Annotated in this window: 101 protein-coding genes (1 of these 101 cut by a window edge); 47 read left to right on the top strand and 54 right to left on the bottom strand. The window is 66.8% G+C overall.

The annotated features are described in order from the left end of the window. Both ABL843_RS30365 and ABL843_RS30370 read left to right on the top strand, forming a co-directional pair. Nucleotides 1–167, top strand: partial view of a PDR/VanB family oxidoreductase gene (locus ABL843_RS30365; protein ID WP_418118443.1) — the end only. It extends 799 nt beyond the left edge of the window; the window shows 167 of its 966 coding nt (coding positions 800–966); the start codon falls outside the window, past its left edge; its stop codon occupies nt 165–167. Further along, nucleotides 164–853, top strand: coding sequence for a TetR family transcriptional regulator C-terminal domain-containing protein (locus ABL843_RS30370; RefSeq protein WP_019653878.1), 690 nt, complete (start codon nt 164–166; stop codon nt 851–853). Before ABL843_RS30365 ends, ABL843_RS30370 begins: the two co-directional genes overlap by 4 nt. A gap of 109 nt (nt 854–962) precedes the next feature. On the opposite strand, the gene ABL843_RS30375 is transcribed toward ABL843_RS30370, so the two are convergent. The 10 genes from ABL843_RS30375 to mdeB form a co-directional block, all read right to left on the bottom strand. Next, nucleotides 963–1,418 carry a RidA family protein gene (locus tag ABL843_RS30375; RefSeq protein WP_418118444.1) on the bottom strand — a complete coding sequence of 152 codons (456 nt, stop codon included), beginning with the start codon at nt 1,416–1,418 and terminating at the stop codon, nt 963–965. Next, nucleotides 1,415–2,614, bottom strand: coding sequence for an amidohydrolase family protein (locus tag ABL843_RS30380; protein ID WP_418118445.1), 1,200 nt, complete (start codon nt 2,612–2,614; stop codon nt 1,415–1,417). Before ABL843_RS30380 ends, ABL843_RS30375 begins: the two co-directional genes overlap by 4 nt. Continuing rightward, the gene (gene otnI, locus ABL843_RS30385) at nt 2,611–3,432 is read right to left on the bottom strand and encodes a 2-oxo-tetronate isomerase (RefSeq protein WP_132754335.1); all 822 of its coding nucleotides are present in this window, start codon (nt 3,430–3,432) and stop codon (nt 2,611–2,613) included. The genes ABL843_RS30380 and otnI overlap by 4 nt, the downstream gene beginning before the upstream one ends. 12 nt (nt 3,433–3,444) lie before the next feature. After that, nucleotides 3,445–4,116 (bottom strand): aldolase, encoded by a 672-nt coding sequence (locus tag ABL843_RS30390; protein ID WP_418118446.1) that lies wholly within the window; start codon nt 4,114–4,116, stop codon nt 3,445–3,447. 8 nt (nt 4,117–4,124) lie between these two features. After that, complete coding sequence (gene otnK / locus ABL843_RS30395) at nt 4,125–5,396, bottom strand: 3-oxo-tetronate kinase (protein ID WP_418118447.1); 1,272 nt, start codon at nt 5,394–5,396, stop codon at nt 4,125–4,127. A 5-nt stretch (nt 5,397–5,401) separates the two neighbouring features. Next, on the bottom strand, nt 5,402–6,415 hold the full coding sequence (gene denD / locus ABL843_RS30400) for a D-erythronate dehydrogenase (RefSeq protein WP_418118448.1): 1,014 nt from the start codon (nt 6,413–6,415) through the stop codon (nt 5,402–5,404). A gap of 20 nt (nt 6,416–6,435) precedes the next feature. Beyond that, complete coding sequence (gene ltnD, locus ABL843_RS30405) at nt 6,436–7,380, bottom strand: L-threonate dehydrogenase (protein ID WP_418118449.1); 945 nt, start codon at nt 7,378–7,380, stop codon at nt 6,436–6,438. Nucleotides 7,381–7,538: 158 nt separating this feature from the next. Then, nucleotides 7,539–8,864, bottom strand: a complete 1,326-nt coding sequence (locus ABL843_RS30410; protein WP_126021080.1) for an MFS transporter — start codon at nt 8,862–8,864, stop codon at nt 7,539–7,541. A gap of 129 nt (nt 8,865–8,993) precedes the next feature. After that, entirely contained in the window at nt 8,994–9,770 is a 777-nt protein-coding gene (locus ABL843_RS30415) for a FadR/GntR family transcriptional regulator (RefSeq protein ID WP_418118450.1), read from the bottom strand. Nucleotides 9,771–9,836: 66 nt separating this feature from the next. Further along, nucleotides 9,837–12,494 (bottom strand): alpha-ketoglutarate dehydrogenase, encoded by a 2,658-nt coding sequence (gene mdeB, locus ABL843_RS30420; RefSeq protein ID WP_418118451.1) that lies wholly within the window; start codon nt 12,492–12,494, stop codon nt 9,837–9,839. Between the two features lie 105 nt (nt 12,495–12,599). On the opposite strand from mdeB, the gene ABL843_RS30425 reads away from it, so the two are divergent. Beyond that, entirely contained in the window at nt 12,600–13,067 is a 468-nt protein-coding gene (locus tag ABL843_RS30425) for an Lrp/AsnC family transcriptional regulator (RefSeq protein ID WP_126021077.1), read from the top strand. 122 nt (nt 13,068–13,189) lie between these two features. Here the strand turns inward: ABL843_RS30425 and ABL843_RS30430 are convergent, their stop codons facing one another. Both ABL843_RS30430 and ABL843_RS30435 read right to left on the bottom strand, forming a co-directional pair. Further along, nucleotides 13,190–15,436 carry a PhoX family protein gene (locus tag ABL843_RS30430; RefSeq protein WP_418118452.1) on the bottom strand — a complete coding sequence of 749 codons (2,247 nt, stop codon included), beginning with the start codon at nt 15,434–15,436 and terminating at the stop codon, nt 13,190–13,192. A 158-nt stretch (nt 15,437–15,594) separates the two neighbouring features. Next, entirely contained in the window at nt 15,595–16,743 is a 1,149-nt protein-coding gene (locus ABL843_RS30435) for a murein transglycosylase A (protein WP_126021075.1), read from the bottom strand. Between ABL843_RS30435 and ABL843_RS30440 the strand changes: the two genes are divergently transcribed. The 3 genes from ABL843_RS30440 (at nt 16,742) to ABL843_RS30450 (ending at nt 18,412) form a co-directional block, all read left to right on the top strand. Continuing rightward, nucleotides 16,742–16,906 (top strand): hypothetical protein, encoded by a 165-nt coding sequence (locus tag ABL843_RS30440; protein WP_165909574.1) that lies wholly within the window; start codon nt 16,742–16,744, stop codon nt 16,904–16,906. The genes ABL843_RS30435 and ABL843_RS30440 overlap by 2 nt on opposite strands. A 194-nt stretch (nt 16,907–17,100) precedes the next feature. Next, entirely contained in the window at nt 17,101–17,760 is a 660-nt protein-coding gene (locus ABL843_RS30445; RefSeq protein WP_126021074.1) for an OmpA family protein, read from the top strand. A gap of 88 nt (nt 17,761–17,848) precedes the next feature. After that, complete coding sequence (locus ABL843_RS30450) at nt 17,849–18,412, top strand: OmpA family protein (protein WP_184639379.1); 564 nt, start codon at nt 17,849–17,851, stop codon at nt 18,410–18,412. Between the two features lie 106 nt (nt 18,413–18,518). On the opposite strand, the gene ABL843_RS30455 is transcribed toward ABL843_RS30450, so the two are convergent. The 4 genes from ABL843_RS30455 to ABL843_RS30470 form a co-directional block, all read right to left on the bottom strand. Next, entirely contained in the window at nt 18,519–19,145 is a 627-nt protein-coding gene (locus ABL843_RS30455) for a response regulator transcription factor (RefSeq protein WP_126021072.1), read from the bottom strand. Nucleotides 19,146–19,270: 125 nt separating this feature from the next. Next, a complete protein-coding gene (locus ABL843_RS30460) occupies nt 19,271–21,313 on the bottom strand; it encodes a two-component system sensor histidine kinase NtrB (protein WP_418118453.1) in 2,043 nt (680 codons plus the stop codon). Nucleotides 21,314–21,448: 135 nt separating this feature from the next. Next, nucleotides 21,449–22,264 carry a carbon-nitrogen hydrolase family protein gene (locus tag ABL843_RS30465; RefSeq protein WP_126021070.1) on the bottom strand — a complete coding sequence of 272 codons (816 nt, stop codon included), beginning with the start codon at nt 22,262–22,264 and terminating at the stop codon, nt 21,449–21,451. Then, the gene (locus ABL843_RS30470; RefSeq protein WP_418118454.1) at nt 22,261–26,460 is read right to left on the bottom strand and encodes a YhdP family protein; all 4,200 of its coding nucleotides are present in this window, start codon (nt 26,458–26,460) and stop codon (nt 22,261–22,263) included. The genes ABL843_RS30465 and ABL843_RS30470 overlap by 4 nt, the downstream gene beginning before the upstream one ends. Nucleotides 26,461–26,485: 25 nt before the next feature. On the opposite strand from ABL843_RS30470, the gene glnE reads away from it, so the two are divergent. Continuing rightward, nucleotides 26,486–29,299, top strand: coding sequence for a bifunctional [glutamate--ammonia ligase]-adenylyl-L-tyrosine phosphorylase/[glutamate--ammonia-ligase] adenylyltransferase (gene glnE, locus ABL843_RS30475; RefSeq protein WP_184639371.1), 2,814 nt, complete (start codon nt 26,486–26,488; stop codon nt 29,297–29,299). After that, nucleotides 29,292–30,467 (top strand): septal ring lytic transglycosylase RlpA family protein, encoded by a 1,176-nt coding sequence (locus ABL843_RS30480; RefSeq protein ID WP_418118455.1) that lies wholly within the window; start codon nt 29,292–29,294, stop codon nt 30,465–30,467. Before glnE ends, ABL843_RS30480 begins: the two co-directional genes overlap by 8 nt. Before the next feature lie 3 nt (nt 30,468–30,470). Here the strand turns inward: ABL843_RS30480 and ABL843_RS30485 are convergent, their stop codons facing one another. From ABL843_RS30485 to ABL843_RS30495, 3 genes are all read right to left on the bottom strand, one after another. Then, nucleotides 30,471–30,932: a carboxymuconolactone decarboxylase family protein gene (locus tag ABL843_RS30485; RefSeq protein WP_418118456.1), complete on the bottom strand. Its 462-nt coding sequence runs from the start codon at nt 30,930–30,932 to the stop codon at nt 30,471–30,473. A gap of 90 nt (nt 30,933–31,022) precedes the next feature. Further along, nucleotides 31,023–31,913, bottom strand: coding sequence for an RNA polymerase sigma-70 factor (locus ABL843_RS30490; RefSeq protein ID WP_184639367.1), 891 nt, complete (start codon nt 31,911–31,913; stop codon nt 31,023–31,025). Between the two features lie 93 nt (nt 31,914–32,006). Next, a complete protein-coding gene (locus ABL843_RS30495; RefSeq protein ID WP_093195975.1) occupies nt 32,007–32,864 on the bottom strand; it encodes a ferritin in 858 nt (285 codons plus the stop codon). Nucleotides 32,865–32,993: 129 nt separating this feature from the next. On the opposite strand from ABL843_RS30495, the gene ABL843_RS30500 reads away from it, so the two are divergent. Continuing rightward, entirely contained in the window at nt 32,994–33,608 is a 615-nt protein-coding gene (locus ABL843_RS30500; RefSeq protein WP_184639364.1) for a glutathione peroxidase, read from the top strand. Nucleotides 33,609–34,138: 530 nt separating this feature from the next. On the opposite strand, the gene ABL843_RS30505 is transcribed toward ABL843_RS30500, so the two are convergent. After that, complete coding sequence (locus ABL843_RS30505) at nt 34,139–34,750, bottom strand: glutathione S-transferase N-terminal domain-containing protein (RefSeq protein WP_418118457.1); 612 nt, start codon at nt 34,748–34,750, stop codon at nt 34,139–34,141. Nucleotides 34,751–34,880: 130 nt separating this feature from the next. Here ABL843_RS30505 and purB point away from each other — a divergent pair, with 130 nt between their 5' ends. The 4 genes from purB (at nt 34,881) to ABL843_RS30525 (ending at nt 40,382) form a co-directional block, all read left to right on the top strand. After that, entirely contained in the window at nt 34,881–36,260 is a 1,380-nt protein-coding gene (purB, locus tag ABL843_RS30510) for an adenylosuccinate lyase (RefSeq protein WP_126021062.1), read from the top strand. A gap of 131 nt (nt 36,261–36,391) precedes the next feature. Then, a complete protein-coding gene (locus ABL843_RS30515; RefSeq protein WP_418118458.1) occupies nt 36,392–37,540 on the top strand; it encodes a PepSY-associated TM helix domain-containing protein in 1,149 nt (382 codons plus the stop codon). Nucleotides 37,541–37,635: 95 nt separating this feature from the next. Then, nucleotides 37,636–39,771 (top strand): TonB-dependent receptor family protein, encoded by a 2,136-nt coding sequence (locus ABL843_RS30520; RefSeq protein ID WP_418120538.1) that lies wholly within the window; start codon nt 37,636–37,638, stop codon nt 39,769–39,771. 50 nt (nt 39,772–39,821) lie between these two features. Then, nucleotides 39,822–40,382, top strand: a complete 561-nt coding sequence (locus ABL843_RS30525) for a YaeQ family protein (protein WP_418118459.1) — start codon at nt 39,822–39,824, stop codon at nt 40,380–40,382. Between the two features lie 12 nt (nt 40,383–40,394). Here the strand turns inward: ABL843_RS30525 and ABL843_RS30530 are convergent, their stop codons facing one another. Together ABL843_RS30530 and ABL843_RS30535 are read right to left on the bottom strand one after the other, a co-directional pair. Then, nucleotides 40,395–40,700 (bottom strand): putative signal transducing protein, encoded by a 306-nt coding sequence (locus ABL843_RS30530; protein ID WP_126021059.1) that lies wholly within the window; start codon nt 40,698–40,700, stop codon nt 40,395–40,397. A gap of 2 nt (nt 40,701–40,702) precedes the next feature. After that, nucleotides 40,703–41,185, bottom strand: coding sequence for a DUF3717 domain-containing protein (locus ABL843_RS30535; RefSeq protein ID WP_369660366.1), 483 nt, complete (start codon nt 41,183–41,185; stop codon nt 40,703–40,705). A 499-nt stretch (nt 41,186–41,684) separates the two neighbouring features. Between ABL843_RS30535 and ABL843_RS30540 the strand changes: the two genes are divergently transcribed. The 3 genes from ABL843_RS30540 (at nt 41,685) to ABL843_RS30550 (ending at nt 43,435) form a co-directional block, all read left to right on the top strand. Beyond that, nucleotides 41,685–42,434, top strand: a complete 750-nt coding sequence (locus ABL843_RS30540; protein ID WP_126021057.1) for a TerC family protein — start codon at nt 41,685–41,687, stop codon at nt 42,432–42,434. Between the two features lie 85 nt (nt 42,435–42,519). After that, nucleotides 42,520–42,984 carry a hypothetical protein gene (locus ABL843_RS30545; protein WP_184639353.1) on the top strand — a complete coding sequence of 155 codons (465 nt, stop codon included), beginning with the start codon at nt 42,520–42,522 and terminating at the stop codon, nt 42,982–42,984. Nucleotides 42,985–43,081: 97 nt separating this feature from the next. Beyond that, nucleotides 43,082–43,435: a phage holin family protein gene (locus ABL843_RS30550; protein ID WP_126021055.1), complete on the top strand. Its 354-nt coding sequence runs from the start codon at nt 43,082–43,084 to the stop codon at nt 43,433–43,435. Between the two features lie 19 nt (nt 43,436–43,454). Here the strand turns inward: ABL843_RS30550 and ABL843_RS30555 are convergent, their stop codons facing one another. Then, nucleotides 43,455–45,020, bottom strand: a complete 1,566-nt coding sequence (locus ABL843_RS30555; RefSeq protein WP_418118460.1) for a M48 family metalloprotease — start codon at nt 45,018–45,020, stop codon at nt 43,455–43,457. A gap of 54 nt (nt 45,021–45,074) precedes the next feature. Between ABL843_RS30555 and moaC the strand changes: the two genes are divergently transcribed. From moaC to ABL843_RS30590, 7 genes are all read left to right on the top strand, one after another. Continuing rightward, nucleotides 45,075–45,566, top strand: a complete 492-nt coding sequence (gene moaC / locus ABL843_RS30560) for a cyclic pyranopterin monophosphate synthase MoaC (RefSeq protein ID WP_126021053.1) — start codon at nt 45,075–45,077, stop codon at nt 45,564–45,566. A 460-nt stretch (nt 45,567–46,026) separates the two neighbouring features. Beyond that, nucleotides 46,027–46,623, top strand: a complete 597-nt coding sequence (pilV, locus tag ABL843_RS30565; RefSeq protein WP_418118461.1) for a type IV pilus modification protein PilV — start codon at nt 46,027–46,029, stop codon at nt 46,621–46,623. Then, complete coding sequence (locus tag ABL843_RS30570; protein WP_418118462.1) at nt 46,620–47,648, top strand: PilW family protein; 1,029 nt, start codon at nt 46,620–46,622, stop codon at nt 47,646–47,648. The genes pilV (ABL843_RS30565) and ABL843_RS30570 overlap by 4 nt, the downstream gene beginning before the upstream one ends. Continuing rightward, nucleotides 47,649–48,263, top strand: coding sequence for a pilus assembly PilX family protein (locus ABL843_RS30575; protein ID WP_418118463.1), 615 nt, complete (start codon nt 47,649–47,651; stop codon nt 48,261–48,263). A gap of 15 nt (nt 48,264–48,278) precedes the next feature. After that, complete coding sequence (locus ABL843_RS30580; RefSeq protein WP_418118464.1) at nt 48,279–52,646, top strand: pilus assembly protein; 4,368 nt, start codon at nt 48,279–48,281, stop codon at nt 52,644–52,646. Nucleotides 52,647–52,648: 2 nt separating this feature from the next. Beyond that, complete coding sequence (locus ABL843_RS30585) at nt 52,649–53,128, top strand: type IV pilin protein (protein ID WP_418118465.1); 480 nt, start codon at nt 52,649–52,651, stop codon at nt 53,126–53,128. Further along, entirely contained in the window at nt 53,125–53,703 is a 579-nt protein-coding gene (locus ABL843_RS30590; protein ID WP_418118466.1) for a GspH/FimT family pseudopilin, read from the top strand. The genes ABL843_RS30585 and ABL843_RS30590 overlap by 4 nt, the downstream gene beginning before the upstream one ends. 59 nt (nt 53,704–53,762) lie before the next feature. On the opposite strand, the gene ABL843_RS30595 is transcribed toward ABL843_RS30590, so the two are convergent. Next, nucleotides 53,763–55,418: a PglL family O-oligosaccharyltransferase gene (locus ABL843_RS30595; RefSeq protein WP_418118467.1), complete on the bottom strand. Its 1,656-nt coding sequence runs from the start codon at nt 55,416–55,418 to the stop codon at nt 53,763–53,765. A 208-nt stretch (nt 55,419–55,626) separates the two neighbouring features. Between ABL843_RS30595 and ABL843_RS30600 the strand changes: the two genes are divergently transcribed. Genes ABL843_RS30600 through ABL843_RS30625 form a run of 6 tightly spaced genes read left to right on the top strand, consistent with a single transcriptional unit; the run spans nt 55,627 to nt 63,199 of the window. Further along, entirely contained in the window at nt 55,627–56,085 is a 459-nt protein-coding gene (locus tag ABL843_RS30600; protein ID WP_418118468.1) for a type IV pilin protein, read from the top strand. After that, a complete protein-coding gene (locus tag ABL843_RS30605) occupies nt 56,085–56,684 on the top strand; it encodes a pilus assembly FimT family protein (protein ID WP_418118469.1) in 600 nt (199 codons plus the stop codon). Before ABL843_RS30600 ends, ABL843_RS30605 begins: the two co-directional genes overlap by 1 nt. Beyond that, a complete protein-coding gene (pilV, locus tag ABL843_RS30610; protein ID WP_418118470.1) occupies nt 56,681–57,115 on the top strand; it encodes a type IV pilus modification protein PilV in 435 nt (144 codons plus the stop codon). Before ABL843_RS30605 ends, pilV (ABL843_RS30610) begins: the two co-directional genes overlap by 4 nt. Continuing rightward, nucleotides 57,112–58,344: a PilW family protein gene (locus tag ABL843_RS30615; protein WP_418118471.1), complete on the top strand. Its 1,233-nt coding sequence runs from the start codon at nt 57,112–57,114 to the stop codon at nt 58,342–58,344. Before pilV (ABL843_RS30610) ends, ABL843_RS30615 begins: the two co-directional genes overlap by 4 nt. Next, nucleotides 58,341–58,985: a pilus assembly PilX family protein gene (locus ABL843_RS30620; RefSeq protein ID WP_418118472.1), complete on the top strand. Its 645-nt coding sequence runs from the start codon at nt 58,341–58,343 to the stop codon at nt 58,983–58,985. Before ABL843_RS30615 ends, ABL843_RS30620 begins: the two co-directional genes overlap by 4 nt. A 14-nt stretch (nt 58,986–58,999) precedes the next feature. Then, nucleotides 59,000–63,199, top strand: coding sequence for a PilC/PilY family type IV pilus protein (locus ABL843_RS30625; protein ID WP_418118473.1), 4,200 nt, complete (start codon nt 59,000–59,002; stop codon nt 63,197–63,199). An 87-nt stretch (nt 63,200–63,286) separates the two neighbouring features. Here ABL843_RS30625 and ABL843_RS30630 read toward each other — a convergent pair whose 3' ends face one another. The 15 genes from ABL843_RS30630 to sucC all read right to left on the bottom strand — a co-directional run bounded on the left by ABL843_RS30630 (nt 63,287) and on the right by sucC (nt 80,879). Further along, nucleotides 63,287–64,573: a nucleotide sugar dehydrogenase gene (locus ABL843_RS30630; protein WP_418118474.1), complete on the bottom strand. Its 1,287-nt coding sequence runs from the start codon at nt 64,571–64,573 to the stop codon at nt 63,287–63,289. Nucleotides 64,574–64,651: 78 nt separating this feature from the next. Beyond that, complete coding sequence (locus ABL843_RS30635; RefSeq protein ID WP_418118475.1) at nt 64,652–65,677, bottom strand: glycosyltransferase family 4 protein; 1,026 nt, start codon at nt 65,675–65,677, stop codon at nt 64,652–64,654. Then, nucleotides 65,674–66,744 (bottom strand): glycosyltransferase family 4 protein, encoded by a 1,071-nt coding sequence (locus tag ABL843_RS30640; RefSeq protein WP_418118476.1) that lies wholly within the window; start codon nt 66,742–66,744, stop codon nt 65,674–65,676. Before ABL843_RS30640 ends, ABL843_RS30635 begins: the two co-directional genes overlap by 4 nt. A 193-nt stretch (nt 66,745–66,937) precedes the next feature. After that, nucleotides 66,938–68,269 carry a lipopolysaccharide biosynthesis protein gene (locus ABL843_RS30645; RefSeq protein ID WP_418118477.1) on the bottom strand — a complete coding sequence of 444 codons (1,332 nt, stop codon included), beginning with the start codon at nt 68,267–68,269 and terminating at the stop codon, nt 66,938–66,940. A 35-nt stretch (nt 68,270–68,304) separates the two neighbouring features. Further along, nucleotides 68,305–69,540 (bottom strand): glycosyltransferase, encoded by a 1,236-nt coding sequence (locus ABL843_RS30650; protein ID WP_418118479.1) that lies wholly within the window; start codon nt 69,538–69,540, stop codon nt 68,305–68,307. Nucleotides 69,541–69,572: 32 nt separating this feature from the next. Next, complete coding sequence (locus tag ABL843_RS30655; protein ID WP_418118480.1) at nt 69,573–70,559, bottom strand: glycosyltransferase family 2 protein; 987 nt, start codon at nt 70,557–70,559, stop codon at nt 69,573–69,575. 10 nt (nt 70,560–70,569) lie between these two features. Beyond that, on the bottom strand, nt 70,570–72,567 hold the full coding sequence (locus ABL843_RS30660) for a hypothetical protein (protein WP_418118481.1): 1,998 nt from the start codon (nt 72,565–72,567) through the stop codon (nt 70,570–70,572). Nucleotides 72,568–72,636: 69 nt separating this feature from the next. Next, nucleotides 72,637–73,080: a pilin gene (locus ABL843_RS30665; RefSeq protein WP_418118482.1), complete on the bottom strand. Its 444-nt coding sequence runs from the start codon at nt 73,078–73,080 to the stop codon at nt 72,637–72,639. Nucleotides 73,081–73,294: 214 nt separating this feature from the next. Further along, on the bottom strand, nt 73,295–74,098 hold the full coding sequence (locus tag ABL843_RS30670; RefSeq protein WP_418118483.1) for a 3',5'-cyclic-nucleotide phosphodiesterase: 804 nt from the start codon (nt 74,096–74,098) through the stop codon (nt 73,295–73,297). Between the two features lie 29 nt (nt 74,099–74,127). Next, complete coding sequence (locus ABL843_RS30675; protein ID WP_418118484.1) at nt 74,128–76,386, bottom strand: CHASE2 domain-containing protein; 2,259 nt, start codon at nt 76,384–76,386, stop codon at nt 74,128–74,130. Nucleotides 76,387–76,437: 51 nt separating this feature from the next. Next, the gene (locus ABL843_RS30680) at nt 76,438–77,091 is read right to left on the bottom strand and encodes an FHA domain-containing protein (protein ID WP_126021038.1); all 654 of its coding nucleotides are present in this window, start codon (nt 77,089–77,091) and stop codon (nt 76,438–76,440) included. Nucleotides 77,092–77,163: 72 nt separating this feature from the next. Continuing rightward, a complete protein-coding gene (locus ABL843_RS30685) occupies nt 77,164–77,973 on the bottom strand; it encodes a Stp1/IreP family PP2C-type Ser/Thr phosphatase (RefSeq protein WP_126021037.1) in 810 nt (269 codons plus the stop codon). Between the two features lie 28 nt (nt 77,974–78,001). After that, complete coding sequence (locus ABL843_RS30690; RefSeq protein WP_126021036.1) at nt 78,002–78,688, bottom strand: TerC family protein; 687 nt, start codon at nt 78,686–78,688, stop codon at nt 78,002–78,004. Between the two features lie 120 nt (nt 78,689–78,808). After that, nucleotides 78,809–79,702 (bottom strand): succinate--CoA ligase subunit alpha, encoded by an 894-nt coding sequence (sucD, locus tag ABL843_RS30695; protein ID WP_126021035.1) that lies wholly within the window; start codon nt 79,700–79,702, stop codon nt 78,809–78,811. Between the two features lie 10 nt (nt 79,703–79,712). Beyond that, a complete protein-coding gene (gene sucC, locus ABL843_RS30700; protein WP_019653821.1) occupies nt 79,713–80,879 on the bottom strand; it encodes an ADP-forming succinate--CoA ligase subunit beta in 1,167 nt (388 codons plus the stop codon). A gap of 217 nt (nt 80,880–81,096) precedes the next feature. On the opposite strand from sucC, the gene argC reads away from it, so the two are divergent. Beyond that, a complete protein-coding gene (gene argC / locus ABL843_RS30705; RefSeq protein ID WP_184639300.1) occupies nt 81,097–82,020 on the top strand; it encodes an N-acetyl-gamma-glutamyl-phosphate reductase in 924 nt (307 codons plus the stop codon). Nucleotides 82,021–82,051: 31 nt separating this feature from the next. Here the strand turns inward: argC and ABL843_RS30710 are convergent, their stop codons facing one another. Next, nucleotides 82,052–82,795, bottom strand: a complete 744-nt coding sequence (locus tag ABL843_RS30710; RefSeq protein ID WP_418118485.1) for a hypothetical protein — start codon at nt 82,793–82,795, stop codon at nt 82,052–82,054. A 141-nt stretch (nt 82,796–82,936) separates the two neighbouring features. Here ABL843_RS30710 and yiaA point away from each other — a divergent pair, with 141 nt between their 5' ends. Then, on the top strand, nt 82,937–83,377 hold the full coding sequence (yiaA, locus tag ABL843_RS30715; protein ID WP_184639296.1) for an inner membrane protein YiaA: 441 nt from the start codon (nt 82,937–82,939) through the stop codon (nt 83,375–83,377). Nucleotides 83,378–83,383: 6 nt separating this feature from the next. On the opposite strand, the gene ABL843_RS30720 is transcribed toward yiaA, so the two are convergent. Both ABL843_RS30720 and ABL843_RS30725 read right to left on the bottom strand, forming a co-directional pair. Further along, nucleotides 83,384–84,250: an IclR family transcriptional regulator gene (locus ABL843_RS30720; protein ID WP_184639294.1), complete on the bottom strand. Its 867-nt coding sequence runs from the start codon at nt 84,248–84,250 to the stop codon at nt 83,384–83,386. 10 nt (nt 84,251–84,260) lie between these two features. Then, nucleotides 84,261–85,031, bottom strand: a complete 771-nt coding sequence (locus tag ABL843_RS30725; protein ID WP_418118486.1) for an SDR family oxidoreductase — start codon at nt 85,029–85,031, stop codon at nt 84,261–84,263. Between the two features lie 229 nt (nt 85,032–85,260). Between ABL843_RS30725 and ABL843_RS30730 the strand changes: the two genes are divergently transcribed. Next, nucleotides 85,261–85,932: an RraA family protein gene (locus ABL843_RS30730; protein ID WP_418118487.1), complete on the top strand. Its 672-nt coding sequence runs from the start codon at nt 85,261–85,263 to the stop codon at nt 85,930–85,932. Nucleotides 85,933–85,965: 33 nt separating this feature from the next. On the opposite strand, the gene ABL843_RS30735 is transcribed toward ABL843_RS30730, so the two are convergent. From ABL843_RS30735 to recA, 3 genes are read right to left on the bottom strand one after another with little or no spacing between them, the layout of a single operon-like run. Next, on the bottom strand, nt 85,966–86,400 hold the full coding sequence (locus ABL843_RS30735) for an SRPBCC family protein (protein ID WP_418118488.1): 435 nt from the start codon (nt 86,398–86,400) through the stop codon (nt 85,966–85,968). Further along, a complete protein-coding gene (recX, locus tag ABL843_RS30740; RefSeq protein ID WP_126021027.1) occupies nt 86,378–86,842 on the bottom strand; it encodes a recombination regulator RecX in 465 nt (154 codons plus the stop codon). Before recX ends, ABL843_RS30735 begins: the two co-directional genes overlap by 23 nt. Before the next feature lie 44 nt (nt 86,843–86,886). Beyond that, nucleotides 86,887–87,990, bottom strand: coding sequence for a recombinase RecA (gene recA / locus ABL843_RS30745; protein WP_418118489.1), 1,104 nt, complete (start codon nt 87,988–87,990; stop codon nt 86,887–86,889). Nucleotides 87,991–88,136: 146 nt separating this feature from the next. Here recA and ABL843_RS30750 point away from each other — a divergent pair, with 146 nt between their 5' ends. The 3 genes from ABL843_RS30750 to ABL843_RS30760 all read left to right on the top strand — a co-directional run bounded on the left by ABL843_RS30750 (nt 88,137) and on the right by ABL843_RS30760 (nt 90,864). Then, nucleotides 88,137–88,622 carry a MarR family winged helix-turn-helix transcriptional regulator gene (locus ABL843_RS30750; protein ID WP_418118490.1) on the top strand — a complete coding sequence of 162 codons (486 nt, stop codon included), beginning with the start codon at nt 88,137–88,139 and terminating at the stop codon, nt 88,620–88,622. Between the two features lie 72 nt (nt 88,623–88,694). Next, entirely contained in the window at nt 88,695–89,366 is a 672-nt protein-coding gene (locus tag ABL843_RS30755; protein WP_126021024.1) for a response regulator transcription factor, read from the top strand. A gap of 55 nt (nt 89,367–89,421) precedes the next feature. After that, a complete protein-coding gene (locus ABL843_RS30760; protein WP_418118491.1) occupies nt 89,422–90,864 on the top strand; it encodes a sensor histidine kinase N-terminal domain-containing protein in 1,443 nt (480 codons plus the stop codon). Between the two features lie 18 nt (nt 90,865–90,882). Here ABL843_RS30760 and ABL843_RS30765 read toward each other — a convergent pair whose 3' ends face one another. Genes ABL843_RS30765 through ABL843_RS30775 form a run of 3 tightly spaced genes read right to left on the bottom strand, consistent with a single transcriptional unit; the run spans nt 90,883 to nt 92,611 of the window. Continuing rightward, nucleotides 90,883–91,083 carry a sporulation protein gene (locus ABL843_RS30765; RefSeq protein WP_126021022.1) on the bottom strand — a complete coding sequence of 67 codons (201 nt, stop codon included), beginning with the start codon at nt 91,081–91,083 and terminating at the stop codon, nt 90,883–90,885. Between the two features lie 8 nt (nt 91,084–91,091). Beyond that, nucleotides 91,092–91,910 carry a biotin--[acetyl-CoA-carboxylase] ligase gene (locus ABL843_RS30770; RefSeq protein ID WP_418118492.1) on the bottom strand — a complete coding sequence of 273 codons (819 nt, stop codon included), beginning with the start codon at nt 91,908–91,910 and terminating at the stop codon, nt 91,092–91,094. Nucleotides 91,911–91,912: 2 nt separating this feature from the next. Continuing rightward, nucleotides 91,913–92,611: an SET domain-containing protein gene (locus ABL843_RS30775; protein ID WP_375792091.1), complete on the bottom strand. Its 699-nt coding sequence runs from the start codon at nt 92,609–92,611 to the stop codon at nt 91,913–91,915. Nucleotides 92,612–92,788: 177 nt separating this feature from the next. Here ABL843_RS30775 and ABL843_RS30780 point away from each other — a divergent pair, with 177 nt between their 5' ends. The 3 genes from ABL843_RS30780 (at nt 92,789) to ABL843_RS30790 (ending at nt 97,032) form a co-directional block, all read left to right on the top strand. Then, on the top strand, nt 92,789–95,740 hold the full coding sequence (locus tag ABL843_RS30780) for a DNA topoisomerase III (protein ID WP_418118493.1): 2,952 nt from the start codon (nt 92,789–92,791) through the stop codon (nt 95,738–95,740). A 2-nt stretch (nt 95,741–95,742) separates the two neighbouring features. Continuing rightward, nucleotides 95,743–96,726 (top strand): tripartite tricarboxylate transporter substrate binding protein, encoded by a 984-nt coding sequence (locus ABL843_RS30785; RefSeq protein ID WP_418118494.1) that lies wholly within the window; start codon nt 95,743–95,745, stop codon nt 96,724–96,726. 114 nt (nt 96,727–96,840) lie between these two features. Next, entirely contained in the window at nt 96,841–97,032 is a 192-nt protein-coding gene (locus tag ABL843_RS30790; protein ID WP_184639854.1) for a hypothetical protein, read from the top strand. Nucleotides 97,033–97,039: 7 nt separating this feature from the next. Here the strand turns inward: ABL843_RS30790 and ABL843_RS30795 are convergent, their stop codons facing one another. Then, nucleotides 97,040–97,669 carry a TetR/AcrR family transcriptional regulator gene (locus tag ABL843_RS30795; RefSeq protein WP_418118495.1) on the bottom strand — a complete coding sequence of 210 codons (630 nt, stop codon included), beginning with the start codon at nt 97,667–97,669 and terminating at the stop codon, nt 97,040–97,042. A 75-nt stretch (nt 97,670–97,744) separates the two neighbouring features. Here ABL843_RS30795 and ABL843_RS30800 point away from each other — a divergent pair, with 75 nt between their 5' ends. The 3 genes from ABL843_RS30800 (at nt 97,745) to ABL843_RS30810 (ending at nt 100,928) form a co-directional block, all read left to right on the top strand. Further along, complete coding sequence (locus tag ABL843_RS30800) at nt 97,745–98,581, top strand: thioesterase family protein (RefSeq protein WP_418118496.1); 837 nt, start codon at nt 97,745–97,747, stop codon at nt 98,579–98,581. 34 nt (nt 98,582–98,615) lie between these two features. Beyond that, a complete protein-coding gene (locus ABL843_RS30805) occupies nt 98,616–100,256 on the top strand; it encodes an acyl-CoA dehydrogenase family protein (RefSeq protein ID WP_418118497.1) in 1,641 nt (546 codons plus the stop codon). A 105-nt stretch (nt 100,257–100,361) separates the two neighbouring features. Next, entirely contained in the window at nt 100,362–100,928 is a 567-nt protein-coding gene (locus tag ABL843_RS30810; protein ID WP_184639274.1) for a hypothetical protein, read from the top strand. Nucleotides 100,929–100,970: 42 nt separating this feature from the next. Here the strand turns inward: ABL843_RS30810 and ABL843_RS30815 are convergent, their stop codons facing one another. After that, nucleotides 100,971–101,858, bottom strand: a complete 888-nt coding sequence (locus ABL843_RS30815; protein WP_418118498.1) for a gamma-glutamyl-gamma-aminobutyrate hydrolase family protein — start codon at nt 101,856–101,858, stop codon at nt 100,971–100,973. 140 nt (nt 101,859–101,998) lie between these two features. Here ABL843_RS30815 and ABL843_RS30820 point away from each other — a divergent pair, with 140 nt between their 5' ends. Then, the gene (locus tag ABL843_RS30820; protein ID WP_418118499.1) at nt 101,999–103,054 is read left to right on the top strand and encodes a sugar phosphate isomerase/epimerase family protein; all 1,056 of its coding nucleotides are present in this window, start codon (nt 101,999–102,001) and stop codon (nt 103,052–103,054) included. 63 nt (nt 103,055–103,117) lie between these two features. Here the strand turns inward: ABL843_RS30820 and ABL843_RS30825 are convergent, their stop codons facing one another. After that, complete coding sequence (locus ABL843_RS30825) at nt 103,118–103,546, bottom strand: hypothetical protein (RefSeq protein WP_418118500.1); 429 nt, start codon at nt 103,544–103,546, stop codon at nt 103,118–103,120. Between the two features lie 142 nt (nt 103,547–103,688). Further along, entirely contained in the window at nt 103,689–104,987 is a 1,299-nt protein-coding gene (locus ABL843_RS30830) for an aspartate aminotransferase family protein (RefSeq protein ID WP_418118501.1), read from the bottom strand. A 119-nt stretch (nt 104,988–105,106) separates the two neighbouring features. Between ABL843_RS30830 and ABL843_RS30835 the strand changes: the two genes are divergently transcribed. After that, nucleotides 105,107–105,589 carry an Lrp/AsnC family transcriptional regulator gene (locus ABL843_RS30835; RefSeq protein WP_418118502.1) on the top strand — a complete coding sequence of 161 codons (483 nt, stop codon included), beginning with the start codon at nt 105,107–105,109 and terminating at the stop codon, nt 105,587–105,589. On the opposite strand, the gene ABL843_RS30840 is transcribed toward ABL843_RS30835, so the two are convergent. Further along, the gene (locus tag ABL843_RS30840; protein ID WP_418118503.1) at nt 105,590–107,050 is read right to left on the bottom strand and encodes a PLP-dependent aminotransferase family protein; all 1,461 of its coding nucleotides are present in this window, start codon (nt 107,048–107,050) and stop codon (nt 105,590–105,592) included. 87 nt (nt 107,051–107,137) lie between these two features. On the opposite strand from ABL843_RS30840, the gene ABL843_RS30845 reads away from it, so the two are divergent. The 3 genes from ABL843_RS30845 to dbpA all read left to right on the top strand — a co-directional run bounded on the left by ABL843_RS30845 (nt 107,138) and on the right by dbpA (nt 110,553). Then, nucleotides 107,138–108,397: an MFS transporter gene (locus ABL843_RS30845; protein WP_418118504.1), complete on the top strand. Its 1,260-nt coding sequence runs from the start codon at nt 107,138–107,140 to the stop codon at nt 108,395–108,397. Between the two features lie 358 nt (nt 108,398–108,755). Continuing rightward, complete coding sequence (gene infA / locus ABL843_RS30850; protein WP_093195906.1) at nt 108,756–109,043, top strand: translation initiation factor IF-1; 288 nt, start codon at nt 108,756–108,758, stop codon at nt 109,041–109,043. 85 nt (nt 109,044–109,128) lie between these two features. Then, nucleotides 109,129–110,553 (top strand): ATP-dependent RNA helicase DbpA, encoded by a 1,425-nt coding sequence (gene dbpA, locus ABL843_RS30855; protein WP_418118505.1) that lies wholly within the window; start codon nt 109,129–109,131, stop codon nt 110,551–110,553. A gap of 93 nt (nt 110,554–110,646) precedes the next feature. Here dbpA and ABL843_RS30860 read toward each other — a convergent pair whose 3' ends face one another. Further along, complete coding sequence (locus ABL843_RS30860) at nt 110,647–112,122, bottom strand: MATE family efflux transporter (protein ID WP_418118506.1); 1,476 nt, start codon at nt 112,120–112,122, stop codon at nt 110,647–110,649. A gap of 60 nt (nt 112,123–112,182) precedes the next feature. Between ABL843_RS30860 and ABL843_RS30865 the strand changes: the two genes are divergently transcribed. After that, a complete protein-coding gene (locus ABL843_RS30865) occupies nt 112,183–112,353 on the top strand; it encodes a hypothetical protein (protein WP_019653790.1) in 171 nt (56 codons plus the stop codon). Nucleotides 112,354–112,405 lie beyond the last annotated feature (52 nt).

A 112,405-nucleotide genomic window follows, 5' to 3' on the forward strand; every position in this document is an offset into this window, starting at 1 on the left:
ACATCCCGGTGTCGTGCCAGCAGGGCCTGTGCGGCACCTGCGTGGTCGAGGGCGACGGCGAAGGCGCCGAGCACCGCGACTTCTGCCTGACCGGCAGCGAGCGCCGCCACAAGGTGGCACTGTGCTGCTCGCGCGCCAAGGGGCTGGAACTGGAACTGCAGCTGTGAGCGCGCGTGCGTCTGCCTCTTCCGCTGCGGCTTCCGCCATCACCCAGGAGAACGACGGCGAGGCTCCCGCCACGCGCGGGCGCTCGCGCAAGTACACGCAGGTGCTGGCCCTCATCAACCAGGCCGCCATCGAGGTGTTCGCGAGCGAGGGCCTGGCCGGCGCGTCGACGCAGGCGATCGCCGACAAGGCGGGGCTTTCGAAGGCGCAGCTGCACTACTACATCGACAGCAAGGAGGCGCTGTACCGCCAGGTGCTGCAGGACATCCTCAACGACTGGATCGTGGTGTTCGGCTTCAGCGACGAGGCCTTCGGCCCGCGCAGGGTGCTGGGCGACCTGATCCGGCGCAAGATGATGTTCTCGTTCGAGCACCCGCTGCGCTCGCGCATCTTCACGGCCGAGATGATGCGCGGCGCTCCGGTCATCAACGACATGATGGCAACGAGCAAGCAGCGCACCGAACAGGCTGCCGCCGTCATCCAGAACTGGATGAACCAGGGCCTGATGGACAAGGCCGACCCGATGCTGGTGCTGTTCCACATCTGGGCCGTGACGCAGTTCTACGCCGACCACGCCACGCAGGCCGCCTACTTCCGCGACACCGCGCAGCAGGGCGACGACAAGGACCGGCGCTACCTGATCGAGCAGGTGACGGAGTTCCTTTTGAAGGGCGCGGGCGTCAGGTAGGGCGAGGCTTTTCGCGGAACACCGCGGAACCGGCTCTGCCGGGCCGCAGGTGTTGCCCCCCGGCGAGGGGGTTGGCGGCCACACGAAGTGGGCAAGCCTGGGGGAGTACCTATTCCGGCAGGTACATGGTCGCCTCGACTTCCACCAGCACCTCGTCGCCCGGCAGGAAGCGCGACACCTCCACCACCGTGCTGACCGGCGGCTCGCCCGGATAGAACAGGCCGCGCACGCGGTTGTAGAAGGCGTAGTGCGGCAGGTGGCGGAAGTACTGCACCAGCTTCACCACGTCTTCCATCGTGCCGCCGTGCTCGGCCGCGATCTGGCGGATGCGCTCGAGCACGAACCAGCTCTGCGCGACGATGGGCGCCTCGAACACGTCCACCGACATCTGTCCGGTGGCGTAGCCCACGCCCTGCAGCGCGGTGCGCGCTTCTTCCGGAATGGCGTCGTAGCCGGCCACCGCGCGGCACGTGGCCGGATCGACGGCGACCACGCCGCTCATGAAGACGAAATCGCCCACGCGCTTGGCGGCCGCGTAGTTGGCCATCGGCTTGCCCATGCTCATTGCTCGTTGCTCTCCAGTCGTTGGCCGGCGCGGATGACGGTGCGTTGCCGTCCGCGCGGGCCGATCAGTTCGTGTTCCCCGGTGGCGGACAGCACCAACAGGTCGGCCGGGCAGCCCGGCGCGATGCGTCCGTCCCACGCGAGCCCCAGCGCCTTCGCGGGGCTCACGGTGATGGTGTCGAGCCAGTCGTCGGCCGGCGCAAGATGCGCCGCCTGCACGCCGAGGCCGAAAGTCTCCAGCAGGTCGTAGCTGCCGTAGGGATAGAAGGCGTCCTGCACGTTGTCGGTCGCCAGGCTCGCACGCAAGCCCCGTGCCGCCGCCTCGCGGATGCGCGTGACGCCGCGCTGCACCGGCGTGCGGTCCCACGCGCCCTGCAGGTAGAGGTTGGTGGTGGGCAGCGCGACGATGTGGATGCCCGCGCCCGCGCACAGCGCCAGCGTTTCGGCAGCGACGGCGTCTTCCTGCACCGAGAGCGAGCAGGCATGGCCGCAGACCACGCCGCGCCGGAAGTCGCGCGCACGCACCAGCTGGGCGATGCTGCGCAGGCCGGTGGCCTCGACGTCCAGGCCTTCGTCGACGTGGAAGTCCAGCGCCAGTCCGTGCTGCTGCGCGAGGTCGAACACGCGGCCCAGCTTGTGGACGATGCCCTCGTTGCGATAGACGAAGGCGCCGAGCACGCCGCCCGCGCGCCTCACCTCGCGCGCGATGCGCTCGCCCGCCTCGATGTCGGCGAACAGGTCCAGCGGCGTGAGCGATACGAACTGCAGCTCGATGCGGCCGCGCCATTCCTCGCGCAGCGCCTCGAACACCGCCAGCGCGGCCGGCGGCTCGGGCTGCACCCAGTCGAGGTGCGTGCGCAGCGCGCGCGTGCCCGACAGCCAGGCATCGCGAAGCGCGCGCTCCATGCGCAGGCGCAGCGACTCGCCGGTCCAGCTCTCGCGGTGCCGATTCATGCGCTCGATGGCGACGAACAGGTTGCCCTGCGCGGCGCCCACATCCTGCACGGTGTAGTTCTTGTCGATGTGCGCGTGGGCCTCGACCAGTGCGCTCAGCAGCGTGCCCTTCGCATGCTGCTGCTGCGCGCTGGGCGTGATGGAAGCGACCTTGTCGCCGGCCAGCACGATGTCGAACAGCTGCGCATCGCCCGCCGCGAAGCCACGCAGCGGCGCCGGGATGCGCAGCGCTTCGAGCTTCATGCGTGCCGCTGCCGCCAGTCGCGCAGCCAGCCCAGGCCGGCCGAGGTGCCGCCGGGCTCCGCGCCGCGCTTCGGCCGGTACTCGCAGCCGACCCAGCCCTGCCAGCCGCACTGCGCCGACACCTCGTCGAGCACGTCGAAGAGGTACGGGTAGTTCTGCTCGCCGATGTCGGGTTCGTTGCGATCGGGCACGCCCGCGATCTGGATGTGGCCGACGCGGCCGGTCGGCAGGTACTTGCGGATCTTCATCGCCACGTCGCCCTCGACGATCTGGCAGTGGTAGAGGTCCATCTGCACCTTGAGGTTGGGTGCGCCCACCGTCTCGACGATCTCGTGCGCATGGTCCTGCCGGTTGAGGAAGAAGCCCGGAATGTCGCGCGTGTTGATCGGCTCGATCAGCACGTCGCGGCCTGCCTTGGCGGCCTCGGCTGCGGCCCAGCGCAGGTTGTCGATGTAGACGGGCTGCAGCGCGTCGCGTTGCTGTCCGGCGGGCACGAGGCCGGCCATGACGTGGATGCGCGGGCAGTCGAGCGCCACGGCATAGTCGACGGCCTTGGCGATGCCTTCGCGGAACTCGGCCTCGCGCCCCGGCAGGCAGGCCAGGCCGCGCTCGCCGCCGTTCCAGTCGCCCGGCGGGCCGTTGAACAGCACCTGCTGCAGGCCGTTGTGCTCGAGCCTGGCGACGATTTCTTCCTTGGTGAAGTCGTAGGGGAAGAGGTATTCCACGGCCTTGAAGCCGTCCTTCGCGGCGGCGTCGAAGCGGTCGAGGAAGGCGAGCTCCGGGTAGAGCATCGAGAGGTTGGCGGCGAATTGGGGCATGGGGTGTTTTTACTACCAGCGCGCACCGAAGGTGCGGCGCAGTTCATCGATCTGGTCGGCATCGAGCGGCTCGGGCTTGGCGGCCTGGGCGAGCTGCTGGAGCCTTGCGGTTTCCTCGAGTTCCTCGAGGACGGCCATGGCGGCGGCCGGCGTGTCGTGCCACACGTTGGGGCCCAGGCGCGCGAGCATCACGGCGCGGATCGGCGTGCCGGCGGCGCCGAAGCGCCCGATGGCCTGCGCCACCTGCTCGGCCGCTTCGGGCGCGCCCGGCCGGTGGTACGGAATGACCGGCACATGGCCGACCTTCATCACGAAGTAGGGCGTGAGCGCGGGCAGCAGTTCATCGCCGGGAGCCTGCAGCGTGAGCGCCACGCAGTGCGTGCTGTGCGTGTGGATCACGCAGGCGGTGTTCGCATCGAACGCGCGCGCGGCGGCGTAGATGCGCGTGTGCAGCGCGATGGTCTTGCTGGCGCGGTCGCCGCCGGTCTGCCGGCCCTGCGCGTCGAGCCGTGCGAGCCGCGCCGGGTCGAGGAAGCCGAGGCAGGCGTCGGTGGGCGTGATGAGGAAGCCGCCGTCGTCCAGGCGCACGCTGATGTTGCCGGCCGTGGCGTGCACGTAGCCGCGCTCGAACAGGCTGCGGCCGACGCGGCAGATCTCCTCGCGGGCCTGATTCTCTGCAGTCATGCTCTCGGTCATGCGAGCACTGTAAATGCCTTGGTGAAGAAATCGTCGCTGCCGAAGTTGCCCGACTTCAGCGCGATGTGCAGGCCGGCCTCGGGTGCGGCTTCGGAGCGCGCATGGCACCACGGCACGCCGGGGTCGATCTGCGGGCCGATCTGCATCTGCGCGATGCCCAGCGCCTGCACGCAGGCGCCCGAGGTCTCGCCGCCGGCCACCACCAGCCGGTGCACGCCGCGCTCGACCAGGCCGTGCGCGATGGCGGCAATCGTGCGCTCGACCATCGCACCGGCCTCTTCCACGCCCAGGCGGCCCTGCACCGACTTCACGGCGCCGGCCTCGGCGGTCGAGTAGACGAGCACGGGACCCTTGTCGATCAGCGGAGCGGCCCACGCCAGCGCCTCGGCAGCGACGTCGACGCCGGCCGCGATGCGCAGCGGATCGATGGCCAGTGCCGCGCCGCCGCGCTGGATGAAATCGAGCACCTGCCGGTTGGTGGCCAGCGAGCAGCTGCCCGAGACCACCGCCGACTTGCCGCCGGCCCCGGGCAGCTCGCTCGCCTGCGACGAAGGCGCGAGGCCGAAGTTGGCCGGCAGGCCGATGGCCACGCCCGAGCCTGCGGTGACCAGCGGCATCTTCGCGAGCGCCGGGCCCATGCGCAGCAGGTCGTCGTTCGACACCGCGTCGACGATGGCGATGGCGACGCCCTCGGCCTTGAGCTGTGCGATGCGCTCCTCGATGGCGGCCGCACCGCGCGCCACCACCGCGTAGTCGACGAGCCCCACCTTGCGCGTGCACTGCGCCTGCAGCACGCGCACGAGGTTCGGGTCGGTCATCGGCGTGAGCGGATGGTTCTGCATGCCGCTCTCGTTGAGCAGCACGTCGCCCGCGAACAGGTAGCCCTTGAACACGGTGCGCTTGTTGTCGGGGAAGGCGGGCGTGGCGATGGTGAAGTCGCATCCCATCGCGTCCATCAGCGCCTCGGTCACGGGACCGATGTTGCCTTGCGGCGTGCTGTCGAAGGTGGAGCAGTACTTGAAGTAGATCTGCTTCGCCCCCTGCGACTGCAGCCAGCGCAAGGCTTCGAGCGACTGCGCGATGGCCTCGGCCGGCGCGATGGTGCGCGACTTGAGCGCGACCACCACCGCATCCACGTCGGCATCGAGTGGGCCTTCGGGCACGCCGATGGCCTGCACCACGCGCATGCCGGCACGCACGAGGTTGTTGGCGAGGTCGGTGGCGCCGGTGAAATCGTCGGCGATGCAGCCGAGCACGAGCTTGGACATGGCGTTCAGTCCTTCAGCGCAAGTTTCACGGCCTGCGCGTTCTCGCGCACGTAGTCGCGCAGGATCGCGTCGAAGCTCGCGTCGGCCTTCAGGCCCAGCGCCTCGGCGCGCGCGGCGTGGATGCGGCTGGGCCAGCTGGTGACGATCTTCGCGATGGCGGCATCGGGCTCCCAGTCGATCAGGCCGGTGGCTTCCTTGCCGGCGATGCGTTCGAGCGCCTGCGCCATCTCGCGCACGGTGGTGGTCAGCGCGGGCAGGTTGATGGCGGTGCGAGCGCCCCATTCGGCGGCGCTGGCGGTGGCCGCGCGCACGATGCCCGCGACGGTGTTGCCGGGCGAGGCCAGCGCGACGGGCGTGTCGGGCGACACGGGGCAGCGCGCACGCTCGCCGGCCAGCGGCTCGCGCAGCATGCCGCTCAGGAAGCTGGAGGCCGCGCCGTTGGGCCGGCCGGGGCGCACCGATACCGTCATCAGCCGCACGTTGCGGCCCTGCACGAAGCCCTTGCGCGTGAAGTCGGCCACCAGCTGCTCGCCGATGAACTTCTGGATGCCGTAGCTGTTCTGCGGCGTCGGCAGCGTGGTGTCTTCGATGACGGCGGGCAGGCGCTGCTCGGGCGAATCGCCGAACACCGCGACCGAGCTGGAGAACACGAACACCGGCGAGTGGCCCGCGCGGCGCGCGGCTTCGAGCAGGCCGCGCGTGGCGTCGAGGTTGCTGCGCATGCCGAGGTCGAAGTCGGCCTCGCACTCGCCGCTCACGGCAGCGGCGAGGTGGAACACGAGCTGCGTGTCGGCGACGGGCAGTGCGCCGTTCGAAAGCTGCTCGAGCAGGTCGCCCTGCACGAACTGCACGCGCGTGTCGGAAGCCAGGTCGGCGGGCGGCGGCACGCGATCGGCCAGGGTGATGCGCGAGACGGGCTGCGCGGCCGATCCGGCCAGCGCGAGGCTGCCGCCCGCGAGCAGCGTGCGTGCGAGGCGGGCGCCCAGGAAGCCGCAGCCGCCGGTGATGAGGATGTTCATGTGCGTGTCTCTTCTTTCTTTCAGGCTTCTTTCTTCGGACCCGGCACCTCGATGCCGGGGAAGATCTTGATTACCGCGCTGTCGTCCTCGCGAGCGTAGCCCGCCGTCGAGGCCTGCATGAACATCTGGTGCGCGGTGGACGACAGCGGCAGCGGAAACTTGCTCGCGCGCGCCACGTCGAGCACCAGGCCCAGGTCCTTCACGAAGATGTCCACGGCCGACAGCGGCGTGTAGTCGCCCGCGAGCACGTGCGCCATGCGGTTCTCGAACATCCAGCTGTTGCCCGCGCTGTGGGTGATGACCTCGTACAGCGCCGCCGGGTCGACGCCCTCGCGCAGGCCCAGCGCCATGGCTTCGGCCGCCACCGCGATGTGCACGCCGGCCAGCAGCTGGTTGATGATCTTCACCTTGCTGCCCGCGCCCGCCTTGTCGCCCAGGCGGTAGACCTTGGCGGCCATGGCGTCGAGCACCGCGCCGGCCTTCTCGTACGCGGCGGGCCTGGCGGCGGTCATCATCGTCATCTGGCCGCTCGCGGCCTTGGCGGCGCCGCCGGAGATGGGCGCGTCGATGTAGAGGATGCCCAGCTTCTCCAGGCGCGCCTCCAGCGCCACCGACCAGTTCGGATCGACGGTGGAGCACATCACGAAGACGCTGCCGGGCTTCATCGACGCGGCGCAGCCGGGCGTGGTGCCGTCGCCGAACAGCACCGACTCGGTCTGCGCGGCGTTCACCACCACGCTGACCACGATGTCGCACTGCGCGCCGAGCTCGGCCAGCGTGGCGCAGGCCGTGCCGCCTTCGCGCGCGAAGGCTTCGGCGGCCTCGCGGCGCACGTCGAACACATGCGGCGCATGGCCCGCGCGGCGCAGCGACTGCGCCATGCCGGCGCCCATGGCGCCCAGGCCCACGAGGCCGACGACGGGAGTGGCAGCGGAGATGGTGGAAGGGGTCTTTTCTTGGTTCATTGCGTTGCTTCCGTTCAGTTGCAAGGCCGGGCACCCGGTGCGACGCGCCCCGTTCGGGAAACACCGCGGAACCGGCTTTGCCGGGCCGCAGGTGTTGCCCCCGGCGAGGGGGTTGGCGCAGCGACACGAAGTGCGCGAAGCCTGGGGGTGTACTTCATCTAACGGTTGACCAGTTGCTTGGGCGTGAACCACACGCCGATGGCGCCGAGCACCAGCGCGCCGGCCAGCACGTACATGCCGATCTGCGTGCTGCCCGTGAGGTCCTTCAGGTAGCCGATGAGGTAGGGGCTCACGAAGCCCGCGAGGTTGCCCACCGAGTTGATGGCGGCGATGCCCGCGGCGGCGGCCGTGCCCGTGAGGAAGGCGGTGGGCAGCGACCAGAACAGCGGCGCGCAGGTCAGCACGCCAGCCGCGGCGAGCGAGAGGAACGCCAGCGACACGGCCGTGTTCTGCGTGTACGAAGCGGCCACGGTGAAGCCCACGGCACCCATCATGGCCGGCACGATCAGGTGCCAGCGGCGCTCCTGGCGGCGGTCGGCGCTGCGGCCGAAGAGGTTCATCGCGACGATGGCGCAGAGGAACGGAATCGCGCTGAGCAGCCCGATGTTCAGGTTGCCCTGCACGCCTGTGGCCTTGACCAGCGTGGGCAGCCAGAAGGTGAGTGCGTACTGGCCCATGACGAAGGCGAAGTAGATGAACGCCATCCACCAGATGCGCGCATCGCGGAACACGCCGGCCACCGAGTGCGGGCCCTTGGCGCCGTGGGCGGCGTCGTTCGCCACCTCGCGCTGCAGCAGGGCCTTTTCCTCGGCGCTGAGCCAGCGCGCCTGGGCGATGCCGTTGTCCAGGTACAGCAGCACCATCACGCCGATGAGCACGGCGGGGATGGCTTCGATGAGGAACATCCACTGCCAGCCGCTCATGGCCGACACGCCATGGAAGCTGTCCATGATCCAGCCCGACAGCGGGTTGCCGAAGATGCCCGCCACCGGAATGGCCGACATGAACACCGCGATGATCCGCGCGCGCCGGTGCGCCGGGTACCAGTGCGTGAGGTAGAGGATCACGCCCGGATAGAAGCCCGCCTCCGCCAGCCCGAGCAGGAAGCGCAGGATGTAGAAGCTGGTGGGCGTCTTCACGAACATGAAGCAGGCCGAGAGCAGCCCCCAGGTGATCATGATCCGCGCGATCCAGATGCGCGCGCCCACGCGGTTGAGCAGCAGGTTGCTCGGCACCTCGAACAGGAAGTAGCCCAGGAAGAAGATGCCCGCGCCAAGACCGAACACGGTTTCGCTGAAACCCAGGTCCTGGCCCATCTGCAGCTTGGCGAAGCCGACGTTCACGCGGTCGAGGTACGCGATCACGTAGCAGAGCATGAGGAAGGGCACGAGGCGCCAGAACACCTTGGAGTAGGCGCGCTTTTCGAGCGCGGCATCGGCGGCGGCGGGCGACATGGCGCTGGCCTGGAGGGTCGAGGAAGTCATGAGGAAGCTGCGTCTCGGATGATTTGTCAGGTCATCATACAAATCTGTCTTTTGCTGGCCGACCCGGGTAAACCCTCGGACGGCCGCCTTCCGGCGCCTTTCTGGTGACTTCGTGTATCGGCGCCGGGCTCAGCCGCCGACCGGCCAGCCTTCGACCAGCGGACGGGCGAGCTGCTCGCCCTCCTGCTGCCAGAACACCGGATCGGCCTGCTCGATGCGGCGGATCGCGTTGTCCATGTGGCTCTTGGCGGCCTCGCGCGCGCGCAGCGGATCGCCGGCCTCGATGGCCTCGACGATGCGCGCGTGCTCCTGCGCCACCTCGCGCGCGAAATCGGCGCGGCGCGCCTCGTTGGCGCGCGTGACGCGCGTGGCGCCGTGCAGGAACTGCCGCAGGTACTGCAACGTGCCGATCAGGAAGGGGTTGCGCGCCGCCTCGGCGATGGCGCGGTGGAAGCGCACATCCTCGTCCGCGCCGTTGCCGCCCGCCTCGACCGCCGCGTGCAATGCGGCGATGGCGTCACGGATGCGCTGCACGTCTTCGTCCGTGCGGCGCTCGGCAGCCAGCGCGGCCACTTCGGCTTCGAGCGCGCGGCGCAGCTCGACCATCTGGATCACCGCCTCGCGCGAGGCCACATGCGGCATCTCGAAGCGCAGCGGCTCGACGCCGGCAGCGCGCACGTAGACGCCGCTGCCCTGGCGCGAATCGAGCAGCCCCAGCGACTTCAGCCGCGACACCGCCTCGCGCACCACGGTGCGGCTCACGCCGAACTGCTCGGCCAGCGCGGTCTCGGTAGGCAGCCGGTCGCCTTCGGACAAGCGCCCGCTGCGCACCTCGGCCGCGAGCGCATCGGCCACCTGGTCGGCCAGGCGGACGGCGGGGGCGATGGACTGGAAGCGGGCGGTCATGGGCGCGAAGGTGGTGGGCCTGCGACTCTAACGCAGGGCCCACCCCATCGCGGAGCCCGAAGGAATTCAGCTCAGCGCGTGACGCGCGGCCTTCGCGATGCTCTGCGCATCGACGCCGAAGAAGCCACGCAGCGCCGCACGCGTGTCGCTGCGACCGAACCCATCGGTGCCCAGCGTGATGTAGCGGCGGCCTTCGGGCAGGAAGGCGCGCACGCTCTCGGGCACGGCGCGCACGTAGTCGGTGGCGGCGACGATCGGGGCCTTGCCGCCCTTGCCGAGCTGCTGCGCGATGAAGGGAATGCCGGCTTCCTCGCCAGCCAGCGCACGCTGCTCGCAGGCCAGCCCGTCACGCGCGAGTTCGCTCCAGCTCGTCACGCTGAACACCTCGGCCTCGATGCCCTCTTCGGCCAGCAGCTGCGCGGCCTTCACGACCTCGGTGAGGATCGCGCCCGAGCCCATCAGCGTCACTTTTTTCTTCGCCTTGCCCGAAGCCGGCGCATAGGTGCCGAAGCGATAGCAGCCGCGCAGGATGTCGCCTTCCGCGCCGGCCGGCACGTCGGGCTGCGCGTAGTTCTCGTTCATGAGCGTGACGTAATAGAACACGTCCTGCTGCTCGACCATCATTTCGCGGATGCCCGCGTCGACGATCACCGCCATCTCGCCCGCGAAGGCCGGGTCGTAGGCCTTGCAGTTGGGGATGGTCGCGGCCACGAGGTGGCTGCTGCCGTCCTGGTGCTGCAGGCCCTCGCCGCCGAGCGTGGTGCGCCCCGAGGTGGCGCCCAGCAGGAAGCCGCGCGCACGCTGGTCGGCCGCGGCCCAGATCGCGTCGCCCACCCGCTGGAAGCCGAACATCGAGTAGTAGATGTAGAAGGGCAGCATCGCCAGGCCGTGCACGCTGTAGCTGGTGGCGGCGGCCGTCCAGCTCGCGATGGCGCCGGCCTCGCTGATGCCCTCTTCCAGGATCTGCCCGTCGGTGGCCTCGCGGTAGCTCAGCACCGAGCCGATGTCTTCCGGCGCGTAGCGCTGGCCCACGCTCGAATAGATGCCGACCTGCTTGAACAGGTTGGCCATGCCGAAGGTGCGCGCCTCGTCGGCCACGATGGGCACGATGCGCGGACCCAGGGCCTTGTCCTTCATGAGGTTGCCCAGCATGCGCACGAATGCCATGGTGGTGCTCATCTCCTTGCCGGCGGCGACGGTGGCGAACTGTGCGTAGCTCGCGATGTCGGGCTTGGCCACCACCTCGCAGGCGGTCTCGCGGCGCGGCATGGCGCCGCCGAGGGCCTCGCGGTGCTGGCGCAGGTAGCGCATCTCGGCGCTGTCCTCGGCCGGTCGGTAGAAGTCCATCGCGGTGGCTTGCGCGTCGGTCAGCGGGAGGTTGAAGCGGTCGCGGAACTCGATGAGGTCCACGTCGCCCATCTTCTTGTGCGAGTGCGTGGTCATCTTGCCCTGCGCGGCGCTGCCCATGCCGTAGCCCTTCTTGGTGTGGGCGAGGATCACGGTGGGCTGGCCGCGATGCGCCGCGGCTGCGGCATAGGCGGCGTGGATCTTCACGAGGTCGTGGCCGCCGCGCTTGAGGCGGTCGATCTGCTCATCGGTCATGCCTTCGGCCAGGCGCGCGAGCTCGGGGTTCTGGCCGAAGAAGTTGTCGCGGTTGAAGCGGCCGTCCTTGGCCGCGAAGGTCTGCATCTGGCCGTCGACGGTGTTGGCGAAGACGCGCGCCAGCGCGCCGCTCGCGTCCTGTGCGAAGAGGCCGTCCCAGTCGCTGCCCCACACGAGCTTGATGACGTTCCAGCCCGCGCCGGCGAAGAGCTTCTCGAGCTCGTCGATGATGCGGCCGTTGCCGCGCACCGGGCCGTCGAGGCGCTGCAGGTTGCAGTTGACCACCCACACGAGGTTGTCGAGCTTCTCGCGCGCGGCCAGCGTCAGCGCGCTCATCGATTCGGGCTCGTCCATCTCGCCGTCGCCGAACACGCCCCACACCTTGCGGCCTTCGCAGTTCAGCAGGTTGCGGTGCGTGAGGTAGCGCATGAAGCGCGCGTGGTAGATCGAGCTGATGGGGCCGATGCCCATCGAGCCGGTCGGGAACTGCCAGAAGTCCGGCATCAGGTACGGATGCGGGTAGCTGCACAGGCCGCGCGCGCCGCTGCCGTCGGTGAAGGCGGGCGCGGTGAGTTCCTGGCGGTAGTGCTTCAGGTCTTCCTCGCTCAGGCGGCCTTCGAGGTACGCGCGGGCGTACACGCCCGGTGCGCTGTGCGGCTGGAAGAACACGAGGTCGCCGCGGTGGCGCTCGCTGCGCGCATGGAAGAAATGGTTGAAGCCGGTCTCGAACAGGTCGGCCGCGCTCGCGTAGCTGGCGATGTGGCCGCCGAGTTCGCCATACGCCTGGTTGGCCTTGGCCACCATCGCGAGCGCGTTCCAGCGCATCAGCGAGGCGAGCTTCTCTTCGATGGCAAGGTCGCCCGGGAACGGCGGCTGGTCTTCCACCGCGATGGTGTTGACGTATGGCGTCGCCAGCTCGGGCTGCCAGCCGATGCGTTGCTGCCGCGCGAGGCGGGCCAGTTCGGCCAGCATCTGCCTGGCGCGCTGCGGCCCCTGCGTCTGCGCCAGCGCCACGAAGGCATCGCGCCACTCGGCGGTCTCGGCGGGGTCGGGGTCGTGCGAGAGCTGCGTTTCATCCAGCAGCAGGGCGCGCATCTGGTCGGGCGAAATCGGGGCGTTCATGACGGCACTTTAGGCCGCCGTGAGGAAAATTAGCTACCGGCAGCGCCAAGCCCATGAACGCGTCGCAGCATAAAATTCCGCAAAACCATCTCTACACGGCATTTCATGCAACTCGACGCCATCGACCTGCGCATCCTCGACGAGCTTCAGCGCGACGGCGCGCTGTCGAACGTGGAGCTCGCGCGGCGCGTGCACCTCTCGCCGTCGCCCTGCCTGTCTCGCGTGAAGGTGCTCGAGGCCAACGGCGTGATCGACCGTTACGTCGCCCTCGCCAGCGCCAAGGCGCTGGGCCTGGGGCTCAACGTGTTCATCTCGATCAGCCTCACCACGCAGAGCAAGCAGTCGCTCGCCGACTTCGAGCAACGCATCGCCGAGCACGACGAGGTGATGGAGTGCTACCTGATGACGGGCGACAGCGACTACCTGATCCGCATCGCGGTGGCGGATATGGCGGCGCTGGAGAAATTCATCCTGGAGCAGCTCACGCCGATTCCGGGGATCGAGAAGATCCGCTCCAGCTTTGCGCTGAAGCAGGTGAGATACAAGACGGCGCTGCCGTTGCCGAGGGAGTAGGCACTCCCGCGGGGCTTCGCGCACGTCGTGTCGCTACGCCACCCCCTCGCCGGAGGCGACACCTGCGGCCCGACGAAGCCGGTTCCGCGGTGTCTCCCGGAAGAGGCAGGTTGTTGCGCCGATCAGAGGCCGATCAGGCCGCCGTCGTTCTTCGTGATGACGATGGTCGCCGAGCGCGGGCGGGCGTTGCCGCCATCGGGCCAGTGGCTGAGGAACTTCGTCGGATCCGAGATGTTCGTGCTGGCCGTGTTCTCACCCGGGTGCTGGATGTTCACGAACAGCGCGCGGCCGTCGCCGGATTCGGCGATGCCGGTGATCTCGCAGTCGATGGGACCGACGAGGAAGCGGCGCAGGCCATCGGTGCCGGGGGCCTTGCCGATGAAGGTAGCCTGAGTTGCGGTGGTGGAACCGTCGACGTTGGTGATGGTCTTCGCGCCGCCGTCGCCGACCTTGCCCGGCAGGGCGGCCAGCAGCATGCAGTTGGTCACGTCGGTGTACGCGCCGTCGTCGGTCTCCAGCCACAGCAGGCCGGGAGCGGCCTGGCTGAACCACATGCCGTCGGGGCTGGAGAAGTCGTTGTCGGCTCCCAACTGCGAGAGGTTGACATCGGCCGACGCGGTGGAACGCGCGCCGAAGAGGTACACGTCCCATTTGAAGGTGACGGAGGTCGGATCGCCATTGGTGTCGGCAAAGCGCACGATGTGGCCGTTCGGGTTGCCCTTCTGGTCCTTGCCGGCGGTCGTCTTGTCGTTGTAGAAGCGCGGGTTGGCGGCGTCGGTCTTGCCGATCGGACGCGAGCTCGAGTTGGTGTTGGTCAGCGTGACGTAGACCTCGCCGGTCTTCGGGTTGACGGCCGTCCACTCGGGGCGGTCCATCTTGGTAGCGCCGGCGGCATCGGCGGCGTGGCGCGCATTGACCACCACGTCGGCCGCGTCGGCGAACGCATAGGCGGAATAGCTCGCGGTGATGTTGTTGACGCCGAGCTTCAGCTCGAGCCAGTCGCCCGTGCCGTCGGCCTTGAACTTGGCGACGTAGAGCTTGCCGTCGTCCATGTACTTGTCGCCAGCGGCCATGCCGCCACCGATGTCGGCCGCGTCCCAGTTCTTGGTCGACACGAACTTGTAGATGTACTCGTTGCGCGAGTCGTCGCCCATGTACCAGACCAGCGGCTTGCCGACCACGACCGGGCCCAGGCACGCACCTTCGTGGCCGAAGCGGCCGAGCGCGGTGCGCTTCTTCGGGGTGCTCGACGGGTTGAACGGGTCGATCTCGACCACCCAGCCGTAGGTGTTGGCGCCGTTGCGGTAGTCGTCGACGGCGGTGCCGCTCGTGGCGACGACTTCGGTGTTCCAGCGGCCGTACAGGTTGTCGGCGGTGTCGGGCGTGACGGTGGCCCAGAGTTCGCGGCCGGTGCTGGCCACGCCGTAGCGGCTGAAGGAAGCCAGTTCCTTGGCGGTGCGGTTGGCATCGTCATTGGCGGCGATGCGGCGGAAGTAGCCGGCCCAGTTCTCCTCGCAGGTGAGGTACGTTCCCCACGGCGTGGTGCCGTTGGCGCAGTTGTTGAGCGTGCCGCGGGTCTTGCTGCCGTCGGTCGAGTACTTGGTCTTCAGGTAGTCGGTCTTGGCGGCGGGGCCCGAGAAGCTCATCTCGGTGAGCGTATGGACGCGGCGGTTCAAGGTCGAGTCCTGCTTGTAGCTCCACGTGCTGCCTCTCTTGTTGACCTCGATCACGCTCACGCCGTGCAGGTAGAACTCGCGCAGCACTTCGTCGGCCACGGTGCGCGCGCCGCTGACGATGGTCTGGCCGGTGGGATGCAGGAACAGCGGCGTGATGGCTTCGTGGTTCATCACGAGCAGGCCGCGCGATGCGCCGGTGGCGTCCCACTTGTTCGACGCGTTCATGCCGAAGTAGGTCATGCCGTCGTGGTGGTCGCCCGCGCGGCGGTCGTAAGTGTCGGCTGCGTCGGTGCCGTCGTTCCTGTAGGCGGCCACGCTCGTGGCGATCGGGTCGCCCAGGCGGTACAGCACGCTGGCGGTGTAGCCGGCGGGCACGGTCACGACGTCGGCGAGGCTCTTGGCAACGGCATTGAAGCCGAGCTTCATCGGCGCGGGGCTGGGCGCCGGAGTGGGCGCGGGCGCCGGGGCAGGCGCCGGAGCCGGAGGAAGGACGGGGAAGGCAGTACCGCCGCCGCCACCGCCACCGCATGCCTGGAGCAGCGCGGTGCCGGCGGTGCCGACGCCCAGGCCGAACAGGTGGCGACGGCTCAGGCGCGAGGCGATCAGGTCGGTGAAGGAGGGGTTCGACGTGGTGTTGGTGCCGATGTCTTCGATTTCGACCGGGCGATCGTCGGAGCGGGTGTTTGCGGTCATGCGCAATGTCTTTCTTCGTGGGTTGGGGAAAAACCAGCCCGCGAAGTTAGGCACTTCGTATGACGACTCCGTGAATTGATCAGCCTCCAGTCAGGTTAAATCAGGTCTTTTCAGAAACCCTTCATCGAAACCTGGTCCGGATTTGCCCTCCTGGCGATTCAGGGCGCGGGCAACTGCCGCGGCCACAGCGCCCACAGCCGCAGCGGCTGGTTCATGCTCGCCGCGAAGCGGCCGGCCTCGGCGCCGGTGCCCGCGAAGTAGTCGGCGCGCACCGCGCCGAGGATGGCGCTGCCGGTGTCCTGCGCCACCACCAGCTTCTGCAGCTGCGCCGCCGGTCCGCTGGAGGCCAGCCACACCGGCGTGCCGTAGGGAATGCTCTCGCGGTCCACCGCGATGGAGCGGCCGGCCGTGAGCGGCACGCCCTGCGCACCGCGCGGGCCGAATGCGGCATCGACCTCGCTCATCGTTTCCTCGCGGAAGAACACGTAGCGCGGGTTGCTCCACATCATCTGCGCCACGCGCTGCGGGTTCTGCGCGGCCCAGGCCTTGGTGTCGTCGGGCCACTTGCCGACCTTGGTCACGCCCTGGCTGACGAGCCACTGCTGCACGCTGCGGTAGGGCTGCTCGTTGGTGGCCGAGAAGGCCATGCGCACGGTGTGCTGCCAGCCGTTGGCCTCGGTGATGCGCAGCCGGCCGGAGCCCTGGATGTGCAGCATCAGCGCGTCGATCGGGTCGGCCATCCAGGCGATCTCGCGCCCGCGCAGCGCGGCCTGTGCCTCGGGCAGGGTCTCGATCTCCTGGCGCGTGTACCAGGGGCGGCGCGGCACGAGGCCGTCGGGCGCCTGGTAGATCGGCACGTTGAAGGTGGCAGTGGGCACGCGCGAGGCCTCGTACACCGGCTCGTAGTAGCTGGTGAGCTTGCCCTCGATCTGGCCATTGAGCGCTTCCACGCGATAGGGCTGCAGCCGCTCGGTCATCCACTGGCGCTGCTCTTCGGGGGTGGCGATGGCGAGCTGGCGCACGTCGCGGCACAGCGGCGCGAAGGCGGCGTTGGGGCGCGAGCAGTTCGCCAGCAGCGCGATCCACGCCTCGTGCAGCGGGTCTTCGCCGAAGCCGGGCAGCTCGCCCCAGCCGACAGGCACCCACCGGCTCTTGGGGTGCGCGAGCGAGCCTGTGAGCGGACCGAGGTCGCGCGGCTGGCTGACAGGGGGGCGGATAGGCGGCTCGGGGGTGCGCGGGCCGGTGGAACAGGCGGCGAGCGTTGCTACGATCACAAGCCCGACCAGCCACTGGAGTCCATTTCTCATGGGTTTGATTCTGCTTGAAGCCCTCGCCGCGGGACTCGTGTTCATCCTGATCATCTGGTGGACCATGTTTTCCGGGCGCAACAAGGGTGAATTGCACGACGACGGCGACGAGCCCGAAGCCGGCCGCGTTACCGAAGAAGGGAAGCGCCCGCCCGAAGCGTGAATTGCTCGTGCAGTCCCCTGCCGCTGCGCACTGTCGGACAACCACTCCATTGCTATTACTTTGGTAGCAATCATCGCAGCATTCATGCGCGATGACGAAACTTTTCTTATTTTCCGTAGGGCTTTGAGCCCGTACCATCACGCACTCCCCGAAGGCTAAGCTGTGCCGCCTGATCAACCTTGAAAGGGAACGCCATGAAAAAGTTCGTACTCGCCACCACCGCCGCCGCGCTCGTCCTGTCCGGCTGCGCGGGCGGCATGACCGACACGCAGCGCAACACCGGCATCGGTGCCGGCATCGGTGCGCTTGGCGGCGCCGCGATCGGCTCGGCCACTGGCGGCAACCGCGGCGCCATCGGCACCGGTGCGGTGGTCGGCGCGGCAGCCGGCGCGCTGGGCGGCTACCTGTGGTCGCAGCGCATGGAAAACCAGAAACGCCAGATGGAGGCCGCCACCCAGGGCACCGGCGTGGCCGTGACGCAGACGCAAAACAACGAGCTGAAGCTGCAGATCCCGAGCGACGTGTCCTTCGACGTGGGCCGCGCCAACATCAAGCCAAATTTCGCGCCGGTGCTCGACCAGTTCGCCAGCGGCCTGCGCGGCAACCCGAACGCCGAGGTGCGCATCATCGGCCACACCGACAGCACCGGCTCGGACGCCATCAACAACCCGCTGTCGGTCGAACGCGCCGCCAGCACCCGCGACTACCTCGTGGCGCGCGGCGTGAACGCTGCGATCTTCCGCATCGAAGGCCGCGGTTCGCACGAACCGATCGCCGACAACAACAGCGACGCCGGCAGGGCACAGAACCGCCGCGTCGAAATCTACGTGGGCGAGCGCGCGCCGCGAGGCTGACGATCTCCAGCACACGAAGGGAAACCGGCCGCGCTGAAAGGCCGGTTCCCGCCATCACCGTTCCATTGGTCCATTAAGAGGGAATCTCATGAGGAAGTTTGTTGTTTCTGGCGCGGCCGCCGCCGCGTTGCTGTTCATCGCGGGCTGCGCATCGCAGTCGGCGCCGCCGCCGGCCCCCGCGCCCGCAGCCGCTGCGGCCGCACCGGCCAACAGCTGGACAGCCCGCCTGGCCGCCCTGAAGACAGACCTCGAGACCTCCACCAAGGGCACGGGCGTCGTGATCGAGCAGACCGCCGACAACCAGCTTCACCTGGTGATCCCGAACGAGCTGTCGTTCGACACAGGCCGCGCCAACGTCAAGCGCAACCTGGCGCAGGTGCTCGACAAGGTCGCCGAAGGCCTGAAGAGCGCCACCGCCGCCAGCGTGCGCGTGGTCGGCCACACCGACAGCACCGGCAGCGAGGAAGGCAACGAGCGCCTCTCGGTGAGCCGCGCCGACAGCGTGCGCAACCACCTCGTGAGCCGCGGCGTCTCGACCACCGTCATCACCACCGACGGCCGCGGCTCGCGCGAACCGCTGGCGGACAACGGCACGGCAGCCGGCCGCGCGCAGAACCGCCGCGTGGAAATCTTCGTCGCGGAAAAGGGCTAACCCCCAGGCTTCGCGCACTTCGTGTCGCTGCGCCAACCCCCTTGCAGGGGGCAACACCAGCGGCCCGGCGAAGCCGGTTCCGCGGTGTTCCGCGAAGAATCCGGCGCTAGAGTTCTCGTAGACGGTTGGCCAGTTCGACGGCCGACTTCACTTCCATCTTTTCGAACACGCGCGCGCGGTGGACCTCCACCGTGCGCACGCTGATCGCGAGCTGGTCGGCGATGAGCTTGTTGGGCAGGCCCTCGATCACCAGCCGCATCACGTCGCGCTCGCGCTCGGTCAGCTCGCTGACGCGCTCGGCAAGGCCGCGGCGCGCGCGCTGCACTTCCAGCGCCTGCAGCGACGCGTTCAGCGCGTGCTCGATGCGGTCGACCAGCGCGTTGTCCGAAAAAGGCTTCTCGCAGAAATCGAAGGCGCCGCGCTTGACCGCGTCGACGGCCGTGGGCACATCGGCGTGGCCCGTGAGAAAGATCACCGGCATCGCCGGCAGCAGGCCGCGCTCCACGATGCGGTCGAACAGCACCAGCCCGCTGGTGCCGGGCATGCGCACGTCCAGCAGCAGGCACAGCGGCTGCTGCGGCAGCGGGCCCTGGTCGAGAAACTGCTCGAACGCCTCCGCGCTCGCGAAGTGCTCGCTGGCCAGCCGCCGCGAGCGCAGCAGCCAGGCCAGCGCCTCGCGCACGCTGGCGTCGTCGTCCACGATGAAGATCAAGCCGTCGATCAGCGGTTGCATATCAATTCCAAATCAAACGCGTGCCCTTTACGGGGCGCCGCGGAACCGGCTTTGCCGGGCCGCTGGCGCCGCCCCCCTGCAGGGGGTTGGCGTAGCGACACGAAGTACGCGAAGCCTGGGGGTGATCATGTACTCGGCAGCGTGAACCGGAACACGGTGCCGCGCGGCTTGTTGGGCTCGTACACGAGCGCCCCGCCGTGCTGCTCGACCACCGTGCGGCACAGGCTCAGGCCGAGCCCCATGCCGTCGGCGCGCGTGGTGAAGAAGGGCGTGAAGAGCCGCTCGGCCACGTCCTGGCCGATGCCGCTGCCGAGATCGGCCACCGAGAACTCCAGCCAGCGCCGGCCGTCCTCCTGCACCGCGCCGCCGACCGCCGTGGCGCGCGCCACGCGCAGCCGCAGCACGCGGCTGCCGACATTGTCGGGGCTGTCCATGGCCTGCATCGCGTTGCGCGCGAGGTTCAGCAGCACCTGCTCGACCAGGGTGCGGTCGCACATGGCCGCGGGCAGCCGGTCTTCCAGCACCACCTCGATGATCACGCCCAGCTTGCGCGCCTGCAGCCGCACCAGCGGCAGCACCGCGTCGATCAGCGCCTGCGGCGCCACGGCCTCGCGCGTGCGGTCGCGCCGGCGCACGAAGTCGTGCACGCTGCGGATCACCTGGCCGGCTCGGTCGGCCTGCTCGGCGATGCGCTTCACCGCCATCGCCACCTCGCCCTGGTCGCCCCTGGCGTCGGGGCCCAGCAGATTGAGCGAGCCGCTCGCGTAGCTGGCAATGGCGGCCAGCGGCTGGGTCAGCTCGTGGCTCAGCAGCGAGGCCATCTCGCCCACCGTGGCCAGCCGTGCGCTGGCCTGCAGCCGCTCCTGGCTGGCGCGCGAGAGCTCCTCGATGCGGCGCTGCTCGCTCACGTCGATGAACGCGCTCATCCAGCCGGTCTGCACCTTGTGCGCGTTGATCAGCGGCGCCTCGAAGATCAGCACCGGAAAGCGCGTGCCGTCCTTGCGCATGAAGACCGATTCGAAGCCCTCGCGCGGCGGCATGCCGCCCGCGAGCCGGCGCGCCTGCCGCTGCTGGTACTCGTGGGCCAGCTCGGTGGGCCAGTAGGGCGCCTCCGCGTTGTCCGCCATGAGTTCCTCGGGGCTGAAGCCCACCATCTCGCAGAAGGCCGGGTTGACGTAGGTGATGCGGCCCTGCAGGTCGCGCGCGCGCAGGCCGGTGATGACCGAGTCTTCCATCGCCTTGCGGAAGGCCAGCGCGTCGGCCAGGTCGCGCTCGGCGCGCAGACGCCGGCGCGTGTCGCGCGCCAGCAGCACCAGCACCGACACCAGTGCGATGGAGATCGCCGTGACCAGCGCCGTCAGCATGTTCGGGAACAGGTCGGGCGCCGCGCGCCAGCCGTCCACGCGCAGCATCAGCGAGGTGCCCGGCAGGTCGATGAGCTGCTGCGAGGTGAACACGCGCGTGCCGGTGCGCCGCGAGCTGCCAAGCGCCACCAGCCGCGTGCCGTCGGCCTCGGTGAAGGCCACTTCCTGGCCGCGCGTGAGCGTGGGGCCGACCAGCTCGATCAGCGCGTCGCGCAGCGAATAGCTCGCCACCAGATAGCCACCTGCGTCGATCGGCACGCACAGTTCCATCACCTCGATGCCGCCACCGCCCGCGATGGGCACGTAGTGGCTGGGCGAATAGGCCGACGCACCCAGCTTGCGCGCCGCGGCGCAGGCCAGCGACACGTCGGACTGATCGGGGCCGCGCGTGTCCTCGTCGAGCACGCGCATGCGGTAGGGCGTATTGACGGCCTGAAGCGGGCGCAGCGCGGAGTCGCGCCATTCGAGCCGCAGCCATTCGCGGTGCTCGCGCAGCAATGCCGAGGCCACCTCCGACCACTTCGCGGCATCGGCGCCCGGCGCCTGCGTGGCGCGCAGGCTCTGCGCGTTGCGCTGGAAGCCGCTGCGAAGGTCGGAGACCGCGTCGGCGGTGTCGCGGTCGAGCGCGGCCTGCACCTGCTCGACCTCGTGCCGGCCCGCGAGCCACACCACCGTGACCAGCAGCACCGACACCAGCACCGCCAGCAGCAGCCACAGGAACCAGCGCTGCCACAGCGAGCGCAGCCGCGCATAGGCCAGCAGCGCCCATCGCTGCGGTGCAACGGTCAGCAGCGCATCAGACATACCGGCAACACCGCCGCACGCAAGGCACGTGGCTTGTTCCAGGAACACCGCGGAACAGGCTTTGCCGGGCCGCAGGTGTTGCCCCCTGGAAGGGGGTTGGCGGCCACACGAAGTGGGCAAGCCTGGGGGTCATTCCTAGATCACGCTGTGCGAGAGCACGGGCAGTTGAGTGCGCGTGCTCTGCACCTTCGCGGCGTCGATGTCGAACAGCACCACGCCTTCTTCGGTGGCCTGCTGCGCCACCACCGTGCCCCAGGGGTCGACGATCAGCGACTGGCCCCAGGTCTGGCGGCCGTTCTCGTGCGTGCCGCCCTGCGCGGGCGCGACCACCCAGGCCAGGTTCTCGATGGCGCGGGCGCGCAGCAGCACCTCCCAGTGCGCGGCGCCGGTGGTGCGGGTGAAGGCGCTGGGCACCAGCAGCAGGTCGGCGCCCTGCTTCGCGAGCGCGCGGTACAGCTCGGGAAAGCGCAGGTCGTAGCACACGCTCATGCCCACGCGCCAGCGGTGGCCGTCGCGCGAGGGCAGCTCGAACACCACCGGCTTCGCACCGGGCGCGATGACGCGGCGCTCGTCGTAGCGCTCGGTGCCGTTGTCGAAGAAGAAGAGATGGATCTTGTCGTAGCGCGCCACGCAGCGGCCATCGGGCGAAAAGGCCAGCGAGCTGTTGAACACGTGCTCGGCATCGGTGCTCTCGATGGGCAGCGTGCCGCCGACGATCCACAGTCCGAACTCGCGCGCCGCATCGGCCAGAAAGCCCTGCACCATGCCCGCGCCGGCGGTTTCGCGCAGGCCCAGCTTGTCGGTGTCGCGCGCGCCCATCATGCAGAAGTACTCGGGCAGCACCGCGAGCTCGGCACCGGCCGTGGCGGCCTGCGCGAGCAGGTCGTGGGCGCGCGCGAGGTTGGCTTCGCGGGCGATGGCCGACACCATCTGGATGGCTGCGACTTTCATTGCTTGTTCTCCGTTTTCTTGCCGTCGTCCGCGGTCTGCGAGGCGGGCGGCAGGCCGGGCGCGCCGGGAATGCTCTGCGGCAGCAGCTGCAGCGTGCGCGGCACCTTCGCTATTTTGGGGTCGGTCCAGGTGCCCTCGATGTGGAACTCCTGCGTGGCCGCGGCCGCGAGCGGCTTGCTCAGCACCCACTGCGCAAGAAAGGTGCCCAGGCCGATGGCAGGGTTGATGGCGGTGGCCACCAGCGCCGCGGTGCCGGCGTTGATCTCGGGCACCACCACCACGCGCAGGTTCTGCGTCTCGCGCACGATGTCGGCCGAGCCGTCCATCAGCGCGGCGGCGTTGACGCCCTTCATCTGCAGGTTGTTGGTGCTGGCGATGCCCTTGCTGATCTTCGCGTCGCCGCGGATGAAGTCGAAGGCGAAGCCTTCGCTGAACACGTCGCGGAAATCGAGCGTGAGCCGGCGCGGCAGCGCCTGCAGGCTCAGCACGCCCAGCAGCTTGGCCAGGCCGGGGTCGGCCTTGAGGAACTGGCCCTGCTCCACGTCGACCTGCAACTGCCCGCCCAGGCTCGGGTAGTCGAGCGAGAAGGGCGAGCCGCGCCAGTTGACGTCGCCCTCCATCCGCCCGCGCCCGCGCCGCAGCACGCCCGGCATGCCGAAGCGCGTGAGCAGCTCGCCGGCATCGGCGACGTCGAGCCTGAAGGTCATGGCGGTGCGGCGCTGGCCGGCCGGCGCGCCGGGCACCGCGGCCCAGGTGCCCTTGGCCGCGAAGCTGGCCTCGGGCATGGTGAAGGTCAGCTTGTTGAGCAGCCATTCGCGGCCCGCGCCGCCGCGGTTGACCGCGTCGATCTCGGCGCGGCCCAGGCGCTTGCCCAGCAGCTCGAAGTCGTCGATGACGATGTCCAGCGCCGGCAGGTTGCCGGGCTGCTCGTCGAGCAGGGTCTCGACCTGCGTGGCCTCGGAGGGCGCGATCTTCAGCCGCGCGAGCCGCGCGTAGAGGCGCCCGGCCTGCGCATGGCGGTACTCGGCATAGCCGCTGAGTTCGGTGGCGTCGACGTTGGCGCGCCAGACGCTGCCCTCGCGCGTGCCGCCGAGCACCACGTTGTGCAGCGTGCGGCCCGCGATGCCCAGCTGCTGCGCGCGCACCGCGATGCGCGTGGGCAGGTAGGCCATCGACGGATCGTCGGGGCGCTCGGGGGCATCCGCGCTCGTGCCGGTGGCCTCGCCCAGCAGGGCCTGCCAGGCCGCCATGTCGAGCTTGGCGACGTTGACGTTGGCGAACACACCCTTGTCGGGCAGGCTTGCCGTCTCGCCCTGCGCCAGCCCCACGCCGATGCTGCCGCGCAGCACGCGTGCCTCGCTGCCCACGAGGTCGCGTACGTACTGGATGGCGCCGACACGGCCGAGATCCAGCGAGAGCTGGTCCTGCGTGGCCACCGTCGCGCCGTGCTTCGTGGTCTCGCGCGCGAGCACCTTCTTCTCGATGCGCAGCGGCATCTGTTCCTCGGCCGTCTTCACCAGCGGCGGCGGCAGCTGCAGCGCCAGGCCCTGCAGGCTGCTGGTGAGGGAGAACTCGGGCGCGCCGTCGCGCACCGAGAAGGTGGCGGCGTAGGGCGTGCTGCCGGTCGCCTTCTTCGCCAGGCGCGCGAGCCAGTCGACCTCGCGCGCGCCGCGCAGGCCGTCGGCGGTGGCCGTGCCCTGGGCCTTCAGCGCGACCTCGCGATTGGGGCCGCTGAAGCGGCCGCGGCCTTCGACGCGGATGTCTCCGCCCAGCAGCCTGGCCTGCACGCCGGCCAGCGAGAAGCCGGTCTCGGTGAAGCTGACCGTGCCCTTCGTCTGCGTGAACGACGGTGCCTCGGGCACCACTTGCAGCTCGTTGTCGGCCAGCGCCACGCTGGCCTGCACCCTGGCGTTGTCCATGGCCTCCAGCGGCAGCTCCAGGTGCAGCTTGTAGTCGGCCGAGCCGGTGGCGCGCGCGGCCTGCATGATTTCGCCCACGCCGCCCGGCTCGAGGCCGGCCAGCGGCGCGCCCGCGCGCAGCACCTCGCCCAGCGGGCCCTTGGCCTGCACGTCGACGCGAAGCACCTGCGCGTGGTGCGACAGCTCCGGAATCAGCGCCTCGCCCTTGGTCACCTCGACGCCGTTGGTGCCGGCCAGGCGGCCGCGCGCGTTGCGCACCAGCATGCTGTCGCGCTCGAACACCAGCTCGCCCGACAGGCCCGTGAGCGCAGGCCAGACGCGAGGGGGCGTGCCGTTGCGCGAAGGCGCTGCGTTGGTGATGGAGGGCGGCGCGTAGGCGTAGTTGACGTCCGACACCTTGGCGACGATGCGGAAGTCGCCCTGCTTCGGGTCCTTGAACGGCATGTCGTGCAGGTCGCCGCGCACGCGGAAGTCGACGCTGCTCGCGACGCCCTTGGTGACGGCCTCGCGCACGTAGTCGCGCGTGTGCTGGGGAATGTCCATCGGCAGGTAGCGGAACACGCGCGTGCCGTCGGCGCGCGTGAGCTTGCCCTGCAGGTCGAGCACGCCCGGAAAGCGCGACTTGCTGCTCGAGGTGGCCGGATCGCTGGTACGCCAGCTGGCCTGGGCCTCGCCCTCGGCGTCGACGTTGGCGAAGCTGAGCTTGGACATCTGCAGCTGGGCGTTGCCATTGCCGTTGTCGAGCTTCCATTGCAGCTGCGTGGAGAGACGATCGACGGGAATGACCGGCTCCTCGAACACGCCGGGGAATTCGAGCGTGCCCTTCGCAATGGCGAGCGTGGCGGTGCCGCCGGTGTGGGTGGCGTCGAAGTCGACGGTGGCGCCGCTGAGGCCGGGGGTGCCGGTGTGGATCCTGTGCGGTGCCGTGGTGGTGGTGGCGGCGGTCGTCGTTGCCGTTGTTGCAGCGGGCGTCGCTGCATCGGCCGCCGCCGGCTGGGAAGCGATGCGCAGCCCGCTGACCCGGCCCTTGGCCTGGTAGCGGGTGGGCGCGCCCAGCGAGCCCTGCCAGTTCAGGTCGACGTGCTCGACCAGGCCGCGCGGCCCGTAGCTGTCGAGCAGGCGGTGCGTGGCGTCGCCCAGCGGCAGCCGGTCGGCGATGAGGGCGAGCGCGGCCAGGTCGAGCCGGTCGGCGCGCAGCGCGCCGTGCTCGGGGGTGCGGCCCCTGGCGGGCGTGTGCTGCAGCCAGAGGTTGCCGCCGGGCCAGCGCAGGCCGTCGGTGGTGTCGAACTGCAGCGCGGTGGTGGCGAACTCCAGCGTCTCCTCGGTGAGCTGGCCCGAGAGTCGGCCGGTGACGGCGCGCAGCACCAGCGGCTGCAGGCCCTTGTCGAGCGAGACGTCGACCTTGTCGAGCCCGAGGTCGGCCGCGCCGCCGACGACCTGGCCGTCGTCCACGTCGGCCCACAGTCGCAGCGCGCCGTTGCCTTCGCGGATGCGCGCGTCGAGCGAGACGTACTGGCCGAGCCGGGTGACGTCGATGTAGGGCAGGTCGACATAGATCTGGCCGTCCCAGGTCTGCCAGTGGCCGCTGCGGATGGACAGAAGAGGCTGGCGGAACTGGCCGCGCAGCGTGAAGCGCTCGCCCCAGCCGGCAGGCGGCGTGGCGTCCAGGCGCAGGCCGTGGCGCCGGGCGCTGTTGCGCGCGACGAAGCGCACGTCGGTCAGCAGCAGGGGCTCGGCCTGGCGCTGCTCGTCGGTCCAGCGCACGGTGCCGCCTTCGATGACCAGCTCGCGCTGCGCGAAAAACCAGTCGGCACCCCGGGTTTCTCCGGTCGTATCGGTGGCCATGTGCAAACCAGCCACATGGAGTTTTCCCTGAGAGTCGCGGCGCACATCGAGCTGCGGGCGCTCGATGTAGAGCTGCTCGAAGTTGAGCCGCCAGAGCGAGCGCGGCGACACGCTGGCCACCACGCGCGCGAGGCGAAGGGCCTCGCGGTTGTCGGAATCCTGCAGCACCACGTCGCGCAGTTCGAAGGCTGGGAAAAGCCCTTCGGAGCGGGCGGTGATCGATCCGATGCGCACCGGCACGCCGATGGCCTTGCTAGCCTGCGCCTCCAGCGCGTCTCGGAAATCGCCGATTCGCGGCACAATCCACGCGTGTAGGACAACGACCGACAGCGCCAGCAGAAGCCATGCAGCGATCAACAGACCCAGCAGCCAGCGCGCCGTCACAGCGGTGATTTTGAGCAGACGTGAAGGGGAAGACGCCGTGTCGTTCATTGAGGATCGCGCTGTGTCCGGAATTATGACCGCCAGCTTTCAGACGGGTTCCACGGAAACCAGCATCGGTGTGAACCAGTTGCCAGACACCATTTCTCCCAATTCTTCGGCGCCGAAAGACGCCTTCTCTTCGTATTCGAGGTTCGTGCAGCGCCTGCGCCGCAGGTATGCAGCCGAGCTTTCATTGCTTCCCCCTGGCGCGCCGCGGCGCGAATCGATGACAGTGGCCTACGAGGCACTGCGCCAGCGCGGGGACGGCGTCGGCGACGCTCTGCGCATTGTGCGGCAGCTCGTGATGGAGCGGCTTGTAACTCTTGATTGCGACGAGCAGGCCCCGCTGGCCGTGGTGACCACCGCCGTCACCGAGCTGGCCGAGCTGGCGCTCGACATCGCGTGCCAGGAGGCCTGCCGCGAACTCGACGCGTCGCACGGCGCCCCGCTGGGCCCCGAAGGCCAGCGCGCGCAGCTGTGGATCGTGGGCATGGGCAAGCTCGGCGCGCGCGAGCTCAACGTGTCGAGCGACATCGACCTGATCTACCTCTACGACGTCGACGGCGAAACCAGGGGCGACGCCGACGGGCGCGGCCGGCTGGCCAACCAGGAGTACTTCGCGCGCGCCGTGAAGCGCATCTACGCGCTGGTGGGCGACACCACCGAGCACGGCTTCGTGTTCCGCGTCGACCTGGCGCTGCGGCCCAACGGCAACTCGGGCCCGAGCGTGGTCTCGCTCGATGCGCTGGAAGAGTATTTCCAGGTGCAGGGACGCGAGTGGGAGCGCTTCGCCTGGATGAAGAGCCGCGTGGTCGCGCCGCGCGACATCGTGCTCGCGGGCCAGGCCCAGGGGCTGCGCGGCGCGGTGCTGCCCTTCGTGTTCCGCCGCTATCTCGACTACAGCGTGTTCGATTCGCTGCGGGTGCTGCACCGGCAGATCCGCGAGCAGTCGGCGCGCCGCAGCGCCGGCCGGCCAGAGCGTGCCAACGACGTGAAGCTCTCGCGCGGCGGCATCCGAGAGATCGAGTTCACGGTGCAGTTGCTGCAGGTGGTCCGAGGCGGCCAGTTTCCGGAGCTGCGCACGCGGCCCACGCTCGACGCGCTGCAGCGCCTTGCGCGCGCCAACCTCATGCCGCAGGAAACGGCCGACGCGCTCGCCGCGGCCTACGAGTTCCTGCGCCGCGTCGAGCACCGCATCCAGTACCTCGACGACCAGCAGACCCACGTGCTGCCGGTGTCCGACGACGACCTGCGCTGGATCGCCCAGAGCATGGGCTACCCCAGCTGCTGCCCCTTCCTCGAGCAGCTCGACACGCACCGCGAGTTCGTCGCGCAGGAGTTCGACAAGCTGCTGGGCGGCGAGAAGCCCTGCAACGGCAAGTGCAATGGCAAGAAGGCCGCCGCGCCCGCCGACCTGGCCGACCTGCTCGGCGACCTGCCCCCGGTGTTCGCCGAGCGCATCCGCGACTGGTGCGAGCAGCCCCGCGTGCTGGCCCTGCGCGAGGAAACCCGCGCGCGCCTGCGCCAGCTGGTGCAGCGCACCGGCCAGTGGCTGAAGGAACCCGACGGCGACGGCGCGGGCCAGACCCCGCGCCATGTCGACGCTGCCATGCGCTGGGCCGACTGGATCGAGCCGCTGCTGCGCCGCGAAAGCTACCTGGCGCTACTGGTCGAGCGCCCCGCCGTGCAGGAACGCCTGCTGCGCCTGCTGGGCGCGGCAAAGTGGCCCGCGCGCTACCTGATGCAGCACCCCGGCGTGATCGACGAGCTCGCGAGCGACGAGATGCTCTCGGGCCGCTTCGTCGCGGCCGAGTTCGAGCGCGAACTCGACGCGCGCCACGCATCGCTCACCCGTACCGGCGAAGCCGACGAGGAGCGGCTGCTGAACCTGCTGCGCCATGCGCATCACGCCGAGGTGTTCCGCACGCTGGCGCGCGACGTGGACGGCCGCCTCACCGTCGAGCAGGTGGCCGACGACCTCAGCGCGCTGGCCGACGCCACGCTGCGCGTGACCGCCCGCTGGTGCTGGCCGCACGTGCGCAACCGGCATCGTGAGGTGCCGCAGTTCGCGATCATCGGCTACGGCAAGCTGGGCGGAAAGGAGCTGGGCTACGGCAGCGACCTCGACATCGTGTTCGTCTACGACGACGACGACGAGCGCGCCGGCGAGGTCTATGCGGCCTACGTGCGCAAGCTCATCAACTGGCTCACGGTGAAGACGCGCGAGGGCGACCTCTTCGAGATCGACACCGCCCTGCGGCCCAACGGCAACTCCGGCCTGCTGACCACCAGCTTCGAGGCCTACGAAAAGTACCAGCTCGGCCGCGGCAGCAACACCGCGTGGACCTGGGAGCACCAGGCCATGACGCGCGCGCGCTTCGTGCTGGGCAGCGAGGACCACGGCGCCGAGCTGGGCGCGCGCTTCGACCAGGTGCGCGAGGCCGTGCTCGTGGCGCCGCGCGACCGCGAGGCGCTGAAGGCCGAGATCATCGCGATGCGCAACAAGCTGCGCGGCGCGCGGCCGGTGAAGGCCGATCGCTTCGACGTGAAGCACAGCCCCGGTGGCATGGTCGATGCCGAGTTCGCGGTGCAGTTCCTGGTGCTGTCGTCCTCGGCCGAGCACCCCGAGCTGATTCCGAACGTGGGCAACATCGCCCTGCTGCTGCGCGCCGAACTGGCCGGGCTGCTGCCCGAGGGCGTGGGCCGTGGCGCGGCGCGGGCCTACCGCGAGCTGCGCCGCGTGCAGCACCGCGCGCGCCTCAACGAGGAGCCCACGCAGGTCACGCCGCCCGCGCTGGCGGCCGAGCGCGATGCCATGCTGGCGCTCTGGAAGGCGGTATTTGGCTGAGGGAACCCGTTCCCCGGCCACCACCGCGCTGGCGGCGTGCGCGGTAGCCGTCGCCGTTCTTCTCGCGGGCTGTGCCAGCGGCCCGCGCAGCGGCGGCGGTGTTGCAAGCGGCCGCGATGGCCCCGGCACCAACATTCCGCCCGACCTCGCCAGCGTGCCCGACGCCGAGCCCCGCGTCGAGCCCATCCGCAGCATGGGCGGCACCAGCAAGCCCTACACGGTGCTGGGCCGCGGCTATGTGCCGATCACCGACGACCGGCCGTTCCGCGAATCGGGGCTGGCCTCGTGGTACGGGCGCAAGTTCCACGCGGCGTCCACGTCCAGCGGCGAGCCCTACGACATGTACGCCATGACGGCCGCGCACAAGACGCTGCCGCTGCCGAGCTACGTTCGGGTGCGCAATCCGGCCAACGGGCGCGAGGTGATCGTGCGCGTCAACGACCGCGGGCCCTTCGTGGACGGCCGCATCATCGACCTGAGCTACACGGCCGCGCTCAAGCTCGACCTGCTGCGCGGCGTAGCGCCGGTGGAGATCGAGCGGATCACGAACGACGACATCCGCACGGGCGCATGGCGGCGCGATTCGGGGACTGCGTATGCGGCGGCTTCGGTTCCGGCTGCTGTTCCTGCTGCCGTTCCTGCGCCCGTGCGTGTGCCGTCGGCGCGCGTGCCACAACAACCGGTGCAGGTGCCGGCCGAATGGACGGCGCCCGTCGCAGCAGCGGGCAACGATGCATCGCAGGTTTCGACGATGCCGGTGGCGCCGCAGACGCCGATGGCCGCTGCACTGCCGCCCGGGGCAGAGCCCGAATCGGCGCAGTCGCCGCCATCGATTCCGCCCTCTCGGCAGGCCATCGTGGTCAATGACCTGGCGCCGCTGCAGGCTGCGCCGGCGTCACCCTCTCCTAGCGCAGCGCAACCCTCGGCGGCGCTGCCGGGCTTCTGGGTTCAGCTCGGCGCTTTTCGCGAGCGGGATGGTGCACAGAGCCTGCTGACCCAGGCCGCGCGCGGCGTACCATCGCTGGCGTCGCAGCTTCGCGTGTTCAGCGAAGCCGGAACGCATCGGCTGCAGGCGGGGCCCTTTGCCTCGCGCAACGCGGCCGGCGAAGTCATCGCCCAGCTGCGCGAGAGCCTGCACATCTCGCCGATGGTGGTGGAGCGCCGGTAGCAATCAGAGCAGCGGCTTGACCGCCACCGGCACGCCGCTGGCGACGTTGAGGCGATTCCAGGTGTTGATCTGCGCGATCGCCACCGACAGCTCGGCAATTTCCAGGTCGCTGAAGTTGGCCTTGAGCGCCGCGAATTCGGCTTCGCGCGCATCGTAGCGGTCGGCCAGCCGCGTGAGCGACTCGGCCCATGCCAGCGCGGCGCGTTCGCGCTCGTTGAAGAAGCTCACCTCGCGCCAGGTGGCGAGGCTGTTGATGCGCTGCCATTCCTCGCCCTGCTTGCGCAGGTCGCGCACGTGCATGTCGAGGCAATAGGCGCAGCCGTTGATCTGCGAGACGCGGGCGTAGACGTAGTCGACCAGCACCTTGCCGAGCGTGCTCGACTCGATGGTGGTGTTGACGCCGAGGATGGCCTCGAAGGACTTCGGGACGAGCTTGAACCAGTTCAGGCGTGCGGTGGTGTTCATGGTTTGGTTTCTCCGGTGGGTTGCGATGGAATCGATCTGCTTACCTACCGAAGACGGGCGGGCCGGGCGCCCTGTGACACGCCGCGCGAATTATTTCGAGGAAAAGATCTGCGCGATGCGCGCGAGCTTGTCGGGGTTGCGCTGCGCGCGGATGCGCACGATGCGGTCGTTCTCGATCTCGAAGGTCTGGGCCGATTCGAGCTCGCCGTCGAGGAAGCGCAGCATGCCGGGCTCGCCGTTGATGTCGACGATCTCCATGCGCACCGCCGGGCCCATGCGGCGCCACAGCGAGTAGTAGAGCTGCGCGAGGCGCTGGCTGCCGCGCAGGATCTTGCTGAAGGTCTGCACCTTGCCGCCGCCGTCGCCGATGAGTTCGACATCCTCGGACATCAGCGCCTTCAGCTCGTGCAGGCTGCCGCGCGCGGCAGCGTCGGCGAAGGCGCGCAGCAGGCGCTCGTGGGTCTCGCGCGGCACGGTGAAGCGCGGGCGCCCTTCCTGCACCTGGAGCTTGGCGCGGTGCACGATCTGGCGGCAGGCGGCCTCGGTCTTGCCGAGGGTGAGGGCGATCTCGCCGTAGTCGGCGTCGAACACCTCGCGCAGCAGGAAGGCGGCGCGTGCCTCGGGCGCAAGGCGCTCCAGCATGGCGAGAAAGGCGACGGAGATGTTGTCGGCGCGCTCGAGCAGCTGTTCGGGCGTGGCGGGCGAATCAGGCTGGCCGGTCAGCGTGGGCTCGGGCATCCAGGCGCCGATGTAGTGCTCGCGCTGGATCTTGGCGGCGCGCAGCCGGTCGATCGACAGGCGCGTGACGACGGTCACGAGCCAGGCTTCGGCGCTGTCGAGGGTGTCCCTGGCGGCTTCATGCCAGCGCAGCCAGGCGTCCTGCACGACCTCTTCCGCCTCGGCCATGGAGCCGAGCATGCGGTAGGCGATGCCCTGCAGGCGCGGGCGGTGGCGGTCGAAGGTGAGGGTTGCGTCGTCCATGCGGGGAAGACGGCCAGCGTCCCTAGTTTGTGACATGGATTCTGCAAAAAAAACGCCCCGGCGAGCGGGGCGTTCCTGTTTCTGTCTTTGCGCTTATGCGCCCTGGTATTCGGGCTTGGGGCCGAGGGTGGCGGCCAGTTCCTTGCGGTAGCGGTTCAGTTCCTGGACGGTCTTGAAGCTGCGGTTCATCAGCAGGCTCAGGTTGTGCAGGATGCGCTCGCCGACCTTGGTTTCCCAGACGGCGTCGAACTTGATCTGCTTGTCGAGCCAGTGCTCGAGCCAGTCGGGGTCGGGCATGCGGCTCTGCACGGTGTCGCGCGGGAAGTGCGCCTTGCTGACGTGCAGGTTGGTCGGGTGCAGGGCCTGGGCCGTGCGGCGGGCGCTGGCCATCAGGACGCCGACCTTGGTGAAGGCGGCACGGGCCTCGTCGCCGAACTTCTCCATGGCGCGCTTCATGTAGCGCAGGTAGGCGCCGCCGTGGCGGGCTTCGTCCTGGCTCAGCGTGGTGTAGATGTGCTTGATGACCGGCTCGGTGTGCCACTGGGCGGCACGGCGGTACCAGTGGTTAAGGCGGATTTCGCCGCAGAAGTGCAGCATGAGGGTTTCCAGCGGCGGGGCCGGGTCGAAGTCGAAGCGCACTTCGTGCAGCTCTTCCTCGGTGGGCGCGTGCTTGGGGCTGAAGCGCTTCAGGTACTCCATGAGCACCAGCGAGTGCTTCTGCTCCTCGAAGAACCAGATCGACATGAAAGCGGAAAAGTCGCTATCGTGGCGGTTGTCGCGCAGGAACATCTCGGTAGCCGGCAGTGCCGCCCACTCGGTGATGGCATTCATCTTGATGGTCTGCGCCTGCTCTTCCGACAGCAAGGAAGCGTCGAACGACTGCCAGGGAATATCCTTGTCCATGTCCCAGCGGACGGATTCGAGTTGTCTGAAGAGTTCCGGATAGAGCATCTATATCTTTCTAAGGCCGTCGATTTTAATCGGCCCGTTTGGCGCGCCCATGACAGAAGCGCGATGATGCGAATACGCGCGCCGTCGCGGCACGGATGCGCATATCCCTTTTTGATTCAGGAGCCCGCCATGCGAACCCCCTTCCGATTGTCGATGCTGTGGCGTTGCGCCCCTGCGGTTTCCCTCGTGGCGAGCCTCGTTTCGACCGTTCCGGCCCACGCCCAGACGGCAGCCGCAGCGCCCGCTCCGGCAGAGGCCGCGGGATGCCCGGCGATCCTGCAACACACCTTCCCGCGGCTGCAGGATGAAAAACCCCAGTCCCTGTGCCAGTACTCCGGCAAGGTGGTCCTGGTGGTCAATACGGCCAGCTTCTGCGGCTTCACGCCGCAGTACAAGGGCCTGGAGTCGCTGGACATGAAGTACCGCTCGCGCGGCCTGGTGGTGCTGGGCTTCCCGTCGAACGATTTCGCCCAGGAATCGGGCTCCAACAAGGAAATCGCCGATTTCTGCGAAAGCACCTTCGGCGTGAAATTCCCGATGTTCGCCAAGTCCTCGGTGCGCGGCACCGACGCGAATCCGCTGTTCAAGCAGCTCGCGCAGGCCTCGGGTACCACGCCGAAGTGGAATTTCTACAAGTACCTGATCGGGCGCGACGGCAAGGTCGTGCAGGCGTGGTCGAGCATGACGGCGCCGGACGAGAACGGGTTCGTGAGCGTCATCGAGAAGCAACTCGGGCCGAACTGACCGCCAGCAGTTTTTACCGACCGGTCGATTTTTGCGCCACCCCCCAGCAGGCCATCGGGAACAAACGTTTACAAACCAGAGGGGAACCGTGCCGCCGATGCCGCGCTCCTAAATCGCGTGGGCAGTGACTGACTACTGACTTTCTGCCCCGCGGTTTTCATGTTGCGAGGTCTTCCAGGCGCTTGCCGTCTGGTCGAAATCCCGAGGCGATTCTTCTCCTCCTCCCTCCCTCCCTCCTTCGCGTCGGGGCGCCTCGCAGCATTTTTGTATTCGGGCCGGGCCAGGGTGGCGCGACAGCGCGAACCCGGTCCGCGCCACCCTCTCTGCTCGTTCCCCTTTGAATCCGGTTCACGCCATTGCGCGCAATCGGGTCATGGCCGAAAACGACGATCTCCACCCGCTGGCACGACGAGCCCGAGGCGAAGCCCCCGGCTGGGACGTCCTGCGCCGACGCCAGGCCGATACACGCTGCGCGATCGCTGAAAGACAAAAAAGGCGCCTCGCGGCGCCTTTCGTAGGGCCCCGCGAGCTCAGGGCTTGGTGTCGATGAAGCTGGGCCGCAGCATCAGCTTGTCGAAAAGCTTCGCGAGGTTGCCGTAGTTTTTGCGCCAGTCGATCTCGGGGAAGCGCAGGTCCAGCCAGCCCAGCGTGCAGCCCACCGCGATGTCCGACAGGCTCAGGTGGATGCCGCTGCAGAAGGGCTTGTCGCCCAGGCCCTTGGCCATGGCGGCGACGCCGTCCTCGACCTTGGCGCGCTGGCGCTCGATCCAGGCGGCGCTGCGCTCGCCGTCGCTGCGGCCGGCCCAGGTGGCTTCCAGGCGCCAGAGCACGCCGGCGTCCATGACGCCGTCGGCCAGCGCCTCCCAGGTCTTGACCTCTGCGCGCTCGCGGCCCTGCTGTGGAATCAGCTTGCCTACGGGCGACAGGGTGTCCAGGTATTCGACGATCACGCGGGAGTCGAACATCGCCTCGCCGCCTTCCATGATCAGGCAGGGAACCTTGCCCAGCGGGTTGGAGTTGGAGATGGTGGTGTCGGCAGCCCAGACGTCTTCGATCACGAACTGGTAATCGAGCCGCTTCTCGGCCAGCACCACGCGCACCTTGCGCACGTAGGGGCTGGCGGCGGATCCGATCAGTTTCATGAAGGCTCTCTCCCTATGTATTGATGACGTTTGTTAATAGTCATTTTAGGTGAACGGGAAAACCAGAGCCCGAATCGACCCCAAAGCGTCGCGCCGGCCCCACCGGGCGGCGGCCGCCTAAAATTGAGGCATGAGCTTTTCCACCGTTTCCGCCCTTTCCCCCCTTGACGGCCGCTACGCGGCCAAACTCGCGGCGCTGCGTCCGCTGATGAGCGAGCAGGGCTATATGCACCGGCGCGTGCAAGTCGAGGTGGCGTGGTTCATTGCGCTGTCCGACTGCGGTTTCGCCGAATTCAAGCCGCTGACCGGCGGCGCGCGCAAGTACCTGATGGGCCTGGTGTCCCATTTCTCCGAGGCCGACGCGCTGGCCATCAAGGAAATCGAGAAGACCACCAACCACGACGTGAAGGCGGTCGAGTACTGGATCAAGTCGAAGTTCGAGGCCCGTCCCGAGCTGCTCGCGGCCGCCGAGTTCGTGCACTTCGCCTGCACCAGCGAGGACATCAACAACACCAGCCACGCCCTGCAGATCCAGGCCGCGCGCGACAAGGTGGTACTGCCGGCCATCGACGGCCTGATCGCCAAGCTGCGCGAGATGGCGCACCAGTTCGCCGGCGTGTCGATGCTCTCGCGCACGCACGGCCAGACCGCCAGCCCCACCACCGTGGGCAAGGAAATCGCCAACGTGACGGTGCGGCTGTCGAAGGCCCGCGAGCAGATCGCCGCCGTGAAGCTGCTGGGCAAGATGAACGGCGCGGTCGGCAACTACAACGCCCACCTGGCCGCCTGGCCCGACTTCGACTGGGAAGCCTTCAGCCGCAAGGTCGTGGAAACGCCCGCGCCGCTGGGCCTGGGCCTGAGCTTCCAGCCCTACAGCATCCAGATCGAGCCGCACGACTACATGGCCGAGCTGTTCGACGCGGTGGCCCGCGCCAACACCATCTTGATCGACTTCTCGCGCGACATCTGGGGCTACGTGAGCCTTGGCTACTTCAAGCAGCGCCTGAAGAAGGGCGAGATCGGCTCCTCGACGATGCCGCACAAGGTCAACCCGATCGACTTCGAGAACGCCGAGGGCAACCTGGGCCTGGCCAACGCGGTGCTGCGCCACCTGAGCGAGAAGCTGCCGATCAGCCGCTGGCAGCGCGACCTGACCGACAGCACAGTGCTGCGCAACATCGGCGTGGGCTTCGGGTACGCCACGCTGGCCTATGCGAGCCTGGCCACCGGCCTTGGCAAGCTCGAGCTGAACGATGAAGCGCTGGCCGCCGACCTCGACGCCTCGTGGGAAGTGCTGGCCGAGCCGATCCAGACGGTGATGCGCCGCTTCGGCGTGCAGGGCGCCTACGAGCAGCTCAAGGAAGTGACGCGCGGCAAGACCGTGACCGCCGAGGCGCTGCACGGGCTGATCCGCTCGCTGGACATCCCGGAAGCCGAAAAGGCCCGCCTGCTGGCGATGACTCCCGCCAGCTACGTGGGCAAGGCGGCGGAACTCGCCAGTAGAATTTAAGCGTCCTGTATCGATGCAACAGCCGCCTGAAGGCGGCTGTTTTGCGTCGGTGGTTATCCTTTTCCAGCCAACGCCCCGCCGGGCGCCAGCCAGCAACATTCTGCGAGGGGCCCGCCGCCCCTCTGTTGGTCATGCGCGCCCCTCTGAGACGCCTCTGGCTCAAGGTCCATCGCTGGATCGGCCTCACGCTCGGTCCGATCCTCGCACTCACCGCACTGCTCGGCGCCATGCTGGTGGTGGGGCTGCCGCTCGACCGCTGGGCACATCCCGATTTCTTCATCGCCCATTCGGCGCGTTCGGCCCCGGCCGGCGACGCCACCAAGGCCGTGCTGCCGCTGGAGGCCCTGCGCCAGCGCCTCGCGGCCGAGTTCGGAACCGACGCCGACTTCACGCTGCGCCCGCCGCGCAAGCCCACCGACACGCTGCAGGTGCGGGTGCGCGGCAAATGGGAAGGCACGCTCTACCTCGACCCCGCCACCGGCGCCGAGCAGGGACGCCGGGGCACGCACGAGGGCGCCTACAACATCCTCTTCGAGCTGCACAGCAGCCTGCTGCTGGACGACACCGGCAAGGGCGTGCTCGCCTTCGCCGCGCTGGCCTACCTGTTCCTGCTGGTCACGGGCATCGTGCTGTGGTGGCCGGTGCGCTGGCCGCCGTCGCTGCGCATCGTGCTCGACCGCGGGCTGCTGCGCGGATTGTTCGACCTGCACCGCACCGGCGGCGCGGTGCTCGGCCTGCTGATCGCGGTGTCGGTGGCCACGGGCGCGTACATGGCGTGGCGGCCGCTGGGCAACTTCATCTCCAGCGCGATGGGCCAGCAGCCCGTCAAGGCGCCGGTGATCCCCAAGGGTGCGGCGGCCGGCCCACTCCTGCCGCTGGACGAGCTCGTGGCGCGCGCACAGCAGGTCTACCCCGGCCAGCCCATCGGCTTCATACAAGTGCCTGCCAAGGCCGGCCGGCCGATGCGCGTGCGCTTGCGCCTGCCGGACGATCCGCATCCGAACGGCATCGGCTCGGTGTGGCTGAACCCGGTGACCGGCGAGGTGCTCGCCGCGCGCAAGTGGCAGGACCTCGACGCCGGCAACGGCGCGGTGGCGGTGATCTATCCGCTGCACACCGGCGAGCTCGGCGGGCCGCTGCACGAGGCGGTCACTGCCCTGCTCGGCCTCGCGCTCGGCGGCCTGGGCCTGAGCGGCGTCTGGCTCTGGTGGCGCCGACGCGCCATGGCGAGCGCCGCCCGCGGCGACGACACGCTTTCCCGAGGCACGACCGCGCCCTAGCGGCTCCACGCCGCGCACGACCTGCTTCTTCATCATCAGAAAACCCGTAGGAGGGATCTCCCTTGTCGTTCACGCACAAACGCACAGCCATCGCGATGGCGCTGCTTCCCCTGAGCCTGCAGGGCTTCGCCGCCGAGGCCGAGCCAGCAGCAGCCGACGCGGCCAAGTCGCTGGAAACCATCACCGTCACCGGCGACTGGCTGGGGAGCCCCAGCGAAACCAAGGTGCTCGAGCACCCCGGCGCGCGCAGCATCATCGAGCGCAAGCAGATCCAGGAAAGCGGCTCCTCCAACGTGCGCGACGTGCTGCGGCAGATGCCCGGCGTGCAGGTGCAGGAGAGCAACGGCACCGGCGGCAGCGACATCTCGCTGAACGTGGGCGTGCGCGGCCTGACCTCGCGCCTTTCGCCGCGCTCCACCGTGCTGCTGGACGGCGTGCCGCTGGCCTACGCGCCCTACGGCCAGCCGCAGCTGTCGCTGGCGCCGCTGTCGCTGGGCAACCTCGAGGCCGTCGACGTGGTGCGCGGCGCGGGCTCGGTGCGCTACGGCCCACAGAACGTGGGCGGCATCATCAACTTCGTCTCTCGTTCGATCCCGAAGCGGTTCTCGGGCGAGGTGAGCGTCGGCGTCGAAAGCGCCGGCCACGGTGGCGGCACAAAGACCACGCCCAATCTCTTCATCGGCGGCACCAACGAGAACGGACTGGGCCTGGCGCTGCTGTACTCGGGCACGCATGGCGACGGCTTCCGCCAGAGCAACGACCGCACCAGCATCGACGACCTGATGCTCAAGGGTGCCTACCGCATCTCGAAGACCGACGACGTCGCCATCACGCTGCACCACTTCGAGGGCAAGGGCCGCATGCCCGGCGGCCTGACGACGGCGCAGTTCGCGGCCAATCCCTTCCAGTCGGACCGCCCCTTCGACGAGTTCACCGGCCGCCGCACCGACGGCTCGGTGAAGTACACGCACAACGACGGCGTGAACAAGTTCGAGATGCTGACCTACTACACGGACTCGTACCGCAGCAGCTTCCTCGAGCAGGAAGGCACCGGCGCGAACAATGGCCGCCGGCGCCTCACCTCCGCGCCGCGCAACTACAAGACCTTCGCAGTCGAGCCGCGCTACTCCCGCCTGATCGATTCGGGCAGTGTGGTGCAGGAAGTCAGCGTCGGCTACCGCTACCTGAAGGAAGAGGCATCGGAAGTCGCGACGCGCAGCGCCTACTACCAGCCGCGCCCGGGCTTCAACGCCTTCGGCCTGGCCAACCCCGCCTACCAGACCAGCAAGGGCGGCACGACCGCGCATGCGTTCTACATCGACGACCGCATCGACTTCGGCAACTGGACGATCACGCCCGGCGTGCGCCACGAGTCGATCCGCTCGTTCAACGACGTCTACACCATCACGAACGGCCGGGCCACCAGCGCGATCTATCCGAAGATCGATTCGGACGAATGGCTGCCCACGCTGTCGGTGCTCTATCGCATGAGCGACCGCTGGTCGGTGTTCGCGAACGCGGGCGTGTCGTTCGGGCCGCAGCAGTACGCGCAGCTCGCTCAGTCGACCACCGGGCTGCACCCCGAGAAGGCCAAGACCTACGAGATCGGCACGCACTACAAGGGCGAGGCCTGGAGCGGCGAGCTCACGCTGTTCAACATCAACTTCGACAAGGAGCTGCTGCTGGCGCGCTCCATCACCGGCGACGTCGGCCAGTGGACCGACCTGGGCGCGACGCGCCACCGCGGGCTGGAGTCGGCGCTGCGCTACGACCTCGGCACGCTGAGCGAATCGCTCAAGGGGCTGTCGGTGTCGGGCACGTACACCTACACGCAGGCCATCTCGAAGGCCGGCGCCTTCGCCGGGCGCGACCTGCCCTTCTACTCGCGCCAGGTGGCGACGCTGGGCGCGCGCTACGAGCGCGGGCCGTGGACCTTCAACGCCGACATCTACGCGCAGTCGAAGCAGCGCTCGCCGGGCTCGCCTGACGACGGCGCACGGTACGTCACGCTGGAAGACGCCACCGGCCGGCTGGGCGACATTCCCGGCTATGCCACGATGAACCTGCGCGCGGCCTACGACTTCGGGCCGTCGATGAGCAACCTCAAGGTCGCGGTGGGCGTGAAGAACCTCTTCGACCGCCGCTACTTCAACCGCTCGGTGGACAACAACGGCGGCAAGTACGTGGGGCAGCCCCGCACGGTCTACCTGCAGGCCTCGGTGGCGTTCTGAGGCTTCGCCCGAGGGGTGCCGGCGGGCGCCGGGCCTAAACTCGCGCACCCATGGCCCTCAAATCCACCATCTTCAAGGCCACCCTCGCGGTGGCCGACATCGACCACGGCTACTACGCCGACCATGCGCTGACTCTGGCGCGCCACCCCAGCGAGACCGACGAGCGGATGATGATCCGGCTCGTCGCGCTCGCGCTCAACGCCCACCAGCTACAGGACGTGTGCAACGGCGACGGCACGCTGGCCTTCGGCGCCGGCCTGTCGAACGTCGAGGAGCCCGACGTGTGGCTGCGCGACTTCACAGGCGAGGTCAAGCTCTGGATCGAGGTCGGCCAGCCCGAAGACAAGCCCATCATCAAGGCCTGCAACAAGGCCGACGAGGTGATCGTCTACGCCTTCAACCACGCGGCCGAGATCTGGTGGCGCGGCATCGAGAACAAGCTCACGCGGCCGCAGAACCTCAAGGTGTACCGCGTGCCGACCATTGCCTCGCAGGCGCTGGCCGCGCTCGCGCAGCGCAGCATGCAGCTGCAGGCGACCATCCAGGAAAACACGCTGACCTTGGGCGACGGCACCAACAGCGTCGACATCGAACCCTTGCGCTGGAAATAAGCCTCCGCGCAGCTAGGCGAGCGGCATCATCTGGCCGCACTGCCAGCACTGCTCGAAACCGCCTTCGACCTGCTCGCCGCACACGCAGCGCCAGCTGCGCTGCGGACGGTGCTGCAACTCGTGCAGCAGTCGCTTGGCAAGATCGAACTGGTTCTCGTCGTCGATCCAGATCTCGGGCAGGCACTGGTCGGGCGGCAGCTGGCCCATTACCGCGCCGAGGAATTCGCGCTGCACGGTGGCGGCCACGCCCTCCTCGCGCAGGGCATGCGCCCACACGGTCGCGATCGCGAGATTGGGAGCTTGCGCGAGGCGGCGCATGGTCAGGGGGCCCAGTTCTTCTCGTCGTCGGGATCGAACTCGGGCTCGTCGGCCGACGCAGGCGAAGACGGATCGCGCTCCGCCTCGCGTGCGCGCTCGGCATAGCGGTTGAAGCGCCAGGCCGAGTCTTCCATGGTGATGCGGCGCCATGTGGCGCGCTTCTCGACGGGCGACATGCCGGGCCAGAACTGCACTTCGTCGAAGCTGCGGCCGCAGCCCTTGCACTCGTCGTCGCCCTGGCTGGTGGAGCAGATGGCGATGCAGGGCGTGTCGGGCGTGCTGTCGTACCAGGCCATCCAGGCGGCCCAGGCCTTCTGCGGAAAGCCGACCTCGTCGACCTCGTCCTCGTGGTGGAAGACCATGAGCGCGTAGACCTCGGCCAGCGCCCGCAATTCGGGACCCAGCGTGACGCCGTCGGGCGAGGGAGTCCTGTCGCGCCAGTAGTTGATGGCGGCCTCGATGTCGGTGATGTGTATGGCGGCCATGGAGCGTGAAAAAGCAGCGGACGGCGATCATAGTCCGGCAATGTCCCGAAGCATCAAAGGGACATGATCGCTATGAAAACAAGAGCATCGCACCTTGTATTCATGCGCACTTTGAAGCGGTTCTCTTTAAATTTCTGAAAACTTTCGATTGCGCCACCTGGAGCTTGGATGCTCTAATCCGCCGCACGAAGGGGAGTAGCTCCCGAGCGCTGTCGGCCACGACGGCGCGAATCGTCAGGTCGTCAATACGAAGCAAAACACTTCCGGCCTGCCGGGCAACGTACGCGCTCTATTTTTCGCGCGCACGCTGTCGAGCAAGACCTTCGATTTGAACCTGTGCAGGTTTGGTCGAAGCGTTCGCAAGTCCCCGGAATCACCCGGCCTTCATTCCTCGCTTTCGACCCGCCCCGCACGGGATGAATCGAAACGCATAGACATGCGCCTTCCGTCGTCCCCCCTGAAGGGAGAGGCAGGGGCGCGAAGACAAAAGAGGAAAGCTATGGAAATGTTCATGACCCCGGAGTTCTGGGTCGCAGTCGGTCAGATCATCATGATCGACATCCTGCTGGGCGGCGACAACGCCGTGGTGATCGCGCTGGCCTGCCGCAAGCTCCCGCCGGCCCAGCGCACGCAAGGCATCCTGTGGGGTACCGCGGGTGCGATCGCGCTGCGCGTGATCCTGATCTTCTTCGCTCTGACCCTCCTGGCCATTCCGTTCCTGAAGCTGGTGGGCGCGATCCTGCTGCTGTGGATCGGCGTCAAGCTGCTGGCTCCCGAACACGACGACGCGCACGGCAACATCGCCGGCAGCGACAAGCTGTGGGGCGCCGTCAAGACCGTGATCGTGGCCGACCTCGTGATGAGCGTCGACAACGTGATCGCCATTGCAGGTGCCGCCCAGGGCGCCGGCGACAGCCACCAGATGCCGCTCGTGATCTTCGGCCTGCTCGTGAGCATCCCGATCATCGTCTGGGGCAGCCAGCTGGTCATCAAGCTGATGGACCGCTTCCCGATGATCATCACCGCCGGCGGCATGCTGCTCGGCTGGATCGCCGGCACGATGGCCGTGTCCGACCCGGCCCTGGCGAACACCGCCGCCTGGACCTGGGTGCCGAAGGTGCCGCAGACCGACGTGATCAAGTACGCAGCCGGCGTCCTCGGCGCGCTGCTGGTGCTGGTGATCGGCAAGTGGGTGGCCGCGCGCCACGCCCGCAACAAGCATGAGGAACCGGCGGTGACGACCGGCTGAGCGCCGGTGGTCATTGCCCCCGGCCGCGAACGAACTTCCTGTCCAACCCAGTCTCTGTCACTCTAACTACCTGAAGGAGCACGCCATGGAAAAGATCATTCTTTACGTCGACGACGCCACCTACGCCTGCGAGCAGTTCGCCGAACTGGCGCCGGATGCCAACAGCGTCGTGGCGCGCCATTGGGTGCTCGTGGCCTGCGCTCCGCGCATGACGCATCGCATCAGCAAGTGGGTGAGCCACAGCGCCCGCGAGAACTGGCGCGCCAAGTGGTTCAGCAAGGTGCAGGCGCAGATGACGCCGCTGCTGGAGCGCAACGGCGGGCAGGTGACGCCGGTGCTGGCGAAGGGCCCGCTGGCCGAACTCACGGCGCAGCTCAAGCGCGAGCATTCGGCCGCCCACGTGGTCGATGCGCGTCGTCCGAAGGTCGGCGTCGACCTGGAGCCGGTGACGCCGGACCAGACGCCGCCGCACCAGTCGGGCTGGGCATTTCCCGGCGCGGTGATGGGCATGGGCGCGCTGCTGGTGCTGGCGAACGAGCTGGCCGAGTAAGACCGCAGGAAGCAGCTTCCCAAATCGACGAGCCCCGGCGCGGCAACGCACCGGGGCTCGTTGTCTTTTGCGGGCCCTGGTGGGGTATCCTGCCGCCATGCGCATCATCCTCAAATGGCTGCTCAGCGCCGTGGCGCTGCTGGCGGTCGCCTATCTCTACAGCGGCGTCCAGGTCAACAGCTTCGGCTCCGCGCTGATCGCCGCGGCGGTCATCGGCCTGCTCAACATGATCGTGCGGCCCGTGCTGGTGATACTGACGCTGCCCGTCACCATCGTCACCCTGGGGCTCTTCCTGTTCGTCATCAACGCGCTGCTGTTCTGGGCCGCCTCCGGCCTGCTGGGCGGCTTCCACGTCAACGGCTTCCTGGCCGCGCTGATCGGCTCGCTGCTGTATTCGGTGCTGGGGCTGCTGATCGAGTCCGCGCTGGGCGGACTGCTCTCCAAACGCTGAGCGCCCGGGAGCGCTCGAGTCACTTGAGCGGCGGCTCCGCCGCCTGCTCCTTCACCAGCACCTCCACCGCACGAGCGCGGGTATCGATGATCGACGCCTCGTAGTGATCGACCACCTTGGACTGGCGGACGATCTCCTGCGCGGCCTTGAAGCGGTCGCGCGCCGCGGGGTAGTCGAGGATCGCCACGTTCGCCTCGGCGTCGGCGCGCACCGCGCGCAGCGTGTCGTTCTGCGCGCCATAGAGGTTGCCGAGCGCGCGCCAGACCGTCGCGTCGCGCGGGTTGGCGGCGACCCAGTCGCGCAGCACGGGAATCATCGGCGCTGGCTGGCGCATCGCCGTGGCGGCCTCTGCCGACAGCAGCATCTCGGGCCGTTCCTTCGACCTGGCGTCCAGCAGCGCCGCCGCCCTGGGCGCCGCACCCGCGGCAAGCTCGATCTCCGCGCCGAGCCAGCGTGCCTGCTTTGCCGCGGCAGGGTCGTCCGCCACGCGCGCGGCAAGGCGCTCGGCCAGGGCGCGCGCGGTCTTGTAGTCGCGCATCTCCTTTGCCGACAGCGCCGCCGCGTACAGCGTGCCCGCCTGCTGCGCGGGCGAGCTCTTCGCGAATTCACCGCTGGAGGCCGAATCGATCCATAGCCGCAGCACGTCGACGCCGGGGCGGGTGAGCACGCGGGCGCGCGAGGCGATCATCGCGTGGTCCATGGCCAGCGGCTGCGGCGGCACCGTATCCATGTTGAACTGGAAGCGGCCCTGCATGTCGGAGATGCGCTCGGTCGTCAGCGGGTGGCTGCGCAGATAAGGATAGGAGCCGTTGTCGTTGAGGCGCGAGGCGTACTGCAGCTTCTCGAACATCGTGGCGGCGCCCTGCGGCGCGAAGCCGGCCTGCGTCATCACGCCGAAGCCGATGCGGTCGGCCTCGCGTTCCATGTCGCGCGAGAAGTTCAGCTGGTTCTGCGCGAACATCGCCTGGCTGCCCATGATCATGGCCTGCCCGGCATCGCCGTTGCGGCTCTTGCCGGCGGCGATCATCCCGAGGATCAGGCCGGCGATCATCAGCGGCATCTGCCGGCCCTGCTTCGTCATGATCCGCGAGATGTGGCGCTGAGTGACGTGCGAGAGCTCGTGCCCCAGCACCGTGGCCAGCTCGTCGCGGCTGCCGACCACCGCCACCAGCCCGAGGTTGAGCCCGAGGTAGCCGCCCGGCAGCGCGAAGGCATTGATGTTGCGGTCGCGGCCCAGCAGGATCGTCCAGGCGAAGCGCTCGTCGAGCTCCGGCGTGAGTTCGCCGCGCGCGCGGGCGGCGACCAGCAGGCGCTGCCAGATGTCCTGCACGTAGGCGGCGATCACCGGGTCGTCGATGTAGTCGGTGTCGCGGTAGAGCTCGCGGGCGATCTGGTCGCCCAGATGGCGCTCGGCGCTGGCGGTCATCTCGCCGCCGTCGCCCATGCCGGGGAGCACCTGCTGGATCTGCGCCAGCGCGGGCACCGGCAGCAGCACTTGGGAAGCTATCAAAACGCTAGCGCACAAGGCCTGCAGGGTGGGCCTCGGCAGGCTTCTGGAGTGGGGTTGGGGAGTCAAGCGCGGCATTCCTCGTCTGTGGCTCGGGCTCGTATGATGCACCTCCAACCTGATCGTTCACCCATGAGCACCCTCACCCATTTCGACGCCCAGGGCCAGGCCCACATGGTCGACGTCGCCGCCAAGCCCGCAACCCACCGCGTGGCCGTCGCCACGGGCCGCATCGAGATGCAGGCGGCGACGCTCGCGCTGATCGAGTCCGGCACGGCGAAGAAGGGCGACGTTCTGGGCATCGCGCGCATCGCGGGCATCCAGGCGGCGAAAAAGACCAGCGACCTGATTCCGCTGTGCCATCCGCTGGCGCTGACCCGCGTGGCCGTGGCCTTCGCGCTGGCCGACGCGGGAAGCGCGCCCCAGGTGGTCTGCACGGCGACCGTCGAGACCGTGGGGCCGACGGGCGTGGAGATGGAGGCGCTGACGGCCGTGCAGGTGGCGCTCCTGACGATCTACGACATGTGCAAGGCGGTGGACCGCGGCATGCGGATCACCGACGTGCATGTGCTGGAGAAGCACGGGGGGAAGTCGGGGAGCTGGGTGGCGGGAGCCTCCGAGTAGCTCGACGAAGCCCCCTCGAAGCATTCCGTCCCGCGGCCAGGACACGTCGTCCTCGACCGGGTGGCATCGCGCCAGCCACAACAAATGACCGCCCCGGCCAAGCCGCACGTCTGCTGCGCTTGCCCCTGACCTGCCCGGGCAGGCAGAGGCCGCAAGTCGGCTGAAACGCCGATCGTCCCTGAGCCGCTGCACAGCATGTGCTGTGCAGCACGCCCCCTTCCCTTCATCCACTCGCGTTCGCGAGCAGGTATCAGCGATGCCTGCGGCACAGCGCCGCCCCCCAAATCCGTCGAGCCCGACAACGGATCGACAACGAATGTCTCCTGACGGTTGCCATAGCCCGACGAGCGGCGCACCGATCACGACTCTCTTGCCGCATCATTCATAAACAATTTTAGACAAAGTTAACAGCAATTAACAAGATGAAGATCTCTTTTGTTAACAAATCGCTTCCCGATCGATGAACTCCTTTTCCCGTCAAGCAAGAAATGCCGGCCGCGTTGCGGGTTTCACGCTGATCGAGGTGCTCGTGTCCATCGTCGTGTTGTCCTTCGGGCTGCTGGGCATGGTCGCGCTGCAGGCGGCGTCGCTGCAGGCCAATCGCGATGCCCGCCTGCAGTCGACGGCGGTGGTGCTGGCCCGCGAACTGGCGGAAATGATGCGGGGCAACAAGGACCAGGCGCTGCTCGCCACAAACAATCCTTATCTGACTGGCAAGTTGTCGAACCCGTTGGTGGCCCCGAGCGCGTCCTATTGCCTTTCGGTCGGAAGCTCGTGCAACACGCCGGAGAAAGTTGCGCAAGCCGAACTGACCGATTGGCTGGCACGGGTGGACGACGCGCTGCCGGGCGCAAGTGTCCGCATCTGCCGCGACGCCGCGCCCTTTGCATCGGACGGCACGGCGCAGTGGGGCTGCACCTCCTCCGACAGCAGCGATCCGATCCTGGTCAAGATCGGCTGGAGCCGGCCGTCCCTGAAGAGTGGCGACACGAACGTCTGGAAGGCGTCGGACCGGCCTTCAGTGGTGCTGGCGGTGACGCCGGGGAGCACGCTTTGATCGCCTCCTCGCTTCCCGCCTTCTCCTCGTCCCGCCGCGCCGTTCGCGGCCTCACGCTTGTCGAACTGCTCGTGGCCATGGCCGTGGGCCTGGTGGTCGTGCTGGCAGCGGTATCGGCCCTGTCGGTGGCGCAACGTGGATTCACCACGGTCGATGCGGCTTCGCAGTTGCGTGACAACGGGCGGTTCGCGGCGGACATGATCCAGCGCATCGGCGTGCAGGCCGGCTACAAGGATGTGTTCTTCGCGGCGACACGCCCGAAGTCCGCCGCGAGCAACCCGGCGCCCAGCGTCATGGGGTTCAACAACGCCAAGGTCGACCTCTCCGATCCGCTGGCCGCATCCAGCGAATGGCCGAGCAGGGAAGCCGGCGCGGGCAGCGACGTGCTCATCCTGCGCTACCAGGTGGCGCAGACCTTCGCGCTCACCGCGGACACCGGGGCCGACAAGTCCATGATCGACTGCGCCGGCAACGCGCCCTCGACGGCGCCGAACATCAGCGAGGCGGGTGCGCGGTACACGCGCATGGCCAGCATCTTCTCGGTGGGGCAGAGCCAGGGCGAGCCGTCGCTGCTTTGCACCTACTACGACGCGGCGACGAGTGCGTGGAAGTCCGCGCCCATCGTGCAAGGCGTCGAGAACTTCCAGGTGCTGTACGGCGTCGATGGCGTCGCCGCAGGCCAGGCTCCTGCGAAGAATGCTGCGGTACCCGATGTTCCGAACGCCTATCTGCGGGCCGACCAGATGGAAGTCGATGGCGATGCCGCCGCAACCCTTGCGAATTGGCGCCGGGTGCGCAGCCTGCGCATCGGCATGGTGTTGCGCAGTGCCAAAGGTGCCGCGCAGGACATGGAGACGCAGACCTTCCATCCGCTCGGCGTCGCAAAAGGCAGTGATAAAGGTCAACGCGGCAGCGCCTTCGCAGTCGGCGACGACGCCGGCACCACCTTCCAGCCGACGCCCGACGGACGGTTGCGCCAGGCCATGACCTTCACGATCCACCTGCGCAACGACCAGGGGCTCTGAATGAAGCATGCCCTCTTCAGCCGCCCTGGCCGCCCCAGTCGCCCCAACCGCCAGGCTGGCGCCTCGCTGATCGTCGTTCTGCTCCTGCTGGTGATCGTCTCCATCCTCGGCGCGGGCGCGGCGCAGATCGCCACCATGGGCGAGCGCAGCGCTCGCAACGACCGGGACATGCAGGTCGCCTGGCAGTCGGCCGAAGCGGCGCTGATGGATGCCGAGTTCGACATCCACGGCCCCGCTGCCTCCAGCCGGCGTGCCGTGTTCACCGACATGGCCAACACCAACACCTTCGTCGGCGGTTGCGGCAGCTCAGGCAACAGCAAGGGCCTGTGCGCGCTCGAAACAACCGGCAAGCCCGCCTGGCTGGCGGTGGACTTCACCGCGACCACCGGCGCCAAGACCACCGCCTACGGCGAGTTCACCGGCCGCAGCTTCCCCGCGGGCGACAACGGCATCCAGCCAGCCAGGGCGCCGCGCTATGTCATCGAACCGATCGAAGACCCGGCCAACCGCGACGCCTCAGGCGGTTCCGCCAGATACATCTTCCGCGTGACGGCCATGGGCTTCGGCCCCCGGGCCGACATCCATGGCGTCGTCCAGATCATCTATCGCGACTGACGCGGGCAGCCTTCCATGACAACGTTCTCTTCCCATCCAAGGCCCTGGTTCAAGCGGCCGCGCGTGCTCGCGCAGCTTGCGCTCCCACTGGCTGCGGCGGCCTTGCTCGCGGTGTCGATCGCGGGCAGCCGCACGACGGCACCCGACATCAGGCCCATCGCGCTGGCGAGCGAGCCGCTGTATGCGACCACCTCCGGAGACAAGCCCGCCCTCACGCTGGCACTGTCGGTGGAGTTCCCGACCGTCGGAGCGCAGTACACGGCCGGCGGCACCTCTGACAACACGTACAGCAACCTGAACGAGTACATCGGCTACTACGACGCGAATGCCTGCTATGCGTACAACGACGCGCCGAACGAAACGCCTGCCGCGGGCCTCAAGGCCTCCGACTACAAGCGCTTCGACCGCATCCAGTCCAGCACGCGCACGGACCGCATGTGCGAGGACGGCTTCAGCGGCAACTTCCTGAACTGGGCCAGCAGCTCGGCCATCGACATGCTGCGCCTGGCCCTCTCGGGCGGCGACCGCTACATCGACACGAGCGACCTCACCATCCTGCAGCGCGCGGTGCTTCCCAACGGAGACCCCACCTGCATGTGGAACACGACCAACTTTCCCTCGAAGAAGCTGCTGCGCGACGGCGGTGGCAGTGGCAGGTACTGGGGCGCGGTGCCGCGGCGGATGATCGCCGCGGCCGGCGCCAGCGACATCTGGGTGGCGAACACCTTGAACCGCATCTACTTCGGTACCGCCCTGGGCGGCAGCTGCACTGCCACGGGCAGCTACAGCCTGAGCGCCAGCACGTCGACAGCGCCGTTTCCCTTCCACGGCGACAAGCCTGCCTACGCCGCGTCGTCCAGTTGCGCCAACGAGGACGCCAACTGCGACTTCTCCGACACCAGGGAAGTCTGGTACGGCGCCGGCAACACCTGGATGGTCGGCCGGTTCACGGGCGGCACCTCCTGCAGCAACGCCGTATTCACCGACCCCGCGCCGGGCGTTGCCAAAGCTTGCTACACGGCCCCCGCCGGCTCCACCGCGAGGCCGGCCCATGACCTCAACAGCGATGGCTTCTTCTACTCCCGCGTGAGGGTTTGCGAGAAGACCAGCGCCGGCGACCTGGCCGACGTGCGCGACTACGGCTTCTGCACCAGGTACCCGAGCGGCAACTACAAACCGACCGGTACCGTGCAGAAGTACAGCGACAGATTGCGCCTGGCTGCCTTCGGCTACCTCATGGAGCAGACGTACAGCGCCAAAGGCGGACGATATGGCGGCGTGCTGCGCGCGCCCATGAAGTACGTCGGCGCCAAGACCTTCGACATCAACGGCATCGAGAACACGCCCAGCGGCGGCAACGCGGCAGCCGAATGGGACGCCACCACGGGCGTATTCGCGGCCAACCCGGACGGCAGAACGCTGTCGGGCACCAATGCCACCTTCGGCGTGAGCGGGGTCATCAACTACCTCAACAAGTTCGGTCGCACCGGGCCCGTGGCAGGCCGCTACAAGGTGTACGACCCGGTCAGCGAGCTTTACTACGAGTCACTCCGCTATTTGCAGGGGCTGCAGCCGAGCGACGAAGCCACCAGCAAGCTGACGACGGCTTTGTACGACGGCTACCCGGTATTCACCACCTGGAGCGATCCCTACGGGGATGGGCGCACCAGCTCCAGCAACTACGCCTGCCTCAAGAGCAACATCGTGGTCATCGGAGACATCAACACGCACGACGGCGACTATCGCTTTCCCAAACCCGATCCGGCACTGAACCATCCAAACGTCGACGACTGGACGAAGACGGTCATCGCCTTCGAGAAGGGAACGGCCAAGGAATACCTCGACGGGCAGGGCAAGAAACGAGAGACGAAAGGCAACCCTGCCCCCAACGCCGATGTACGCACCCACTCGATCATCGGGCACTCGTACTGGGCCCATACGCACGACATCCGCGGCACGGACTGGACTGCGCAACCCAGCATGCAGCGCCCCGGCCTGCGCGTGAAGAGCTTCTTCTTCGACGTGAACGAACACGGCAATCAGAAAGACGCCAATACCCGGCGCAACAGAAACCAGTTCTTCACTGCGGCGAAGTACGGTGGTTTCGAGTCGGACCCCTCCAACCCAGGCCGCAAGCCCTTCAACACCTTCGGCAACCCCTTCCAGCGCCAGGACGGCACGGCCGATGACAACGTCTGGCAGGACAGTGCCCGGCCCGGCGAGGCCAGCACCTACTATCTGCAAAGCAGTGCCCGCAGCGTGCTGAGCGCGTTCGACAGCATCTTCAGCCGCGCATCGACCTCCGCGCGAAGCATTGCGGGCAGCGCGGCGCAGTCGAAGTCGCTGCAGACGAGCAACGCCGTCTACCAGGGTGCGTTCGACACCAGCGACTGGAGCGGCGACCTGTTTTCGCAGGCGATCACGATCAGCGATGGCAAGGCCAGCATCTCGCCCACCCCGACGTGGTCGGCCTCGAGCCGCCTGGCTGCGCTCTCCGCGCCTGCAACTTCACGCAACATCGTGATCGGGCGTGCGGGCAATGCCGTGCCCAAGGCCAGTCCGTTCCTGTGGGACTCGCTGACCGACGCGCAAAGGGCCGACCTGGGCAAGCTCACGCCCTCGACCAGGGCCGACTCGCTGGGCTCCGACCGCGTGAGCTACCTGCGCGGAAGCAACGCCCTCGAAGGCTCGCAATTCCGCCGGCGCAACAGGAAGCTGCTGGGAGACATCATCAATTCGAGCGTGGTGTATTCGGGCGCACCCGCCAACAACATCAACTCGACCTCTTATTCCGCCTTCCGGACGGCAAACCTCGGCCGCACTCCTGCTGTCTTCGTGGGCGCCAACGACGGCATGCTGCACGCCTTCAACGCCGGCACCGGCGATGAACTGTTCGGCTACATCCCCAGCTGGATGTCGCCCAGGCTGGCCGCGCTGACCGACGTGAACTACGTGTCCCACCATCAGAGCTATGTGGACGGCCCGCCGGTGGTGGCCGAAGCGCAGGTGGGCTCCGCCGGCACTTCGGCCGACTGGAAGACGGTGTTGGTTTCCGGCACCGGTGCAGGCGGGCGCGGCGTCTTCGCACTGGACGTCACCGACCCGACGGCCTTCGACGCATCGAAGGTGATGTGGGAGTTCACGGCGGACGACGACGTCGACATGGGGTTCGTCGTCGGGCAGCCGCAGATCCTGAAGATGCGCACCAGCGCACCGACGGCAACGACCGCCACCTACAAGTGGTTCGCGGTGGTCGCCAGCGGGGTGAACAACTACACCAAGGCCAACTCGGACAACAAATTCAGCACCGGCCATCCCGCCATCTTCCTGCTCGATCTGTCGAAGGCGCCGGAAACGGCCTGGGAACTCGGCACCAACTACTACAAGGTGGAACTGCCCTACGACGCTACGTTGGCCGTGACCAAGCCCACCGGCGTGCTCAACTTCAAGGCAGCCATCGCCACCGGCGGCAATCGCGAAGTGGCCCAGATCTTCGTGGGAGACCTGCACGGCAACATGTGGAAGCTCGACTTCCGCAGCCACGGCACCTCCCGGTGGAACATGGCGAACCTGTCGGCCTTCAAGAAGGCCAGCGACAACGCCCCTTACCCGCTCTTCGTCGCCAAGGACAGCGAAGGCAAGGTGCAGCCCATCAGCATGGCGCCCACGCTGGTGACCGCGGCGAATGACCCCAGGGCCATTCTGGTGGCCTTCGGCACCGGCAAGTACCTCGAGATGGACGACCGCTCGTCGACGGCGCAGAACTCGTTCTACGTGATCTACGACGACGGCACGGCCACTCCCGATGCGACGCCGAACGGCTCCGGCGCCATCAGCGGGCGCGCCCGGCTGAGAGCGGCCACCATCGACTCCAAGGGCGCGATCACGGTGCCCGGCTTCACCTGGGGCCGCGCCACGAGCGACCTCACGACGGCGTCGAGCGTGAGCTCGGGCTGGTACATGGATTACGCGAGTTCCGAACGGCAGGTGAGCGCGGCGACGCTGCGCGGCGACACGCTCGTATTCGCCAGCCTGATCCCGGCGGCCGCGGGCGACTCGAGTTCCTGCGGCGCGAGTGGAGGCGGCGGCAACGCCTACATCGTCAACGTGGACACGGGGATCGGAACGCGGAGCGCATCGACGGTCGGCATCACGGGAGAGCCGCTGGTGATCGAGGTGGCCAGCACGGTCGCCTCCATCAGCAACGGCACGGGCCAGCGCGCGAGGCGGATCACGAGCCAGGCGATTTCGCAAGGCTCCGGCGGCATCGACAACGTCGGAGACGGCACCGACGGCAGCGGACAGGTGACGGTCACCCTCATCGGAGGGCGGCTGAGCTGGCGGCAGATCAACAACTACCTGGATCTGAAGCGCGGATCGTGAACATGAACCACACAACGAAGCGCGCCGCAGTGCGCGGATTCACGCTGATCGAACTGATGGTCGTCGTGGCCGTGATCGGGATCCTGGCGGCCATCGCCTATCAGTCGTACACGGAGGCGGTCCTGAAGGGCAGGCGGGCACAGGCGCGGACTGCGCTGCTGGAGCTGATGCAGCAGCAGGAGAGGTACATGACGCAGCGGAATGCCTACCTGGCGTTCAGCACCAATGTCGCGAGCGGCGCCACGACACCGGCCGGCGCCTCGAGCACGTTCAAGGTCCATTCGGGCGACAACTCCTCCGCCCCGGCCTACTGGCTTTCCGCTGACAAATGCGGCAGCCAGCCGATCACCGATTGCGTGCTGCTCACCGCCACGCCCACCGGCACGGACGCCGCAGCCGGTTCGCTGACCCTCAGCAGCACGGGCGCCAAGGGCTGCACGGGTACGGCCGCGAGCACGAACTTCCGGGTCTGCTGGCCATGAACGCCCGTAAGCTGCCTCCTCGGAAAAAGGGCTTCACCCTGATCGAATTGATGGTGACGATCGCCGTCGCCGCAATCCTGATGATGGTCGGCGTGCCGAGCTTCGTCGCCTTTCACCGCAACTCCCAGCTCACCTCGGCGGCGAACTCGTTCATCGCGGCCTTGAATGCGGCCAGGGGAGAGGCGATGAAGCGAGGCAGGCAGGCGGTCGTCGTGCCGCGCGCGGACAACGACTGGGCGACCGGCTGGACCGTCTTCGTCGACACCGACAACAACCGGAAGCTCGATGATTCGGACATCCTCATCACGCGGCAGGATGCGCTGCCCGCCTACTTCTCGGCGACAGGCCAGGGTACGGCGAAGAGCAGCCCTGCGTACATCATGTTCAACCCTTCGGGCTACACGCAGACCAGCGATTCGACCTTCCAGTCCGCCACGCTGAAGATCGAACGCAACGACATCCCGGACGCGGCGAAGACCCGGCAGACCCGCATCGTGGTGATCGCAAAGACGGGGCGAGCAAGGGTCTGCCAACCCGCGACGGATACGACGTGCACGACGTCGGCGAGCGAGTGATCGATTGACGGCCGCGAGCGTGCGCGGCACCTCGATCGGGCCGGCTCGCCGGTCTTGCTCTATGGCGGCGGCGCCAGCTGCTCCGGACCGCGATCTGCCTCCTTCAGCCAACGGGCGAACTCCTGTGGAAAAGCGTCGCTGAAACGCTCTGCCTGCGCCCTGGCTTCACTCTCGCGCCCCAGCAGTTCGGCGCTTTCGATCAGCTTGACGATGACGCGCGGCTCCGGCGAGAAATGAATCACCCGCTGCGCGAGCGAGTGCATCTCGGCGACATTCGCGGGCGTCACGGTGGTCAGCGTCAGTTCCGCGAACTCGGCCTGGCGCCCGAAGAACCACGTGCCCCGCACCTTGGCGAGCGTGTCCTGCCTGTACGCGGAAAGCCGTTCGTCGGGTGGGAGGTAGATCTGGCTGACGCGGACGTAGTCCCAGCTGGCGAGCCCCACGACCGCCAGCATGACGCCCGCCGCCAGGGATGACAGCGCAGGCCGGACCGCAACGCCGCCCGCGCCCGGCCAAAGAATGCCGAGGCACAGTCCGAACACCAGCTGGAACGGTCCATACCAGAGCGGATATTCGAGCAGGCTGTGCAGCACGATCGCACCCAGCATGCCCCAGGCCATCAGGCGCGCAGGGTCCCGCTCCCGCCAGGGCCGCGCGGCCAGCACCATCCAGAGAAAGCCGCCGCAGATCAGCACGGCGGCGGGAATGCCCAGTTCCACCGCCAGGTGCAGCGGGAGGTTGTGCGCGTTGTCGAGGATCTCGACGAACCGGGGGCCGTCGTAATGGGTGCTGTAGTGGGCGAAGCTGAGCTCGCCCCATCCCCAGCCGGTCCAGGGGTGCCGGGCGATCAGCGCGAGCACGTTGCGCCACAGGATCAGGCGGCTGTGGTCCTGGGGGGCGCCGGTCTGCAGGCGTTGGAGCATGCTTTCGACGGGGCCGTCGCCGCCGGTGGCCAACTGGGGGAGGAGCCAGGCGATGGCGAAGTAGAGGGGGATGGTGGCGAGCAGCCACTTCGGATCCGGCAGGCGATAGGTGGTAGCGCTGCGTTGCGGCGCGCCTCGCCTTTCCCGCATGGCGATGAAAGTCGCCACGGCGATGATCGACAACAATTGCAGCAGACCGGTGCGCGAGGTCGACGCTGCCGCCGCGACCAGCAGGAGCCCGGCCGCCGCCATCAAACGCCGCCGGACGTGAATTGCATCGCTGGTGGCATATAGCCACAGGGCTGCGCACCAAGCCATGCTGATCAGGGTCGCGAACTGGTTGCGCTGTCGAAGGTTGCCGTAGGCCTGCCCCAGCGCCGGGGAAGTGGTCCAGGGGACGAGGGGGTCGGCAAGCCCGTAGTACTGGAGCAGGCCAAGAACGGCGCTGACGAGGCCGGCGGAGAGCACGCTCTTGGCCAATAACCGCGACGCGCCTCCCAGGTTCTGCGCCGGTGCGCTGCCCACGCTCGCGGCCGCGGCGATTCCTGCAATCGCAATACACGCTGGTTCCCATGCCGAGAGGCCACTCTCGCCGGAAAGCGCGACAAGCAAGCCTCCCGCGCCCAGCCACACCCAAACCCGTGGCGCAGGCGAGCCCACGGGCCCGGTAAGCAACAGCCCTGCCAGACAAGCCCAGAACACAAGGAACTGCCAGACGCTGACAGATGGGCCGCCCACCAAAGGGCAGACAAAAGTCAACGCGACGAGCGCCACCCGAATAAAGCCAAGCATCTTTGTAAACGGGCCGGCCAAAGCGAGAGGGTGCCGCGCAGACGTCATTCGCCCCATTGTGCCGGCCCGACTTGCCGACGAATGGTCATTGGCGGGAGATGAGAGGCTTTGCAGATGTAAACATTTAAAGACACCATTTAACAAATATGTTCAATTGTTTCCAGCCCGTTTCCGGCTCCGCCGATCGGGGGTTGAAAGGCGTCTTCTGATGAAACAGCAACCTGCTCGCGGCCGGATCGGCAGTTCACGGGCGTATGGCTTCACGCTGATCGAAGTGATGGTTACGGTCGCCATCATCGGGATCCTGGCCGCCATTGCGATTCCCAGCTACCGAGACTACGTGCTTCGTGGGCAGCTGGTGGATGCCCAGAACGCTCTCGCGACGCTGCGCGCGAATATGGAGCGGTACTTTCAGGACAACCGGGACTATCGCTCCATCGGCTCAACGTTCACCTCGCCATGCGCAGCATCGTCCACAGTCGGAAGCTTCACCATTTCATGTCCGACGCTGACGGCCACGACATTTACTGCACAGGCCGTGGGTAGCGGCCCCACCAACGGTTTCACGTTCACCGTAGACCAACAGAACACACGTGCCACGTCTGCAGCGGGTTCGGGCTGGACGCGGTGCACCACCGGCTGGACGACGAAGAAGTCGGGCTGCTGATGAAAACGCCACTCCATCGACCGCGTGGCGCGCGCGGCTTCACGCTGATCGAGATGATGGTGACGGTGGTGCTGCTGAGCATCCTGATGGCGCTGGCGTTTCCGGCAATGAATGGATGGATACGCAACAGCCGCATACGCACCGTCGCCGACGCGTTGCAGAACGGCATTCGCCTCGCGCAGACCGAGGCCTTGCGGCGCAGCCGCCAGACCGTCTTCTCGCTGACGGCCGACACAAACCCCGCGGACGGCCTTACCGCCGTGGCCAATGGCGCCAACTGGTCGGTCAACTTCGTGCCGCTCCTCACGGGTGAGGAGACCGACCCCACATTCATCGAGGGCGGCGGCCTGACCGGACTGGCCCCGAACGTCCAGATCACCGGCCCCGCGACGCTCTGCTTCAACTCCCTGGGACGCGTCGTGGACAACTCCACGCCCGGAACCGGCGTGGCCTGCACGGCTGCAGCCGCGACCTACGACATCACGATCCCCAATGCCGATCGCCCCCTGCGCGTGCTGGTCGCGCTCGGAGGGCAAGTGCGTTTGTGCGATCCGGCCAAGACGCTTTCCAATACCAATCCCGACGGATGTCCCGCATGACGAGATATCAACCGAAACTCCCATCCGGGCAGACATCGCATTCCGGTGTCGCACTGATCGAAGTCCTGGTCTCGATCCTCCTTTTCTCCCTCGGTATCCTGGGCCTCATCGGACTGCAGGCACGCGCGATCAGCCTCTCAGTCGATGCGGAAGACCGCAATCGCGCAGCGCTGATCGCCAACGAGATCGCGACGACCATGTGGACCCAGCGCACGGTGGCGATCGACCCGGCGGCCGGAAGCCCTTCGTGGAACGACCGCGCCAGCAACCTGCAAGCCGGCGGCCTGCCCGGCGGCACCGTCACGATCACCGCAGTCGCCGCGGCTACCAACACCGCCGACATCCTCATCACCTGGCGCCCTTCACAGCGCTCGGCCAGTGAACAGGACAGCCGACTCACCACGCGCGTCGCGCTGCCGCTCATACCATGAACACTTGCTCAAAAGCACTTGCACGCGCCGCGCAGCGCGGCCTAACGCTGATCGAGCTGATGGTGGCTCTGGTCATCGGCCTCATCGTGGTGCTCGCCGTGACCAGCGTCGTCACTGTGGGCGAGGGTCACAAGCGCAGCACCACCTCGACCAACGACATGAACCAGAGCGGCTCGTACGCCACCTACATGATCGACCGGCTGCTGCGAAGTGCTGGTTCCGGTTTCGCGCAGACCGGGATGCGTGGGCTGTTTGGTTGCCGACTGACTGCCACTCGCCAGATCGGCGGCACCGCCACCAACATCCTGCCGCGAACCGCATCCGCATTTCCGGCGCCCTTCGACACGCTGCTCGGCGGCTCAGGCGCTGCTGCTGCTGGCAATCTGAGGCTGGCGCCTTTCCTGATCGCCAAAGGGGCAACCGCTGGAGCCTCTGACATCCTTGTAGTCATGGGCGGCAACGCAGCAGCGGGCGACATTCCGCGCCGCATTCGCTCCGGCTTTCCGGGCAGCAACGACCTACGACTGGATAACACCATCGGGCTCGCGAATGGCGACATTGGGCTGGTGAGCCAGGAAGGTACGGCCGACTGCCTGATCGAACAGGTGAATGTGACAGACGCCACAGCTTTCGCCGCAGCAGGCAACGAAGTCCTGCCGATGGGTGGGCGCTACTTCACCTCGACCGGTGCTACCAAGTCGCTTGCCACACTTGCAGCCGACGGCACGTCGCTCTTCACCCCGCTCGGCAATGTGGGCGCCAACAACCTGCAGTTTCAACTGGTCGGCGTGAACGCCAATCGCACGCTCGTCACTTACGACCTGCTGCGAGCAGCCGGCGCCGGCAGCGACGAGGGCACCGATGCTTCGGCGATGCAGGCGCTGGCCGACGGCGTGGTCGCCCTGTACGCGATATACGGCGTCGACACCGACAGCAATGGCACTGCAGATGCATGGATCGATCCTGGCGCCGCGGGCTACACCATCGGTACTCTCATGCTCGCACCCGACACCATGCGCCACATCGTTGCAGCGCGCGTCGCGCTGGTCATGCGGAGCAGCCTCTACGAGAAGACGCCCGTCACCCCGGCCAGCTTGACCATCTTCGGCGATCTCGAGGCTGGCAGCCGACGCACCCTGACCATCGCTGAAGCCGACCGGAACTTCCGTTACCGGGTCATCGACACCACCATTCCGCTGCGCAACATGCTGTTGCTGCCCGTGCCATGAAGACACTGCCCCAAATGCACAGCCGAGCGCGCGAGCGCGGCGTGGTGCTTCTGTTCTGCCTGATCATCCTCGTGATACTGCTCGCCGGCGGCATAGCCGTCATGCGATCGACCGGCAATTCGCTCTTCGGCGCGGGCAACCTCGCATTCAAGCGCGATCTGGTCAACCAGGGCGAACTCGCCATTGCAAAGGCGATGAAGGAGTTCCAGGCCGGCGGCGCACTCGTCAACACGACCGCGACCGCAACGAACCTTCCGACCGCGAACTACAGCGCGGTCCAGCTCCAGACCAACGAGCACGGCATCCCGCAGGTGCTGCTGAAAAAGACCACGCTCTCCGGCCCCGATGTGGCTGGCAACACCTTCACGCCGTCCGGGGGCGCCATCACGGGCAGCGGCGGCGTCACCGTGCGCTACGTGATCGACCGGATGTGCAACACCACCGGCGCCTTCTCGACCATCGGCAAGAGCCGTTGCGTCTACACCCCCTCGAATACCGAAACGCAAGGTGGCGACCAGAGCCAGTTGAGCACGCCCGGCCCGAGCGTTCCAAGCCCGCCCATCTACCGAATCACCGTTCGCGCCGATGGCCCTCGCGACACGCAGGTGTTCCTGCAAGCCTCCTTCACCAAGCCCGAATAGAGCACAGGCGAATCATGAAAACAAGAATCCGTTCGTCCGCTCGCGCGATGATCCGTCGCGCGGGCATCGCCATCGGCCTTGGCGTCGCGCTTAGCAGCGCCCTGGTCGCCTCGGCCGCCAACCTCGCCAACCAACCGGTGTTCTCGACCTCTGAAGTGCCGGGCAATCTGGCGCTGGCGCTGTCGGTGGAATGGCCTACGGCGTCGCGCACGGCCCACGTGGGCGACTACTCCAGCAACACCAACTACCTGGGCTACTTCGATCCGGGCAAGTGCTACCTCTATCAGACCGATACAACCGCCAACGGCGTCAGCACCACCGACAAGGGCGATTCCAGCTACTTCTACCCAGCCGGTGCCGCCACCAACCGCACCTGCACTGGCTCCAATGACGACAAGTGGAGCGGCAATTTCCTGAACTGGGCCTCCACGGCCACCATCGACCCCTTTCGCTGGGCGATGACAGGTGGACGGCGCGTGGTGGACACGGCCACCACCACGATCCTGGAAAAAGCCTGGCACGGCAACCGCAGCCTGTTCCCCGATCGCACGGTCCCAGTCGGTGCCATTGCGGGCGCCACGCCCTACAACAGCGCCACCGCACTGACGACCAGCATCACCAATCGCGGCTTCAAGATGCGCATGACCGCGACGGGTGTCGGCACTCGCACGATGACGGCGCAGTACTACAACACGGTCGATCTCAGTGGCGCAGTCATCGCTACCGTCACGACCGACTCCGCCAACCATGACTGGGGGAACGGTGCTCCGGTGGCAGGCGTGAATGCAGACAATTTTTCTGCACGATTCAACGGCACCTACACGGCGCCCGAAACCGGCGACTACGTCTTTCGCACCATCAGCGACGACGGCGTGCGGCTCTGGGTCAACACCAGCGGCGGTAACAACTTCAACAATGGCAACCGTCGAATCAACAACTGGACCGATCACGGCTCGACCACCGACGACTCCGCGACCATTTCGCTCACAGCGGGCCAGCAGTTCAGCGTGCAAATCGAATACTACGAAAGGGCCGGCGGTGCGGTAATGCAGTTCCTGTGGCGCACACCCTCCTCGAACAACACCTTCAGACCATTCTCCGACGCAGGTCCAACTGACCAGGACTTCACGATGCGCGTGAAGGTGTGCGATCCATCGGCCTCGGCTGGTGGACTCGAGGCCAACTGCAAAGCCTACGGCAGCAACTACAAGCCGGAGGGCCTGATCCAGAAGTACGCGGACAAGATGCGCTTCAGCGCCTTCGGCTACCTGAACGACAGCAGCGACCAGCGCGACGGCGGCGTACTGCGCGCCAATCAGAAGTTCGTCGGCCCGAACGCACCGACGCCCGGCCAGGCACCCGCGGCCAATGCGAACAAGGAGTGGAGCGAGGTCGATGGCACCTTCATCCGCAATCCCGACCCCGCCGATGCGACCGCGACGACAGCGGCGACTGGCGTGGCTGTCGCGGACAGCGGCGTGATGAACTACCTGAACAAGTTCGGCCAGATCCTTCCAGGCAACTACAAGGACTATGACCCGGTCAGCGAGCTGTACTACGCGGTCATTCGGTACTACCGGCACCTTGGCAACGTCGCTGCGTGGAGTTCGATGGGCACCGCGGACGCCCCCACGAAGACCGGCTGGGTCGACGGCTTCCCCGTCATCACCGCATGGAACGATCCGATCCAGTACTCGTGCCAGCGCAACTTCATCCTGGGCATTGGCGACATCTACACCCACGTCGACAAGAATGTGGCCGGCAACACCACCTACCGCACCCGCGAGCCCACCATGCCTCCCGAGGTGGCCGACGACAACACCGTCAACGCGGTCACGGCGACCAACCGCGTCGGTGCGCTGCAGGGCCTCGGCAACCTCGGCAACACGAACGACTACAGCGGCCGCAATAACTCCGCCTACATTGCGGGCCTTGCCTTCGACGCCAACACCAAGGACATCCGTCCCGACGTGGCCGGGCAGGCCAACACCATCGGCAAGCAAACCGTCAGCACCTACTGGGTGGACGTGCTGGAGCAGCCCTTCCAGTACAACAACCAGTTCTACCTCGCAGCCAAGTTCGGTGGACTCGACCAGAAGAAGCTTCCGGCCAACTTCGACCCTTACACCTTTGCAGGCACCATTCCGTTGGACTGGTGGTCCACCAACGGCGAGACGCTGACCGACACACGCGCCGCGAACCTGACGCAGCCGCGTCCTGACAACTACTTTGCAGCCGGCCAACCCGACACGCTGGTCAGAGGCTTGACCCAGGCCTTCGAGCGCATCGTGAACGCCATCCAGGCGTACACCACTTCGTTCTCTCTGTCGGCCCTGCAGGTCGCGGCCACGGGCTCGGCCTCGTATGCTTCGCAGTACGACGCCCAGGACTGGACCGGCATCGTGAGCGCGAGCAGCATCAGCTTTGCCGATGACGGTACGCCTTCGCTCACGGCGGCATGGAACAGCACCGACAAGCTGGCAGCGCAATTCGCCGGCACCGGCTGGAACACCAACCGGCGCATTGCCACCTGGAGTGGCACTGCCGGCGTGCCCTTCCGCATCGGGAGCCTGACCACCGGAACGGGCAGCCAGGCGGCCGCGCTCGACACGGCATACGTCGCGGGCGACGACAGCGCCAACTACCTGAACTACCTGCGCGGCGACCGCAGCCAGGAAAAGACGGCGACCGATGGGACCAAGCCCTACCGCCTGCGCACCAAACTGCTTGGCGACATCGTCAACTCGAAAGTGAAACCCGTCGGCCCACCCGCCTCGAACTACTCCGACGCCGTAAACCGGGGCTACGCCGCCTTCAAGACGGCCAAGGCCTCGCGTCCCACGATGGTCTACGCCGCCGCCAACGACGGCATGCTGCATGCGTTCCGCGGCGAACTCACCGGCGCCAACGCGGGCCTCGAACAGTTCGCGTACGTGCCGAGCGCACTCTTTAACGGCCCCAACAACCCAGCGACCCCCGCTGTGGACGGCCTGGCCCAGTTGGGCAACCCGAACTACCTGCACAAGTACTACGTCGATGCAACACCCGAAGTGGTCGACGTCGACTTCAACCAGGCCGGCGGAACCTTCGCGGCCACTGGCTCGGACTGGCGCTCGCTGCTGGTCGGTGGCCTCGGCAAGGGCGGCAAGAGCTTCTACGCCATCGACGTGACCGATCCGGCCGCGATGACCGATGAAACCATCGTGGCAAGCAAGGTGCTGTGGGAGTTCACGGATGCGGACATGGGCTTCAGCTACGGCGCTCCCCTGGTCCTGAAAACCAAGCGCTACGGCTGGGTGGTGGTGCTGACCTCGGGCTACCACAACGACAACACCAACCGCAACGGCTACCTTTATTTCCTGAATCCGCAGACCGGCGCGCTACTGCAAAAAGTGAGCACCGGCGCGGTGGCTAACGGCATGACCCATGCCACGGCCTTCATCTCCGACCTGACCGACGGCACAGCGGACGCGATCTATGTCGGCGACCTCAACGGCCAGCTCTGGCGCTTCGACGTGACTGCGCCCGCGGGCACGACCACTGCCTATCCGGCACCGGCCAAGATCGCGCTCTTCACCGATGGAGCCACGACTCCGCGAGCCCAGCCCATCACCTCGCGGCCCCTGGTGCAGGTTCAGCCGTCGACCCGCAAGCGCTACGTGATGGTCGGCACCGGTCAACTGCTCGACTCGAGCGACATCAATTCCGGCGCGGCGCAAAGCTTCTATGCAGTCATCGATGGAACCGCCTCCGCCTTCAAGCCGGCCGACAACACCATGCCTGTGACGCGTAGTGCACTCACCGCCGTCACCAATCTCGTGAGCGGCACCGTCGTCCCCACGGATTCACTGGGCTGGTATCTCGACCTAGGAACCGAAGGCGGCATTGGCCTGCGCATGGTGGCGAGCCCGACAGCATTCAACGGCATTGTGGGTTTCTCGTCGCTGCTCACCAGCGGCGACGCCTGCAGCCCCTCGGGCCAGAGCCGGGTCTACGCCATCGACTTCAACACCGGGCGCTCCGTACTGGCTAGCGGCACCGCGTACGCGCAGTACGGCACTGCGGTCACCGACCTCAAGTTCGTGGGCGTCGACGGCAGGGTGCGATTGATCTCAGGTGACGTGCGCGGTGACCTGCGCAATGTCGGCTTCACGCCCCCGGCCGGTACTACGCTGCGACTGCTGAACTGGCGGGAAGTGCCAACGGCGGATTGAGCGCTTTAGCTGCGGATTCCCTGCGTTTGCGCAAGTACAGTTGGAACGGGGCAGGCCAAGCCCCAATCCCAGCTTCTTAGTTGACCCTCACGCTCGCACGATATTTGGCATTGAGTCCAAGTAAACACCCCGGGTATCGACAATTAGTTTCGCATGCGTCTGGATCATCGAGTAGTCGAAGGCGTCGTGATTTGTAGCTATCAGCACCAAGTCGTACGACGCCACCGCCTCCGGAGTAAGTTCAATGCTCATAAGATCGAAATGATGCTCACGCATCTTCGGGAAGATTGGCACCCACGGGTCCGCATAGGACACTACAGCGCCTTTTGCTTGGAGTTGTTCCATCAAGACCACCGCAGGTGACTCGCGCATATCGTCGACATTTTTCTTGTAAGCAATGCCCAGCACCAATACCCTACTACCCTTCACCGAACGCTCCCGTTCGTTGAGTGCCTCCGATACCTTTTGCATTACCCAGTGAGGCATATCACTATTGATCTGTCCCGCCAACTCGATGAAACGCGTGTTTAAGCCGTATGCGCGCGCCTTCCAAGTCAGGTAGAACGGATCGACGGGAATGCAATGTCCGCCCAACCCTGGCCCGGGGTAATAGGGCACGAAGCCGAATGGCTTGGTTGCCGCGGCACGAATCACTTCGTAGATGTCGACCCCCATCCGATCAGCAATGATCTTCATCTCATTGACCAATCCGATATTGACTGCACGATGGATGTTCTCAAGCAGCTTGGTCATTTCCGCCGCCTGCGTGGAACTTACAGGTACCACGGTATCGATCACTTTCCCATACAGCGCAATGCCTTCTTTTAGGCAAGCTGGCGTACAGCCACCGACGACCTTAGGAATGGTTTGAGTGGTGAATTTTGGGTTCCCGGGATCCTCACGCTCAGGTGAGAAAACCAGAAATACATCCTCCCCGACCTTGAAGCCGCGCGACTCGATTCGAGGCCTGAGTTCTTCCTCTGTTGTCCCGGGATAAGTTGTACTCTCGAGGGAAATGAGCTGACCGCGACGGATGTAAGGCAATAGGGCATCAATGGTCCCAATGACGAAACGCAGATCAGGTTCCCTGTATTGATCGAGCGGTGTTGGTACACAGATGATCAGCGCGTCCACTTCATTGGCGCGTGAGAAGTCCGCAGTCGCCGACAGCCCTTGCCGGCGACCGCGTTCGACGGCCGCATCGCCGATGTGCTTGATATAGCTTCGACCTTGATCGATAGCACGCACTTTTTCCTCGTCGATATCAAATCCGAGGACGGGCACACCGACCTCGGCGAAACGCAAGGCGAGCGGGAGGCCTACGTAGCCCAAGCCGATAATTCCAACTCGAATGGTGTTTTCGGTCACTAGCATCTCCAAGTTATCTCGTAGCCTGTCTCAGGCATATTCTTCCGCGAGCTTCATCAATCACTCATCACCTAAGGCTGCCTGCTAGTTCTGACGAAGACGGAATGTAGAAGCGGCGTTGCGGTAGATTTGGGTGTAAAGAGCTGCTGCACGTGCAGCACTGAAGTGATGCTCGGCACGCTCACGACCTGCCAGCCCCATGGATCTGGCTTGTTCCGGTCTTTCTATCAATTCTTTGCACGCTGCTGCGACACCAGCCAGGTCGCCACAGGGCTTCAAAACGCCGGTCAGGCCATCAACGACCACGTCCTTCAGCCCAGTTACGTTGAATGCAACGACCGGCCGACCACACGCCATCGCTTCGAGGGCGGTATAGCCGAAGCCCTCATGACGGCTCAGGCACACAGTGACATCACAGGCTTGATAGAGCTTTACAAGATCAGTCTCGCTAAGACGGGACCAGACCTTGACATTGGGCCCAAGCGCCTCCAAGCCGGCGGTTTGCCCTCGCCGCCCTGCAACCAAGTGCAACTCGATGCCCGCGTCCAGACACCGTCGAAAGGCCGGCAGCAGATCTCCGCCTTTGCGCAACGACATGTTTCCGACCCATAGCACTCTGGGCGGCCTGACAGCAGGCGTGTCGGAGGGACGAAACACCGTGGCATCAAGCCAGTAGTCAATCACTGTGATCTTCTTATCCAGCCCGAAGCTCTCCTCGACCTCGACGGCGGCCGAGGCGCTCCCGCAAAGTACTGCGTCCGCCCTTTGAAAGGAACGGGCCTCAAACCGACCAATCCAGTGATCGTGATAAAGCGCCTGAAAAGGTCCTTTCCATTCGGGGAAACCACGCCCACGAACGCAATGGTGCACCGTGACTATCAAGGGGACGCCACGTCCGGAGAATGCAAACGCATTCCAGCTGTTGGCGTGAATGATGTCAGTGCCCTCAGGTACCGGCACGGCTCGAAGCAACCACGGGCATAGTTCGTGCCGCAAAGGAAACCAAGTGACAACCGGCTCGCATCCCACTTCGGCAAGCAATGCCGCTAGCCGCTCGACAAAGACGTCGCCGCCGCTGTTCGACCGAACACTCGGAAGCCATACCTTCATGGGAGAACGGGTTCCTGCGACACTTGCTTGAACGTCTCCGCCATGACCTCGGCGGCATCTCTCCAAGAGCCCCCTGAAAATGGCATGGGCTCCGGCATGGCGAGGGCATCAAGGATGCCCTGCGCCACACTTTCCGGATCTGGCCGGGTGAAGATTCCGAAGGGCCCTGCAGCCTCGCGCAGTTCGGGAATATCGGTCGCGACCACACGCGTTCCGAAAGAGGCAGCTTCAGCTGCGGGCATACCAAACCCTTCGTAGTGAGATGGCTGAACCAGAATGTCGGCGTGCGCAAACAATGCAGCCATCCCGTGATCGGGGACATAGCCGAGTTCGCGAAGCCAGGCGGGACGATCGCCTTGCAGCGCTTCAAGTTTTTTCCCCCACCCGCTGTCGCCAACCAAGATGAGCATATGTCGCGGGATAAGGCCACGTGCCTTGAGCGCCGCAAAAGCGGCTATGAGACTGCCGAGATTCTTGCGCGGCTCACGAGTTGCGACCGACAAAACATACGGCTCATCGAAGGGGCGCTCTTCGAGGCCCTTGGCATTCATGCCGGACCACCTGGAGCCCGGTAGAGCCACGCCATCGACAGAACGGCCGATGAGTTCGTGCAGACGTGTCGCCGTACCCTTAGAGATGGCAATCACTCGCGAGGCGGCACGTACATCAGCGGCAAACCATCGGTGAAAAGCAAAGCGGCTGATCATCCGCATAGTTTCCGGTACAAGAACATGATTGAGGTCGTATACCGTGGAAACCATTCGCGCTTCAAGCGATGGGGTAAGCGTACCTGCGGCCCAGAACGCATCAAGTTTGTCCCGTTTGGCCAATGCGCCAAGCCGCAGTTTTACCCATATAAGGCCCGGCAGAAGACTCCCCAATGGGTGCTGATCAACCACGATGCGCCATCGGTCTGACGGCCAATCCAACGTTATCGGACGGCGTGTGTACAGCAGCCACTCTACGTCGGGTAGCAAGTCGTTCAAGCACAAGAGAATTTCGCGCACATAACGCCCCGTGCCAGTGAGATTGCCGGTAAGGTAACGCGCGTCGACACCGATTCGCATTCGTTAACCACCAGAGGTACCGGATCGGCAGGTTCCCAATATCAATTCATCCCCCAGTTGCTGAGAGACCTCTGCGCTATGGAAGAGAATGGTGCCGTTGTATAGCCGATTCAATCGCCCACAAAGATGCGTTGTATCAATCATGCGTATGACTGTCTTTGTTTCATTGTTGTAGTAAAAACCTTCAGCACATTCATGGCTCAGGGGAATGACGCAGTTTGAGTATGGCGCCGCCAATGACGGTCAGGCTCATCGCAATGTGTGTGCCATATGTAGCAAGCACAGCTCCACGCCATCCATACCACGAAACCAAAATAATCCCGAGCAAGATGCTCATACTTGCGCCTATCAATTCGACCACGCCGACGAATTTCTGATGGCCCGCAGTGGCCACAATGCTTCGTAACATCGCCCAGCACGCCGTTGTTAGAGGCAGCAGCGCAAGCCAGTGTCCCATCAGGACTGCACCTTGAAACTGCTCTCCGAAGATTGCAGGAAGAAGCGCAGCGAGAACGTACGCTGCCACACATGCCGCCAGCGCCATGCTCAAAAGAGCCAACCATCTTCGCCAAAGCGCTTGCAATGAAGCCCCCACACCGCCCTGCCCGTGACGGAATAGGGCGCGCATACTCCACTCGATCAAACCATTGATAGGTAACAACAACACATCCATCATTCGGTAGGCCAAAGAGTATTCACCCGCTGCACCAAACGATGACAACTTGGCAATGATGGCCTTGTCCGCATCAGCATGAATCCGCGCAGATGCTGCTGCCATGGAGAAGCCGAGTCCCGAGAAGGAGTCTCTTGAATATTTATCGTCAACGGAGCCGCCATTTTGGGCCCTCATGGCCAGTGCTGTAGTGAGGGCGGCCATTCCCACACCGCTCAGAAAACTTAAAAGACTCCAGGACCGTAAATCGACGAAATCGCTGGTCATGGCAAGCAGTGCTATTAGCAGAACTCTCGTTAGAGGCAAGGCACACATTGCAAGCGCCATTCGTCCATAGCGCTCACGTCCTTGATACGAGCGCACCAGGAGATCGCTCGCAGGTGCTCCCAGAAGATCGCCGAAAACCAGCAGCAGCAGCGACAACCAGCCCACCTCCTCGCGAACAACAAACCACGCCACAAGCACCGTCAGCGTCAAGAGGATTGGTTGTGTTTTCCATATGCTCGAATGATGAACAACGAAACTACCGCGCCACGCGTCGGGATTAATCGCGACATCTCGAAGATGGAGAGCCGATGCCCCGAGACCTGCAAGTACGGAAAAAAGACCCGCGATGCCGCCTACTACAACGCACGCGCCGTAGTCAGCTTTTCCAAGGAGACGAGCCAGAAGGACAGTAAGCATCGCTAAAAATACGGCCCGAAAACTCATTCCAGCGATAACTGTCACGTAGCCAGCGCGCAGGCCGCCCAAATTTTTCTGCACGCCTCTGTGGCCGATTGCTGATAGACCCTTAATTGCCCTAAAGATTCTGGGCATAACAGCGCGGCTTAAGAAGTTGAAACGAATCACAGTGCCTTCGAGCGCGATTAGCTTATTTTTTGCGATCAGCGGAGAGTCACTCTATCTGCAATTTTTCTTAGCAATGCGGAGTACCCAGTCACGACCACAGACCAAGACAGCTGCTGACTCAATCTGAGACGAGCCTTCGTCACCGAATCAAGGGCTGATTTTGGATTCTCCAAAATATCAACTACCGCATTTGCCAGTGCTTCGGTGTCTAGCGGAGACACCACTTTTCCTTCGCCTTCAAGGATTACGTTTTTTACGGCGGGGACATCACCCACAATCACAGGGCAATGGCATCCAATTGCCTCGACCACCACCAAGCCCAGACCTTCGGTGTCACCATTGCTCGCGCGTACAAAGGGCGCAACGAGTACCGCGGCACGCCGATAAAGCGATGGAAGATCGGCCTGCTCTACGGGGCCAAGGAAGTGCACAAATCCATTGAGCTGCATGCGATCCACCTGTTTGCGCAGTGCTGCCTCTTCGGGCCCAAATCCAGCAATCCTCAAACACACTGAAGGCCGGGCAGCACGAATTAGAGGCATGGCATCCAATAGATAACGCAACCCTTTCTTTTCCACCAGTCGGCCGACGAACAGGATTTCATCTGAAGGCCGTTCTCCCTCAGAGTCAGGAGTGAATCGACTCTCCAAATCAACACCCATTGGCTGCACACTCACCGCAGTTGTTTCAATTTTTAGGCGCGCCATCTCCAATTGCATGGCATCGCTTACCACAGTAACGACTTCAGCGCGCCTCACAACAAAACGCTTTAAAAAATTCATCAGCCGCCCTCGCAATGCATATAAATCTGCACCATGAGACGTAACGACAAACGGAACTTTTCGCCCAGAGATAAGACTTACCAATGCAGCAATCAATCCCTGCGGAATTAGCCAATGAGCATGAATGGCGTCAATGCGACGACTTCGCACAAGTCGTATTGCGCTCCATAGTTGAGAGAGGACGAATCCGGGCAGCAATAGCGCCATTGCAGGTTTTCGTCGAAGGTTATTCACAATACCTCCATTGTTGACTAAAACCTCCCAATTCTTGGGCGCATAGCGATAACGCACCACTTCGACTCCGTCGAGCACTTCTGTCGCTAGCGCCCCAACTGCGTGAGGGCAGAGCACAAAAACATGGTGCTCCAGCGCTAGGCGTTTGCACAGCTCGTGAACAAAACCTGGCTCTGAATCTTTCGCCCACCGGGGATAGGTCGATGCCAAAACAAGAATGTTGAGGGGTTTTAAACCACAAGGAGATGCTGACATCGTTTATTTTTTGACATGGACGTTTTGAGGTCTCATTTTACTTTCCCCTCGCGCTCATTCGCGCTCGTACCACCATACATCAGCGCAGTAATTTGTTCAGAAATAAGGCCAATCAAAAAAACAATGACCGCCGCACTAAACAAAAGCACACTCATGTTGGTGAATCGGTGCTGAGTGGAAAACGTATAGGCGTAGTAACCAAGCCCCAGTGAAAAAAACGCAAGACTAATCGGAGCAAAAAGCTTCAGAGGAGAATAAAGCGTTCCGATCTTGAAAATAATAAGCAAAAATCGCGTTCCATCACGCCATAGTCGAATATGGCTCGTGGTTCCGGCCAGCCTCGGCTTCACATCAGTAGGTTCGTAGGCTACAGCGTAGCCTGCCCTGAAGAATGCCATGGTGCTGGTCGTTGGATAGGAGAATCCGTTGGGCAAAAGATGAAGAAATTCAAGGAACCGTCTTCGCCGCACGACCCTGAATCCTGATGTGAGATCTCTTACTTGATGGCCGACCATCCAAGATGACAAGCGGTTGTAGAGCGCGTTGGCAAGACCGCGATGGCGACTGGCTTGCGCCTCAGAACTTCGTGCGCCGACAACCATTTCATAGCCTTCGGCCAAACGTGCGAGGAGGCGTGCAATATCCTGCGCCCGATGTTGGCCATCACCATCCATGAACACGATCCAATCTCGCGTCGCCGCGCGTGCACCAGCCTTGATCGCAGCGCCATTGCCAGCGCCATAGGGGCGGCGCACGACACAAGCACCAAACCTCTGCGCAATGCTCACCGTTTCATCGGTGGAGCCGTCATCTGAAATGATGATCTCGGCCTCGGGGAATAATTCGCAAAGATCGGGAAGGAGGCGGGCTAACCCCTCCGCCTCATTGCGAGCCGGAATGACAATACTGATTTCATTCGCGCCCGGCATTTTCTTGGGGTCGACTTGCCCGGCGCAATCAGGACTGATATCCATTTGCCTACCTGCCAAATCGCCGTCCGGACGTTGAATTGATTTCATATTTTTCGCTTTATTTATTTGTCAATGCATTGCGCATAGCGCTCCGCTCTTCTTTGATTCGATGGCGATACACGCCGTTGCGATCCATCGATTGAGCCACATCCAACTGAGCAAGTCCTTCGGAGAATTTTCCCTGAAACGCCAATGCCTGTGCATACATGATTCTGCTGGGCGCTTCATCGCTCATGGCAATGGCCGATAAAATGAGCGCGGTACCTCGTTGCAAATCGCCATCCTTGTTGATGTGATACTGAGCAACCATTTTTGTGACTTCTGCCTTTTGACCTAGTGGGATCAATGGATTATCGAGCCCAGCCTTAAAAAGGCTCAATGCCTGATCATCTGGCAGCCGGCATTTCTTTTCGATCTGACACTCCAAAAATGAATTGAGTGCTCCAGTGTTCGTGTTGTAGTAAGGAAAATTCCTGAGACGCGACGTAACTGAATTCAGGAGATCCGGATCAGGCTCCATTCCGCGAAAATATGCCAAATGTATACGTGCGAGAAATGGCAAAACGCTGGGCAAGTAAGATTGCGTGGCTCGAATGAGAGCCTTGTCGGCGAGAGCGCCAAAATGGTCATCACCCGTATTTTGAAATAAGACCATATAATTTCTTGCCAACTCATAATTGGCGCGAGGGGACAACGGCCTGTTTTCAGCCTCGTTGGCAGCCAAATCCACTGGATTCGACCATTGCAATGCACGATTGTAGGTAGCAAAAGCCAACAATCCAAAATACATTATCAAAAGAACTATGGCAAGGCGCCTTTTATCAGGCATCTGAATTCTTTCAAGACCAATCGAAACAAGAAAAAAGAACCCGAAGGTCGCGAAATAATTTCGATGCTCATGCACCAACTCAAGAGGGAATATGGTCGACTCAAGAGCGTGAGAAATAAGAAACCAGCCCCAAGCAAAAAGCAATAGCGGCCAGTGACGCCGAAGGAGAATCGTCGCTGCACTGATCAATGCCAGTCCGCCCACCGAGAAAGCAGTGGCCAGCGGATTCCAGAAAGAGCGCGATATCGTGAAATCATCGTGATATAGCGATAGACTCGAAACCTTTGGAAAAAAAATCATTTCCAAATAATAAAACAGCACGCGCGCTTCAGTAAGCAAACGCTCTTTGAAATCGAAATCTCTGTTTGCATAGGCGGCTGGAGTCAAAATCACCGGGAGCTTAAATGCCAGCGCGACGGCGCCAATCAATATTAACGCCCCCAAAATCAATCGCTTCGCCCGAACACCACAAAAGACCAGCGGTCTTCCGCGATATTGAAAATCGAACGCGAAATATTCAATCCAGATCAAAAGAACCGCGAAAAGCAGTCCGCTTTCTTTGGTAAGAGCGGACATTGCGAGCAACACCGCTACAAGTAGCGCATGGGCCAATAGCGAGAAATATGAATGATGATCAAACGTTACGCGCCTTCTCGTTGTAATTCGATACCGGCAAAAGATGAGCAACGCGGCAAATCCAAAACAAGCAGACAGGCTGGTCATGCGCTGCACGACATATAGCACTCCCGTCAGATTTAATGGATGGAGCCCCCAAATCCCCGCGACCACCCAACTCGACCATGTATTGGGACTTCGAATTGCGTCAGCTGGTGCTTTTCTTTGCCTAAACGCATCGCACAAAGTTTGCGAGAGAGCTCCAATCAGAAGCACATTGACCAAATGGATGAGCAAATTGACCAGCTTGAAGTAGAACGGGTCGGCCCCTCCAAGATACAGATTCAATGCAAAAGTCACTAGCGCAATTGGTCTTCCCAGCGGGCCCGCATCTCCCGACCAAGCGGCTGACCATAGCTCGCTCCACCCGAGGGAATGCAGTCGCAAGCTCGCGTTCTGCAGAATGTTGACGTCGTCGTCAAAGACATAGCCCCCCTTTAGCCCCGGTGCGTAGCAGGCTGTAACCACGAGCAAGAGCGCGCCCCACCTCCACCATGTCGCTTTTGAAATTCCGGCGAGCCACGGAAGTCGGGTTGTTAGGGCAGAGGTCATCAATGGGTAGTTCGCAGAAATAAAAAAAGGCACATGATGTGCCTTTTTCGGGTGCTATTAGCTATTGGCTCAACGGCATTCCGACGGCAAGTACTTCGTTGGGAAAGTGCTACCACCCTTGCATGTCCACTTGACGCTACCAGCGTTGGCACTCGACGGTGTCAACGTGACGGTCCCCCCGCTAACGACCAGCGTGTTGTAGGCGATGGTAATCACGCCAGCGGTGCCGACCGTAACGGTATTCACAGCGTTACCCTTAATCGAGGCAGCCGCCGGCAATCCGGCAGAGGCGTTGCTCGTCGGCCAAGCAGCCTTGGACGCGAAGTATTCACCCACACCAGCCTTGGCAGCGGCAGCCAGACCTAGGCCTTCCGAAACGCGAGCGCGCTTCGTGTAGTCCTGATACGCCGGCAGGGCCACCGCAGCCAAGATACCAATGATCGCCACAACGATCATCAGTTCGATAAGGGTAAAGCCGGCCTGAGCGCGGCGGGCGAGAGTACGACGGTTCATTGAACTAACTCCAGGTAGGTTGGTTGTTACGCCCGGGAACCTGCCCGGAGCGAGGTACCTTCCGCAGCATCCGTGCCACCCGTCTCCAGGCCCTCCCACCGACCGAACACGTCACCTGGAGCCACTTTGGCGTTACACCACGTGACACAACTTGCCTCAAGATGCGACACTTCGTGACAAATTTGTCATGCCAGTGCGCCCCACTGACCGGCGGTCAGAAAGTCAGGACACCATCCACCTTCAGCCAGCGAATGTCCCGCTGCCCCATGCCTGCCGCGTGCTCGGTCACCAAGGCTTCAATCTGGCTCATGATCTCGTCGGTCTCGGCGGGCTTGGTGTGGGTGATGTAGATCGGGTACTGCTTGCCCGGCGCGATGTGGGCGAGTTCACCGGCCAGAACGGCGGGCGACAGGTGCAGGCTGCGCTCGGCCAGAGCCTGCTCGCGGCTGCTGAATGCCGTTTCGATCACGAGCATCGCCACCTCGAGCTCGTTCACGCGCTCCCAGAAGGGCGCGTTGCGCTCGGTGTCTCCGCTGAACACCCAGTGGGCGCCGCCCTCGGCCCTTCGCACGGCGAAGCCGCAGGCCGGCACGGTGTGGAACGCGGGCAGCACTTCGACCATCTTGGGCTTGCGGCTGCCCAGCGGCAGCTGCTGGCCCACCGCGATGTCGTGAAAGCTCACGAAGGGCGCCTCCTGGCTGGGAATGCTTTCGAAGTCCGGCCAGATGACGTTGTTGAACACGTGCGTGCGCAGCGCGTCGATGGTGTCCCGCAGCGCGTGCACGCGCAACGGCTGCGTGCGGCGGCTGCCGATGGCGTCGAGCATCAGGGGGAGCGCTGCGATGTGGTCGAGGTGGCTGTGCGTGAGCACGACGTCGTCGATGCAGGCCATTTCATCGAGCGTGAGGTCTCCGACACCGGTGCCTGCATCGACGAGCAGGTCCGTGTCGACCAGGAACGAGGTGGTGCGGCAGTCTTTGGCTATGGCGCCCGAGCAACCCAGCACACGAACCTGCATTGTGAAAGACCCCTTTTATGTGTCTGTCGTCATTTGGTCTCGAACCGGGTCGCGCCGTCCCAGTTCGGGTCTTGCGGTCGCAACGCCATCGAGGCTAAACGCTGGGCGTAGAGCTGGTAAAGGACTTTTTTCGCATCCGCGGCGAGCAGGGGAGCCAGCAAGTTTCGGCCCATGGCCCAGTCCTGGCGACGGTATGCAGCCAGCACTTCGCCCCAGCGTTCGAGCAGTTGCCGCGTTTGCTGCTGCGCTTCGGGCGTGCTTGCGGACAAGGGCGTAAAAACGGCAACGGCCTGTGCTTTTCCCTTGACCCGCACGCTGTCGAGCTCCTGCCAGACGAAGCCCGGCGCCAGCTCGCGCGTCGCGCCGCTCGCGACCACTTCAACGCCGTAGTGTCCGCTCAGGCCCTCGAGGCGAGACGCGAGGTTGACCGCATCGCCGACCACGGTATAGCTGCGCCGCGCGGTCGATCCCATGTCGCCCACGCTCATAACGCCGCTGTTGATGCCGATGCCTACGCTGATCTCGGGCCGGCCGCTGGCGCGATGGAGGCGGTTGATGTCGTGCACGGCATCGGCCATGTCGAGCGCGGCCCGCACGGCGAGCGTGGCGTGGTCGGGCGTATCGATGGGCGCGCCCCAGAAGGCCATGACGCAGTCGCCCATGTACTTGTCGACGGTGCCGCGGTGGGCGCTGATGACGTTGGTGAGCCGGCTGAAGACGGTGTTGAGAAAGGCCTGCAGCTCGGCCGGCGCCATCTGTTCCGACAGGCGCGTGAAGTCGCGCATGTCGCAGAACATCACGGTCATGGGCTTGCTCTCGGCGCGCATGCTGTAGCGGCCGGGGTGCTCCATCATTTCGTTGACGAGCTGGGGCGGCACGTAGGTGCCGAAGAGCCGCACCAGGCCGCGCCGCGCGCGCGATTCGACGAAGTAGCCCCAGCTCATGTTGAACGCGAAGGCCAGGGCCGCCATCGCCAGCACAGACGCCAGCGGCAGCACGAGGCTGTAACCCACGTAGAGCCACACGTTCAGCCCGATCAGCGCCGCGATCGCGCCGGCGGCGAGCAGCAGGGCGCGCGGCGCTGACAGCAGAGACATCCCGAAGGCCAGCAGGAGGCCGGTCAGGGCGACGAGCAGCACCTCGTAGCCCGGCGCGTAGTCGGGCACGCTCAGCAGGCGCCGGTCGAGCAGCGCGGAGACGATGTTCGCGTGCACTTCCACGCCCGGGAACGCGGCTTCGACCGGCGTGGCGCGTAGGTCCTGCAGCCCCGGCGCGGTGGCGCCCACGAGCACGATCCTGTCTTTCAGCTCGCCTGGCGCGAGTCTGCCTTCGAGCACGTCGGCGGCCGGCACGTAGCGGAACGATCCGCCGTCCGCGCCGCCCTGGCCGCGAAACGGCACCTGCATGCTGCCCGTGCCGTCGACCGGAATGCGCAGCCGCCCTACCCTCAGCGATTCGAGCTGGGGCGCATTGCCGCCGCCCGGCGCGAAGGCCGGCTGCACCGGCGGCGATCCGTTCGCGAGGCGGTAGACCGCAAGCCCCAGCGACTCGTAGTAGCCCGGCTGCGCCTTGTCTCCGTCGTAGCGGGCGATGAGCGGCACGCTGCGGATGACGCCATCGCCGTTGATGCCGACCAGCGTGTTCAGGAAGCCCGCGACCGGCGCCGCCTTCGCCAGCTCGGGCAGGCTGGCGCCGAAGCCGTTCCAGCCCGTGGCGTAGGTACCGCCCTGAGGGAAAGCACCGGCCGGCAGCAGGGGCGCCGCAGGCAGCTGCCCCTTGGCGCTCGGCGCTTCCGTGCGCGTGAAGTAGTAGCCCAGCGCCACGCGCCGGCCGCTCAGCGCGGCAGCGAGCGTGGCATCGTGATCGAGCGAGGGCGCCAGCCGCTCGACCTCGGCGGCCAGGCCGGGCACCTTGCCCAGCGGACCACCCATGATTTCCCTCAGCCTGTCGAGGCCCGAACTGCGGTCGGGCTCGAGGAACATGACGTCGAAGCCGAGCACGGCCGCCTGCTGGCGAGTCATCAGCTCGGTGGTCAGGCGCGCTATCTTGTCTCGCGCCCAGGGCCACTGGCCCTGCCGTGCGAGGCTGGCATCGTCGACGTCGACGATCACCACCCGCGCATCGGGCGTGCCCGGCATGGTGGCACGCAGGCGGACGTCGTAGATCAGCTGGTCAAGACGTTCAAGAGCGGTCAGCCGCCAGGCGCCGGTGGCATGCGCCAGCGCCAGCAGCACCGGCAGCAGCGTGATCGCAATGCGCGGCCAGTGCCGCCGCAGTTCTTCTCTCACGGCGCCCGGTCCGTGAAGGCGCGGCCGCGGCGAGCCAAGAGGGAAAGCGCCTCAGATGCGCACGAACTGCATGCGCGTGGCATCGCCCAGCTCGAGCACGTCGCGCTCCTGCAGCGCGACGGCCTCGGCCCCCAGCTGCAGGCCGTTGAGCGTGACGTTGCCTTCGACACCCGCCGCCACGTAGCCCTGGCGCCGGCGAGTGACCACCGCCACGGCAACGCCGGGCTTGCCGACGGTGGTGACCACCTTCTGCAAGCCCACGTCCTGCCCTTCGTTGGCGCCGGAGAGCACGCGCAGCACCGGAATGCCGAGCTCGACCAGCGCGCCGGATTCCGTGGGAGCCGAAGACAGCGGCATCGCGCCCGACGGGTATTCGCCCGAGGCGGTGCGGATCGAGCCGGCACCGGTGTCGAGGTTGCTGCGCGCGCGGAAATGGATGCGGCAGCCTCCGACCTCGATGACATCGTTGTCCTTGAGCGCCTGCCGCTGGACGGCGAGCGCGTTGACGTAGGTGCCGTTGGTGCTGTTGAGATCTTCAATTTCGACTTCGCCGCCAGTCATGTGCAGCACGGCGTGCTCGCCGCTGACCGCCAGATTGTCGATCACGATGTCGTTGTAGGCACGGCGTCCCAGCGTCGTGCGCTCCTTGGCGAGCGCAACCTGCCCGATGACAACGCCATCGACCGAAATGATCATCTTCGGCATTGCCGACTCCCCGAATCCAAAGCATGAATGACGACGGCAGGCAGGCCGCAGGGCCGCTGCCTGCGGAACCTGCTAGCTGCCCGAGCGCGGCGTTTCCGCAACGCTCGCGCTGGCCAGGACAACGGAGATGTTGTCCCGTCCGCCATTGTCATTGGCTGCCGCAACCAAAAGTGATGCTTTTTTCTGAAGCCCGACATCGTGTCCTAGAAGCGTGAAAAGCTGCTCATCCGAAACCATCTCGCTGAGCCCGTCGGAGCAAAGCATATAGAGATCGCCGGGTCTTGCGCTGTGTTCGTGCATTTCCAGCAAGACTTGGGCCTCCACGCCGACGGCGCGCGTCACGAGGTTGCGGGTGGGCGAATTCAGCGCCTCCTCGGCGGTGATGGCGCCGGCGTCAAGCTGCTGCTGGCGCAGGGAATGGTCGCGGGTGAGCAGTTCCAGCTTGCCGTTGCGCAGGCGGTAGCAGCGCGAGTCGCCGATGTGGCCGACCACCACCCGCTGCGGCCGGAACGCCGCCAGCACCAGGGTCGTTCCCATGCCCTGCAGCTCGGGGTTGGTGGTGCCTTCATGCAGGATTGCGCCGTTGGCCTCGTCGGTGGCGGCCTGCAGCGCCCGCCGGACCACGCGGGCCGGCGCCTGCATGCCGGCGTGGGCGAACCAGCGCCCGAAGCTGCCGTGCAACAGCGACACGGCCATGGCGCTGGCCACCTCGCCGCCCTTGTAGCCGCCCATGCCATCGGCCAGCAGGGCCAGGCCGAGGGCGGGGTCGACGTGCACCGCGTCCTCGTTGTGGGAGCGCGTCCGCCCGACGTCTGTCAGGAAGGCGAATTCCCAGGTCAGCGGAGGGCGAGTGGAGAAAAGGGAGACGCCGACACTCGCCATGGTCTGTCAGCGCCGATCTCTCTTGGGCTCAGTGTTGTGCAGCGGCGTGCGCACGCCGTTGCAGGAGACGGCCGACGGCCACCACGAAAACGGCACCGGCAGCCGCGGCCGCGTAGTGCAGCCAGGGGTTGGCCGCCAGCGTGTCGCGCAGGATGGCGTCCTGCACGATGGTTTCGCCGCCGACCCAGCCGATCAGCGCGGCGCCCAGCATCACGATGATCGGGAAACGTTCCATGAGCTTGATCATGAGCGTGCTGCCGAAAATCACCAAGGGAATACTGATCGCCAGGCCAAGAATCAGCAACACCATGCTGCCTTGTGCCGCGGCCGCCACGGCGATCACGTTGTCCAGGCTCATCACCAGGTCGGCCAGCAGGATGGTGCGCACGGCGGCCATCATGCTGCCGTACTCCTTGGATTCGCCGTCGCCCTCGTCTTCCTCGCCCAGCAGCTGCAGGCCGATCCACAGCAGCAGCATGCCGCCGATGATCTGCAGGTAGGGCAGGGCGAGCAGCTTGGCCGCCACCACCGTGAGCACGATCCGCAGCACCACGGCCGCGCCCGAGCCGAAGAGCACGGCCTTTTTCTGTTGGGCGGGCGGCAGCGAGCGCGCCGCCATGGCGATCACCACCGCGTTGTCCCCCGACAGGATGATGTTGATCCAGATGATCTTGAGCAGACCTATCCAGAAATCTGTGCTTTGAAGAAATTCCATGTCTCTGATCCCACTGTGTTTTATTGAAAAAAGCGCCCGCAATCCAGTGCGGGCGCTTTTTTGTTTCTGCGTGGTCCTCTCATGACCCGGCTCTGCGGCCGGTGTCGCGGAGCCGTCTCTTTACAGCTTGGCCTTGAGCAGCTTGGCCAGTTCCGAGAAGTTGCGCGTCACGGTGAAGCCGCATTCTTCCATGATGGACAGCTTGGCTTCGGCCGTGTCGGCGCCGCCCGAGATCAGCGCGCCGGCGTGGCCCATGCGCTTGCCGGGAGGGGCGGTGACACCGGCGATGAAGCCGACGACCGGCTTCTTCATGTTGTCCTTGCACCAGCGGGCAGCGTCGGCCTCGTCGGGGCCGCCGATCTCGCCGATCATGATGACGGCGTCGGTGTCCGGATCGTCGTTGAAGGCCTTCATCACGTCGATGTGCTTCAGGCCGTTGATCGGGTCGCCGCCAATGCCGACAGCCGACGATTGGCCCAGGCCGATTTCCGTCAGTTGAGCCACTGCTTCGTAGGTCAGCGTGCCGGAGCGCGAGACCACGCCGATGCGGCCCTTGCGGTGGATGTGGCCGGGCATGATGCCGATCTTGATCTCGTCGGGCGTGATCAGGCCGGGGCAGTTGGGGCCCAGCAGCAGCGTCTTCTTGCCGCCGGCGGCTTCCTTGGCCTTCATCTTGTTGCGCACTTCGAGCATGTCGCGCACCGGAATGCCTTCGGTGATGCAGATCGCCATGTCGAGGTCGGCTTCCACCGCTTCCCAGATGGCGGCCGCGGCGCCTGCCGGCGGCACGTAGATCACCGAGACGGTGGCGCCCGTCTGCTGGGCGGCTTCCTTGACCGAGCCGAAGATCGGGATGTTGAAGATCGACTCGCCGGCCTTCTTCGGGTTCACGCCGGCCACGAAGGCGTTCTTGCCGTTCGCGTATTCCTGGCACTTCTCGGTGTGGAACTGGCCGGTCTTGCCGGTGATGCCCTGCGTGATGACTTTGGTGTCTTTGTTGATGTAGATCGACATGACTGGTTCCTTAGGCCTTCTTGACTGCTGCCACGACCTTCTGGGCCGCTTCCGCCATGGTGTCGGCGCTGATGATCGGCAGGCCCGATTCGGCCAGCAGCTTCTTGCCTTCGACTTCGTTGGTGCCCTTCATGCGCACGACCAGCGGCACTTGCAGGTTCACGGCCTTGCAGGCTGCGATCACGCCGGTGGCGATGGTGTCGCACTTCATGATGCCGCCGAAGATGTTCACGAGGATGGCTTCCACGTTCTTGTTCTTCAGCATGATCTTGAAGGCCTCGGTGACCTTCTCGGGGGTGGCGCCGCCGCCCACGTCCAGGAAGTTGGCCGGCTCGCCGCCGAACAGCTTGATGGTGTCCATGGTGGCCATGGCCAGGCCGGCACCGTTCACCAGGCAGCCGATGTTGCCGTCCAGCGAGATGTAGGCGAGGTCGAACTTCGAGGCTTCCACTTCGGCCGCGTCTTCCTCGTCGAGGTCGCGCAGGGCGACGATCTCGGGGTGGCGGAACAGCGCGTTGCTGTCGAAGTTGAACTTGGCGTCCAGGGCGATGATGTTGCCCTTGCTGTCACGGTTGAGCGGGTTGATCTCGACCAGCGAGGCGTCCGTCTCCATGTAGCAGGTGTAGAGCTTCTTGAAGATGTCCACGGCCTGGGCGGTGGAGTCGGCCGGGATGCCGATGCCGTCGGCGATCTGCTTGGCCTGTTCGTCGGTCAGGCCCTGGGCCGGGTCGGCGAACACGGTGATGATCTTCTCGGGCGAGGAGTGGGCCACTTCCTCGATGTCCATGCCGCCTTCGCTCGAAGCGATGAAGGCCACCTTCTGGGTGGCGCGGTCGGTCACGGCCGAGACGTAGTATTCCTTCTGGATGTCGGCGCCGTCCTCGATGTACAGGCGGCGGACCTTCTGGCCTTCGGGGCCGGTCTGGTGGGTCTTGAGCTGCATGCCCAGGATCTCGCCGGCGAGCTTCTTGACGTCCTCGATGGACTTGGCGACCTTGACGCCGCCGCCCTTGCCGCGGCCACCCGCGTGGATCTGGGCCTTGACGACCCAGACCGGGCCTCCAAGCTTCTGGGCGGCTTCAACCGCCTCCTGGACCGTGTAGGCCGGGATGCCGCGCGGCACCGGCACGCCGAACTTGGCAAGGATTTCCTTGCCTTGGTACTCGTGAATCTTCATGAGGGATGTCTCTCGGAAGGAGGAAGTTGAGAAATCGGGAGATCTGGGCTGGAGAGGGTCTATGCTCTGTTGTCCGCGGGCGACGGCAGCCTGACGGCTGGGGGCGGCGAACAACCGCGGACTGTATCATGGTGCGCCGCACCAATACTGTGAGTGTGGTTGCGGGCAATACGTACCTACCGTACTTCTCTTTCAGCTACCCAGGGGCACTTCCACCATGGCCAAGGTTTTCATCGACGGCGAAGCCGGCACCACCGGCCTCCAGATCCGCGAACGTCTGCAGGCGATGCCGCAGGTCGAACTCGTGAGCATCGCCCCCGAGCTGCGAAAGGACACCGCCGCCAAGCGCGAACTGATGGCCGGCGTCGACCTGGTGGTGCTGTGCCTGCACGACGACGCCGCGCGCGAGTCGGTCGCGCTGATCGACCAGCTGCCCGGCGCCAAGCCCAAGATCATCGACGCCTCCACGGCGCACCGCATCGCCCCGGGCTGGGTGTTCGGCTTTCCCGAACTCACCGAAGGCCACTGGCAGGCCGTCGCCAAGGCCGAGCGCGTGGGCAACCCCGGCTGCTACGCCACCGGCGCGATCGCCATGGTCCGCCCGCTGGTCGACGCGGGCATCCTGCCGGCCGACTTCCCCATCTCGCTGCCTTCGGTGAGCGGCTACTCGGGCGGCGGCCGCACCATGATCGAGGCCTACGAGAAGGGCGAAGCCCCGGCCTTCGAGATCTACGCGCTGGGCCTGAAGCACAAGCACATCCCCGAAATCATGACCTACACCGGCCTCACGCGCCGGCCGGTCTTCATCCCGTCGGTGGGCAATTTCAAGCAGGGCATGCTGGTGCAGTTGCCGCTGCACCTCGACCTGCTGCCGGGCAAGCCCAAGGCCGGCGACCTGCAGGACGCGCTGGCCGCGCACTACGCGCGCAGCAACACGCCCGAGCAGTTCGTGAAGGTGCTGCCGCCTACCGAAGACGGCAAGCTCGAGGCGCTGGCGCTCAACGACACCAACAAGCTCGAGATCCGCGTGTTCCCGAACGAGGACCATCGCCATGCCGTGGTGATCGCCCGCCTCGACAACCTCGGCAAGGGCGCCAGCGGCGCCGCGGTGCAGAACCTGAAGCTGATGCTGGGGCTCTGAGCCCCACGCCTCGCACCGGCCTTCCGGCCGGTCAGCTCACCAGCCAGAGCCCCACGCCCAGCAGGGCCGCGTGCGCGCCCAGTGCGATGTACAGCGGCTTGCGCGAGGGCGCGGCCATGTCCTGAAGCGTCTCGTGGATGCGCCGCGTGAGCAGCGCGCGCAGTGCCGGGTCCTGCGGTGCCGAACCGCCCTCGCCCGCCACCAGTTCATTTCCGCTCTCCGCGCGGCTGCGCTGCCATTCGGCCAGCATCTCGCTCAGCGGCAGCCTGTCGATCACGAAAGCCACGACCGTGCGCACCGCCTTGCCTTCGCCCAGCACCGGCGCGAGCTGCTTGCTCAGCGCGTCGACCGACAGCCAGTCGGCCACGCGATGCAAGGCGCCGTGCGCCTTCGGCATGGCCTCGATGCGGCTCGCAATCGCGCCGCCCAGCCGTTGCGACACAGCCTCGCCGCGTGCCGCCACCAGGTGCTGCATCGCACGAGCACGCCCTTGCTGCACACCCAGCGCCACGTAGACGACCACGAAGAACAGCAGCAGCAGCGCCACCAGCAGCGGAGGCGAGGTGACGAGAGCGAGCACTGCGCCGACTCCACCCGCGCGCGCAGCCACGTTGCCCGGCCCCTGCAGCTGGCTCAGGTAGAAGAAAAAAACACCGCCGCCCAGGAAGACGCCGAGCAGGCCGCCCTTGATCACTGAACCGGCGAAGGACAGCCCGGCCTTGGCACCGGTGCGCACGAGCGACTGCTGGGCCGCGGGGTCGGTCGACGACGACATATGGGAAGACTCCTCCATTGTTGTTGATGCTGACGGCCGCCTCGTGCGATTGCTTCTGCTGCGCAGACGCCGGCCCGGCGCGGATCATGCCACCGGCGCCGCTCCACCATAATCGCGCGCAAACCATACGAGGAGAATCCCATGGCCGTCAGATTCCAGAAACCGACCGCGGCATTCGTCGCCGCTTCCTGGGCCGCGCTTTTCATCGGCGCCGTCGTCTACCTGATCGGGCTGTGGAACGCCTCGATGCAGCTCAACGAGAAGGGCTACTACTTCACCGTGCTGATGTACGGCCTCTTCTCCGCCGTGTCGCTGCAGAAGACCGTACGCGACCGCCTCGAGGGCATCTCCGTCACCGGCATCTACTACGGCCTGTGCTGGGTCTCGCTGCTGCTGTCGGTGGCCCTGCTGGCCATCGGCCTCTTCAACGCCACGCTCGCTTCCAGCGAAAAAGGCTTCTACGCGATGGCCTTCCTGCTGAGCCTGTTCGGCGCGGTGGCGGTGCAGAAGAACGTGCGCGACATCGCCGCACACAAGAGCGAGGCGCCCTCCCCGCTCGACGAAGCTCCCGACCCGAACTGAGCCCCGCTATTCGTTGTCGTTGTAGCCGCTGGCGCCCATCAGCGCCGAAAGGCGCGCGGCGATGTTGCCCACGATCTCGCGCACCTGCGTGACGTCGGGCGCCGACTTCTGGTCGATGCGCTCGATGTACGGCACGTTGATCGACGCGATCGCATGGTCGGCCGCGCCCATCACCGGGAACGCGATGTTGGTGATGCCGCGCGTCTGCTTGCTCGGCATGGCCGAGTAGCCGCGCTCGCGCACCTCCTGCAGGATGGAGAAGAGCTGGCCGGGGTCCATGTCGAGCTCGCCCTCCACGCCGATGTGGGCGCGCAGCATGCGGGCCCGGTCGATCTCGTCGCGGAAGGCCAGCAGCACGTGGCCCGAGGAAGTGTCGGTCAGCCCCATCACCACACCCACCTTCAGCCCGAAGGACCAGCGCTCCGGGCTCTCGACCTGCGCGATGACCACCACGCGCCCGCCCTGGTACATGGCGAGATGGCACGACTGCCGCGCGCGGTTGGCCAGCTCGCGCAGCAGCGGCAGCGCCGCGCTCACCAGGCTCTTGAGCGGCTGCTGGCGGTGCGCCAGCTCGAACATGCGCAGCGTGAGCGTGTAGCGGTCGTTCTCGTCGACCTGCACGAAGCCGCGGCGCTGCAGCGTCACCGCCATGCGGAAGATCTCGCTGACCTTGCGCCCGACCTTCTGGGCGAGCTCGTTGAGCGTGTAGCCGGAGGGGCTGTCGGCCAGCGCCTCCAGGATGTCCAGCCCCTTCTCCAGGGCCGGTGCGGCGTAGCGCAGCGCGCCCTCGCCTTCCGTCACGGCCTCCTCGAGGCCGTCCTGCCCTTGCGGCCCTTGCTGCTCTTCTTCCGGCGCCGTTGCTGCTCGCTTCATCTTTCCCCGTTCAGTTCGACCATCCACCGTCGATCATATGGATCGCACCGGTAGTGAAGGCCGACTCGTCGGAAGCCAAATACACCACCAGCGCGGCGATCTCCTCCGGCTTGCCGACGCGCCCCAGCGGCTGGCGCGCCACGAAGGCGGCGCGCACCGCGGCCTCGTCGGTGCCGGCCTGCTCTGCCTGGGCCGCGATGCGGTCGCGCAGCGAGGGCGACTCGACAGTGCCCGGGCAGATGGCGTTGCAGCGCACGCCCTGCTGGATGAAGTCGGCCGCCACCGCCTTGGTCAGCCCGATGACCGCTGCCTTGGAGGCGCCGTAGACGAAGCGGTTGGGCACGCCCTTCACGCTGGAGGCAGCCGAGGCCATGTTGATGATCGAGCCGCCGCGCTCCAGCATGGCGGGCAGGAAGGCGCGGATGGTGCGGTACATGGACTTCGCGTTGAGATCCATGCTGAAGTCCCAGTCCGCCTCCTCGCAGGCCAGGATGTTGCCGGCGTGTACGTAGCCGGCGCAGTTGAAGAGCACGTCCAGCCGCCCCGTGGCCTGGGCGAAGGCCTGCACCGCGGCGGTGTCGCGCACGTCTAGCGCGGCGGTCTTCAGGCTTGCCAGGCGCTCTTCGCGGGCCAGCTCGGCGAGCTCGGCCAGCGCCGCCGTGTCCACGTCGGTGGCCCACACGGTGCCGCCTTCGCGGGCCAGCGCCAGCGCGCTGGCGCGTCCGATGCCCTTGCCGGCTGCGGTAACGAGGATGTTCTTTCCTTGAACGCGTGAAGTCACTGGGAGGTCCTTTGGTTGGGAGTTGCTGCGTACATGTGAAATATGCATTTCACTGATGAAATCAAATATACGCGAGCCGGGTGCATCGCCGCCCCCGTCACAACCCCTATTCGCCGACTCCTGACTCAGTGGTTACCCGCGAACTCGCGCAAACCCCAGCCTTTACCAGCGGCCCGATCGTTAATCTCATTCGTGAAAAGTGTTTTTATAAAGAAAACAGGATTCACACATGGCCCAGACTCCCGACACGCCGCCGGCCTCCCTGCTCACCCGCCTGCAGGCCTGCTACACCGGCGTCCTTCATGACGTGATGCGCGCCGCAGGGCTGCGCGACTTCACGCTGCCGCCCACGCTGCGTCCGCTGATCCCCGGCCAAAAACTCTGCGGGCCGGCCTTCACGGTGAACGGCCGCGTCGACCCCGCGGCCGATCCGCACGAGACGCTGATGGCGTGGACCGGCTTTCTCTCGCGCGCCAGGCCGGGCCACATCGCGGTGATCCAGCCGAACGACTCGACCGTCTCGCACATGGGCGAACTCTCGGCCGAGACGCTGGGCCGCAAAGGCGTGCTGGGCGTGATCGCCGACGGCGGCGTGCGCGACGCCGAATTCATCATCCGGCAGGGCTTCCAGGTGTGGCACCGCTACTTCACGCCGCGCGACATCGTGGGCTACTGGCTGCCCGAGGCGATGGAGGTGCCGGTGCGCATCGGCGAGGTCACGGTGAACCCGGGCGACCTGCTGCTGGCCGACACCGATGGCGTGATCCGCCTGCCGCTCGCGCAGGCCGAGTCCATCATTGCCGAGGCCGAGCACATGATGGGCCGCGAGAACCTCGTGCGCACCGCCATCCTCGCGGGCACCGACCCGCAGGAGGCCTACCTGAAATACCGCAAGTTCTGAGCGCCGCCGGCTGCCGCGCCTGCGATCGGACAGTCAATCTGCCTCGAGCAGGTCGCGCAGGGTCCGCAGGTCGCGGGCGATCCACTGCGCATCGCGCTCGAAGGCCGCGTCGTCCATGTGCGGCTGGCGCAGCAGCGTGAACTGCAGCTCGCAGGCATCCGGCGCGACGCCGATCACGCGCAACGGCAGGTAGACCTCGGGCACGCCCTCGGGCGCCACCCAGTGGTCGAGCACGCCGAAGTCGTTGCGCGGCGCGAAGCGCATGCGGGCTTCGCCACTCTCGGGCGTGCGCACGATCCAGTGGTCGCCGTGCGGCACCAGCGCGCTTTTTGCGAGGCCACTGGCCCATTCGGGAAGCCGCCTCGGATCGGCCGCCAGCACATAGGCGCGACGCCACTCGCAAGCGACGCGCTGCGTGATGACGCGGGACTGCGCCGCGCCCTCTTCACTGTTCTTGTGCTGCTTCATCGAAATCGCTCCTGAGCACCTTGGAGACGACGGCGCCGGAGAAGCCGCGCGCCATCAGGAATCGCATCTGCTTCGCGCGCTCCTTCGCATCGGCGGGCGGAGCGTCGAATCGGCGGCGCCAGACGGCCGTGGCGCGCTCGACCTCTGTTTCCTGCAGGCTGGCCACCGCCTCGGCGACGGCTTGGGGCGCGATGCCCCTGGCCTGCAGTTCCTGCCTCACCCGCAGCGCGCCCGAACTGGCCGCGCGCTGGTGCAGCACCGAAGCCACCACGCGCGGCTCGCTGATGAAGTCCTTGGCCTCCAGTTCATCGAGCGCCTTCGCCAGCGTGCCGGGCTCTTCCTCGTGCTTCGCCAGCTTGCGCTCCAGCTCTGCGCGCGAATGCTCGCGCTGGCTCAGCAGGCGCAGCGCGCGGCCTTTGAGGGATGGGGCGTCGAATGCCATGCGAGGGTCGCCGGCGCGGCCCCGGAGAGCCGCGCCCTGACTGGTTACTCGCCCTTATCTGCCTTGTCGGCCTTGGCCGCCTTCTGCGGCTTCTCGGCGACGTCGTCGGCATCGGCGGCCAGCAGCGGCACGCCCAGCGACTCGCGCACCTTGTTCTCGATCTCGCGCGACAGCGAGGGGTTCTCGCGCAGGAACTCGCGGGCGTTGTCGCGGCCCTGGCCGATCTTCTCGCCGTTGTAGGCGTACCAGGCGCCCGACTTGTCGATGATCTTGGCGTTCACGCCCATGTCGATGATCTCGCCCTCGCGGCTGATGCCCTCGCCGAACAGGATGTCGAACTCGGCCGTCTTGAACGGAGGCGAGACCTTGTTCTTCACCACCTTCACCTTGGTTTCGTTGCCGATGGCCTCGTCGCCCTTCTTGATGGTGCCGATGCGGCGGATGTCCAGGCGCACCGAGGCGTAGAACTTCAGCGCGTTGCCGCCGGTGGTGGTTTCGGGCGAGCCGAACATGACGCCGATCTTCATGCGGATCTGGTTGATGAAGATGACCATGCAGTTGGTCTTCTTGATCGTGGCCGTGAGCTTGCGCAGCGCCTGGCTCATCAGGCGGGCCTGAAGGCCGGGCAGCGAGTCGCCCATCTCGCCTTCGATTTCGGCCTTGGGCGTGAGCGCGGCGACCGAGTCGACCACGATCAGGTCGACGGCGCCCGAGCGCACCAGCGAATCGACGATCTCGAGCGCCTGCTCGCCGGTGTCGGGCTGGCTGATCAGCAGGTCCGACAGGTTCACGCCGAGCTTCTGGGCGTATTGCACGTCGAGGGCGTGTTCGGCGTCGACGAAGGCGCAGGTGCCGGCCTGCTTCTGCATGGCGGCGATGACCTGCAGCGTGAGCGTGGTCTTGCCCGAGGATTCAGGGCCGTAGATTTCGACCACCCGGCCGCGCGGCAGGCCGCCGACGCCCAGGGCGATGTCCAGGCCCAGCGAGCCGGTGGAGACCACCTGGATGTCTTCCAGCACCTCGCCCTCACCCAGCCGCATGATGGTGCCCTTGCCGAACTGCTTTTCGATCTGGGCCAGCGCGGCCTGCAGGGCCTTGGCCTTCTCGTTGTTGGCGCCGATGTTCGAACCCTTGACTGCTGCGTCCATGTGAAAAACTCCTTGAAGATCAATGGCTTGTGTGTGACACCATCCATCTGCGTTTAACTACAGGCTGGATGCTTGAACAGTAGTGTAGGGGCTGATTCCTCGGCGTAAACCTGTTTTTTGGTCAGTTTGCTTTACCATTCGGCGCCATGGCCGAAGCCCCCTTCCCCGCCGACCAGGATGCCTGGCGCCAGACCCACCTGGGCCGCCTGTTGGGCCACGCCATGCGCCGCTTCGACGAGCGCGTGCTGGAGCTGATGGCGCACGACGTCGAAGTGCCGCTGGCCCTGTCGAACCTCGCGGCGCGCGCGCAGGTGAGCGCGGCGCACATCCACATCACGCGGCACCTGTCGCGCGAGGGCTCGCGCCTCACCGAACTGGCCGAGCGCGCCGGCATGACCAAGCAGGCGATGGGCGCGCTGGTCGACCAGTGCGAGGCCTGGGGACTGGTCACGCGCGGGCCCGATCCGCTGGACGCGCGGGCGCGGCGCGTGCTCTTCACCGCCGACGGGCTGGCCTGGCTCGACGCCTTCCGCGGCGCCGTCATGCAGGCCGAGAAGGAGTTCAGGAGCAGCGTGGGCGACGAGATCGCCACCGTGGTAACCATCGGACTCGAAGCCTATACGGCGGGCTAGACTCCTGCGAAGAGACAACCGTGAACGGCGCCCCGAGGACGCCCGACACCTGAAACAGGCCGGAGGTGACGCATGCGGATTCTGATTGCCGAAGACGACCAGGTGCTGGCCGATGCCCTGCTGCGCAGCCTGCGCACCTCGGGCGCGGCGGTCGACCACGTGGCCAACGGCTCGCAGGCCGACACCGCGCTCATGACCCATGACGAGTTCGACCTGCTGATCCTCGACCTCGGGCTGCCCAGCCTGCACGGCATCGAGATCCTCAAGCGGCTGCGCGCGCGCGGCTCGCAGCTGCCGGTGCTGGTGCTCACCGCCGCCGACAGCGTGGAGGAGCGCGTCAAGGGCCTCGACCACGGCGCCGACGACTACATGGCCAAGCCATTCAGCCTGCAGGAGCTCGAGGCACGCGTGCGCGCCCTCACCCGGCGCGGCATGGGCGCCACCAGCAACACCATCCGCCACGGCCCGCTGGTGTACGACCAGGCCGGCCGCGTGGCCACCATCGACGGCAAGATGATCGAGCTGTCCGCACGCGAGCTCGGCCTGCTCGAAGTGTTGCTGCAGCGCGCCGGCCGGCTGGTGAGCAAGGACCAGCTGGTCGACCGGCTGTGCGAATGGGGCGAGGAGGTGAGCCTCAACGCCATCGAGGTCTACATCCACCGGCTGCGCAAGAAGATCGAGAAGGGCCCGGTGCGCATCGCGACGGTGCGCGGGCTTGGCTACTGCCTCGAAAAGATCCAGTGACGACCAAGCGGCAGCCGCCACGCGCGGGCGGCGGCACGCCGGAGGAATCGGCGCGATGAAGCTCTTTCAGCGCGCGCAGCGCTCTCTCTTCGGCGAGATCCTCGACTGGATGCTCACGCCGCTGCTGCTGCTGGTGCCGGTGAGCATCGGCGTCACCTGGCTGGTGGCGCAGGGCATCGCCAACGCGCCCTACGACCGCGCGCTGGAGCACAACGTGAAGGCGCTGGCCGAGCTGGTGACGGTGAAGGAAGGACACGCGCAGTTCGTGCTCTCGCAGTCGGCGCGCGAGATCCTGCGCGCCGACGAGACCGGCCACGTCTACTACCAGCTGCTCGACGGCTACGACAACCTGCTCAGCGGCGAGCGCGACATCCCGCAGCCCGGCCTCGACGAGCCGCTGCCGCCCGGCCAGGTCTTCCTGCACAACAGCGACGTGCACGGCCAGCCGGTGCGCGTGGCCTCGATGTGGATCGCCAGCGGCACCGACGACGTGCCGCCCACGCTGCTGCAGCTGGCCGAGACGCGCGAGAAGCAGTCGGTGCTGGCGGCCGAGATCATCAAGGGCGTACTGCTGCCGCAGTTCGCCATCCTGCCGCTGGCGGTGCTGCTGATCTGGCTGGCGCTGGTGCGCGGCATCAAGCCGCTGTCGGTGGTGGAGGCGCGCATCCGCGAGCGCCGACCGGGCGACCTGAGCCCGCTGGACGAATCCTCGGTGCCGCTGGAAGTGGTGCCGCTGGTGTCCTCGGTGAACGAATTGCTGGACAAGCTCAACGACTCCATCGGCACGCAGAAGCGCTTCCTGGCCGACGCGGCGCACCAGCTGAAGACGCCGCTGGCGGGCCTGCGCATGCAGGCCGACCTGGCGCAGCGCGAGGGCGCCAACGCCGACGAACTGAAGCAGTCGCTCAAGCAGATCGGCCGCGCGAGCAAGCGCGCCACGCACACGGTGAACCAGCTGCTGTCGCTGGCGCGCGCCGAGGGCAACAGCGCCAACGCGCACCACCAGCCCTGCGACCTCGCGAAGCTGACCATCGAGGTGGTGCGCGAGGCGGTGCCGCGCGCCATCGAGAAGCGCATCGACCTGGGCTACGACGGCGTCGAGCCCGGCGCGCCGGGCGTGGTGTTCGACGGCAACGCCACGCTGCTGAAGGAGCTGGTGCGCAACCTGGTCGACAACGCCATCAACTACACGCCCTCGGCGCCCGAGCGCCCCGGCCTGATCACCGTGCGCGTGCTGGCCGACCCCTTCGGCCACGTGCTGCTGCTGCAGGTGGAGGACAACGGCCCCGGCATCGCCGAGGCCGACCGCGAACTGGTGTTCGAGCCCTTCTACCGCGTGCTCGGCAACGAGGCCGACGGCTCGGGGCTGGGCCTGCCGATCGTGCTGGAGATCGCGAACCAGCACCGCGCGCAGGTGAAGCTGGAAGACGCGCATCCCGGCAAGCAGCCGCCGGGCGCGCTCTTCACGGTGCGATTCGAAGGCGAGCAGCCGTCCTGAGACGGCAGCGGGAGTTCGTCAGGGCGCCGGCGCGGCGGCCTTCGGCGCTTCCTTGCGGATCTGCAGCCACTCGGGGTGGATCTGCCGCGCCATGCGCTGCGGCTCGCGCTCCGCGAGGCTGGCCGGCGCGAGCCCGAAGCCCGCGAGATCGCCGCGCGCCCAGAGGAAGTAGCCGGCATTGGCCAGCAACAGGACGACGAGGAGCAGGCGCAGCTTCATGGTGACGGTCAGAAAGACATGCCGCGAGGGCGCACGCTCACTTCATCGCTGGAAATGAGCTGCAGGCCGGCGTCGGTGCGCACCTGCAGTTCGCCGCCCCAGGCCACGCCCTCGCACAGGCCTGCGGTGCCGTCGCTGAGCGCCACCTCGCGCCCGCGCAGCACGTCGCGCGCGGCAAAACGTTCGGCGAAAGGAGCAAAGCCGCGGGCCTCGAAGTCGAGCACCGTCCGCACCAGCGGCTCGGCCAGTTCGGCCAGCACCTCGGGAGCACTGGCTCCAGGACGCCACTGGTGCAGCCATGCCGGCGGCGTGCGCATGCCGTCGCCCTCGCGCGCGCCGATGTTGATGCCGATGCCGATCACCACATAGCGCGACGCATCCGGGCCGCCGTCGGAGGGCAGGGCGGTTTCGATGAGGATGCCGACCAGCTTGCGGTCCTCGACCCACACGTCGTTGGGCCACTTGAGGCCGATCTTGTGCGCGCCCGAGGGGTCGAGCCCCTCGGCCACCGCCACGCCGACGGCCAGCGACAGGCCCGACCAGTCGGCGGGTGCGAGCGGCATGCCCAGCGAGAAGGTCAGCGAGACAGCCGCATCCTGCTGCGCACCGCTCTGCCAGGGGCGCCCGAGCCGGCCGCGCCCGGCCGTCTGGCGCTCGGCCACGAGCAGCACGGGCTCGACGCGGCCGGCGCGCGCGCGGCGCATCAGCTCGGTGTTGGTGGAATCCATTTCCGCCACCGCCTCGACCGCGAAGCCGGGCAGCAGCGGCGCGACCGACGCGGCGATCCGGTCCTGGAACCAGTCGGCGGTGCTGCTGCTGCTGTCCATGGTCAGTCCTTTGCGGACTTGTCTTTCTTCGCGGATTTCTTTTCCGCTTTCGCCTCAGCCTTCTTTTCGGCCTTTTTGGCTTCCTTTTTCTTCGCTTCTTTTTTCTCGGCCTTTTTCTTTTCAGCTTTTTTCTTTGCCTTCTTCTTCTTTTTCTTTTCCTCGTCCTCATCCTTGGGTGTCAGCAGCGTGCCGCGGCACTGCTCCGAGCCGCACCAGCAGGGAAATTCGGAAAGCAGCTTGGGCGTGTACGGCTCGTCGATGATCAGGCCGTAGTCGTAGTTGAGCTCCTCGCCGGCGGCGATGTTGCGCAGCGCCTTGATATAAACGCGCCCATCGACTTCGTCGGCTTCGCAGTTCGGCTCGCACGAGTGGTTGATCCATCGCGCATCGTTGCCCTTGACGTTGCCGTCGATCACGCGGCCGTCGTCGATGTGGAAGTAGAAAGTGTGGTTCGGCTGGGTCGGGTCGTGCGGATGGCGGCGCAGCGCCTCCTTCCAGCTGATGACTTCGCCCTTGTATTCGATCAGCGTCTCGCCTTCGGCCAGGTCCTGCACGGCGAACACGCCGTTGCCGTGGACATCGGAGCGCCGCATCTGGATGCGGCGGCCGCCGGAACGATCCTTGCCGGGCTGCGCGTCCGCCTCGGGGAGCGCGGTGGCCTGCGTATCACGACCGGCCGGAAGTGGGGATTTGGAAGGCATCGCCGAAGTCTGTTAGTTTGAATATGCACACACATGCGCGTGTGCGCGTGCGCACGCGGAAGCCGCAGATTGTATGTGGCCCCCACGCTCCTGCACTGCGTGTCGTCGCTGCCCCCCGAGGGGGCCGCAGGCCGCCTTGGGGCGGCCCGGCGCCGGCCTGAATTTTTTTAGGAACTGTTGATGAAGACGTTGGTAATCGCAGAAAAGCCGTCGGTGGCGCAGGACATCGTCCGCGCTCTCACGCCGGTCGCAGGGAAATTCGACAAACACGACGAGCATTTCGAGAACGACAGCTATGTCGTGACCAGCGCGGTCGGTCACCTGGTCGAAATCCAGGCGCCCGAGGAATTCGACGTCAAGCGCGGCAAGTGGAGCTTCGCCAACCTGCCGGTGATTCCGCCGCACTTCGACCTGAAGCCCGTCGACAAGACCAAGACGCGCCTGAACGCGGTGGTCAAGCAGGCCAAGCGCAAGGACGTGACGCAGCTCATCAACGCATGCGACGCGGGGCGCGAGGGCGAGCTGATCTTCCGCCTGATCGAGCAGTACGCGGGCGGCAAGTCGGGGCTGAACAAGCCGGTCAAGCGCCTCTGGCTGCAGTCGATGACGCCGCAGGCCATCCGCGAGGGCTTCGACGCGCTGCGCACCGAGAAGCAGATGCAGGGCCTGGCCGATGCCGCGCGCTCGCGCTCGGAGGCCGACTGGCTGGTGGGCATCAACGGCACGCGCGCGATGACCGCCTTCAATTCGCGCGATGGCGGCTTCTTCCTCACAACCGTGGGGCGCGTGCAGACGCCCACGCTGTCGGTGGTGGTGGAGCGCGAGGAGCAGATCCGCAAGTTCGTCTCGCGCGACTACTGGGAAATCCACGGCACCTTCGCGGCGGAGGCCGGCGAGTACCCGGGCAAGTGGTTCAACCCCGACTGGAAGAAGGCGAACGCACCGCTCTTGCCCAACGGCGAGCCCGACCCCGAGCAGCGCGCCGACCGCGTCTGGAACGAGCAGGAAGCCCGCGCCATCGCCGACGCCGCGCGCGGCAAGCCGGCCACCGTCACCGAAGAGAGCAAGCCCACCACGCAGGCCTCGCCGCTGCTGTTCGACCTGACCTCGCTGCAGCGCGAGGCCAACAGCCGCTTCGGCTTCAGCGCCAAGACCACGCTGGCGCTGGCGCAGAGCCTGTACGAGCGCCACAAGGCGCTGACCTACCCGCGTACCGACTCGCGCGCGCTGCCCGAGGACTACCTGCCGGTGGTCAAGCAGACCATGGGCATGCTGGCCAACAGCGGCATGAAGCACCTGGCGCCCTTCGCCCAGCAGGCGGTGGACGGCAACTACGTGAAGCCCAACAAGCGCATCTTCGACAACGCGAAGGTGTCGGACCACTTCGCCATCATCCCGACGCTGCAGGCGCCCAGCGGCCTGAGCGAGGCCGAACAGAAGCTCTACGACTTCGTCGTGCGGCGCTTCCTCTCGGTGTTCTTCCCGAGCGCCGAATACCAGGTCACCACGCGCATCAGCACGGTGGAGCAGGGCGGCAAGAAGTACCCGTTCCGCACCGACGGCAAGGTGCTGGTGAAGCCGGGCTGGCTCGCCATCTACGGCAAGGAAGCGCAGGACGACGAGAAGGAAGACGACAAGGACGGCAAGCGCCTCGTGCCGGTGAAGCCGGGCGAGATCGTGAAGGCCGAGTCGGTCGACACCAAGGGCCTGAAGACGCGCCCGCCGGCACGCTACTCCGAAGCCACGCTGCTGGGCGCCATGGAAGGCGCGGGCAAGACCATCGACGACGACGAGCTGCGCGAGGCCATGCAGGAGAAGGGCCTTGGCACGCCGGCCACGCGCGCGGCCACCATCGAAGGACTGATCGCCGAGAAGTACATCCTGCGCGAGGGCCGCGAGCTGATCCCGACGGCCAAGGCTTTCCAGCTCATGACGCTGCTGCGCGGCCTGGGCGTGGAGGAACTCTCCAAGGCCGAGCTGACCGGCGAGTGGGAATACAAGCTCGCGCAGATGGAGAAGGGCGCGCTCAGCCGCGACGCCTTCATGCGCGAGATCGCCGAGATGACGCAGCACATCGTCAAGAAGGCCAAGGAATACGACCGCGACACCGTGCCCGGCGACTACGCCACGCTGCGCACGCCGTGCCCCAACTGCGGCGGCGTCGTGAAGGAAAACTACCGCCGCTATGCCTGCACCGGCAAGAGCGGCACGGGCGAGGATGCCTGCGGCTTCTCGTTCGGCAAGTCGCCGGCCGGTCGCACTTTCGAAGTGGAAGAGGCCGAGGCGCTGCTGCGCGACAAGCACATCGGCCCGCTGGAGGGCTTCCGCTCCAAGGCCGGCTGGCCGTTCACCTCCGAGATCGTCATCAAGTTCGACGAGGAGGCGAAGAACTGGAAGCTGGAGTTCGACTTCGGCGACGACAAGAACGAGGAAAGCGGCGAGATCGTCGACTTCAGCGACCAGGACACCGTGGGCCCCTGCCCGGTGTGCGGCGCGCCGGTGTTCGAGCACGGCAGCAACTACGTCTGCGAGAAGTCGGTGCCCACCAATTCGCAGCCCACGCCGAGCTGCACCTTCAAGACCGGCAAGATCATCCTGCAGCAGCCCGTGGAGCGCGCGCAGATGGAGAAGCTGCTCGCCACCGGCAAGACCGACCTGCTCGACAAGTTCGTGAGCATGCGCACGCGCCGCCCCTTCAAGGCCTTCCTGACCTGGAACGCGGAAGAGGGCAAGGTGACCTTCGAGTTCGCGCCGCGCGAGGGGGGCAGCAAGTTCCCGCCGCGCAAGACCTTCGCCGGCAAGACCGCCGCCGCCAAGAAGACGGCAGCGGCGAAGAAGACGCCCGCGGCCAAGAAGGCACCGGCCGCGAAGAAGGCCGCCGCGCCGCGCAAGACCGGCGCGGGCCTCAAGCCCAGCGACGCACTCGCGGCGGTGATCGGCAACGAGCCGGTCGCGCGCACCGAAGTCGTGAAGAAGCTCTGGGACTACATCAAGGCCAACGGCCTGCAGGACGCGAAGGACAAGCGCGCGATCAACGCCGACGCCAAGCTCAAGCCGGTGTTCGGCAAGGACCAGGTGACGATGTTCGAGCTCGCGGGCATCGTGGGCAAGCACCTCTCGGCGCCCTGAGCATGCTGCGCAGACACTTCGCCACGAGCGTGGCACTGTCCCTCGCGGTGCTCGGCGGCATGGGCGCGGCGCACGCCGCCGCCTGGCCCGACAAGCCGGTCAAGCTGGTGGTGCCGTTCCCGCCCGGGCAAGCCACCGACATCTTCGCCCGCGCCCTGGCCGAGCAGCTCGGCAAGCGGCTGGGCCAGCCGGTGGTGGTCGACAACAAGGCCGGCGCCGGCAGCAACATCGGCACCGAGTTCGTGGTGCGCTCGCAGCCCGACGGCTACACGCTGGTGGTGGCGGGCAGCGCGATGGCGGTGAACCAGACGCTCTACGCCAAGCCGGGCTTCGACCCGCGCAAGGACCTGGTCGGCATCTCGCTCGTCGCCAAGGTGCCGCTCGTCTTCCTGGCCACGCCCGAGAGCGGCATACGCACGCTGGCCGATCTCACCGCGCGCGCCAAGGCCGAACCCGGCCGGCTGAGCTACGCGAGCGCCGGCATCGGCGGCACGCAGCATCTGTCGGGCGAGATGTACAAGGCGGCGGCGCATGTGTTCGTCACCCACATTCCGTACCGGGGCAGCGGCCCGGCGCAGTCGGACTTCCTGGGCAACCAGGTGCCGCTGATGATCGACTCGGTGACGGCCGCGCTGCCGCACATCAAGTCGGGCCGGGCGGTGCCGCTGGCCGTGACCTCGGCCACGCGCTCCTCGCAGCTGCCCGACGTGCCCACCGTGCGCGAAAGCGGCGTGGCCGGCACGAAGAACTTCGAGGCGGTCGGCTGGCTCGGCCTCATGGCGCCGCGCGGCACGCCGGGCGATGTCGTCGAGCGCCTGAACCGCGAGGTGACCGACATCCTGAAAAGCGAGCAGATGGCGCGCTTCATCCGCGAGCGCGGCGCCGAGCCCGCCCCGACGGCGCCGGCCGAATTCGACCGCTTCGTGGCGAGCGAGATCGGCGTGTGGGGCGCCGCGGTGAAGGCTTCGGGCGCCAAGCCCGAATAGGGCGCCGGGCAGGGCGGCGCCGGCAACAACCCTGTCGGCGCCGGGTCTGTTTGTTACAGGCCGTCCCGGCCGCCGGCCTATAGTGGCCCGGCCCCCACCATCCAGGAGATTCCGTTGAAGTCGTCTTTCATCGCAGCCGCATTCGCGATCGCAATGGGCGTGCTGGCCACGGGCTGCGCCGGCACGGGTTCCGCCGGCAACCCCGGTTCCTCGGCCGCGACGCCAACCAGCGGCAGCGGCGTCACGGTGTTCGGCACCATCGACGCCAGCGTCAGCGGCTACAAGAACAGCAGCAGCCCGCGCTGACCCTCGTTCAGGCCACGCCCTTCAGGTAGCCATGCAGCGCGGCACGCAGCTGCCGTGACAGCGCCTGCAGGTCGGGCCGCCCGCCCGTGCCGATGTGCAGGTGCGCGAACAGGCCGTAGATGATGGTCTGGCACACGCGGGCGACTTCCTTCTTCTGGCAGTCCGGCGACAGGTCAATGGCCGCGTCGAGCACGCCCACCCACTCGGCCACGAAACGGTCGTACATCTTGCGGTAGGCCTCGGGGCCCGAGAGGTGCCGCTCCAGCAGGTAGTGCGCGCCCCAGGCAAGGGGCTGCGCGCGGTGCGCCTCCAGCTGCGCGTCGATCACCGCGTCCACGATCTGCGCGAGCGGCCGGCCCGCGTGCGCGGCGACGGCCGTTCGCATGTCCAGCAGCAGCGCCTTGGAGCGCAGGTGCAGGCACACGCGCGCCAGGTCGTCCTTGCTCGCGAAGTATTCGTAGAAGCTGCCGAGCCCCGTGCCCGCCACCGACACGATCTCGCGGATGGTGATGGCGGCGTAGCCCTTCTCGACCAAAAGCCGAACAAAGGCTTCCTGCAGCGCCTGCGAGGTGTGGCGCGCGCGGGACTGGCGCGGCTTTCGCCTCGGGACGGCGGCCGGGGCACGGGCGGTCGCCATCAGCGCGGCGGAACCCGAACACCTCGCGGGCGGGTTGTTCCTAGAATTTTTGGACCCATCGAACGGCATTCTGCAATGGCCCACGCCCCCGACGACTCCGACGAATCCCGCCCCGCCGTCTACACCTCGCAAGGCGAGGACGCATGGCTTCCCAGCGAACACTCGCGCGGCCCCTGGGACCCGCACGCGCAGCATGGCGGCGCGCCCGCCGCGCTGCTGGTGCACGTGGCCGAGCGCGCCGCGCCGGGGCCGGGCTGGCAGCTGGCGCGGCTCACGCTCGAGCTGGTGAAGCCGGTGCCGCTGGCGCCGCTCGTCACACGCACGCAGGTGCAGCTCTCGCGCTCCACGGTGCGCGTGGGCATCGACCTGCTGGCGGGCGAGGTGCTGGTGGCGCGGGCGCACGCGCTGCTGCTGGCGGGACAGTCGCTGGCGCTGCCGCCCGGCCTGCCGGGCTGGCCGCAGGAGCCGCTGCGGCCGCTGCCGCGCGACTGCACCGAGCGCGTGCGCATTCCGGGCCTGCCACAGGGCACGTCGTTCTACGGCACGGCCATGGAGACGCGCGTGGCCGAGGGCGATTCGACCCGGCCGGGCCCTTGCTCCGCATGGTTCCGCCTCGCGGTGCCGCTCTTGTACGGCGCGGCCACCTCGCCCGCCATGCGCGCCGCGGCGGCGGCCGACTTCGGCAACGGCCTGAGCTGGGTGCTGCCGGCCGAGCGCTACCTGTTCACCAACGCCGACCTGAGCCTGAACCTGTTCCGCGTCCCGCAGGGCGAGTGGATCGGCCTGCGCTCGGCCTCCGAGGTGCACGGCGGCGGCGCGGGCCTGGTCGTGTCCCACCTCTTCGACGAGCAGGGCCCGATCGGCATCGCCACCCAGACACTGGTGCTGCGCGAGCGGCCCGCCGGCGCCTGAATCGCCCACGGACAGAACCCAAGGAGAGACAAGCATGACCACCACCGGCATCCACCCCGACAACCAGGTCCCCGAACTCAAGGATTACAACGTCTACACCAGCGACCCCACGCTGCGCGCCTCGGTGGCGCGCGGCAGTGCCGCATGGCGCGACGAGGAACTGGCGCGCCAGGGCGCGGAGTACGGCGCCGAGGCCACGCTGCGCGCCGCGGAAGACGCCAACCGCCACGAGCCCGAGCTGCACACCCATTCGCGCACCGGCGAGCGCATCGACCAGGTGAGCTTCCACCCCGCCTGGCACACGATGATGGGCATCGCCCGGCGCAACGGCATCGCCAACCTGCCGTTCTTCGACGAGCGGCCCTCGGCGTGGGTGGGCTACGGCGCGTCGCTGTACATGCACAGCCAGATCGAGTCGGGCTCGACCTGCCCGACCACCATGACCAAGGCCTGCATCCCGGTGGTGCGGCGCAACGCGGCGCTGTATGCCGCGCTGCGCGACAAGCTGGCGTCGAACGAGCACGACGCGCGCGACATTCCGCTCGGGGGCAAGACATCGATCACCGTCGGCATGGGCATGACCGAAAAGCAGGGCGGCAGCGACGTGCGCACGAACACCACGCGCGCCGTGCCGGCCGGCGCCGGACCGTGGGGCGAGGAGTTCCTCATCACCGGCCACAAATGGTTCTTCTCCGCGCCGATGTGCGACGGCCACCTGGTGCTGGCCAAGACCGACGAGCATGGCTCCTCCTGCTTCTTCGTGCCGCGCTGGCGGCCCGACGGCGGCAAGAACGCAGTGCACATCCAGCGGCTGAAGGACAAGGTCGGCAACCGCTCCAATTCGAGCAGCGAAGTCGAGTTCAAGGATGCCTGGGGCGTACTCGTGGGCGACGAAGGCCGGGGCATCCCGACCATCATCGAGATGGCGACCGTGACCCGACTCGATTGCGCGCTGGCCAGCGCCGGCTTCATGCGCCAGGGCTTCGCGCAGGCGCTGCACTACGCGCGCAACCGCCATGCCTTCGGCAAGGCGCTGGCCGACCAGCCGGTGATGACCGCGCTGCTGGCCGACATGGCGCTCGAGTCGCAGGCCGCCACGCTGCTGGCGATGGGGCTGGCCTCGCGCTTCGGCTCCGCAGAGCCGCTGGACTCCGCCTGGCGCCGGCTGCTCACGCCGGCGGCCAAGTTCTGGAACTGCAAGCGCGCGGTGGCCTTCACCGGCGAGGCGATGGAAGTCTTCGGCGGCAACGGCTACGTGGAAGAGAGCCCGATGGGCCGGCTCTTCCGCGAGGCGCCCGTCAACTCGATCTGGGAAGGCTCGGGCAACGTGATGTGCCTGGACGTGCTGCGCGCCGTCTCGCGCAACCCCGACGACGTGCACCTCGTGCTCGACCAGCTGCATGAAGTCGCCACCGGCGAGCCCCGCGTGCAGGACGCGCTGCAGGCCGTGCGCAAGATGACGCAGCTGCCGCCGCAGGAGCTGGAGCAGCAGGCCCGCCGCTTCACGCAACGGCTGGTGCTGGCGGCGCAGGCCTGCCTGATGCTGGAGCACGCGAGCGCAGAGGAATCGGCCGCTTTCCTGTCGAGCCGGTTCGATCCCGACTGGGGGCCGGTGACTGGCATCAGCGCCGGCACTTCCGACCCCGCTGCGCTGCTGCGCGCCGCCTGGCGCTGAAGAAAAGAAGGTCACGGCCGCCACGAGGCGACACAAGCCCGAGAATCGCCCGCATGACCACTGCGCGGCGGGACTCGAGCGACGCCCCGCCTGTCTGGAGCCGATGTGACTGTGCTGGACCGATCGTATTTCGACCTCGTCGTCGTTCGCGCACCCCTGAGCGAGGTGGCGCGCGCCTTCGACGACTATCCCTCCATGAGGGTGAAGGTGTCCGCCACGCCATTTGTCTTTCCGTCCCAGTCGTACAGCGGAGAAGGCTCCACCATGCTGCTCTGGACGCCGGAAGCCGCGCCGCACCTCACGGCGTTCATGCCGCACGCCGCTTCGAGCGACTACTTCTTTCGCTCGTACTGCGCCCAGTTCCTGTTCGAGGTTGCCGAGGTGCGAAGCACCTCACAGCAGGCGGAGGACCAGATCAACTCCTTCGAAGTTGATGCGGACGGCAAGCCGAGGCGCATGGTGCGGGCGATGAAGGACGAGCGTTGGGAATTCCTTCAGGAGGGCAGCCCGCTGGCATTCGAGCAGATGGAACGCTATGCATCGAGGCTGGTCAGGGATCGTCTGACGCGGGACATGGTGCTGGACTACCTGGAGGCCTGGGGCACGCCTGTACGTGACGAGGCTTTCTGGAGAACGGGCATGCCGGCTGCGACCTTCGTAGCCCGGCCTTAGCCTTCGAACCTCGTCGAGCTGCCCGAAGAGAGGGCTGCAGCGTCAGCGCCGCAGCAGCGCCTGCCGCAGCACCCGCGCGGCGCGGTCGCGGATCTTGCCGGGACCGGAGCGCGGCGTTGTCCTGGGCGCGACCTTGGCGGTGGCGCAGGCCCAGAGGAAGTCGTGCAGGATGGGCGTGTCGTCCACCGTCTCCGTGCTGCCGTACTTGTGGAACTCGGGGTGCCACTGGGTCGCCGAGATGTAGCTGCGGCCCTTCTCGGGGCGGCGGCGGATGGCCTCGGGCACGCGGTCGGGCAGGCTCCAGGCCTCGATCTCGAAGCCCGGTGCGAGGCCCTTGATGCCCTGGTGGTGGATGCTGTTGACGCGCGCCGTGCGCACCTGCGGATAGAGCTTGGCAAGCCGCGTGCCCTCGACGATCTCGATGTCGTGGAAGTTCTGGTCGTAGGTCACCGGGTCGCGGTGCTTCAGGGTCTCGGGGTGGCCGTGCTGCTCCTCGATGTCCTGGTAGAGCGTGCCGCCGAAGGCCACGTTGATGAGCTGCAGCCCCCGGCACACGCCGAAGATGGGCTTGCCGGCCTGCTCGAAGGCTTCGACCAGCGCCAGGTCGTAGAGGTCGCGGATGCGGTCGCCGATCCAGGCGTCCTTCAGCGGCTCCTCGCCGTAGCTGCCGGGCCAGACGTCGGCGCCGCCGTGCATCACCACGCCGTCGAGCCACTCGGCGTAGTGCGACAGCTTGGTGTCGCCGCGCGCGGTCTCGCCGGTGGGGCAGGGCACCATCACGACCATGGCGCCGGCGGACATGAGCCAGTGCGCGATCGACTGCTCGACGTACTGCAGGGTCTTGTTGGTGAAGAGCGAGCGGGCCGGGTCGGCATGCGAGAAGCAGGCGGACAGGCCGATCTTGAGCCTGGCGGAAACAGGTTGTGTCATCGCTGGACTGTCGCCAGTGCTAACCGGACGGGTGATGCGAAAAGGAAAGTCCATTTTGGCTCGTTGGCCTCTCGCGCGGGGTCGGACGACACGCCAAGTATGCTTTCAACGCTGCCCCAACGAATAAGGAAGACAAGCTGATGAAGACCATCAAGGGCCCCGCCATCTTTCTGGCCCAGTTTGCAGGAGACACCGCCCCCTTCAACACCCTCAACAGCATCGCCGGCTGGGCCGCCGGCCTGGGCTACAAGGGCGTGCAGATCCCCAGCTGGGACGCCCGCCTGTTCGACCTGAAGAAGGCCGCCGAGAGCAAGACCTACTGCGAGGAGGTGAAGGGCACGCTGGCCAGCCACGGCCTGCAGATCACCGAACTCTCGACCCACCTGCAGGGCCAGCTGGTGGCGGTGCACCCGGCCTACGACGCGGGCTTCGACGGCTTCGCGGCGCCCGAGGTGCGCGGCGACCCGGTGCGGCGCCAGCAGTGGGCCGTCGAGCAGCTGCACCTGGCGGCCCGCGCCTCGGCCAACCTGGGACTCACGGCGCACGCGACCTTCTCGGGCGCGCTGGCCTGGCCGTACCTCTATTCGTGGCCGCCGCGCCCGCCGGGACTGATCGAGGAAGCCTTCGACGAGCTCGCGCGCCGCTGGCGCCCCATCCTCGACGCCTTCGACGCCGTGGGCGTGGACGTGGGCTACGAGATCCACCCCGGCGAAGACCTGCACGACGGCGTGAGCTACGAGATGTTCCTGGAGCGCGTGAACAACCACCCGCGCGCCTGCCTGCTGTACGACCCGAGCCACTTCATGCTGCAGCAGCTCGACTACCTGGCCTACATTGACCACTACCACGAGCGCATCAAGATCTTCCACGTGAAGGATGCCGAGTTCAATCCGACCGGCAAGCAGGGTGTGTACGGCGGCTTCCAGAGCTGGATCAACCGGGCAGGGCGCTTCCGCTCGCTGGGCGACGGGCAGGTCGACTTCAAGGCCATCTTCTCGAAGATGGCGCAGTACGACTTCCCGGGCTGGGCGGTGCTGGAGTGGGAGTGCTGCATCAAGCACCCTGAGGACGGCGCGCGCGAGGGCGCGAAGTTCATCGCCGACCACATCATCCGCGTGGCCGACCGCGCCTTCGACGACTTCGCCGCTGGCGGAGTGGACGTGGCGGCGAACAAGCGGATGCTGGGGGTCGGCTAGGCCCGCCCGAACCGGGCCGAACAGTTGTTCCGAGGGGTTGGTCTTCGCCCCTTCAGGAAACTCTCAGGCCGCCTTGAATCGCTCGATGCACGCGCGAGATGCGGCGATCTGGCGGTCGAACTTCAAGACGCCTGAGTAGTCCGATTTATCGACACGGAAGTCACCGTTATCGAAGACGTAGCCCACCAGAAACTGGGAGTTGGCAAACGCAATATCGATGCGGGTGTTATCCGCGCGTCGGGTCTGCCGAACATGTCCAAGCAGCACGTCTTCCATCGGGCTCGTAAATGCATCATTGACGCAATCCACCATCTGCGCGTGGGCGTCCTTGCGAAAACTTCCCTGCAGGACCGGTTGAAATTTCTCGGGCGCCCAGACAGTGTTCGTGCTCTTCTGAAACTCGCCGGTGGCTACCGCCGTACAGCCTGACAGGGCCGCGGCCAAGCACAACACGACTGCAATTTCGGCCTTCCGGGCCCGCAGCTTCTGCATCTCTTCTCCTCTTGCTTGCGCGCCTCTTCGGGCGCAAAAAATCCAGAGCCCAGTCTAATCAGGCCCCGATCACTGTGCCAAGTATGCAGAGATGCCGAGTGCATCAGCCCTTTCCGTCTCCAGAAGCGGCGCAAGCCGGCCCTTAGCCCACCGACCGGATCGCGTCGTCGAGTATTTCGAGGCCGCGGTCGAGCTCGGCCTCGCTCACGTTCAGCGGCGGCGCGATGCGCCACACGGCCGCCATGCCGCCGACGGACACGATGTTCATGCTCAGGCCGCGCTCCATGCAGGCGTCGGTGATGGCCCGGCCGCGCTCGGCGTCGGGCTCGCGGGTCTCGCGGTCCTTCACGAGTTCGACGCCCTGCAGCAAGCCGTGGCCGCGCACGTCGCCGATCACCTCGTGGCGGGCCTTCAGCGTCTCCAGGCCCTGGCGCAGGCGCCGGCCCATTTCGGCCGCGCGGCGGGCGAGGTCTTCCTCCTCCAGCACATCGAGCACGGCCAGCGCGACTTCGGCCGGCAGCGGGTCGGACACGTGCGAGGTGACATGCACGAAGCCCTTGTCGTGGCAGTCCTGCTCGATGGCCTCGCTCGTGATGGCCGCGCCGATGGCGACACCGCCGCCCAGCGTCTTCGACACGGTGAGGATGTCGGGCACCACATCGGCCTGCTCGAAGGCGAAGTTGGCGCCCATGCGGCCGAAGGCGGTCTGCGCCTCGTCGAGGATCAGCAGCATGCCGCGCTCGCGGCACTTCTCCTTGAGCTTGGGAAAGTAGCCCCCGGGCGGCACGATCACGCCGCCCGAGCTGAGCACCGGCTCGGCGATGAAGGCGGCGAGCGAGCCGCTGGATTGCGCGTCGACCATGTCGAAGCCGACGTCGAGGCAGGTGGTGTCGCAGGCATCGCGGCAGTGGCGCACCGGACAGCGGTAGCAGTTGGGCGCCGGAATGGACATGGTGCCGGGCTTGCGCGGCCCGTAGTCCACGTGATGCCTGCCGGCGAAGGTGAGCGAGGCGATGCCGCCGGTCACGCCGTGCCAGCCGCCGTTGAGGCCCACGATCTCGTAGCGGCCGGTGGTCAGCCGCGCCATGCGCACCGCCGCCTCGTTGGCCTCGCCGCCGGTGGAAAGAAAAAGCGACTTCGACAACGACGGCGGCAGCATCGACGCCAGCCGCCCGGCCAGCGCGGGCACCGCCGGCCCGACGAAGCCGCTGTAGAGGTGCAGCGCGCCCTCGCAGGCCTTCTGGATGGCCGCGACGATGCGCGGATGGTTGTGGCCGATGGTGGCGCACATCTGGCCGGAGGTGAAGTCCAGGATCTCGCGGCCGTGCTGGTCCCACAGCGTGGCGCCGCGCGCCTTGACGATCACGTGCGGGCTCAGGCCCATGCCGTAGCGCACGAGGTGCCTGGCGGCCGCCGGGTCGTAGGTTGCGCCTTCTGCCATCGGATGCTCCTTTTCGTGGGGATGCGGGCAGCGTATCCAGCGGCCGGAGAATCCGGTGTCGTTGTGCAGGCCCCAAAGCGCATCCGATTGCACGGGCGTTGCGCCACACTGGCGGCACCATGAAGACCGGCACCCTCGATCTCGATCGCATCGACCAGAGCATCCTCGCCGAGCTGCAGGCCGACGCGGGCCTGCAGAACCAGGCGCTGGCCGAGCGCGTGAACCTCTCGCCCTCGGCCTGCCTCAAGCGCGTGCAGCGGCTGCGGCGCTCGGGCGTGATCCGCGAGGAGGTGGCGATCCTCGACGCCGCGCGCGTGGGCTTTCCGGTGCTGGTGATCTCGCGCGTGTCGCTGCGCAGCACCACGCGCGAGGCGATACAGGCCTTCGAACGCAAGGTGCACGCGCTGCCGCAGGTGCTGCAGTGCCACTGCGTGGCGGGCGACACCGACTTCGTGCTTGTGATCTGCGCGCGCTCGCTGCCCGAGTACCAGGCCTTCGCGCAGGAGCAGCTGGGCGACGCGCTGGAGCTGGAGAACTATTCGAGCGACGTGGTGCTGTCGACCACCAAGTTCACCACGCAACTGCCGCTGGACCGGGCCTAGCTACAGCAGCCCCGCAAGCCGCCGGATCGCCCCGTCGATCTGCGCCTCGCCGATCAGCCCGTAGCCGAAGGCCAGCCCGTTGGGCGTGCCGGGCGCCAGCGGATCGAGCGCGAAGCGCGACAGCGGCGGCAGCGTGATGCCGGCCGCTGCGGCGCGCTCGACCACGGTGAAGTCGCGCGTGTCGCCATGCAGCCGTGCAGACAGATGCAGGCCGGCGCTCGACGGAATCGTCTCCAGCCGGCCCGCGCCGTGGCGCGACAGCGCCTCCAGCAGGGCGGTGCGCCGCGCGCCGTAGAGCTTGCGCATCTTGCGGATGTGGCGCGCGAGATGCCCCTCGGCGATGAAGGCCGCGAGCGCCTCCTGCCCGAGCACGGGGCCGTGCCAGTCGGCCAGCTCGCGCGATCGCACCAGCGCCGCGCGGGCCCAGGGCGGCGCCACCACGAAGCCCAGGCGCAGCGCGGGAAAGAGGCTCTTCGAGAAGGTGCCAACGTAGAAGACCGACTCGGCGCGGTCCAGCGTCTGCAGCGCGTCGAGCGGGCGGCCGGCGAAGCGGAACTCGCTGTCGTAGTCGTCCTCGACGATCACCGCGTTGCGCTCGCGTGCGAAGGCCAGCAGCGCGGCGCGGCGCGGCGGCGACATCGCGACACCGGTGGGGAACTGGTGCGAGGGCGTCACGCAGACCACGCGCGCCTCGGGCGGAATGCGCTCCACGCACAGGCCCTCGGCGTCGGTGGGCACCGTCACCACCCGCGCGCCCGCCGCCAGCATCGCTTCGCGCAGCGAGGGGTAGAAAAGCTGCTCCACCGCGACCACCGTGCGCCCCGGCACGACCAGGATGCGCGCGAGCAGCCCGAAGGCCTGCTGGGCGCCGGCCGTGACCACGATGTCGTCGGCCGTGCAACCGACCGCGCGGGTGAACGACACATGCCCGGCGATGGCTTCGCGCAGCGCGGGCTGGCCTTGCGGGTCGGCGTAGTCGGCCGTCTGGCGCGCGACGCGGCGCAGGGCGCGGTCGCTCAGGCGGCGCCAGATGTCGAAGGGAAAGAGGCTCACGTCGGGCAGGCCGACGCGGAAGTCGTCGCGCGCGGGCGGCGGCTGCAGGGTGGGAGCGAGGTCGGCGCCGGGGACGCTCGCGGGCACGAGGCGAGGGTCGCGGCCGGCGGCCAAGGCTCTCCTGGGGGCAGGGCGCCGTCGAGACGCCGGCAGCGTGTCGGCCACGTAGGTGCCGGCGCCCGGCCGGGCGAGCAGGTAGCCCTCGCCCAGCAGCAGGTCGTAGGCCGCCAGCATGGTGTTGCGCGACACGCCCAGCCGCTGCGCCAGCGCCCGCGTGGCGGGCAGGCGCGCGCCGGGCTGCAGCCGGCCGTCGAGGATGGCGCCGCGCAGCTGGCGGTGCAGTTCGCGCAGCAGGTCGCGCGAGCCGGCGGGCGGCAGGCGGATGGCGAGTTCGAAAAGTGGCTCCATGAACTTCGCCGATTGTGGTTCTTTTGAAGAGCCACTTGCAAACCTATTCTGGAGGCACTGAACACACTCGCCACGGAGTCCATCGTCATGAACAACACGGCTCTTCCTTCTTCCGCCCCGTCATCGTCGCCGCAGCCGGCCGAGCGCCTGCCGCTGAGCCTGGGCTGGCTCGCGCTGGGCGCCTTCGCCATCGGCACCGAGAGCTTCATGGTCGCGGGGCTGCTGCCGGTGCTGGCAGCCGACCTGCAGATCAGCGCCGCGCGCGCCGGGCAGTTGGTGCTGCTGTTCGCGCTGAGCTATGCGATCGGCTCGCCGCTGATGGCCGCGCTGCTGGCGCGCTTCGGGCGCCGGCGGCTCTTGGTGGCGAGCCTCGCGGCCTTCTCGGGGCTGACGCTGGCCGCGTCGATGGCGCACGGCTTCGTACAGCTGGCGCTGGCGCGCGTAGCGCTGGGGCTGGTGGCCGGCGTGTTCCTGCCGACGGCGAGCGCGGTGGCGGCGGTGATGGTGTCGCCCGCGCTGCGCGGCCGGGCGCTGGCCATCGTGACCGGCGGCGGCACGGTGGCGGTGGCGCTCGGCGTGCCGCTGGGCGCGTGGATCGCGGGCTGGGGCGGCTGGCGCACTGCCTACCTGCTGATCGCGGCGGTGGCGGCGCTCGCCACCTGGGGCCTCGCGCTGGGGCTGCCGCGCGAACTGGCGCAGGCACCGGTCGCCGAAAAGCGGGCGCCGGCCTTCGCCATCGCCCGTGAACCGGGCGTGCTGCCGGGTTTGCTGGTCAGCCTGCTGTGGGCCACGGGCGGGTTCAGCTTCTACACCTACATCGCGCTTTTCCTGTCGCACACGCTGGGTTTCGGCGCTGAAGGCACGGGCGCGGTGTTCTTCGCCATCGGCGTGGCGGCGGCCATCGGCACCGCGGCCGGCGGCTGGGCCACCGACCGCTTCGGCGCCGACCGCATGGCGCAGGGCTTCGCGCTGATGCTGGTGCTGATCCTGGGCGGGCTGTCGTTCGCCGCGCAGATGCTGCCGCGCGGGCTGGCGCTGCCGGCGATCGTGGGCCTGTCGGCTCTCTGGGGCTTCGCGGGCTGGGGTTTCGGGCCGGCGCAGGCGGTGCGGCTGATCCGGCTGGCGCCGGAGCGCGCGCCGATGACGCTGTCGCTCAACGCCTCGGCGATCTACCTGGGCATCGCCGCGGGCTCGGGGCTGGGCGGGGTGGCGATCGAGCTGTTCGGCGTCGGCACGGTAGGCTGGGTAGGGGCGGCCTGCCAGTTCGCCGGCCTGATGCTGCTGCTGCGCGCCGCACGCCGAGCGCGCGCGGCCGGCGCCACTCCTGCGAAGCTATGCTTTCGATAGCAAATAGCGCTTGCACAACGGCCCTTCGGGGCCTTTTTCTTTTGGGCGTTGTTTTAAGACAAGCAACTGTCATGCCCTGCAAGCTATAATGTCGGGTTCGTTTCGATACCACGACGAAGAATTTCGTCAATCCCGCCTGCAAGCTGCGCTGCTCCCGGACTCTCCGGCCTCCCGCTCGGCAAGCCGGCATTCACAGTGTGTTGGAGCGCCAGACCGGCGCCCATGATGGCCACCCACTGCCGTCGTTCCTGTTGAAGCGAATCGCGCGTCCGTCTCGCGCTCCCGTGCGCGGGCTGAAACAATCACACCAATTCAATCTCCAACACACATCGAACGAACGATTCAGAGGTAAGCACAGATGCCAAAGGAAGAACTGATCGAAATGAACGGCGCGGTGACCGAAGTCCTGCCGGACTCGCGCTACCGCGTCACGCTGGACAACGGCCATCAGCTGATCGCCTACAGCGGCGGCAAGATGCGCAAGCACCACATCCGCATCCTGGCCGGCGACAAGGTGTCGCTCGAGCTCTCGCCCTACGACCTGACCAAGGGCCGCATCACCTTCCGCCACCTGGAACGCCGCGGCCCGCCGCCGACGAACTCCGGCTCCGGCGGCTCCGGCAACAACAACGCACCCCGCCGCTGATACGCCACCGACCGAAGGCCTTGCGACGCCCGCCATGGGTGCCGCAAGGCCTTTGTCATTCGTGCGTCCCGCCGGCCATCGAACCATGACCACCCCCGATTCCACGGCCGGCAACGGCGACAAGAACAACGGCTTCTCCGCGCTGGCGCTCTCGCCGCAGATGCTGGCCAACCTCACGCAGCTCGGCTACACGCAGATGACGCCGATCCAGGCGGCCGCGCTGCCGCCGGCGCTGCTCGGCAAGGACCTGATCGCGCAGGCCAAGACCGGCAGCGGCAAGACCGCCGCCTTCGCCCTCGCACTGCTGGCCAACCTGAACCCGCGCCGCTTCGCGGTGCAGGCGCTGGTGCTGTGCCCGACGCGCGAACTGGCCGACCAGGTCACGACCGAGATCCGCCGCCTCGCGCGCGCCGAGGAGAACATCAAGGTGGTCACGCTCTGCGGCGGCGTCGCGCTGCGCGGGCAGGTGGCCAGCCTGGAACACGGCGCGCACATCGTGGTGGGCACGCCGGGGCGCATCATGGACCACCTGGAGCGCGAGAACCTGAACCTGGAAGCGCTCAACACCCTGGTGCTCGACGAGGCCGACCGCATGCTCGACATGGGCTTCTTCGACGACATCGTGAAGGTGGCGCGCCAGTGCCCATCGGCGCGCCAGACGCTGCTGTTCTCGGCCACGTACCCCGAAGGCATCGCGAAGCTCGCGCAGCAGTTCATGAAGAGCCCCGAGCAGATCGCGGTGCAGTCGCAGCACGAGGGCAGCAAGATCCGCCAGCGCTGGTACGAGGTGGCAGACCACGAGCGCCTGCACGCCGTGAGCCTGCTGCTCGACCACTTCCGCCCCGTGAGCACGCTGGCTTTCTGCAACACCAAGCAGCAGTGCCGCGACCTCGTCGAGGTGCTGCGCGCCCAGGGCTTCAGCGCGCTGGCCCTCTTCGGCGAGCTGGAGCAGCGCGAGCGCGACCAGGTGCTGGTGCAGTTCGCCAACCGCAGCTGCTCGGTGCTGGTGGCCACCGACGTGGCGGCGCGCGGGCTTGACATCGCACAGCTCGAAGCCGTGATCAACGTCGACGTGACGCCCGATGCCGAAGTGCACATCCACCGCGTCGGCCGCACCGGCCGCGTGGGGCAGCAGGGCGCCTCGGAAGGCCTGGCGCTGAACCTGGCGAGCATGGACGAGATGGGCAGCGTCGGAAAAATCGAGCAGCTGCAGGGCCGCGAATCCGAATGGCACCCGCTGACGGAACTCACGCCCGGCAAGGGCGCGCCGCTGCAGCCGCCGATGGCCACGCTGCAGATCGTGGGCGGGCGCAAGGAGAAGATCCGCGCCGGCGACGTGCTGGGCGCGCTGACCGGCGAATGCGGCTATGCGAAGGAGCAGGTCGGCAAGATCAACGTCAACGAGTTCTCGACCTATGTGGCGGTGGACCGTGCGATCGCGGCCGAGGCGGCGCGCAAGCTCTCCGCCGGCCGCGTGAAGGGCAAGTCGGTCAGGGTGCGGCTCATCTAGGACTCGCCCCCAGGCTTCTCGCACTTCGTGTCGCTTCTCCAACCCCCACCGGGGGCAGGCCGGCCCGCTTCGGGCGGCCATGCGCGGCGGCCCTCACGAAGATTCGGCGCCCTTCGGAACCGATTGCGGCGTGCTCAAAGCTGCGGCCTCCGCATGTGCCGAGGTCGGCGCCACCGGCGCGTCGAGCACCGGGGCCGGTACGGCGTCCGGCGCCGGCAGCTCCTGGCGCGCCAGCTTCGCGGCCAGCCGGAACGCGACGATCACCGCCAGCAGGCCGAAGATCGACGAGCCGACCGCCTGGCCTATCAGCACGCCGGCCGCGCCGTAGTGCGAGCCCCACCAGGCGAACGGAATCGTGCCCAGCGTGGCGCGCCCCCAGTTGAACGCCGTCGACAGCAGCGGATGCCCGAGGTTGTTGAACGAGGCGTTCGCCACGAACAGCCCGCCCGCGAAGAAGAAGCTCGCGGCCAGCCAGCTGCAGAAGAGCGAGATCAGCTGCGCCGCCTGCCCGTCGGCCGAGAACGCCCGGATGATCACGCCCTGCCCGAGCCCCAGCACCAGCCACGCCGCGGCCACCGACACCACCATGAAGAGCAGGCTGTCGCGCAGGCCCTCCTGCACGCGGCGGAACTGCCCCGCGCCCAGGTTCTGCGCAAGGATCGGCCCGACCGCGCCGCTGAGCGCATAGACCAGCCCGAAGGCCACAGGCGTCAGCCGGTCGATGGTGGCGGCGCCCGCCACCGCCGAGGGCCCGAACTGCGCGACCGAATGCGTGACGAAAGCCGCGCCTACCGGCGTCGCAAGATTCGTCAGCACCGCCGGAGCCGCCACCGTGCCGAGCGCGCGCGCATCGTCGGCGAGCTTGTGCGGCTCGAAGCGCCCGAGCATGCGGTGCCGCACGATCACGCCGTGCAGGCCGATGGCCGCGAGCACGATGCGCGAGACCACCGCGCTGATGGCCGCGCCGTCGAGCCCCAGGCCGAAGCCGAAGATCAGGATCGGGTCGAGCACAGCCGTCACGAAGGCGCCGCCGAGCGTCACCGTCATCGAGCGGCGCGCATCGCCGATGGAGCGCAGCAGCGCCGAGGTCGCCATGCCGATGCCCAGCAGCGGCAGCGTGTGCACCGTCACCGATAGATAGCGGTGCGCGAGCCGCGCCGTCTCGCCCTGTGCGCCGAGCGCGTGCAGCGCCGGATGCAGGAAGAACGCGGTGCCCGTGCCCGCCACCACGGCCAGCGCCGTCATCAGCACGAGGCTCGACGTGGCGATGCGGCGCGCATCCTCGGCGCGCCCCGCGCCCACGGTGCGCGACACCACCGCCGCGATGCCGATCGTCAGCCCGATGCAAAGCGACGCATGGAAGAAGCCCACCACGCCCGCGAAGCCGATGGCCGCGGCGATCTCCTTCTCGCCCAGCAGCGAGATGTAGAACAGGTTGATGAGGTCGACCGCGAACACCGCGATCAGCCCGATGGCGCCCGTGCCGGCCATCACGCAGACGTGGCGCATCAGCGAGCCCGAAACGAAACGCGCGCGCCCGACACCACCCGCCGTTGCGGTTATTGGCATGTGAAATTCCCGATGTGGCCTAATTGCAGGTTCGAACATTCACTTTTACCCGAGCTTTTCATGCCCAAGACATTCCGTACCGAAGCCGAACGCGTTGCCACCCCGAAGCCGACGCCGCTGCCCGGCTACACCGCGCCGCGCTCCGGTGGCGGCCAGAAGGTCAGCCTCGAACGCGGCACCGCCACGCGCAGCAAGAAGAACCCCGGCAAGCGCGCCAAGAAGGGCGGCTGATCCGGCTTCTGCCCCCGCCGGCTCCCCACGCTTCCTGAAAGAGCACCGAAGG

The organism is Variovorax sp. 350MFTsu5.1 (assembly GCF_048302515.1).
Lineage (GTDB): Bacteria > Pseudomonadota > Gammaproteobacteria > Burkholderiales > Burkholderiaceae_C > Variovorax > Variovorax guangxiensis.

Bases quoted from the DNA above. Each gene is read 5' to 3' on its own strand.
- ABL843_RS30495 (WP_093195975.1), bottom strand. From the start codon at position 32,864: ATGCTCTATCCGGAACTCTTCAGACAACTCGAATCCGTCCGCTGGGAC.
- ABL843_RS30750 (WP_418118490.1), top strand. From the start codon at position 88,137: ATGGCCGAAGCCCCCTTCCCCGCCGACCAGGATGCCTGGCGCCAGACC.
- ABL843_RS30735 (WP_418118488.1), bottom strand. From the start codon at position 86,400: ATGAAGCAGCACAAGAACAGTGAAGAGGGCGCGGCGCAGTCCCGCGTC.
- ABL843_RS30390 (WP_418118446.1), bottom strand. From the start codon at position 4,116: ATGACTGCAGAGAATCAGGCCCGCGAGGAGATCTGCCGCGTCGGCCGC.
- ABL843_RS30445 (WP_126021074.1), top strand. From the start codon at position 17,101: ATGAAAAAGTTCGTACTCGCCACCACCGCCGCCGCGCTCGTCCTGTCC.
- ABL843_RS30515 (WP_418118458.1), top strand. From the start codon at position 36,392: ATGCGCGCCCCTCTGAGACGCCTCTGGCTCAAGGTCCATCGCTGGATC.
- ABL843_RS30455 (WP_126021072.1), bottom strand. From the start codon at position 19,145: ATGCAACCGCTGATCGACGGCTTGATCTTCATCGTGGACGACGACGCC.
- otnI (WP_132754335.1), bottom strand. From the start codon at position 3,432: ATGCCCCAATTCGCCGCCAACCTCTCGATGCTCTACCCGGAGCTCGCC.
- ABL843_RS30465 (WP_126021070.1), bottom strand. From the start codon at position 22,264: ATGAAAGTCGCAGCCATCCAGATGGTGTCGGCCATCGCCCGCGAAGCC.
- ABL843_RS30795 (WP_418118495.1), bottom strand. From the start codon at position 97,669: ATGGCGACCGCCCGTGCCCCGGCCGCCGTCCCGAGGCGAAAGCCGCGC.
- ABL843_RS30590 (WP_418118466.1), top strand. From the start codon at position 53,125: ATGAACGCCCGTAAGCTGCCTCCTCGGAAAAAGGGCTTCACCCTGATC.
- ABL843_RS30690 (WP_126021036.1), bottom strand. From the start codon at position 78,688: ATGGAATTTCTTCAAAGCACAGATTTCTGGATAGGTCTGCTCAAGATC.
- ABL843_RS30530 (WP_126021059.1), bottom strand. From the start codon at position 40,700: ATGCGCCGCCTCGCGCAAGCTCCCAATCTCGCGATCGCGACCGTGTGG.
- ABL843_RS30840 (WP_418118503.1), bottom strand. From the start codon at position 107,050: ATGGAGCCACTTTTCGAACTCGCCATCCGCCTGCCGCCCGCCGGCTCG.
- ABL843_RS30485 (WP_418118456.1), bottom strand. From the start codon at position 30,932: ATGAACACCACCGCACGCCTGAACTGGTTCAAGCTCGTCCCGAAGTCC.
- ABL843_RS30410 (WP_126021080.1), bottom strand. From the start codon at position 8,864: ATGACTTCCTCGACCCTCCAGGCCAGCGCCATGTCGCCCGCCGCCGCC.
- ABL843_RS30505 (WP_418118457.1), bottom strand. From the start codon at position 34,750: ATGAAACTGATCGGATCCGCCGCCAGCCCCTACGTGCGCAAGGTGCGC.
- ABL843_RS30640 (WP_418118476.1), bottom strand. From the start codon at position 66,744: ATGCGAATCGGTGTCGACGCGCGTTACCTTACCGGCAATCTCACTGGC.
- moaC (WP_126021053.1), top strand. From the start codon at position 45,075: ATGAGCACCCTCACCCATTTCGACGCCCAGGGCCAGGCCCACATGGTC.
- ABL843_RS30825 (WP_418118500.1), bottom strand. From the start codon at position 103,546: ATGCAGAAGCTGCGGGCCCGGAAGGCCGAAATTGCAGTCGTGTTGTGC.
- ABL843_RS30755 (WP_126021024.1), top strand. From the start codon at position 88,695: ATGCGGATTCTGATTGCCGAAGACGACCAGGTGCTGGCCGATGCCCTG.
- ABL843_RS30860 (WP_418118506.1), bottom strand. From the start codon at position 112,122: ATGCCAATAACCGCAACGGCGGGTGGTGTCGGGCGCGCGCGTTTCGTT.
- mdeB (WP_418118451.1), bottom strand. From the start codon at position 12,494: ATGAACGCCCCGATTTCGCCCGACCAGATGCGCGCCCTGCTGCTGGAT.
- ABL843_RS30660 (WP_418118481.1), bottom strand. From the start codon at position 72,567: ATGACCTCTGCCCTAACAACCCGACTTCCGTGGCTCGCCGGAATTTCA.
- ABL843_RS30520 (WP_418120538.1), top strand. From the start codon at position 37,636: ATGGCGCTGCTTCCCCTGAGCCTGCAGGGCTTCGCCGCCGAGGCCGAG.
- sucD (WP_126021035.1), bottom strand. From the start codon at position 79,702: ATGTCGATCTACATCAACAAAGACACCAAAGTCATCACGCAGGGCATC.
- ABL843_RS30540 (WP_126021057.1), top strand. From the start codon at position 41,685: ATGGAAATGTTCATGACCCCGGAGTTCTGGGTCGCAGTCGGTCAGATC.
- ltnD (WP_418118449.1), bottom strand. From the start codon at position 7,380: ATGAACCAAGAAAAGACCCCTTCCACCATCTCCGCTGCCACTCCCGTC.
- ABL843_RS30730 (WP_418118487.1), top strand. From the start codon at position 85,261: ATGGCCCAGACTCCCGACACGCCGCCGGCCTCCCTGCTCACCCGCCTG.
- ABL843_RS30600 (WP_418118468.1), top strand. From the start codon at position 55,627: ATGAAACAGCAACCTGCTCGCGGCCGGATCGGCAGTTCACGGGCGTAT.
- argC (WP_184639300.1), top strand. From the start codon at position 81,097: ATGGCCAAGGTTTTCATCGACGGCGAAGCCGGCACCACCGGCCTCCAG.
- yiaA (WP_184639296.1), top strand. From the start codon at position 82,937: ATGGCCGTCAGATTCCAGAAACCGACCGCGGCATTCGTCGCCGCTTCC.
- ABL843_RS30830 (WP_418118501.1), bottom strand. From the start codon at position 104,987: ATGGCAGAAGGCGCAACCTACGACCCGGCGGCCGCCAGGCACCTCGTG.
- ABL843_RS30430 (WP_418118452.1), bottom strand. From the start codon at position 15,436: ATGACCGCAAACACCCGCTCCGACGATCGCCCGGTCGAAATCGAAGAC.
- ABL843_RS30575 (WP_418118463.1), top strand. From the start codon at position 47,649: ATGAAGCATGCCCTCTTCAGCCGCCCTGGCCGCCCCAGTCGCCCCAAC.
- ABL843_RS30550 (WP_126021055.1), top strand. From the start codon at position 43,082: ATGCGCATCATCCTCAAATGGCTGCTCAGCGCCGTGGCGCTGCTGGCG.
- ABL843_RS30655 (WP_418118480.1), bottom strand. From the start codon at position 70,559: ATGAAATCAATTCAACGTCCGGACGGCGATTTGGCAGGTAGGCAAATG.
- ABL843_RS30820 (WP_418118499.1), top strand. From the start codon at position 101,999: ATGAAGACCATCAAGGGCCCCGCCATCTTTCTGGCCCAGTTTGCAGGA.
- ABL843_RS30490 (WP_184639367.1), bottom strand. From the start codon at position 31,913: ATGGACGACGCAACCCTCACCTTCGACCGCCACCGCCCGCGCCTGCAG.
- ABL843_RS30765 (WP_126021022.1), bottom strand. From the start codon at position 91,083: ATGAAGCTGCGCCTGCTCCTCGTCGTCCTGTTGCTGGCCAATGCCGGC.
- ABL843_RS30625 (WP_418118473.1), top strand. From the start codon at position 59,000: ATGAAAACAAGAATCCGTTCGTCCGCTCGCGCGATGATCCGTCGCGCG.
- ABL843_RS30615 (WP_418118471.1), top strand. From the start codon at position 57,112: ATGAACACTTGCTCAAAAGCACTTGCACGCGCCGCGCAGCGCGGCCTA.
- ABL843_RS30665 (WP_418118482.1), bottom strand. From the start codon at position 73,080: ATGAACCGTCGTACTCTCGCCCGCCGCGCTCAGGCCGGCTTTACCCTT.
- ABL843_RS30635 (WP_418118475.1), bottom strand. From the start codon at position 65,677: ATGAAGGTATGGCTTCCGAGTGTTCGGTCGAACAGCGGCGGCGACGTC.
- ABL843_RS30435 (WP_126021075.1), bottom strand. From the start codon at position 16,743: ATGAGAAATGGACTCCAGTGGCTGGTCGGGCTTGTGATCGTAGCAACG.
- ABL843_RS30845 (WP_418118504.1), top strand. From the start codon at position 107,138: ATGAACAACACGGCTCTTCCTTCTTCCGCCCCGTCATCGTCGCCGCAG.
- ABL843_RS30770 (WP_418118492.1), bottom strand. From the start codon at position 91,910: ATGGACAGCAGCAGCAGCACCGCCGACTGGTTCCAGGACCGGATCGCC.
- recA (WP_418118489.1), bottom strand. From the start codon at position 87,990: ATGGACGCAGCAGTCAAGGGTTCGAACATCGGCGCCAACAACGAGAAG.
- ABL843_RS30835 (WP_418118502.1), top strand. From the start codon at position 105,107: ATGAAGACCGGCACCCTCGATCTCGATCGCATCGACCAGAGCATCCTC.
- ABL843_RS30800 (WP_418118496.1), top strand. From the start codon at position 97,745: ATGGCCCACGCCCCCGACGACTCCGACGAATCCCGCCCCGCCGTCTAC.
- ABL843_RS30500 (WP_184639364.1), top strand. From the start codon at position 32,994: ATGCGAACCCCCTTCCGATTGTCGATGCTGTGGCGTTGCGCCCCTGCG.
- ABL843_RS30470 (WP_418118454.1), bottom strand. From the start codon at position 26,460: ATGAACGACACGGCGTCTTCCCCTTCACGTCTGCTCAAAATCACCGCT.
- ABL843_RS30545 (WP_184639353.1), top strand. From the start codon at position 42,520: ATGGAAAAGATCATTCTTTACGTCGACGACGCCACCTACGCCTGCGAG.
- purB (WP_126021062.1), top strand. From the start codon at position 34,881: ATGAGCTTTTCCACCGTTTCCGCCCTTTCCCCCCTTGACGGCCGCTAC.
- ABL843_RS30710 (WP_418118485.1), bottom strand. From the start codon at position 82,795: ATGTCGTCGTCGACCGACCCCGCGGCCCAGCAGTCGCTCGTGCGCACC.
- ABL843_RS30555 (WP_418118460.1), bottom strand. From the start codon at position 45,020: ATGCCGCGCTTGACTCCCCAACCCCACTCCAGAAGCCTGCCGAGGCCC.
- ABL843_RS30815 (WP_418118498.1), bottom strand. From the start codon at position 101,858: ATGACACAACCTGTTTCCGCCAGGCTCAAGATCGGCCTGTCCGCCTGC.
- pilV (WP_418118470.1), top strand. From the start codon at position 56,681: ATGACGAGATATCAACCGAAACTCCCATCCGGGCAGACATCGCATTCC.
- ABL843_RS30460 (WP_418118453.1), bottom strand. From the start codon at position 21,313: ATGTCTGATGCGCTGCTGACCGTTGCACCGCAGCGATGGGCGCTGCTG.
- ABL843_RS30670 (WP_418118483.1), bottom strand. From the start codon at position 74,098: ATGCAGGTTCGTGTGCTGGGTTGCTCGGGCGCCATAGCCAAAGACTGC.
- recX (WP_126021027.1), bottom strand. From the start codon at position 86,842: ATGGCATTCGACGCCCCATCCCTCAAAGGCCGCGCGCTGCGCCTGCTG.
- ABL843_RS30595 (WP_418118467.1), bottom strand. From the start codon at position 55,418: ATGCTTGGCTTTATTCGGGTGGCGCTCGTCGCGTTGACTTTTGTCTGC.
- ABL843_RS30865 (WP_019653790.1), top strand. From the start codon at position 112,183: ATGCCCAAGACATTCCGTACCGAAGCCGAACGCGTTGCCACCCCGAAG.
- infA (WP_093195906.1), top strand. From the start codon at position 108,756: ATGCCAAAGGAAGAACTGATCGAAATGAACGGCGCGGTGACCGAAGTC.
- dbpA (WP_418118505.1), top strand. From the start codon at position 109,129: ATGACCACCCCCGATTCCACGGCCGGCAACGGCGACAAGAACAACGGC.
- ABL843_RS30760 (WP_418118491.1), top strand. From the start codon at position 89,422: ATGAAGCTCTTTCAGCGCGCGCAGCGCTCTCTCTTCGGCGAGATCCTC.
- ABL843_RS30605 (WP_418118469.1), top strand. From the start codon at position 56,085: ATGAAAACGCCACTCCATCGACCGCGTGGCGCGCGCGGCTTCACGCTG.
- ABL843_RS30650 (WP_418118479.1), bottom strand. From the start codon at position 69,540: ATGTCAGCATCTCCTTGTGGTTTAAAACCCCTCAACATTCTTGTTTTG.
- ABL843_RS30620 (WP_418118472.1), top strand. From the start codon at position 58,341: ATGAAGACACTGCCCCAAATGCACAGCCGAGCGCGCGAGCGCGGCGTG.
- ABL843_RS30580 (WP_418118464.1), top strand. From the start codon at position 48,279: ATGACAACGTTCTCTTCCCATCCAAGGCCCTGGTTCAAGCGGCCGCGC.
- ABL843_RS30440 (WP_165909574.1), top strand. From the start codon at position 16,742: ATGGGTTTGATTCTGCTTGAAGCCCTCGCCGCGGGACTCGTGTTCATC.
- pilV (WP_418118461.1), top strand. From the start codon at position 46,027: ATGAACTCCTTTTCCCGTCAAGCAAGAAATGCCGGCCGCGTTGCGGGT.
- ABL843_RS30805 (WP_418118497.1), top strand. From the start codon at position 98,616: ATGACCACCACCGGCATCCACCCCGACAACCAGGTCCCCGAACTCAAG.
- sucC (WP_019653821.1), bottom strand. From the start codon at position 80,879: ATGAAGATTCACGAGTACCAAGGCAAGGAAATCCTTGCCAAGTTCGGC.
- denD (WP_418118448.1), bottom strand. From the start codon at position 6,415: ATGAACATCCTCATCACCGGCGGCTGCGGCTTCCTGGGCGCCCGCCTC.
- ABL843_RS30425 (WP_126021077.1), top strand. From the start codon at position 12,600: ATGCAACTCGACGCCATCGACCTGCGCATCCTCGACGAGCTTCAGCGC.
- ABL843_RS30375 (WP_418118444.1), bottom strand. From the start codon at position 1,418: ATGAGCATGGGCAAGCCGATGGCCAACTACGCGGCCGCCAAGCGCGTG.
- glnE (WP_184639371.1), top strand. From the start codon at position 26,486: ATGACCGCCAGCTTTCAGACGGGTTCCACGGAAACCAGCATCGGTGTG.
- ABL843_RS30450 (WP_184639379.1), top strand. From the start codon at position 17,849: ATGAGGAAGTTTGTTGTTTCTGGCGCGGCCGCCGCCGCGTTGCTGTTC.
- ABL843_RS30415 (WP_418118450.1), bottom strand. From the start codon at position 9,770: ATGACCGCCCGCTTCCAGTCCATCGCCCCCGCCGTCCGCCTGGCCGAC.
- ABL843_RS30380 (WP_418118445.1), bottom strand. From the start codon at position 2,614: ATGAAGCTCGAAGCGCTGCGCATCCCGGCGCCGCTGCGTGGCTTCGCG.
- ABL843_RS30685 (WP_126021037.1), bottom strand. From the start codon at position 77,973: ATGGCGAGTGTCGGCGTCTCCCTTTTCTCCACTCGCCCTCCGCTGACC.
- otnK (WP_418118447.1), bottom strand. From the start codon at position 5,396: ATGTCCAAGCTCGTGCTCGGCTGCATCGCCGACGATTTCACCGGCGCC.
- ABL843_RS30680 (WP_126021038.1), bottom strand. From the start codon at position 77,091: ATGCCGAAGATGATCATTTCGGTCGATGGCGTTGTCATCGGGCAGGTT.
- ABL843_RS30535 (WP_369660366.1), bottom strand. From the start codon at position 41,185: ATGGCCGCCATACACATCACCGACATCGAGGCCGCCATCAACTACTGG.
- ABL843_RS30775 (WP_375792091.1), bottom strand. From the start codon at position 92,611: ATGCCTTCCAAATCCCCACTTCCGGCCGGTCGTGATACGCAGGCCACC.
- ABL843_RS30525 (WP_418118459.1), top strand. From the start codon at position 39,822: ATGGCCCTCAAATCCACCATCTTCAAGGCCACCCTCGCGGTGGCCGAC.
- ABL843_RS30630 (WP_418118474.1), bottom strand. From the start codon at position 64,573: ATGCTAGTGACCGAAAACACCATTCGAGTTGGAATTATCGGCTTGGGC.
- ABL843_RS30720 (WP_184639294.1), bottom strand. From the start codon at position 84,250: ATGAAGCGAGCAGCAACGGCGCCGGAAGAAGAGCAGCAAGGGCCGCAA.
- ABL843_RS30785 (WP_418118494.1), top strand. From the start codon at position 95,743: ATGCTGCGCAGACACTTCGCCACGAGCGTGGCACTGTCCCTCGCGGTG.
- ABL843_RS30585 (WP_418118465.1), top strand. From the start codon at position 52,649: ATGAACCACACAACGAAGCGCGCCGCAGTGCGCGGATTCACGCTGATC.